This is a genomic window from Rhodococcus sp. USK13 (assembly GCF_018343855.1).
GTDB classification, from domain to species: domain Bacteria; phylum Actinomycetota; class Actinomycetes; order Mycobacteriales; family Mycobacteriaceae; genus Rhodococcus_F; species Rhodococcus_F oxybenzonivorans.
On record NZ_CP069241.1, the window covers coordinates 288,358 to 403,700 of the forward strand.

100 protein-coding genes and 11 pseudogenes (2 of these 111 only partly in view) are annotated in these 115,343 nt (G+C 64.1%); 51 read left to right on the top strand and 60 right to left on the bottom strand.

Features of this window, described 5'->3' with window-relative positions; translation table 11 throughout:
• From JQT59_RS01325 to JQT59_RS01350, 7 genes and pseudogenes are all read right to left on the bottom strand, one after another.
• Positions 1-561 carry the 5' portion of a hypothetical protein gene (locus JQT59_RS01325; protein ID WP_213571301.1) on the bottom strand. It extends 237 nt beyond the left edge of the window, so 561 of the gene's 798 nt are visible here — the first part of the coding sequence; the start codon lies at positions 559-561; the stop codon falls past the left edge of the window.
• On the bottom strand, positions 561-2,135 hold the full coding sequence (locus JQT59_RS01330) for a hypothetical protein (RefSeq protein WP_213571302.1): 1,575 nt from the start codon (positions 2,133-2,135) through the stop codon (positions 561-563). The genes JQT59_RS01325 and JQT59_RS01330 overlap by 1 nt, the downstream gene beginning before the upstream one ends.
• Positions 2,132-2,470, bottom strand: coding sequence for a hypothetical protein (locus JQT59_RS01335; protein ID WP_213571303.1), 339 nt, complete (start codon positions 2,468-2,470; stop codon positions 2,132-2,134). The genes JQT59_RS01330 and JQT59_RS01335 overlap by 4 nt, the downstream gene beginning before the upstream one ends.
• 240 nt (positions 2,471-2,710) lie before the next feature.
• Complete coding sequence (locus JQT59_RS37605) at positions 2,711-2,842, bottom strand: hypothetical protein (protein ID WP_283253997.1); 132 nt, start codon at positions 2,840-2,842, stop codon at positions 2,711-2,713.
• Positions 2,843-2,886: 44 nt separating this feature from the next.
• A pseudogene (locus JQT59_RS36590) lies at positions 2,887-2,985 on the bottom strand (helix-turn-helix domain-containing protein); the annotation flags it as partial.
• Positions 2,982-4,088 (bottom strand): annotated as a pseudogene (locus JQT59_RS01345) (tyrosine-type recombinase/integrase). The pseudogenes JQT59_RS36590 and JQT59_RS01345, both read right to left, overlap by 4 nt.
• Before the next feature lie 114 nt (positions 4,089-4,202).
• Positions 4,203-4,913 carry a flavin reductase family protein gene (locus JQT59_RS01350; RefSeq protein ID WP_213571304.1) on the bottom strand — a complete coding sequence of 237 codons (711 nt, stop codon included), beginning with the start codon at positions 4,911-4,913 and terminating at the stop codon, positions 4,203-4,205.
• 494 nt (positions 4,914-5,407) lie between these two features.
• Here JQT59_RS01350 and JQT59_RS01355 point away from each other — a divergent pair, with 494 nt between their 5' ends.
• The 5 genes from JQT59_RS01355 to JQT59_RS01375 are packed head-to-tail and all read left to right on the top strand — an operon-like array spanning position 5,408 to position 8,580.
• A complete protein-coding gene (locus tag JQT59_RS01355) occupies positions 5,408-6,442 on the top strand; it encodes an ABC transporter substrate-binding protein (protein ID WP_213571305.1) in 1,035 nt (344 codons plus the stop codon).
• A 53-nt stretch (positions 6,443-6,495) separates the two neighbouring features.
• Entirely contained in the window at positions 6,496-6,936 is a 441-nt protein-coding gene (locus tag JQT59_RS01360; protein WP_213571306.1) for a nuclear transport factor 2 family protein, read from the top strand.
• Positions 6,933-7,295, top strand: a complete 363-nt coding sequence (locus tag JQT59_RS01365) for a YidH family protein (protein ID WP_213571307.1) — start codon at positions 6,933-6,935, stop codon at positions 7,293-7,295. The genes JQT59_RS01360 and JQT59_RS01365 overlap by 4 nt, the downstream gene beginning before the upstream one ends.
• Position 7,296: 1 nt before the next feature.
• Entirely contained in the window at positions 7,297-7,605 is a 309-nt protein-coding gene (locus tag JQT59_RS38230) for a DUF202 domain-containing protein (protein WP_213571308.1), read from the top strand.
• A gap of 30 nt (positions 7,606-7,635) precedes the next feature.
• Positions 7,636-8,580 carry a formylglycine-generating enzyme family protein gene (locus JQT59_RS01375; protein ID WP_502939689.1) on the top strand — a complete coding sequence of 315 codons (945 nt, stop codon included), beginning with the start codon at positions 7,636-7,638 and terminating at the stop codon, positions 8,578-8,580.
• Positions 8,581-8,604: 24 nt separating this feature from the next.
• Here JQT59_RS01375 and JQT59_RS01380 read toward each other — a convergent pair whose 3' ends face one another.
• The 16 genes from JQT59_RS01380 to JQT59_RS01455 all read right to left on the bottom strand — a co-directional run bounded on the left by JQT59_RS01380 (position 8,605) and on the right by JQT59_RS01455 (position 25,406).
• Positions 8,605-9,375, bottom strand: a complete 771-nt coding sequence (locus JQT59_RS01380; RefSeq protein ID WP_213571310.1) for an SDR family NAD(P)-dependent oxidoreductase — start codon at positions 9,373-9,375, stop codon at positions 8,605-8,607.
• Positions 9,376-9,415: 40 nt separating this feature from the next.
• On the bottom strand, positions 9,416-11,728 hold the full coding sequence (locus tag JQT59_RS01385; protein WP_213571311.1) for an arylsulfatase: 2,313 nt from the start codon (positions 11,726-11,728) through the stop codon (positions 9,416-9,418).
• Positions 11,729-11,761: 33 nt separating this feature from the next.
• Positions 11,762-12,874: a phosphotransferase gene (locus tag JQT59_RS01390; RefSeq protein WP_213571312.1), complete on the bottom strand. Its 1,113-nt coding sequence runs from the start codon at positions 12,872-12,874 to the stop codon at positions 11,762-11,764.
• The gene (locus JQT59_RS01395; protein WP_213571313.1) at positions 12,871-13,776 is read right to left on the bottom strand and encodes an ABC transporter permease; all 906 of its coding nucleotides are present in this window, start codon (positions 13,774-13,776) and stop codon (positions 12,871-12,873) included. The genes JQT59_RS01390 and JQT59_RS01395 overlap by 4 nt, the downstream gene beginning before the upstream one ends.
• The gene (locus JQT59_RS01400; protein ID WP_213571314.1) at positions 13,763-14,584 is read right to left on the bottom strand and encodes an ABC transporter ATP-binding protein; all 822 of its coding nucleotides are present in this window, start codon (positions 14,582-14,584) and stop codon (positions 13,763-13,765) included. The genes JQT59_RS01395 and JQT59_RS01400 overlap by 14 nt, the downstream gene beginning before the upstream one ends.
• Positions 14,585-14,843: 259 nt before the next feature.
• On the bottom strand, positions 14,844-15,851 hold the full coding sequence (locus JQT59_RS01405) for an alpha-ketoacid dehydrogenase subunit beta (RefSeq protein ID WP_213571315.1): 1,008 nt from the start codon (positions 15,849-15,851) through the stop codon (positions 14,844-14,846).
• Entirely contained in the window at positions 15,839-16,852 is a 1,014-nt protein-coding gene (locus JQT59_RS01410) for a thiamine pyrophosphate-dependent dehydrogenase E1 component subunit alpha (protein WP_213571316.1), read from the bottom strand. Before JQT59_RS01410 ends, JQT59_RS01405 begins: the two co-directional genes overlap by 13 nt.
• Positions 16,853-16,865: 13 nt before the next feature.
• Positions 16,866-18,293: an aldehyde dehydrogenase family protein gene (locus JQT59_RS01415; RefSeq protein WP_249353587.1), complete on the bottom strand. Its 1,428-nt coding sequence runs from the start codon at positions 18,291-18,293 to the stop codon at positions 16,866-16,868.
• Positions 18,294-18,309: 16 nt separating this feature from the next.
• Positions 18,310-18,594: a hypothetical protein gene (locus tag JQT59_RS01420; protein WP_213571317.1), complete on the bottom strand. Its 285-nt coding sequence runs from the start codon at positions 18,592-18,594 to the stop codon at positions 18,310-18,312.
• Positions 18,591-19,994 (bottom strand): aromatic ring-hydroxylating oxygenase subunit alpha, encoded by a 1,404-nt coding sequence (locus JQT59_RS01425; protein ID WP_213571318.1) that lies wholly within the window; start codon positions 19,992-19,994, stop codon positions 18,591-18,593. The genes JQT59_RS01420 and JQT59_RS01425 overlap by 4 nt, the downstream gene beginning before the upstream one ends.
• A gap of 33 nt (positions 19,995-20,027) precedes the next feature.
• The gene (locus tag JQT59_RS01430) at positions 20,028-21,374 is read right to left on the bottom strand and encodes a phosphotransferase family protein (RefSeq protein ID WP_213571319.1); all 1,347 of its coding nucleotides are present in this window, start codon (positions 21,372-21,374) and stop codon (positions 20,028-20,030) included.
• The gene (locus JQT59_RS01435; protein ID WP_213571320.1) at positions 21,371-22,393 is read right to left on the bottom strand and encodes an NAD-dependent epimerase/dehydratase family protein; all 1,023 of its coding nucleotides are present in this window, start codon (positions 22,391-22,393) and stop codon (positions 21,371-21,373) included. The genes JQT59_RS01430 and JQT59_RS01435 overlap by 4 nt, the downstream gene beginning before the upstream one ends.
• Positions 22,394-22,502: 109 nt before the next feature.
• A complete protein-coding gene (locus JQT59_RS01440) occupies positions 22,503-23,099 on the bottom strand; it encodes a histidine phosphatase family protein (RefSeq protein ID WP_213571321.1) in 597 nt (198 codons plus the stop codon).
• Positions 23,096-23,863: an SDR family NAD(P)-dependent oxidoreductase gene (locus JQT59_RS01445; protein WP_213571322.1), complete on the bottom strand. Its 768-nt coding sequence runs from the start codon at positions 23,861-23,863 to the stop codon at positions 23,096-23,098. Before JQT59_RS01445 ends, JQT59_RS01440 begins: the two co-directional genes overlap by 4 nt.
• A gap of 11 nt (positions 23,864-23,874) precedes the next feature.
• Positions 23,875-24,318: a nuclear transport factor 2 family protein gene (locus JQT59_RS01450; protein WP_213571323.1), complete on the bottom strand. Its 444-nt coding sequence runs from the start codon at positions 24,316-24,318 to the stop codon at positions 23,875-23,877.
• Complete coding sequence (locus tag JQT59_RS01455; protein WP_213571324.1) at positions 24,306-25,406, bottom strand: Rv3169 family protein; 1,101 nt, start codon at positions 25,404-25,406, stop codon at positions 24,306-24,308. The genes JQT59_RS01450 and JQT59_RS01455 overlap by 13 nt, the downstream gene beginning before the upstream one ends.
• A gap of 98 nt (positions 25,407-25,504) precedes the next feature.
• Between JQT59_RS01455 and JQT59_RS01460 the strand changes: the two genes are divergently transcribed.
• The gene (locus JQT59_RS01460; RefSeq protein WP_213571325.1) at positions 25,505-25,921 is read left to right on the top strand and encodes a nuclear transport factor 2 family protein; all 417 of its coding nucleotides are present in this window, start codon (positions 25,505-25,507) and stop codon (positions 25,919-25,921) included.
• A 24-nt stretch (positions 25,922-25,945) separates the two neighbouring features.
• Here the strand turns inward: JQT59_RS01460 and JQT59_RS01465 are convergent, their stop codons facing one another.
• The gene (locus tag JQT59_RS01465) at positions 25,946-26,578 is read right to left on the bottom strand and encodes a TetR/AcrR family transcriptional regulator (RefSeq protein WP_213571326.1); all 633 of its coding nucleotides are present in this window, start codon (positions 26,576-26,578) and stop codon (positions 25,946-25,948) included.
• 125 nt (positions 26,579-26,703) lie between these two features.
• Here JQT59_RS01465 and JQT59_RS01470 point away from each other — a divergent pair, with 125 nt between their 5' ends.
• From JQT59_RS01470 to JQT59_RS01545, 17 genes and pseudogenes are all read left to right on the top strand, one after another.
• Positions 26,704-27,336 carry a TetR/AcrR family transcriptional regulator gene (locus tag JQT59_RS01470; protein WP_213571327.1) on the top strand — a complete coding sequence of 211 codons (633 nt, stop codon included), beginning with the start codon at positions 26,704-26,706 and terminating at the stop codon, positions 27,334-27,336.
• Positions 27,337-27,428: 92 nt separating this feature from the next.
• A complete protein-coding gene (locus tag JQT59_RS01475) occupies positions 27,429-28,250 on the top strand; it encodes a glucose 1-dehydrogenase (RefSeq protein WP_213571328.1) in 822 nt (273 codons plus the stop codon).
• Between the two features lie 96 nt (positions 28,251-28,346).
• Positions 28,347-29,885, top strand: coding sequence for an AMP-binding protein (locus JQT59_RS01480; RefSeq protein ID WP_213571329.1), 1,539 nt, complete (start codon positions 28,347-28,349; stop codon positions 29,883-29,885).
• Positions 29,882-30,463, top strand: coding sequence for a TIGR03086 family metal-binding protein (locus JQT59_RS01485; protein WP_213571330.1), 582 nt, complete (start codon positions 29,882-29,884; stop codon positions 30,461-30,463). Before JQT59_RS01480 ends, JQT59_RS01485 begins: the two co-directional genes overlap by 4 nt.
• Positions 30,464-30,470: 7 nt before the next feature.
• Entirely contained in the window at positions 30,471-31,673 is a 1,203-nt protein-coding gene (locus JQT59_RS01490; protein WP_213571331.1) for an acyl-CoA dehydrogenase family protein, read from the top strand.
• A 73-nt stretch (positions 31,674-31,746) separates the two neighbouring features.
• Positions 31,747-32,511: an SDR family NAD(P)-dependent oxidoreductase gene (locus tag JQT59_RS01495; protein ID WP_213571332.1), complete on the top strand. Its 765-nt coding sequence runs from the start codon at positions 31,747-31,749 to the stop codon at positions 32,509-32,511.
• A 689-nt stretch (positions 32,512-33,200) separates the two neighbouring features.
• Positions 33,201-34,229, top strand: a complete 1,029-nt coding sequence (locus JQT59_RS01500; RefSeq protein WP_213571333.1) for an NADP-dependent oxidoreductase — start codon at positions 33,201-33,203, stop codon at positions 34,227-34,229.
• Positions 34,230-34,234: 5 nt separating this feature from the next.
• Positions 34,235-34,366: pseudogene (locus tag JQT59_RS38235) on the top strand (zinc ribbon domain-containing protein); the annotation flags it as partial.
• 15 nt (positions 34,367-34,381) lie between these two features.
• Positions 34,382-34,663: an OB-fold domain-containing protein gene (locus JQT59_RS36600; protein ID WP_249353589.1), complete on the top strand. Its 282-nt coding sequence runs from the start codon at positions 34,382-34,384 to the stop codon at positions 34,661-34,663.
• Positions 34,660-35,814, top strand: coding sequence for a thiolase family protein (locus JQT59_RS01510; RefSeq protein ID WP_213571335.1), 1,155 nt, complete (start codon positions 34,660-34,662; stop codon positions 35,812-35,814). Before JQT59_RS36600 ends, JQT59_RS01510 begins: the two co-directional genes overlap by 4 nt.
• A gap of 169 nt (positions 35,815-35,983) precedes the next feature.
• On the top strand, positions 35,984-36,133 hold the full coding sequence (locus JQT59_RS36605; RefSeq protein ID WP_249353590.1) for a universal stress protein: 150 nt from the start codon (positions 35,984-35,986) through the stop codon (positions 36,131-36,133).
• A gap of 634 nt (positions 36,134-36,767) precedes the next feature.
• Positions 36,768-37,898 (top strand): cytochrome P450, encoded by a 1,131-nt coding sequence (locus JQT59_RS01520; protein WP_213571336.1) that lies wholly within the window; start codon positions 36,768-36,770, stop codon positions 37,896-37,898.
• A 26-nt stretch (positions 37,899-37,924) separates the two neighbouring features.
• Entirely contained in the window at positions 37,925-38,245 is a 321-nt protein-coding gene (locus JQT59_RS01525; RefSeq protein WP_213571337.1) for a 2Fe-2S iron-sulfur cluster-binding protein, read from the top strand.
• Entirely contained in the window at positions 38,245-39,504 is a 1,260-nt protein-coding gene (locus JQT59_RS01530) for an NAD(P)/FAD-dependent oxidoreductase (RefSeq protein ID WP_213571338.1), read from the top strand. The genes JQT59_RS01525 and JQT59_RS01530 overlap by 1 nt, the downstream gene beginning before the upstream one ends.
• On the top strand, positions 39,501-40,145 hold the full coding sequence (locus JQT59_RS01535; protein ID WP_213571339.1) for a TetR/AcrR family transcriptional regulator: 645 nt from the start codon (positions 39,501-39,503) through the stop codon (positions 40,143-40,145). The genes JQT59_RS01530 and JQT59_RS01535 overlap by 4 nt, the downstream gene beginning before the upstream one ends.
• Positions 40,146-40,916: 771 nt before the next feature.
• Complete coding sequence (locus JQT59_RS01540; protein WP_213571340.1) at positions 40,917-44,213, top strand: protein kinase domain-containing protein; 3,297 nt, start codon at positions 40,917-40,919, stop codon at positions 44,211-44,213.
• A 652-nt stretch (positions 44,214-44,865) separates the two neighbouring features.
• Positions 44,866-46,092, top strand: a pseudogene (locus JQT59_RS01545) (IS3 family transposase).
• 252 nt (positions 46,093-46,344) lie between these two features.
• Here the strand turns inward: JQT59_RS01545 and JQT59_RS01550 are convergent.
• The 7 genes from JQT59_RS01550 to JQT59_RS01580 all read right to left on the bottom strand — a co-directional run bounded on the left by JQT59_RS01550 (position 46,345) and on the right by JQT59_RS01580 (position 52,174).
• Complete coding sequence (locus tag JQT59_RS01550) at positions 46,345-46,989, bottom strand: DUF6226 family protein (RefSeq protein ID WP_213571341.1); 645 nt, start codon at positions 46,987-46,989, stop codon at positions 46,345-46,347.
• A 153-nt stretch (positions 46,990-47,142) separates the two neighbouring features.
• Positions 47,143-47,379, bottom strand: a complete 237-nt coding sequence (locus JQT59_RS01555; RefSeq protein ID WP_213571342.1) for a hypothetical protein — start codon at positions 47,377-47,379, stop codon at positions 47,143-47,145.
• 108 nt (positions 47,380-47,487) lie between these two features.
• Entirely contained in the window at positions 47,488-47,847 is a 360-nt protein-coding gene (locus JQT59_RS01560) for a histone-like nucleoid-structuring protein Lsr2 (protein WP_213571343.1), read from the bottom strand.
• Between the two features lie 119 nt (positions 47,848-47,966).
• The gene (locus tag JQT59_RS01565; protein ID WP_213571344.1) at positions 47,967-48,272 is read right to left on the bottom strand and encodes a hypothetical protein; all 306 of its coding nucleotides are present in this window, start codon (positions 48,270-48,272) and stop codon (positions 47,967-47,969) included.
• Between the two features lie 60 nt (positions 48,273-48,332).
• On the bottom strand, positions 48,333-50,015 hold the full coding sequence (locus tag JQT59_RS01570) for a ribbon-helix-helix protein, CopG family (RefSeq protein ID WP_213571345.1): 1,683 nt from the start codon (positions 50,013-50,015) through the stop codon (positions 48,333-48,335).
• A 475-nt stretch (positions 50,016-50,490) separates the two neighbouring features.
• Positions 50,491-50,700 (bottom strand): hypothetical protein, encoded by a 210-nt coding sequence (locus tag JQT59_RS01575; protein ID WP_213571346.1) that lies wholly within the window; start codon positions 50,698-50,700, stop codon positions 50,491-50,493.
• Positions 50,701-50,899: 199 nt separating this feature from the next.
• Positions 50,900-52,174, bottom strand: a complete 1,275-nt coding sequence (locus tag JQT59_RS01580; RefSeq protein ID WP_249353592.1) for a DUF7373 family lipoprotein — start codon at positions 52,172-52,174, stop codon at positions 50,900-50,902.
• A gap of 434 nt (positions 52,175-52,608) precedes the next feature.
• Between JQT59_RS01580 and JQT59_RS36610 the strand changes: the two are divergent.
• Positions 52,609-53,061, top strand: a pseudogene (locus tag JQT59_RS36610) (dynamin family protein); the annotation flags it as partial.
• Here the strand turns inward: JQT59_RS36610 and JQT59_RS36615 are convergent.
• The 3 genes from JQT59_RS36615 to JQT59_RS36625 are packed head-to-tail and all read right to left on the bottom strand — an operon-like array spanning position 52,974 to position 54,056.
• Positions 52,974-53,447: a hypothetical protein gene (locus JQT59_RS36615; protein WP_249353593.1), complete on the bottom strand. Its 474-nt coding sequence runs from the start codon at positions 53,445-53,447 to the stop codon at positions 52,974-52,976. The pseudogene JQT59_RS36610 and the gene JQT59_RS36615 sit on opposite strands and share 88 nt — an antisense overlap.
• 28 nt (positions 53,448-53,475) lie before the next feature.
• Entirely contained in the window at positions 53,476-53,772 is a 297-nt protein-coding gene (locus JQT59_RS36620; protein WP_249353594.1) for a hypothetical protein, read from the bottom strand.
• Between the two features lie 53 nt (positions 53,773-53,825).
• Positions 53,826-54,056 carry a hypothetical protein gene (locus JQT59_RS36625; RefSeq protein WP_249353595.1) on the bottom strand — a complete coding sequence of 77 codons (231 nt, stop codon included), beginning with the start codon at positions 54,054-54,056 and terminating at the stop codon, positions 53,826-53,828.
• A gap of 269 nt (positions 54,057-54,325) precedes the next feature.
• On the opposite strand from JQT59_RS36625, the gene JQT59_RS01590 reads away from it, so the two are divergent.
• The 7 genes from JQT59_RS01590 (at position 54,326) to JQT59_RS01620 (ending at position 62,485) form a co-directional block, all read left to right on the top strand.
• Positions 54,326-55,753: a GTPase gene (locus JQT59_RS01590; protein WP_213571347.1), complete on the top strand. Its 1,428-nt coding sequence runs from the start codon at positions 54,326-54,328 to the stop codon at positions 55,751-55,753.
• Positions 55,754-56,001: 248 nt separating this feature from the next.
• Entirely contained in the window at positions 56,002-57,924 is a 1,923-nt protein-coding gene (locus JQT59_RS01595; protein ID WP_213571348.1) for an Hsp70 family protein, read from the top strand.
• 216 nt (positions 57,925-58,140) lie between these two features.
• Positions 58,141-59,010 carry a hypothetical protein gene (locus tag JQT59_RS01600; RefSeq protein ID WP_213571349.1) on the top strand — a complete coding sequence of 290 codons (870 nt, stop codon included), beginning with the start codon at positions 58,141-58,143 and terminating at the stop codon, positions 59,008-59,010.
• Between the two features lie 135 nt (positions 59,011-59,145).
• Positions 59,146-60,072 carry a C39 family peptidase gene (locus tag JQT59_RS01605; RefSeq protein ID WP_213571350.1) on the top strand — a complete coding sequence of 309 codons (927 nt, stop codon included), beginning with the start codon at positions 59,146-59,148 and terminating at the stop codon, positions 60,070-60,072.
• A 174-nt stretch (positions 60,073-60,246) separates the two neighbouring features.
• Entirely contained in the window at positions 60,247-60,642 is a 396-nt protein-coding gene (locus JQT59_RS01610; protein WP_249353597.1) for a hypothetical protein, read from the top strand.
• Between the two features lie 141 nt (positions 60,643-60,783).
• The gene (locus JQT59_RS01615) at positions 60,784-61,326 is read left to right on the top strand and encodes an RNA polymerase sigma factor (RefSeq protein WP_213571351.1); all 543 of its coding nucleotides are present in this window, start codon (positions 60,784-60,786) and stop codon (positions 61,324-61,326) included.
• Positions 61,327-61,414: 88 nt separating this feature from the next.
• The gene (locus tag JQT59_RS01620) at positions 61,415-62,485 is read left to right on the top strand and encodes a PDDEXK nuclease domain-containing protein (RefSeq protein WP_213571352.1); all 1,071 of its coding nucleotides are present in this window, start codon (positions 61,415-61,417) and stop codon (positions 62,483-62,485) included.
• A gap of 47 nt (positions 62,486-62,532) precedes the next feature.
• Here the strand turns inward: JQT59_RS01620 and JQT59_RS01625 are convergent, their stop codons facing one another.
• The 4 genes from JQT59_RS01625 to JQT59_RS01640 all read right to left on the bottom strand — a co-directional run bounded on the left by JQT59_RS01625 (position 62,533) and on the right by JQT59_RS01640 (position 66,006).
• Entirely contained in the window at positions 62,533-62,835 is a 303-nt protein-coding gene (locus tag JQT59_RS01625) for a hypothetical protein (protein WP_213571353.1), read from the bottom strand.
• Between the two features lie 100 nt (positions 62,836-62,935).
• Positions 62,936-63,637 (bottom strand): DUF5642 family protein, encoded by a 702-nt coding sequence (locus tag JQT59_RS01630; RefSeq protein WP_213571354.1) that lies wholly within the window; start codon positions 63,635-63,637, stop codon positions 62,936-62,938.
• 92 nt (positions 63,638-63,729) lie between these two features.
• Positions 63,730-65,328, bottom strand: coding sequence for a hypothetical protein (locus tag JQT59_RS01635; RefSeq protein ID WP_213571355.1), 1,599 nt, complete (start codon positions 65,326-65,328; stop codon positions 63,730-63,732).
• Positions 65,329-65,358: 30 nt separating this feature from the next.
• Positions 65,359-66,006 (bottom strand): MspA family porin, encoded by a 648-nt coding sequence (locus JQT59_RS01640; protein ID WP_213571356.1) that lies wholly within the window; start codon positions 66,004-66,006, stop codon positions 65,359-65,361.
• Between the two features lie 256 nt (positions 66,007-66,262).
• On the opposite strand from JQT59_RS01640, the gene JQT59_RS01645 reads away from it, so the two are divergent.
• Entirely contained in the window at positions 66,263-67,033 is a 771-nt protein-coding gene (locus JQT59_RS01645; protein WP_213571357.1) for a hypothetical protein, read from the top strand.
• A 327-nt stretch (positions 67,034-67,360) separates the two neighbouring features.
• On the opposite strand, the pseudogene JQT59_RS01650 reads toward JQT59_RS01645, so the two are convergent.
• The 5 genes and pseudogenes from JQT59_RS01650 to JQT59_RS01670 form a co-directional block, all read right to left on the bottom strand.
• Positions 67,361-67,926 (bottom strand): annotated as a pseudogene (locus JQT59_RS01650) (HNH endonuclease family protein); the annotation flags it as partial.
• Between the two features lie 281 nt (positions 67,927-68,207).
• A complete protein-coding gene (locus JQT59_RS01655) occupies positions 68,208-68,480 on the bottom strand; it encodes a hypothetical protein (protein ID WP_213571358.1) in 273 nt (90 codons plus the stop codon).
• A gap of 499 nt (positions 68,481-68,979) precedes the next feature.
• Positions 68,980-69,777 (bottom strand): hypothetical protein, encoded by a 798-nt coding sequence (locus tag JQT59_RS01660; RefSeq protein WP_213571359.1) that lies wholly within the window; start codon positions 69,775-69,777, stop codon positions 68,980-68,982.
• On the bottom strand, positions 69,777-71,735 hold the full coding sequence (locus JQT59_RS01665) for a hypothetical protein (protein ID WP_213571360.1): 1,959 nt from the start codon (positions 71,733-71,735) through the stop codon (positions 69,777-69,779). The genes JQT59_RS01660 and JQT59_RS01665 overlap by 1 nt, the downstream gene beginning before the upstream one ends.
• Complete coding sequence (locus tag JQT59_RS01670; RefSeq protein ID WP_213571361.1) at positions 71,732-72,073, bottom strand: hypothetical protein; 342 nt, start codon at positions 72,071-72,073, stop codon at positions 71,732-71,734. Before JQT59_RS01670 ends, JQT59_RS01665 begins: the two co-directional genes overlap by 4 nt.
• A gap of 185 nt (positions 72,074-72,258) precedes the next feature.
• On the opposite strand from JQT59_RS01670, the gene JQT59_RS01675 reads away from it, so the two are divergent.
• From JQT59_RS01675 to JQT59_RS01695, 5 genes are all read left to right on the top strand, one after another.
• Positions 72,259-73,200 carry a phospholipase D family protein gene (locus JQT59_RS01675; RefSeq protein ID WP_213571362.1) on the top strand — a complete coding sequence of 314 codons (942 nt, stop codon included), beginning with the start codon at positions 72,259-72,261 and terminating at the stop codon, positions 73,198-73,200.
• A gap of 458 nt (positions 73,201-73,658) precedes the next feature.
• On the top strand, positions 73,659-73,982 hold the full coding sequence (locus JQT59_RS01680; RefSeq protein WP_249353599.1) for a hypothetical protein: 324 nt from the start codon (positions 73,659-73,661) through the stop codon (positions 73,980-73,982).
• Between the two features lie 57 nt (positions 73,983-74,039).
• Entirely contained in the window at positions 74,040-74,279 is a 240-nt protein-coding gene (locus JQT59_RS01685; RefSeq protein ID WP_213571363.1) for a hypothetical protein, read from the top strand.
• Positions 74,280-74,641: 362 nt separating this feature from the next.
• Positions 74,642-74,989, top strand: coding sequence for a hypothetical protein (locus JQT59_RS01690; protein WP_213571364.1), 348 nt, complete (start codon positions 74,642-74,644; stop codon positions 74,987-74,989).
• A gap of 2,900 nt (positions 74,990-77,889) precedes the next feature.
• Positions 77,890-78,237, top strand: coding sequence for a hypothetical protein (locus tag JQT59_RS01695; RefSeq protein WP_213571365.1), 348 nt, complete (start codon positions 77,890-77,892; stop codon positions 78,235-78,237).
• A gap of 2,757 nt (positions 78,238-80,994) precedes the next feature.
• On the opposite strand, the pseudogene JQT59_RS01700 reads toward JQT59_RS01695, so the two are convergent.
• Positions 80,995-81,353 (bottom strand): annotated as a pseudogene (locus JQT59_RS01700) (transcription initiation protein).
• Between the two features lie 1,922 nt (positions 81,354-83,275).
• Between JQT59_RS01700 and JQT59_RS01705 the strand changes: the two are divergent.
• From JQT59_RS01705 to JQT59_RS01715, 3 genes are all read left to right on the top strand, one after another.
• Complete coding sequence (locus tag JQT59_RS01705; protein WP_249353601.1) at positions 83,276-84,889, top strand: ParB/RepB/Spo0J family partition protein; 1,614 nt, start codon at positions 83,276-83,278, stop codon at positions 84,887-84,889.
• A 112-nt stretch (positions 84,890-85,001) separates the two neighbouring features.
• On the top strand, positions 85,002-85,859 hold the full coding sequence (locus JQT59_RS01710; RefSeq protein ID WP_213571366.1) for a ParA family protein: 858 nt from the start codon (positions 85,002-85,004) through the stop codon (positions 85,857-85,859).
• Positions 85,860-85,875: 16 nt separating this feature from the next.
• Positions 85,876-86,127 carry a hypothetical protein gene (locus JQT59_RS01715; protein WP_249353603.1) on the top strand — a complete coding sequence of 84 codons (252 nt, stop codon included), beginning with the start codon at positions 85,876-85,878 and terminating at the stop codon, positions 86,125-86,127.
• Between the two features lie 379 nt (positions 86,128-86,506).
• Here JQT59_RS01715 and JQT59_RS01720 read toward each other — a convergent pair whose 3' ends face one another.
• The 3 genes from JQT59_RS01720 to JQT59_RS01730 form a co-directional block, all read right to left on the bottom strand.
• A complete protein-coding gene (locus JQT59_RS01720) occupies positions 86,507-87,226 on the bottom strand; it encodes a hypothetical protein (protein WP_213571367.1) in 720 nt (239 codons plus the stop codon).
• Positions 87,223-88,143, bottom strand: coding sequence for a ParA family protein (locus JQT59_RS01725; RefSeq protein WP_213571368.1), 921 nt, complete (start codon positions 88,141-88,143; stop codon positions 87,223-87,225). Before JQT59_RS01725 ends, JQT59_RS01720 begins: the two co-directional genes overlap by 4 nt.
• 2,614 nt (positions 88,144-90,757) lie before the next feature.
• Positions 90,758-91,237, bottom strand: a complete 480-nt coding sequence (locus tag JQT59_RS01730; RefSeq protein WP_213571369.1) for a helicase associated domain-containing protein — start codon at positions 91,235-91,237, stop codon at positions 90,758-90,760.
• Between the two features lie 495 nt (positions 91,238-91,732).
• Between JQT59_RS01730 and JQT59_RS01735 the strand changes: the two genes are divergently transcribed.
• Positions 91,733-92,074 carry a histone-like nucleoid-structuring protein Lsr2 gene (locus JQT59_RS01735; RefSeq protein WP_213571370.1) on the top strand — a complete coding sequence of 114 codons (342 nt, stop codon included), beginning with the start codon at positions 91,733-91,735 and terminating at the stop codon, positions 92,072-92,074.
• Positions 92,075-92,145: 71 nt separating this feature from the next.
• On the opposite strand, the gene mihF is transcribed toward JQT59_RS01735, so the two are convergent.
• Positions 92,146-92,463: an integration host factor, actinobacterial type gene (mihF, locus tag JQT59_RS01740; RefSeq protein ID WP_109335695.1), complete on the bottom strand. Its 318-nt coding sequence runs from the start codon at positions 92,461-92,463 to the stop codon at positions 92,146-92,148.
• Positions 92,464-93,142: 679 nt separating this feature from the next.
• On the opposite strand from mihF, the gene JQT59_RS38240 reads away from it, so the two are divergent.
• On the top strand, positions 93,143-93,328 hold the full coding sequence (locus tag JQT59_RS38240; protein WP_502939690.1) for a zinc finger domain-containing protein: 186 nt from the start codon (positions 93,143-93,145) through the stop codon (positions 93,326-93,328).
• 223 nt (positions 93,329-93,551) lie between these two features.
• On the opposite strand, the gene JQT59_RS01745 is transcribed toward JQT59_RS38240, so the two are convergent.
• On the bottom strand, positions 93,552-93,881 hold the full coding sequence (locus JQT59_RS01745) for a hypothetical protein (RefSeq protein WP_213571371.1): 330 nt from the start codon (positions 93,879-93,881) through the stop codon (positions 93,552-93,554).
• A 343-nt stretch (positions 93,882-94,224) separates the two neighbouring features.
• Here JQT59_RS01745 and JQT59_RS01750 point away from each other — a divergent pair, with 343 nt between their 5' ends.
• Positions 94,225-94,938 carry an HNH endonuclease family protein gene (locus tag JQT59_RS01750; protein ID WP_213571372.1) on the top strand — a complete coding sequence of 238 codons (714 nt, stop codon included), beginning with the start codon at positions 94,225-94,227 and terminating at the stop codon, positions 94,936-94,938.
• Between the two features lie 886 nt (positions 94,939-95,824).
• A complete protein-coding gene (locus JQT59_RS01755; RefSeq protein WP_213571561.1) occupies positions 95,825-97,672 on the top strand; it encodes an RNB domain-containing ribonuclease in 1,848 nt (615 codons plus the stop codon).
• A 504-nt stretch (positions 97,673-98,176) separates the two neighbouring features.
• On the opposite strand, the pseudogene JQT59_RS01760 reads toward JQT59_RS01755, so the two are convergent.
• The 4 genes and pseudogenes from JQT59_RS01760 to JQT59_RS01775 form a co-directional block, all read right to left on the bottom strand.
• Positions 98,177-98,407, bottom strand: a pseudogene (locus JQT59_RS01760) (transposase); the annotation flags it as partial.
• A 49-nt stretch (positions 98,408-98,456) separates the two neighbouring features.
• A pseudogene (locus JQT59_RS01765) lies at positions 98,457-100,401 on the bottom strand (tyrosine-type recombinase/integrase).
• Positions 100,398-101,459, bottom strand: a complete 1,062-nt coding sequence (locus tag JQT59_RS01770) for a tyrosine-type recombinase/integrase (RefSeq protein ID WP_213571373.1) — start codon at positions 101,457-101,459, stop codon at positions 100,398-100,400. Before JQT59_RS01770 ends, JQT59_RS01765 begins: the two are co-directional and overlap by 4 nt.
• A gap of 114 nt (positions 101,460-101,573) precedes the next feature.
• Positions 101,574-102,590 (bottom strand): annotated as a pseudogene (locus tag JQT59_RS01775) (IS256 family transposase); the annotation flags it as partial.
• A 343-nt stretch (positions 102,591-102,933) separates the two neighbouring features.
• On the opposite strand from JQT59_RS01775, the gene JQT59_RS01780 reads away from it, so the two are divergent.
• Positions 102,934-103,602 (top strand): PAS and ANTAR domain-containing protein, encoded by a 669-nt coding sequence (locus JQT59_RS01780; protein ID WP_213571375.1) that lies wholly within the window; start codon positions 102,934-102,936, stop codon positions 103,600-103,602.
• Positions 103,603-104,241: 639 nt separating this feature from the next.
• Here JQT59_RS01780 and JQT59_RS01785 read toward each other — a convergent pair.
• Both JQT59_RS01785 and JQT59_RS01790 read right to left on the bottom strand, forming a co-directional pair.
• Positions 104,242-104,514, bottom strand: coding sequence for a WGxxGxxG family protein (locus JQT59_RS01785; protein ID WP_213571376.1), 273 nt, complete (start codon positions 104,512-104,514; stop codon positions 104,242-104,244).
• Positions 104,515-105,029: 515 nt separating this feature from the next.
• Complete coding sequence (locus tag JQT59_RS01790; RefSeq protein ID WP_249353656.1) at positions 105,030-105,392, bottom strand: MerR family transcriptional regulator; 363 nt, start codon at positions 105,390-105,392, stop codon at positions 105,030-105,032.
• 558 nt (positions 105,393-105,950) lie between these two features.
• Between JQT59_RS01790 and JQT59_RS01795 the strand changes: the two genes are divergently transcribed.
• From JQT59_RS01795 to JQT59_RS37610, 4 genes and pseudogenes are all read left to right on the top strand, one after another.
• Complete coding sequence (locus JQT59_RS01795) at positions 105,951-106,154, top strand: cold-shock protein (protein WP_009476254.1); 204 nt, start codon at positions 105,951-105,953, stop codon at positions 106,152-106,154.
• A 133-nt stretch (positions 106,155-106,287) separates the two neighbouring features.
• Positions 106,288-106,734 (top strand): hypothetical protein, encoded by a 447-nt coding sequence (locus JQT59_RS01800; RefSeq protein ID WP_213571377.1) that lies wholly within the window; start codon positions 106,288-106,290, stop codon positions 106,732-106,734.
• Positions 106,735-107,078: 344 nt separating this feature from the next.
• Positions 107,079-108,404, top strand: a complete 1,326-nt coding sequence (locus JQT59_RS01805) for an SAM-dependent methyltransferase (protein WP_213571378.1) — start codon at positions 107,079-107,081, stop codon at positions 108,402-108,404.
• A 419-nt stretch (positions 108,405-108,823) separates the two neighbouring features.
• Positions 108,824-109,712 (top strand): annotated as a pseudogene (locus JQT59_RS37610) (IS5 family transposase).
• Here the strand turns inward: JQT59_RS37610 and JQT59_RS01815 are convergent.
• From JQT59_RS01815 to JQT59_RS01830, 4 genes are all read right to left on the bottom strand, one after another.
• Positions 109,709-110,152, bottom strand: a complete 444-nt coding sequence (locus JQT59_RS01815) for a P-loop nucleotide/nucleoside kinase family protein (protein ID WP_213571563.1) — start codon at positions 110,150-110,152, stop codon at positions 109,709-109,711. The pseudogene JQT59_RS37610 and the gene JQT59_RS01815 overlap by 4 nt on opposite strands.
• Positions 110,153-110,511: 359 nt before the next feature.
• On the bottom strand, positions 110,512-111,951 hold the full coding sequence (locus JQT59_RS01820; protein ID WP_249353611.1) for a Rep protein: 1,440 nt from the start codon (positions 111,949-111,951) through the stop codon (positions 110,512-110,514).
• 377 nt (positions 111,952-112,328) lie between these two features.
• On the bottom strand, positions 112,329-112,646 hold the full coding sequence (locus JQT59_RS01825; protein WP_213571379.1) for a hypothetical protein: 318 nt from the start codon (positions 112,644-112,646) through the stop codon (positions 112,329-112,331).
• On the bottom strand, positions 112,643-113,020 hold the full coding sequence (locus tag JQT59_RS01830; RefSeq protein ID WP_249353613.1) for a hypothetical protein: 378 nt from the start codon (positions 113,018-113,020) through the stop codon (positions 112,643-112,645). Before JQT59_RS01830 ends, JQT59_RS01825 begins: the two co-directional genes overlap by 4 nt.
• A gap of 1,165 nt (positions 113,021-114,185) precedes the next feature.
• Here JQT59_RS01830 and JQT59_RS01835 point away from each other — a divergent pair.
• Together JQT59_RS01835 and JQT59_RS01840 are read left to right on the top strand one after the other, a co-directional pair.
• Positions 114,186-114,617: a helix-turn-helix transcriptional regulator gene (locus tag JQT59_RS01835; protein WP_213571564.1), complete on the top strand. Its 432-nt coding sequence runs from the start codon at positions 114,186-114,188 to the stop codon at positions 114,615-114,617.
• 286 nt (positions 114,618-114,903) lie between these two features.
• Positions 114,904-115,257 (top strand): helix-turn-helix domain-containing protein, encoded by a 354-nt coding sequence (locus tag JQT59_RS01840; protein ID WP_213571381.1) that lies wholly within the window; start codon positions 114,904-114,906, stop codon positions 115,255-115,257.
• 2 nt (positions 115,258-115,259) lie between these two features.
• Here JQT59_RS01840 and JQT59_RS01845 read toward each other — a convergent pair whose 3' ends face one another.
• Positions 115,260-115,343 carry the final stretch of a phosphatase PAP2 family protein gene (locus JQT59_RS01845; RefSeq protein WP_213571382.1) on the bottom strand. 519 nt of this gene lie beyond the right edge of the window, so only the last 84 of its 603 coding nucleotides appear in the window; the start codon falls outside the window, past its right edge; the stop codon is at positions 115,260-115,262.

Sequence of the window (115,343 nt, forward strand, 5' to 3'; positions counted from 1 at the left end):
CTCGTCGGCGCCGTTGCGGACCATCACACCGCCCTTGACCCGGATCACCGCGGTCTTCGGGGTTCCGTCCGGGCGCAGCACCCCGGCACGGGCCATGATGTCCTGCGCCTTCACATTCTTGAGTTTTTTGCTGGCGTCGGCCCGTAACTCGTTCGTCTCCCCCGACCGGTACCGGGACACCGCGGAGCGGGACCGCCCGATCTTCTGTGCGACGGCATCGAGACCACCCAATCGTTCGATCGCCGCCCGCCGTTGTGCTCGCTCGAGAACATCCGCATGCGGGATGCGGCCCTGTTGCGCCCACCGGCGCAACGTGCGGTCCGACGGTGGGGTGCGGCCGGCGTCGATCGCCGCCTGCCGCAGACCCTCGTTGCCCAATTCCTGGCGCAACTGTCTGACCGAGACCTTGCTGGTCAGTCCGGCCAGTCCCCCGGTTTTGACTTGCTTCGACTTCTCGACACCGCTGGTCGCGGCGGTGGCGACGGAGACTTTGAGGCCGTCGAGGCCGACCGCCTGCTGCGCCGGCTTCTTCGTGCGCGGCCTCGGCAGATGCAGGGCCATCAAAGCACCCCGTTCTCTTCGTCGGCGTCCTCGTCGTCGGCGTCGTGGTCGTTGTCGGTGAGGGCGGCCTTGATCGCGAGGTTCACCTCGTGCACGTCCGCAGCCGACGCCAGTGCGCCGCGGAGGGTGTCGGTGAGGAGGGTGTCTTTTTCGACCGTCATCTTCCCCAGCGCCTGACTCGGGTCGGCAATGTTCTCACCACCGGGGAGGAGGTAGACCCAGGAGTCGGTGACGGTGCGGACCGGCCACCGATGGTGTTCGCGGGCGATCCGCATCGCGACGCGGCGGCCGCGCCACCGGCAGTGCGCGATGATCGCCGCGCGCCAGAGCGGTTGGTGGTGGTGTTGCATCTGTTTGGCGGTCCACATGTCCGGGTTGACCATCCGCCCGATGTACCCCTTGTAGCAGGACCCGAGAAACCCCTTCATCGCCGCATCCCGGGTGTCCACCGAAACCTTGCGGGCCTCGCGCAGGATCTTCGCCCACTTGTCCAGCACGCGCCCCTGCTGCGGGTACACCCAGGCCTCGGTGATGTCGAGGTCGTCGAGATCGGCACCGATACCACCATCAGCGATCGGCTCCCGAAGGGCATCGAGGCTGACCGAGGTGACCCAGGTCTGCACCGGCTGATCCGCAAGCATATGGGGGTGCGGCAGCGGTAGTTTCTCGGGCAGCGACAAGGTTTGCCCGGCCGGGAGGGTGATCCGCCACAACCCGAACGGGGTGCCCTTGTCCCCCACCGCCGCGGCAGCGGCCTTGTCACCAGTGAAATGTGTGGGTTGGCCGTAGCCGAGTTCGAGCATCCCGGCCGAGGCCAAATAGGCGGCGCGTTGATCGATCGACACCAACCGGTCCGCACCCTCCAAATCCTCGGTGTCGGGGACCCGGGTCCACCCGGCCGCGGGTTCGAGGTCCCCGCGCGGCGGGCCGTCGAGCGGCGGGACCGCGCCCGCGGTGGTGACCACGATCCCTTTACCGCTGCGGGTGCGTTCCCGTTTAATTTTGTCGACGATCGCGGCGCCGGTGCGGGCCGGTGTCGGCCCGGGAAGCACCCCGAGATGCTGCGCGCACCACGCCAGCCGGCGCCCGAGTTCCCGGGCGGCCGGGAGGTCGTCGTCCGGGAGATACGTTCCGGCGGTCGGTGAGCCGAGGACACCCATATCGCCGACCCGGTTGTGCCAGCCGAAGTCCTTGTTCCAATAGGTCCACACATACGGTTCGATCACCACATCGACCATCGAGGTGAACTTCCCGATCGTGCGGGACAGGTGCACCACATGCCCGGGTTCGCCGCGCAGCTCCCACGGCGAGGTCGGGACATCGCCGGCTTCGGCTTCGGCTTCGGCTTCGGCTTCGGCTTCGGCTTCGGCTTCGGCGCCATCACACTGCTCGAACGATGTCCGGTATGCCGTACCGGCTGACTCCGAGCCCACCCGCTCGGCTGCCACGACGACACCGGCATCGACGGAGGCAACGTCGTCGTCGGGGAGTGCGTCATCGGTGGGAGCGGCCGATGTCGTCCGGGTGGTCTCGGGCAGTGCGAACAGGGGTATCTGCTCCCACGGACTGCTCATGACTCCTGCTCGATGATCCGGCCGTCATGATCTGCCGGAGGGACACGGTAGCGGTCGAAGAACTCCTGCAGGGCCACGTCCACGACATTGGTCACCGTGGATTGACGCTCCTTCACCAGCCAGGTCAACCGGGCCTCCGTCGACGCCAGGACCCGGGTATTGAGCGGAACCTTCGCCGGACCTTTCCGCGGCTCCAGCTTCGCCGTCAACTCCGGACTCGGTGTTTCCGCATCGGAGGAGGCTTTCGCACCCTGTCCGCGCATCCCCGACTCCGCGGCGCCACGCCCGGCCCCGGTCCGGCGGCGGGCGCCGCCGGCAGTTCCTACCTTCGCCATCTCCACCCACTCGTCTTCCGCGTACCGCCTGTGAACTTGCCGCGGAGATCACCCTACCCAGTACATGGCGAATTGCCGGTATTTTCGCTGGCATGTTTGCGCGCAAATGTGCGCCAAGACGGTGACCGGGTGCAACCCTCCCGCCGAGGGTATCGACGCAACTGGTCCCGGCCCGGCCCGACATACTGCTCGGACCTGCCTGCACCGGAAGCCGCCGGGACCCGACAACCGTCGGATTCGCTACTCCACCAGCGTGATCGGCACACCGGGCGTGAGAAACACATGGTGCCGGGCGCCGTCATGAGTGAGGGACATCGCCACTCCCAGAGTGTGTCCCTCGGTAAACCGTGCGAGCAGCTCGCGGCGCGGCATCGACTTGTCCGCCTCCCAAGTTTATCGGCTGGTGACCCAGCGGCCCGAGCGCGTAGATGCGGGATTAGGCCGGTGCTGTTGTGCCAGCCGCGACCGGCCATGAGCTCCGCCAGACGCCAGGTGTAGTCCACGTCGCGCTTCATGATGTCTCACTTCCCGAACCGCCGAGAGCGTTGTTGAGTGTCGAATCGAACGCGCGTCGCAGAGTGTGAGTGCGGTAGTCGCTCGACACGCAGGTGTAGAGGGCAGTGGTCGAGGCGTGTTCATGGCCCACCTGTTGCTGCACGAACAGCGCGTCCATGCCGGCTTCGATCAGGTGGGTGACGTAGAAGCGTCGCAGCGAGTGAAAATCAAGACCTGGGGCCAGGTTCAGGTCCTCGCAGTAGCGGCGGAACCGGCGTAACAGGGCGGTTTCGGACGCGAGGGAGCCCCGCTCGCTGGCGAAAAGGTCCATGCCGTCACCTAGATGAGGATGGCCCCGTTCGAGCCCCTCGGCGACGATTTCTACCGACCAGTCGAAGACATTCAACACGCTGCGGCGTTTGGGGGGCGATCCACGCATGGCCTTGCCGAATCGCACATGGAGGACCCCGTACTTGCCGAACTCAGCGGCATGGGGGTTGCGGTCGAAGTCCACCGTCTGCAAGTGGCGGACCTCGTTGCGGCGTAGGCCCTACCCGTAGGCGACCTTGAGCATCACTGAAGTCCCGGAAGGCGGGCAGCCATCCCTTGCGGTCCGATGCCGCGATGCGGGCGACCTCGTCGTCCGCGCGATCGAACAAGTCCTGCAACTCGCGGCGGGTGAAGGCCCGCTTTCCCGGATCGGACTCAAATCCTGGACATGACGGGCGGTGTTCCACTCGAAACACACCTGCGACGGGTGGGTACCGAAAAATTTGTCGCACAACGTATCCCAGCCGTACTCGGGGGTGCTCACATAGGAGCAGAAGGCCCGCAGTGCGTCCTGGTAGTTGCGCATCGTGGACTACTTCGCCCGCCGCTCCGATCGCAGATCCCCGAAGAACTCATCGACATGCGCCGGCGTCCAGCACCACGGGTACTCGTTGGTGTACTCGAAGAAACGTCGGACCAGCCGCTCACGCTGCTCGATCGTCGAGTGCTGGAGATTGCGGCTGAGCTGCTGGTTCCGCCACCCGGTGAGCATCTCCGCCAGCACCTGATCCTCGGGGTGCAGGTACGAGATGGTGAGAAGCCCGAGTACCCGACCCACGTTGTCCACCGCCACGGAGCACCTCCGAATGCCGCGAGCATTTGATGCACGAATCATGCAACAAATGCAAAATCGTGACACCGCAGTGGTCCGGCTGAGTAAGTGCCTGGCCGCCCGCCCACGAACAGGCTAGAGGTCGAGTATCAGTCGATCCGACTTGCAGCCGGACACGCAAACGATCATCGTCTCGCCCTGCGCTTTTTCATCGTCGGTCAGGAAATCATCTCGATGGTCGGGGGTGCCGCCGAGCACTCGCGTCTCGCATGTACCGCAGATGCCTTGTTCGCACGAACTGGGCACTGTCACCCCAGCCGATCGCAACGCGTTTAGGACCGACTGGTTATCGCTGACCCTTGCCGCAACTCCCGAACGGGCGGCCACAACATCGAAGTGGTTCGCGTAATCGTTGTCGTCGGCATTAGCGCGAAACCGATCGATGTGCACACCCGAGAGGCCTGGCAGATAGTCTGCGTAGGCGGATTCGATCTCGTCAAGCATGCGCGCTGGACCGCACGCATAGACACCGCTTTGCGCGGGAGACGTCGCGGCGATCCGCTCGAACGGCATGCGAGCACAGCCCCGAGGGTAGAGATGGACTCGGTCCGGATACCGCCGGCGCAGCTCATCTCCGAAGGTCATGGCCGACGGGTCGCTGTCGCCGTAATGCAGCTGCCAGTCCACTCCGCGATGATCTACTCCGTCGATCATCGGAACAATCGGTGCGATCCCGATGTCGCCGGCGATGAACACGTAGTGCGCGGCAGGCATCAGTTCGAATGAATTGCGCGGCCCACGCATCCGAAGGCGGTCGCCGACGCGAATGTCGTCGTGAATCGACAACGACTCCCCGCGCGAGGATTGCCCCCGTTTCACCGCAATCGTGTAATGCGACAGGTTCGACGGATCACCGCACAGCGAGTACTGCCGACACATACCCTCTCGAATCTCGAGTTCGACGTGGGCTCCCGGTATCCAGGCCGGTAGCGGCCGGTCTTCGCTGTCGGCCACATCGAGTGCAACCGCACCAGGCGTTGGACGCGACTTAGCCCTCACGATCACGTGTCGTTCACACGAATCCACCATTGCGCGCTTTACCTTCACACCCATCCAGCCTCGGACCTGTAACTACACTGAGACTATAGTTCTGTGGATCGACGCAACAGGCTTTCGCTCAATGCCCGTCGCGAGGAGATGATGACGTCGCAGCTGGTGAGCGTTTTTGTCAATCAGCAGCGCGTTTCTGCCGCGACCTAGTGTCCGTAATCACTATTATTGTTGACTCGTCACGGCTACTTACTTAACATCAAGTACACCTCGACACGGAAAGGCCTCCCATGAAGGCACGCAAACTCTCAGCAGCTGTCGCACTCGTAGCCGCCCTGGCATTGGTGACTGCCTGCGGCGGTGAGGGGACTGGGTCCGCCATGAACGAAGAAGGGCTGATCCAGGTGAAGATCGGCCGTGCACCGGCTTTTCCGCAGTTACCGCTGTTCGTCGCCGAACAAAAGGGCTTCTTCACCGCGGGTGGCATCGAGCCGGAATTCCTGAGCCTGGGCTCAGGCCCGGAGCAGACTGCAGCACAGGTCTCGGGTGATCTCAACATCGTTGACAACGTGGCCGGCAACCTACTGCCGATAATCGACAAAGGCGTCGATCTTAAAGCGTTCTCTGTCACCACGAAAGCGTCGCAGTTCGACATCGTCGTCGACGCAGACTATCCGTTGACTGCGAAGCAGGGTGACTGGCAAGCGGTCATGCAGGAGCTTCGAGGCGCAAACGTGGGGGTGATCGCCAAAGGTACGGGCGCGGAGGACGTCGCCCGTACGTTGTTCAAGGAAGCGGGCGTTGACCCAGAACAGCAGACCTACATCGCCACGGGTCTGCCGTCCACCACCATTGCCGCGCTGGAGAACAACCAGATCGACATGGCGATCACAATCGAGCCGGGCATCGCGCAAGCCGTCGAAAGCGGGATCGCAGTCACACCGTTCTCGGTCCGCGCCGGTGAAGCTCCCGACAGCTTGAAGTGGCCAGGGGTCGTTGGAACAGTGACCTCCGAGTTCGCCGACCAAAACCCAGAGGTGCTGCAGCGATACGTCGACGTCATGGAAACAACCCTCGAGTGGATCCGGGACCCCGCGAACCGGGATGAGGTCATTTCACTGATGCAGTCCACGCTGTCCGTTCCTGCAACCACCTCCGAGCTGTTGTACGAGTCCAACCTGGACGACTTCGCCGACCATGTCGCGCTGACCGACGATGACGTGGAGTCGTTGGGTGTCGCGGCGTCTTGGGTGCATGCCAACGGCAAGATCGCGAAGGACTACAGCGGCGAGAACTTCACGGTGCGCGTCGAACAGCCTGAATAGGTCCGCCAAAGCGACGAAAACGTCCCACGACAATCAACACGATAGGCAAAGGTATGAGCACACCCGACCCCGACGAAATCCGAGCCCTTGTGCAGGGTGTATTCGAGGCCTGGAGCAGCAACGACCCAGACACGGTGGCCGCACGCTTCCACGCCGACGCAGTCTTCTTCGATAGCGTCAACGGACGGTTCGACGGCAGGGACGCCATCCGAACGTTCTACGCCGGCAGTCTCAACGCCTGGGACGAGCAACGTAGCCGTGCCACTCGGATCTGGGTGGACGGCGACACCGCAGCGTGCACGTGGACGATGACCGGGCTCATGAGGACCGACAAGTTCGGTGAGGAGCTCGCAGGCCGACGGGCCCGCATCGATGGAATGGCATGGATTCGCTTCCGAGACGGCCTGGTGATCCACGACGAAGAGTACTTCGACCGCCGTGCACCCCTGGCGTCACTCGAGGGCGAGGGCTATCTCACGCACGCACGGGCATGACCGATACCGATCAGCGGTGGCCTCGCTGGATCTACCGTGACAGCGAGGAACCGGACTACCGGTTCACGTTCGCCAACGAACGTACCTTTCTCGCATGGATCCGCACAGCACTGGCGCTTATCGCCTCTGGCGTCGCTGTCGATGCGCTCGATCTCGGCCTCACCACGTACGCACAGCGTGCTTTGTCAGCAACGCTCATGTTCCTCGGCGTGGTCAGCGCGGTCTCGGCGTGGACGCGATGGGCTCGCGCCGAACATGCGCTCCGCCGCCATCGGCCGCTGCCTTCCTCTTGGGCCGCCGCACTGTTGGCCATCACGACCGTCGTCCTCGGGATCGCCATATTGGTAATCGCCCGCTGAGATGACGGACAGTGGACAGGAGTGGGATCCCGGGCTAGCGATACAGCGGACATCGCTCGCATGGCATCGCACCGCACTCGCCATCATGGCCGGTGGCGCAATAATGGCGCGGTTGCGCATGCATGAGCTCGGGGTACTTGCGCTCGCGCCCTTACTGATCGGGCTTACCCTCGGCGGGTGGACGCTCGTCGAGGGCCGTGGGGGCGTGAATAGGCGCATGGGTCGACGCGGACGTACGTCCATTCTACTGACCGCTGCCGTCGTACTTTTGGCTCTCTGTGAGGGGTGGGTGCTGGTCGCCGGCGGTTGAGCGCGCCATATACGCCACCCAGAAACTGCTATGAAAGGCCATTCGGTGACCGCTGACAACTCGGCCAACACGGTGTCCCCGTGTTGTGCACCGCGCGCGGCCGGTCGCATGCCTTCGGCACGCGTCGGGCTCACGGAAACCCATCGTGGCCCGCCAGGACGCCTTCACACGGACCTGATCGACCTACCCGGTGGGACGTTTCTCATGGGCTCGGACGACCCGGAGGCTTATCCGGCCGACCGGGAGGGACCGCCGCGGCTGATTCAGGTTGCCCCGTTCACGCTTGCCAGGACCGCGGTGACAAACCGTGAGTTCGCGGCGTTCGTAGAGGCAACAGGACACCGAACGGACGCTGAGACCGCCGGGTGGTCGTTCGTGTTTCATCTGCTGTTGCATCCGGACGCACGGCACGCAGTCATGGATGCTTGGGTTCCCGGTACGCCGTGGTGGCTCGCGGTGCGCGGGGCGACCTGGTCGGCACCGGACGGTCCAGGATCGTCCATCGAGGATCGACTCGATCATCCCGTCGTACATGTCTCCGTGCGCGATGCCGAGGCATTCTGCCGGTGGGCGGGGGTGCGCTTACCCTCCGAGTCGGAGTGGGAGTACGCCGCCCGCGGTGGATTGGACGGCGCGAAGTACCCATGGGGTAACGAGTTGCATCCTGAAGGGCGACACATGTGCAACATCTGGCACGGCAAGTTCCCGCAGGAACATTCCCCTAGCGATCCGTACACGGGTACGGCGCCCGTTACCGCATTCCCACCCAACGGTTTCGGGTTGCATAATCTCGTGGGGAACGTGTGGGAGATCTGCGCCGATTCTTGGGACGCAGACGTGACCAGCGAGCGCGTCATCCGTGGCGGGTCCTACCTGTGCCACGCGTCTTACTGCACCCGCTATCGCGTTTCCGCACGGACGCGAACGACATTCGATTCAAGCACTGGAAACACTGGGTTCCGCGTGGCTCGCTGAACCCAGCGTTCACCTGGCATAGCGTCAGTAGTGCGCAGTGCCGCCGTCAACGGAGATGTTCTGGCCGGTTATACCGGAGGCCGCCGCGCTCGCTAAGAAAACTGCGACGGCGGATACCTCTTCCGGAGTCACTGGTCGCCCAACAGCCGCTTCCCGGCTGTATTTCGCGATCACTTCGTCGACTCCGGACATGCCCTGTCCCTTGCCCGCCCGGTCGTTCACCTGGTCGGTCACGACCAGGCCAGGGCAGATGGAGTTGACGGTGATGCCGCTGGTGCCCACTTCGTGCGCCACCGAACGCACCAGTGCATTGATCGCCGCCTTGTTGGCCGCGTATCCGCCTATTCCCGGAAGTCCCCGTTTACCCTCTACGGACGACATGCACAAGATTCGACCGGACTCTTGGGGAAGCATATGGCGCAGGGATTGTCGGATTCCTCGGAAGGTGTGAGTGATGTTCATGTCGAGCTCGAACTGCCACTCGTCGTCGTCCATTTTGGAGATGTGACTCGACTTTCCCACTCCCCCGGCATTGAGGACCGTGACGTCCAGATGCCCGTGCCAGCCGTGTGCTTCGTCGATCAACCGGTCGAGGTCCTCGCGTCGAGTGACGTCCGTCGCGACGAAGCGGGCATGGTCGCCGGCTCCGAGTTCCGCCAACACCTTCTCTCCCGACTCCTCACTGCGACTGCCGATGACGACATGCGCTCCTTCGTTCAAATACGCCTGCGCGATTGCTCGACCGATCCCGGCCGAACCACCCGTGATCACCGCAACGCGGTCTTGCAGCAACATGTCTTCTCCTGAGTTGTTGTCGTTCGCGCCAGGACCGCCGTCATTCGAGAGCGAGTCCGATCCTGATCGCTTCTTCGAGCAGATTGGCCGGAGCATCGGGGGCAAGCGGGCCCGGATCGTAGCGAACCCCGCGCAGTAGGCCGGTGAAGGGGAACGATCCGTGTCGCCGGAATACGTCCCAGTCGACGGGAGATCTCGTGTCGCGGCCGACGTCGATCCCGTTGAACGGAAGGAAGCCGCCGAACTGGCGGACTCCATCGAGCCGTGCACGTTCGCTGCCGTCAACGACAAGTGACACGTTCCAGATGCGGCCGCCGGGTGCGGTGATGTCCAGCACTATCTCGGCACCGGCCCGCACTTCTGCGTCGATGCACCGAGTGTCACCACAATTGTTGTGCACGAAAACGACCCGGTTGTTCTCGACGTACAGTATGTAGCCGGACTCTTGGCCGCCGTGCGCGACGAGTACGCCTTCGTCCCCGGGACGCAGATCCAAGTCGGGGATTATCCGGAACGACCTACCCGCGATGAACCGTCCCGAGCGCCAACGTTCGAGGGTTGGCGTACCACGCTGAATCCACAACGGTTCGGAATACACTTCCTCGCCGTCCGGCCGGTACAAATATTTGACGCGGGCGCCCTCGTCGAGCGGAAAAACTTGGTTTTCCCAGGCTTCCTGCTCCCACAGGTCCACCAGCGCGGCAAGTCTCTCGGGTTCGGCTTCGGCGAGGTCGTTGACCTGCGTGGGATCCTCTGCGATGTTGTAAAGCTGCCATTTGTCTTCCGAGAAGGGCGTCAGTGCCGGATGTACGGTCAACGCCTCCCAGCCGTCATCGTAGATGGCGCGGTTGCCCATGCACTCGTAGTGCTGTCGGGTGTGTCCCGAGGTCCGCTCGGGGTCCTCGATGATCTTGCGCAGGCTGCGTCCGTGCATCGGGTCCGCATCCATGCCGTGCCGAGAAGTGCTGGGGTTTAGTCCGATCCAGTCGATCAGGGTCGGCAGGATGTCGGTCACGTGGGAGTACTGCCACCGCACGGGTTCCTCGCGCGGTGTCAGACGCTGCGGCCACGACATCACGAGAGGAACCTGATGACCACCGGCGACGGTCGAGACCTTGTACAGACGGAAAGGGGTGTTGCATGCCATCGCCCATCCGCGCGGATAGTGGGGCCAGGTGGTAGGACCCCCGATTTCGTCGATGCGGTCGAGCGACTCACGAATCACGGCGTCGTCGACTTCACGAGTTTGGCTTCCGCCGTCACGGAAATACGCCGTCGTGCCGCTGGCCTTGCCTTCGCGGGAAGCTCCGTTATCGCTGGTAAAGACGATGACAGTGTTGTCGAGTTCGCCGAGATCCTGCAGAACGGCGCGCAGCCGACCGACGCTCTCGTCGACGGACTGGACCATCGCGGCGTACACCTCCATGTATCGGGGGTACAGCGCCTTTTCGTCATCGGTCAGCGAATCCCATGCTTTGACGTCCTCGCCGATTTCGTGATTGCGCGGCGGCAGCACCGTCTCGGGCGGCACGATCCCGAGTTCCTTCTGGCGAGCGAAGCGGAGGCCCCGTAGTTCGTCCCAGCCGGCGTCGTACTTGCCGCGGTGCGCGGCGATGTCCTCCTTCTTTGCATGCAGAGGAGCGTGCACCGCACCGTGCGAGTAGTACAGGAAGAACGGCTTGTCCGGGTTCGCCATTTTGGTTTCACGGATCATGCGCACAGCTCGGTCCGTCAGGTCATCCGTGAGGTAATACCCCTCCGGGAATTCCTCGGTCTGAACGACGCTGTTGCCCTCGTAGAGACGGTGGGGATGATGGAAGTTGGTGAGCGCTTCGAGAAATCCGTAGTACTGGTCGAAGCCGCGCTGCAGCGGCCAGGAATGCCGGCTACCGGCTTCCGACATGTCCTGCTCTTTCGTAAGATGCCACTTGCCGACCATGAACGTCGAATAGCCATTGTCGCGCAGCACTTCTGCCATCGTCGGCTGGTTGTCGGGCAGCTCGGACGCATAACCCGGGAATCCGGGATCGACATGGGCGACGAAGCCGACCCCGGCGGCATGGGCGTTCCGGCCCGTCATAAGAGCTGCACGGGTCGGAGAGCACATGGGCGTGCTGTGAAAATTGGCGAACCGCACGCCGCGTTGCGCGACCGCGTCGATGTTGGGTGTCGAAATCTCGGACCCGTAACACCCGATGTCGGAGAAGCCGAGATCGTCGACCAGTATCACCACGATGTTCGGCGCCCCTTTCGGCGCGGTCGGCCGCTTCGGCCACCATGGCATGGACGACGCGAACGTGCGCCCGACCGACCCCTGGAATCCCTGGTAGGCGGAAGTGTCGTGATCAGGCATGCGTGTGGTACCTCCAGTTGATCCTGCGCCGTGTCACGGTCTCACTCCGGCAATCGCGTCCTTTGGGTGGCCGAAGAGTTCTACTGCAGCGAGGGCTCGGGTAGCCATTACGTACGCGAGTTCCCTTGTGCGCTCCTCGGACGCGTCGGTCACGACGAACAGGGAAGACGCGACAGCGAAGGTGAGTGGAGTGGCCAGCGCCATGGGCCGGCGCATCTGCTCGACCGACCGGTCTACGCCGCGCTCGCGCAACCGCTGTACGTAAACCTCCAGTAGGTTTTCCCCCTGCAGTCGGAGTTGCTCCGCAGGCAAGTTCTGGGCAAGGAAGTACGCAACGTCGATCGCAGCCGATCCGCGTGAGATGCTTTGCCAGTCGAGGACCGCGACCGGAAGGTCGGGGCCCTCGAACATCAAATTGTCCAAACGCAGGTCTCCGTGCAGCAACGTCTGGGGTTCGTCGGCGAGCGCGCGAAACGCCGCAGGCAGAAGCTCGGCCATGTCCGCGCCCGCCGCGTGGGAGCCCTTGGGCAGCCGGCCGTTAAGTGCGGTGGTCAGCCGCGGCCAGCCGTCCGCCAAAATGCGGGTGAGATTTGCTACTCGGCGCTCGTCCGTATGGCGAGTTGCCCAGGTCATCGCAGGGAGCTCGGCGCGGTCCCACCATTGAGCGTGAAAGTCTGCCAGCTGCAGCAAGATGGTCTTTGCAGTGTGAAAATCGAGTCCGATCACCTGGTCGACTTCAGATGCCAGGCCGAGGTCCTCGAGGACGAGGGCGAATCCTGCACCGTCAGCGCCGCCCGCGGCATAACACCGCGGTACTCGTAGTGGACTGCGATGAGCAATGTCCAAGAAGAAACGAACTTCTCTCTCGTAGAGGCCACCCTGCTCAGCAGTGTGCCGCGCCGGGCCCTCCTCCGCAGGGAGTTTCACCACGAAGGAAGGCGCCGGATGATCGGGGTGGTCGCACAGAAACCGCACGCGGAAGGCGGAACCCATGTGCCCGCGGCCTTCTCCGATTCGCGTCACCTCGGTTCTATGCCGATTCGGCTCCTCCAGTCCGAGGGCGACCGGCAGCCAATCGCCGCCGATATCCTCCGAGCCGTAGGGGTAGGGGCCGGCGAGTAATCGGGGAACACCGACCGAACTCACATCGACACCGTCTTGCCACCGGACTCGATTGTCCGCCAGCGCAGCAACCGGCGTTCGACAGCCGTCACCACAAAGTTGATCAGAACAGCCAGAGTCGCGAGGACTATCAGCAGAGCGAAGGCGGTTCGCATGTCGAACTGGTTGGTCGCCGATATCAATGATTGTCCCAATCCTGCTCTTGCCGCGATGAATTCGCCCATTACGACCGCCAGAAGAGAGTAAACCGCGGCCAGCCGAAAGGCGCCGAACACGGGTGCCATGATCCCGGGTAGTACCACCAACCGGAATTTCTGCATCTCCGTCGCGCCCATGGTGGTAGCAACCGTGTTGAGATCGGGTTGAACCTGGGAAACCGCCGCTTGTGTCGGCACCTGCACGATGAAGAACACGATGACAGCGGCCAGTACGATCTTCGACGACGGCCCGACACCGAACCAGAGGATGAAGAACGGAGCCAGGGCGATCTTGGGTGTGGCGTTCGCGAAGGTCAGGTAGGGGTCGAACACCCCGGACGCACGCTGCCACCTACCCAAAAGGAGCCCGACCAGAAGACCGGCCGTACACCCGATGATCCACCCGAACAACGTCTCCTGCAGGGTGATTCGCATCGAATGCCAGAACTCGCCCTGTCCGAGCATCTCGATGAGTCGATCCCACGTCTCGAGTGGGGTCGCGGTGTAGATGCGCGGCATCCACTGGGCCTCGACCGACCAGTACCAGACCGCGATCAGTAGAACGAAGATCAGCAGCTGTACGCCGAGCACGGGTAGGTCGAGTCGCGACCGCCGCTTCTTCCTACGTGCCGGCCCTACCTGTGCGGCTCCCGGCCCCGGTGGCGCCACTGACGGCTGCGCACACTCGTCCGGTGCGGTCAACGTGGACTCACGCTTAGTTGAACTCATGTCGAAGCTCCTCCCACAGCATGCGTTCGATGTCCTCTAGACGGGAATCGAACAACTGTTCCTGCGGATTTCTCGGTCGCGCTACGTCGACCATCATGTCCAGCTTGATCTTCGCCGGACGCTGGGTCATCACGATCACCCTGTCGGCCATCAAAACGGCCTCCGAAAGGTCGTGGGTCACGAACAACACCGTCTTACCGCTGCCTTCCCACAGCCGCAGAAAGTCCGCCTGGACCCGAACACGCGTCTGCGCGTCGAGAGCACCGAATGGCTCGTCCATGAGCCAGAGATCAGGATCGATCGCTAGCGTGCGAGCGATGGCGACACGCTGCTGCATGCCGTGCGACATCTGCGACGGGAATGCGTCGGCGAAATGGTCGATCTTGAGCAGTTCGAGGAGGTGCATCGAACGCTCCTTGCGCTCGTCCGCTGCGATCCCGCGAATCTCGAGACCCAACTCGACGTTTTTGCGGACTGTTCGCCACGGTGTCAGCGCCGAGCGCGCCAGCATGTATCCGATATCGCGCGACGGCCCGGAAACCGGGACGTTGTAGCGGCTGACCGTCCCTGCGCTGGGAGTCATGAGCCCAGCGAGCATGTTCAGGACCGTGGTCTTACCACACCCGCTCGGTCCGACGAGGGCTACGAACTGGCCGGCCGGCACCATCAGATCGATGTTGTCGACCGCCAGCATGCTCCCCTTCCCCGGAACATCGAACGCGACGCTCACCCCTTCGAGATTCACCGACGGCGCGCCGGCATCACGCTCGGCGAGGAAGGTGCCCTGTTCTCGCATTTTCAGGTTCATGTCGACATCAGCCGCCCCATGTAGTGCTGGTGCCCAGGAAAGGGCTTGGTCAGATTGTGACGCACACGACGTACCGACTCGGCATGTGATGTGCTGCATACCATTTTTCGGACAGATGGCCTCACTGTCAAGAACAATGGGCATACTTTCTTTAGTAGCACTAGAGTCTCTAATCGCTCGCCGCACCGATCTGTCGCATCAGTAACGGAGTCTCATTGTGTAGTACGTATACAGAATGAGGGATGTACGCCGAGGCACGTCAGCCAGCAGCCGCACTCGACGAGCGAGGCTGCTGGTGCAGCAGCTTGTGTACCGTCTCGACGATGCGATCGACGGACGGAATGACCGCGTCCTCGAGCACGCCCGCATGTGGCAGCGGGATGTGTGGTGTCGTGATCCGGGTCGGCGGGCCATCGATGTGATCGAAGATCTCCTCGATAGCGATTGAGACGATCTCCGCTCCCCAGCCACACAACCGCGGGTTCTCTTCCACCGTTACCAGCGCACCGGTCTTGCGAACGCTGTCCAGGATGGTCGTCGTATCGAGAGGAACCAGCGATCGCACATCGATGACCTCGATGTCGAGGCCTCTCGACGACAGAATCTCGGCGGCCTGCAGCGCGCGACCGACCATCATCCCGATCGCGACGACGGTCGCGTCACGGCCCTCGCGTAGCACCTTGGCCACACCCAGCTCGTCGACGATCTCCCCGTCGGGCACGTCGGCCTTGCTCGACAACAGGCCCTTGTGCTCGATGAACATCACCGGATCGGGATCGCGTACGGCCGCGGCGAACAGGCCGATCACATCCCTCGGCGTCGACGGCGCGACTACCTTGAGCCCCGGGATCATCATCATCCAGTTCTCGACACTCTGAGAGTGCTGGGCGCCGAATCGTAAGCCGCCGCCCGAACCGAAACGGATCACTAGCGGCAGAGACATCTGTCCATCGGTCATGTAACGCGCCTTTGCGATCTGGTTCGCCACAATGTCCTGAGTCACCAGCACGAAGTCGGCGAACATGATCTCGGCGATCGGCCGGAGTCCCGCCGATGCGGCGCCCATCGCGGCACCGATGATCGCTTGCTCGGAGATCGGTGTGTCCAGCACACGGCGCGGTCCGAACTCGTCGAGCAGCCCACCGGTCGTCTTGAAGACACCTCCGGCCTTTGCCACATCCTCCCCGATGAGGAAAACGCGATCGTCGTGCAGCATTTCCTGCCTAATCGCTCGCCCCACCGCCGACCGATAAGTCATCTCCGCCATGCCGAGCCTCCGTCTGCCCACACGTTCTTCTCCACGTCCTCGACATTCGGCAGCGGAGAGTTCACCGCGAACTCCGCGGCCTCATCGGCCAATGCTCTTACTTCCTTCTCCATCGTGTCCAGCGTGCGGTCGTCCACACCCGCGTCGCGGAGCCGTCGGCGAAACGTCGGAATCGGATCCCGTCGCTTCCATTCGGTGACTTCATCGTCCGGTCGATACTTGCCGGGATCGGAACTGGCGTGCCCGAAGTGTCGATACGTCAATGCTTCGATCAACGTCGGTCCCCCACCAGCCCGAGCCTTCGCGATTGCATCGCCGGCCACCGCGAACATCGAGTCGGCGTCGTTACCGTCGACGACGATCGACTCGAGACCGTACGCACTGGCACGGTCGGCTGCCGGACGCGGAACAGCGGTAACCTCGGTAATGGCCGTGTATTCCATATAATGGTTGTTCTCGCACACGTAGACGACCGGCAGCGACCATGTCGCAGCAAGATTGAGCGCCTCATGGAAGGCGCCGATATTGGTCGCCCCGTCTCCGAAAAAGCACACGGTCACGGCATCGTTACCGAGATACTTCGCGGCAAGCGCAGTTCCGGCCGCGATTGGTAGGTGCGCGCCGACTATCGCGTAGGACCCCATCATTCCGTGCTCGACGCTGGTGAGATGCATCGAGCCGCCCTTGCCGCCGTTGATGCCGGTCCCGCGACCGAGCAGTTCGGCCATGGCCCCCTTCATGGGCACACCGCGAGCAAGCGTGTGTGCATGCCCACGGTAGGTGGCGTACGTCGAGTCACCGGATCGCATTCGGACGCCGAAAGCCGCGGCGATGGCTTCCATTCCGATCGACGAGTGTCCGGGCCCGGTCTTTCCCGCGTTGTACAGTCTGGTCCACGCCTCTTCGAAATACCGTATTTCCAACATCTTCCGGTGTACTTTCAACCGCCCGTCAAGCGGTGACGCAGTGATGTCGACGGCGTCGACAAATGTGTCGGTCATGAAATCCTCACTTCTAGAACTGAACAGCCTGAGGCGCGAGATACTCGTGCAGTCCGTGGCGGCCCAGTTCACGCCCGTACCCGGACTGTTTGAAGCCACCGAACGGTGCGGCAGCATTGAAGGACGCACCGTTGATCGAGACCTGACCAGTTCTCAGTCGCCGGGCGACCGCAGTTGCGCGATCACGATCCCGGGACCACACTCCTCCCGAGAGCCCGTAGCGCGAATTGTTGGCCACAGCTATTGCCTCGTCCTCGCTCTCGACGGTGTGAATCACCAGAACCGGGCCGAAGATTTCTTCCTGTGCGATGGTGGCCGCAGGATCGACGTCGGTGAACACGGTGGGGCGCACGTAATGGCCTTCGTCGGGAAGGTCGCCGCGATGGAGCCCGCCGACGAGCAGCCGCCCCTCCCCCTCGATTCCCAGCGAGATGAACTTCTCGACGGATCGACGTTGTTGTGCACTCACGAGCGGCCCCACCGTGGAGCCGGGGTCGCGGGGATCGCCGACCACCTGCGCGGCGACCTCAGCCGCCAACCGATCTTCGACCTCGCCGCGCATCGAGCGGGGCACGATCAGACGCGTGAGGGCAGCACATGTCTGCCCGTTGTTCATCAAGAAGTACCGTGCTGCGTTGGGGATCGCGAGGTCAAGGTCGGCATCGTCGAGAACGATGTTGGCCGATTTCCCCCCTAGTTCGAGAGCAACCTTCTTGACGGTGCGTGCTGCGGTCGCCGCGATGGTTGCCCCTGCGCCCGTCGATCCGGTGAAGCTGACCATGTCGATCAGCGGGTGATCACAGAGGTGCTCACCGACGGTGGTGCCTCGGCCTTGCACCACGTTCACGACTCCGGGTGGAAGACCTGCCTTTTCAAGCTCCTCCACGAGGTCGTATGTCGTTAGGGGGGCCAGTTGCGGGGGTTTCAACACGACCGTGCATCCGGCGGCGAGCGCCGGCGCGATCTTGCCCATGGCCTGATAAAGGGGGTAGTTCCACGGGGTGATTGCTGCGACTACGCCGACCGGGAGCCCGCGCACGCGCGATGTGCCGAGCGTTTCCTCGTGATCGACCTCGTCGATGACGTCGAGTGTTGAGCGGAGTACGCGAACCGGCAGTCCCGCCTGAACCCGTTCGGCGAAGGAAATGACGCTGCCGACTTCGGCTGCCGTGGTCGACGCGATCGACGCGCTGCGGCTCTCCAAACCGTTGGCGAGTCGTTCGATGATCGCCCGTCGCTCGTCGAGTGAGGAGGAAGACCAATCATGAAACGCGCGATGCGCGGCGTGCACCGCCGCGTCCGCTTGCTCGATCGATGCGAGACCGACCCGGGCGACATCGCCGCCGTCTGCAGAGTCGGTGACGGTGACGGTGTCCTCGCCTGCATGCCAGGAACCGTCGATGTAGGCAGCGGGTCTGGGGTCCATGTCGTTGTCGTGCATCAGCACATCTCCTGCATCAGCGCTCGCCGCTCGCCTCGACGACGCGGCTCGTTCGGTGGTGGTTTCTCGGCCTCGGCCGTGACATCCATATGCACAGCTCGGGGTCGGCTTCGAAGAGCGGGCCCTCGACGTGCTTGCCGTTCGGCGTGAATCGCCCCCAACGACGTCCCATGGTGACGAGCACCGTTCGACTTTCCGGGTCGAACACGTACGCGGCAGCAGGTTTCCACGGATTGCGGATCGCGCCCTGTACGACCTCTCCTTCGGCGAGCGCGCTGTAGGTCGGCCGGTGTCCGATCATGGGCGGTCACCGCTGTCGCGATCACGGACCCACTCGTCCAAGAGATCGTGTCGCCACGCGATCATCGCTTCCTGGTACTCCGTCAGCGTCGCTCGAGTCCGCCGTGTCGTCGACAACCCGCGTTGAACGGCCTCCATGTTGAAGCAGTCTTGATCCATGACCATCGCCAGCGTGGACAGTTCCGGTGCCTTCTCCGCCGCGGACTGGTCGAATCCGACGTATGTGCACTCGGCCGTCTTCGGTCGCTCTCCGCGATACGGAGTCAGGAACATAACCTCGAAGATGCACTCGTCGTGCTTGTCGCCGTTTGGGCGGAAGCGATAGACGACGCGGTTGTAACCGCCCCACGGGTGGAAGTTCGGGAAGATGGCGTAGTTCCAGTGATCGAGGAGTTCGGCGTCGGAAATCTCGTCGACCTCGTCGCCGAGAGCCGCGCGCCACCGCTCGCGTGCCGCGGCCGACATACTGCCCCGCGCGGTGGAATCCTGCTCGAACGGAATCGGAAGCTTCTCTCCCTCCCGGATGTCGAGCATGCGCTTGACGATGTCGATGTCCTCAACCTCCACGGGCAGATCCTCGACAGGGGTGCCGGACGGGCTGATCTGCCGTGCCCAGTTGCCGTATACATCCACGGCGGCATTAACGTCCCCCACGTACGGCGATGATTGTGGATGGGTCGCACCGAGGTGCAGACCCTCGTCGAACGCCTCCTGCGCCACTTTCCAGTTGCACCGCAACATTTTCGCGACGTGTGCTTCGAGATAACGGTGTTCGAAGTCCCACCGTGCGAAGTGATCCGGTAACCCGCCGAGGAAGGCCTCGAGCGGTTCGGCAGCGGGATCGGGGTTGATGAAAACGAACCCGCCCCAGGTTCCGACCTGGGCTTCCGGAAGTGCCCACTCCGGACTGTCGAGGTCCACACCCGGCAACTCACCACGGGCCGGTACGAACCGAAGTGATCCGTCCAGACGCCAGGTGAAGCCGTGGAAACTGCAACGGAATTCGCTGCATCGTCCGTCGTAGTCCTTAAGCGTCCGCCCGCGGTGAAGGCATGCGTTGACGAAGGCCTTGATTCCGTCTCGGGTCCTGACCACCACGTAACTGTCGCCAGCGATGTCGTAGACGACGTAGCTGCCGACCTCGGGAAGATGCTCCTCGCGGCAGGCGAACTGCCAGACCTTCCGCCAGAGGTGCTCCTTCTCGAGTTCGTGCCACTCCCGCGACGTGTACCGCTCGATCGGGACCTCGGTGCTCTTCGGTGTGTAGTGATGCGCCTCGCGTAGGTACTCCGGCAGCGCCACGGCATCTTGATGCACCAACTCGTACCAGGGCAGCGATTTGTTGGCCTCCCCGGACTGCGCGGCTTCGCGCAGGGGCGCGGCCCAATCGGCGGTGGTCATGGCAATTCCTCCAAGAGTCGATCGACGGCAGTGTCAGCGAAGCTGAGCGACGATTTCGGTCAGGCGATTCAAGAAGCGCAGATGAACGGCTGTCCCGATAGCCAGAAGGTTGGGCGTGGTACTCACTCCGTCGTTGAAAATTCGGAGCGCTGTGAGATTCACACATGCGCCCTTGAACTGGTTGAAGCCTTCCCACGCCAGCCAGTCCTCGTTCGAATACGAGACACCCGCATGGTCGGCGAAGATGGATCTCCACGTGGCTGCATCGTGCATGCGTCGCGCGCGGATGGCGCCGAAGTAAGTCCAATCCTCGGCGGCGTCTCCGTAGTGCGTCAGTTCCCAGTCGGTGAGAGCAGTGATCTCACCGTCGACGTGAAGGAAATTTCCCGGGCCGGGGTCGCCGTGCACGAGCACCACTGGTCCGGTGGGTCGCAGGTTGGTGCGCAACCACTCGGCCGCATCCTCCAGTAGCGGGATGCGCACCCGTACCGACGCGCGGTAGATGCCGAGCCAGTGGTCGATCATCGCGGAGATTGCCGCCTCACCGGTCTCGGGAACCGGACCCAGACCGCCGACAGCCACCGATGGATCTATGGCATGCAGTTCGGCGAGCCTGGCAACGTAGGCGTCGATGACGGCTGGGTCCTCGACGACAGGTGAGCCGGCGACCCGATCCATAACGAAGAACGGCTGACCCAGTACGGCTTCATCTGTCACGATCCACCGCACGCGCGGTGCCGGATAACCTGCCTCCGCAACGGCCTTCATGATCTCGGCTTCGGATGTGCCCTCGGTTCCGAACATGCCGCCCTGCTCGATGCGAACAATCAGTTCGTGCACCTCCCCTCCGGTGGTCACCTTGGCATTGAGCATGCGCCGCGAGTGACCTCCGACCATTACCGAGAGGGAAAGATCGACGGAGCTGCCGAGTACGCTCTCGAACCATTCGGTGAGTGCCTTGGCTTCCGGCACCTCGACTGCGTCCTCCGAAGCAGCGACGGGCGTATGGCCGGAAAAGGTTTCCAACAACGGCGCCGCCTCCACGATGTCGCGTGCCAATGCGTCCCTCAGGTGTCGGCGGACCTCATCGGCCCGGTCGGGCGAAACACCGTCGACATCACGACCCAACAGCAGATCGGCGGCTCGGCCCATTACTTCGGCATCGTCGGCATCGCGGGCGTCGAGGAGATCGGGCAGCACGGAGTCGAGGGCGACGGGTTCGGCGCTTTCTCGTGCCAGCGCGTATCGCGCGAGGCCTACGAGTTGACGCGCGCTGTCACGTTCGAAACCCGGGGGCAACTTCGGCAGCACCAGATCCTCGAGCGTGGACCGCACTGAACGCCAGAGGGCAAGATTGTCGGAACTAGCCTGCGCCGTCATGCCGCGACCCGCAGCCGACCGATGATCTCCTCTTCGTAGGAGAGATCGAACCCTTTGCCCCACAGTGGATCTGCTGCATTGGCCGACGACGAATCCAGTGTCGAAGCCAGTGGCGATTTCAGGAACCACTCGTAGGTCTGCTCATGGCCGAGGCGGAAGTCACGCTCGGGTGGGATGCCCAGAACATCGTGTAGCTTCACCGTCGACAGCACGCCGTGGTGCCGTGCCCGAAACAGTCGGCAGAAGGCAGGCTTGTCGATCTGCGGCAACATCGAATCCGGTACGTGGAGGATCTCCGGCTCCACGCCCACGATGTCGGCGAGCGTCTTGACGTACGTGTCGGCCGTGACACCGGACCCCGTAACGTTGAATGTCTCTCCAATCGCGGCTTCGGCCGTGGCCATCGTGGTCAGGGCGCCGACGAAGTCGTCGACGTGCCCGAACGATCCGGTGACCAGACCACCGTGCGGCAACAGCACCGGACGGCCCGCGCGCAATCGAAGAAACATCGCCGATTCCATGTCGAAGATGTTGTTCTCCGGCCCATAGATGGCGGCGGGGCGGGCGATGGTGATCGGTAGGCCTGTGCTGCGGTGCCGCTCGGACAGAAGATTCTCGGCGAAGACCTTGAATCCGCCGTACGTCGTCGGAGGCTCGTCGCGCTGCGCGAAGTCCTCCGTCCACGGAAATAGACCCGACTGCGCGTAGGCCATCACCGAAGAGACGTAGACGTAACGCCCGACCAAACCGTCGAGGAGGTCGATCAGTCCGGTGAAATTTTCTGCGTCGGTCGCCATGATGTAACCCGACACGTCGTACACGGCATCCCATTTTGTGCCGGCGAGCGCCTGTCTCATCGATGTGATGTCGCGCCGATCGGCGATCAGCGTGTTGACGCCCTCCATGGGTACACCTGATCGACCACGGTTTAGCGTGGTGACGTCGTCCCCATTCGCGAGCAGCCGACGAACGAGCCGGCCCCCCACGAAACTCGAGCCCCCAAGAACAAGTGCGCGCATTCCGTGCCCTTTCGTTTTCCGCGTTAACGGGTGCGGCCCGCCACATTCTGTAGTGGAACTACTGTAACTCTGCGCGGGCGCCTTGCCTAGGGGTTTCGCGACACTTATTTTATTTCGACTCCACTAAGAGATGATGGGTCTCGTTCAGCGACCGAATCACAACCCGGCCTCCCGGCTTGCGCTCCACCCTCGACACACTGGCGTAGTCCGGATGAAACCAGAAAACGTCGGGGATCGAGACCAACTGACCCAGGTATGCGTTGATGGTTCCGCCGTGACACACCACAGCGATTCGGCCGTCGGCGTGCTCGGTAAGAATCGATTCGAACGATTCCCGGACCGCTGCACGAAACGTCGGCACGTCCACCCGCTCGGGCACGAAGTCCATGAACCGACCCTCCGCTATGGCCCTGGACTGTGGCGCGTCGACGCCCAGGAGCTCGAGTGCGACGTACTTCATCGATTCGGCGGGCAGGCCCCACTCGCGCAAGCCGTCTGTCGGAACCGGCTCGAGACCGTGGCCTTGGAAGGCGATCGACGCCGTTTCGCGGGCCCGACGCAGACTGCTGCACACGACAGCCGTGATCTGCTCGTCGGCGAGATGACGGCCGAGTGCCTCCGCCTGCGCACGACCCACCGAGTCGAGCGGTGGATCGAACATTCCCGATTCCGGACGTCCGTGCCGGACAAGAAGGAGTTCGGTCATGCGCCGGCACCCGCCGCAAAACGGGCTGCGAGAGTGTTCATGACGTCCCGAGGACGCACGAGCAGGTCGAGCATGTGACCATCCACCTGCTGACGGACGAGTTCGGCGAATCTGTCCGGCCACACCACCTCGTCGCCGTCGAGATGACCGTCGATCGAACGCTCGGCGACCGTACGCGGTGTCGCCTTCTCGCCGGGCAGTGCCGCGGCCATGTCGGTGTCGATCCAACCGGGCAGGGACACCGTCACGCCCACGTCGTCGGCGCGCATTTCCTCGCGTACCGAGGAACCCAACATCAGGGTCGCGGCCTTGCTCGCACTGTAGGCGGGCGCACTGCGCGAAAGCGAAACCGCCGCAACCGACAGGATCAATACGATCCCGCCGTGGCGCGCCCGAATCTGATCGGAGAACGCTCGCAGGAGATTCATGGTGCCGAAGTAGTTGACTTCCATCGTGCGACGGAAGTTCTCGATATCGGCTGCAGCGAGAATTGCTTCCTGGCAGGTGATTCCGGCATTGCTGATCAGGAGATCGACATCTCCAACGGCGGCGGCCGCCGCTGTTTGCGCTGGGTCGGTCACGTCGAGGCGCACCGGAACGACCCGGTCACCGAGTGACTCGACGACGGCCGACAGCGAGTGAATATCCCTGGCGCCCGCGTACACCCTTTTCGCCCCACGATCGAGCGCCACTTCCACCAGGCTTGCGCCGAGACCACGGTTGGCGCCGGTGATCAACACGGTACGATTGTTCAAATCAGTCATAGATTGGTTCCTTACTCGGACGGCGCCGCGATGACGTCGCGATTTCCCTCGCGCCACTGATAAGTCTGGGTCCGGCTCGCTATACGCCAGCCGTCATCGGTCTGCACCCAGCGGTCCGCGTAACTGCCACCGATGGTGTAGAGATCACCGCCCACCGTGCCGACCCGCACGTGTAGTGCCTGGAAGTGAGCGACGGACGCCGCGCCCTCTTCGTCGAGGCGGGTGACAATGCTGCCCACCAGGTGCTGCGATGCATCGAGGCGATCCAGCGCTCGCACGATGCGATCGACGATCGCATCGACGCCGACCAGCGTTCCACCGGGATGTGTGTAGGTTGCGTTCGGCAGGAAAAATCCGGCCACGACCTTCCAATCGTGTGCGTCTTGTGCCTGCGCGAGCGCAGCCAGTCCGTCCGCAATTTCAATTCTGCTGCGGAGTTCGCTCAGGAGTTCCACTGTTCCGCCTCTCGAATCACGACGCACTCGTAGTGCGCTGCACCGACTCCGCCCGGTCCACTCAACCGGACGAAGCTTTCCGCCCAGTCGTGGTCGAATTCAAATGCCCTGCCCTCTTCGTCGACCACGGTGGTCGGATGCGAAACGTCCCAAACTTCCCCTTCTGCATAATTGTCACCGCGGAACACGCCTTGCCCAAGACCGTCGTTCCAGCCGCCGAAGTATCCGCCACCTTGGCAGTAGACCCATCCGAGATCCTCGACGCGGTATTCGTGCGACCTTTCGTCGGCGTCGGCGAAGACCACCTTTCCACCGGACATTCGGCGCCCGCCCTCGTGGAAATCCAGCTCGGAACGGATGTCATGCAGGTCGACGAGGCGATCCGGATACATCAGCACACCGCGGCCGGCGGCGCGGCGTCCGCTGGGGTCGACGAAGAAGTGTCCGCCGTACTCCGGCATGCGAAACAGCACCCATTGACGCAGCCCGGGTGTGCGTCGGCTGCTTTTTCCGGGCGCGACGTAGTGCCGCGGGCCGCCCCGCCCTGGGTGCATACCCCACGAGTGATTACGGAAGAACGACGCGCTCTCGTCGTCGAGCCGGTACTCCTCGTCGCCGACGCGCACGATTCCACGCACGGAGCCGACGAGCTCGTAGGTGGTGCGTTCGCTGACGAGTCGGCCGTCGATCCTGGTGGTTTCCACAGGACTGCGCGCGGCAACAGTGGTGCTGGTGCACTCGAGATCCATGGAGATTCCGCGGTCGTTGGGTTCGAGGAACAAACGCATCGAGCGGAGGGGATCGAGGATCTCGATCCCCAAGGGCCCCACTTGCAACCGCTCCATGTCGGGTCGCAATCTGCGGGACACGCGGACGTTGTACTGACGTCCACGGTGCCGCAGGCATACGAAGCCGTCCATCACGTCGTTGTTCGGGTATAGGCGCACACTTGCCGTCAGGCACACACGCCCGTCGTGGTCAGCGACGCCGAAGTAATGACCGTCGTTCCAGGATGGGTCTCCGGTCGCCGCCCCTGCGAAGGACTCGACAATCTGATGAAACGGATATTCGTCCACTCCGATGAGCACGACACGTCCTTTCTTGCCGCCAGCGTCGTTCTGACCGAACCATACTGTAGATTCACTCCATAATCTATGACAGTTCGTCAGCAAAGCGAGGTACATCGATGACCGATCCCCTGCATGCCGCCCGTGAGGCCCGCGTCACAGCCCTGTTTGCCGCATGGTCGAGCGGCGACTTAGACGCCCCAGCCGAATATCTCGTCGACGAACCGGTCCTCGAGGACTCCGTCGGTGGACGGTACAAAGGGTGGGAGGCGATCCGCGCCTACTTCGGTCACGGCCTGGCCCGCTACCCCGATCTGGTACTCGAGCCCACGGGCGAGTTCTGGCATCGGCCGGACGGCCTCGCGCTGACGTGGACGATGTCGGCGACGCAGACCGACTCATCACTGGGCGACGAATACGTTGGCCGGCGGTGGAGCGTACCCGGTATGAGTTTCATCGTTTTCGAGGGCGACAGCATCAGCTACGAAATGGACTTTCACGATGGCGGAGCACGCCTGCGTTCGATGCAGGACTGAGCGCGACGCTGCTCGGGACGTCGCTCAGGACGTCATGAGCCGGACACACGCCTCGGCGAGCTCCTCGGACAATTCGGCCGAGGAGTAACCGGCGAGCATGCCCCCGGGCAGGGACGCCGCTTCCGTCGCAAGAATGATGTCGAGCATCGCACGTATCCGAAGCGTGTTGATCGCGTGCTGCTCACGCGCGACCCGGCCGGTCCGAGAGCCGCCCACACCGTCGAGGTAATCGTAGGCACGAGCTTGGTGCCGCTCTTCCCAGGCCGTTCTGAGAACGAGCGCCTTTCCAGTGGTCGACTGCGAGTAGCGAGCAATCAACAAGGATTCGTCCGGATGACTTTCCCACCAACGCCACCCCGTTCCGACGACCTGGCGCAGAACGTCGGGACCTGCAGGTTCACCGTGCGTACGCACTGCAGTCACCGCTTCACTGAACTCGTCCATCGCGTAGGTGAGAGCCTCGTGGAACAGCTCTTCCTTGGTCCCGAAGTGGTAATAGATAGCGGTCGGGACGACTCCTGCCGCCTCCGCGATCTGCTCGACACTCGACTCTGCATACCCCTGCCGCGCGAACACCACGACGGCCGCCCTGATCAGCTCCTGCCGCCTCGACGGGCGATGCGCAGGCTTTCGGTCATCCTCGCGCGACGCGGTCATCACGCCTCCCTGATCAGTGCCGTAGTCATAGATACCGGGCACATACCCCGGCGCATTCGGCCCCAGACTGTCCGGACGGTGCCGACGTCACCGATTCGGCAAGAACCATCGGTTAATGTAGCACCATGCCAGAATCAAAGGTGTCGAAGGTATCGCGGCCGGCTCACCGCCCGTCCCGGCGGCATCAACTGATCGAGGGTGCAGTAGAACTCTTCGCCGTCAAACCGCCCGAGTTGGTGACCATCGCAGAGATAGTCAGGCACGTCGAAATGACACCGGCGGCGTTCTATTACCACTTCTCTTCGCGCGACGAACTCTTCCACGAGGTGGTCAGTGTGTTCGGTGAGGACTGGGCGTCCGACGCCGAGCGATCGTGGGGGGACGCGACCGACATCGACGGTGTTCTTGCCGCTGCACTTGCACTGTTCAACAAAGCCATCGACCGCCGCGCGCACGCGACGGTGTTCTTCGTGACCTCGAAAGGCATGAGCATTGCTATAGAGGAGGCTCGGCAGAGCTTCGCTGCCCGCGCTTCCAGAGCAGCCGCGGCCGCTGTTGCACGTTCTGATCCCGGCCGTAGCGCCGCGCGCGCAGCAGTAGACGGCGTCGGGCTGATGACCGTGCTCGAATCGTCGTTGCGCGCCGAACTGTCCCTGGATTCGGCATACCGAACGCTCGGCCCCAGACAATTCCGCGACGAGGTGGAGGGACTGTGCCGCAGGGTGGCGACGGTAGGCCCGGGGAGTACGAAGCAGTAGCAGACCGACGCGGGCAACCCCTGGTCGACGGGCGCGGCCGTAGGCGATACTTTCAGGTGTCGATATAACTAAACCTGGAAGGCAACACCATTATGCCCGGACGCCTGAGGAACAAGATCATCATCGTCACCGGCGCGGCCAGCGGTTTGGGCGAGGCCAGCGCCCGCCGAATGGTCGAGGAAGGAGCCACGGTTCTCCTGGCCGACATCGCCGAAGACCGCGGCAACCAGCTGGCAGACGAACTGGGTCCAACTGCATCGTTCGTTCGGTGCGACGTCTCTGCCGAAGCCGATATTGAATCCGCCGTAGACACAGCCGTAGAGCGGCACGGACGACTTGACTGCATGTTCAACAACGCCGGAGTCGTGGGGGCTTCGGGCCCGATCGACGAGCTCGCTGTCAGCGAATTCGATCGGGCGACGGCCATTCTGCTTCGATCGGTATTTCTGGGCATGAAGCATGCCGCGCGGGTGATGAAGCCCGCCGGAGCGGGAACTATTCTGTCCACCACCAGCATTGCCGGAGTCGAAGGAGGCTGGGGACCACACATCTATGCCGCTTCGAAGGCCGGAGTTGTCGGCCTTACACGCAACGTGGCGGTCGAACTCGCGCCGTACGGCATTCGCGTCGTCGCCATCGGCCCCGGCAAGATCGTGAGCCCGATGACCGCCGCGCGGGTCGTGGAAGACCCCGAGGACGCGCACGCGGTGGCTGCGGCCTTCCGTAGCCGCACCCCGCTACGCGACCGTCCCGGGCTGCCCGTCGACGTCGCGAACGCGGCCGTGTGGCTCGCCAGCGACGAGGCAGGCTTCGTGAGCGGCACGACCCTCATGGTCGACGGAGGTTTGACAACAGGCTCCAAGGAAGGGTTGACCCCGGAGCAACTCGGCAGCTGGTCGCGTCACGACGCATAGTTTATTGAGTCCGAGTCTTTATTGACATATAGTGGTGTTACTGCTCATGATGGATGCCTAGTCGAGCGCCGATGGCATATCGGCCGAGGAGGCATCGTGAGACTGGAAATGATCGACTGCCGCGCCGAGAAAGACCCCGGCGCCGTAGCGTTGACGGACGATGTCCGGTCCCTGACGTGGCGGGAACTGGCAGGCGAGATACAACGCGCCGCAGCACTTTTCGACGAACTCACTGCGGCTGGCCACAAGCGGATCGGTGTACTCGGCGAAAATCGCGTGGAAACCATGATCGCCCATGTGGCCGGCATTCTCTCCGGGATCGGAACCGTGGCACTCTCGCGGCAACTGACCGGTCCCGAGTTGATCGACCAGCTCACCGACGCGTGTGCAGTCGCCGTCGTGGCGGGTCCGAACAGTGTTGATGCCGCCAAGGCTGCATCGGTCGCGATCGGCACAAATGTCATCACGCACGGAACCGACACGACGGGTGCTCGTCTGCGCGAGTGGACGACCGCATTGCTGGATACCCGGTTATCCGAGAACGTGGCGGACAACAGGGAACCTCGGCCGCCCATCGTCTACACGTCCGGCACCACGGGCCGAGCGCGAGGAACCGAAGTGCGGTGGTTGCCCAGGCGATTCGACACCGCGGGCGCCTACGCCTCGGCGCTCGCCGCCAGGCGAAGCTTTCCCGCGGGTCCCCACCTAGTCGTCGGGCCGTTGCAGCACAACGGCCCGCTGACGTCGCTGCGCCACCTGGTATCTGGTGAGCCCGTCGTCGTGTTGGGCAAGTTCGACGCGGAATCGGTGTTGCGGTTGATCGAGCGGCACCGGGTCACCTCCGCGGTCATGGTGCCGACGCACTTTCGGCGGCTGCTCGATCTTTCACCGGACATGCGTGAGCGTTACGACGTGTCATCGCTGGTGAGCGTCGCGCACACCGGCTCTGCATGTCCACCGGACGTCAAACGATCGATGATCGACTGGTGGGGGCCTGTTCTGTCAGAGAGCTACGGTGGTAGCGAGATCGGTACCGTCTGCCGGATCGATTCCCACGACTGGCTGGCGCACCCCGGATCAGTCGGCAGATGTGTGGCCCCGTTCGAGGCCGTCGTGGTCGCAGAGGACGGGTCCGAACTGCCCGTCGGTGAAGTCGGCGTCCTCGGCTTCCGCACACCACCCGGATACGAGGTGCGGTTCCATGCCGACCCGGAGAAAACCGCGAAAGCCCACATCGCTCCGGGGGTGTCCACCCTCGGCGACGTCGGATACATCGACTCGGACGGATTCGTCTACGTCACGGACCGAATATCGGACATGGTCATATCGGGAGGCGTGAACATCTATCCTGCCGAAATCGAACGAGTGTTGCAGGAACACCCGTCGGTACGCGAGACGGCTGTCATCGGAGTTCCTGATCAGGATCTCGGCGAATCACTGCTCGCGCTCATCGTTCCGAATGCAGACACACAACCCGAAGACGACGATCTCGTCGCGTTCATGCGGGCCTCGCTGGCGGGGTACAAGGTTCCTCGTTCGTTCCGCTACCTGCCCGAACTGGACCGCAACGCCATGGGCAAAGTCGACAAGCGAGCCCTACGTTCGCGTTACACCGAGGAGATGACAGCACGATGAGCCGCACCAGATGCGAGATTGACTCACTCAGACCGACTTCGCTGCGCACGCTTCTGCTGCAGGGAATGGATCTGTTCGACGAGCAACTCCTGGCAGTGACAGACGCCGACCTCGGCCGGGCCACACCATGCTCGGAGTGGGATGTCGAGGCCCTGGTTCGACACACGGCCGACACTGCCGATCGCGCCACCGCCATCCTGCGCGGTGAGACGTGGGTGGCGTCGACGTCGCGGGCACCGGTGAAGGATCGCTGGAACGATGCCGCGGTAACGCTGTGTGAACTGCTTGCCGACATCGACCTCGACGACAGGTGGCCTCTCCCGGACGACTCACCGAACGCGAAGCTCCAGTTCCACGGCTGTGATTTCACCGTGCACCGCTGGGATCTCGCACGCGCGCTCGGCGAGGAGCCGGTGCTGCCGAGCGGCTGGGTGGACTACATGGACGGATTCTTCGAATCGGTCCCCGCCGAGGCCCTTCGCCGCCCACGGGCGTTCGAGCCACCTGTCGAGCCTGCATCGACCGATGGGCCGACCGAACGCCTCATGGCGTTCCTCGGCCGCAGTACACGGAGCTGAGCGCGAAATGCCGATCGGATTCGACCTGCCCGAACATGTCGCGCGCACCCAGTCCGCCATCCGCCACTTCATTGCATCCGAGATCATTCCGCTCGAGCAACGCGCCGTCGGAGTTCAGGTGGACGACCAACTCGTCGCCGAACTTCGTCGCCGAGGCCAGGACTCCGGCCTGTGGGCGCCGCAACTGAGTGCCGAGCTCGGCGGAGGCGGCTTCGATCTACTCGAGTCGGCACCGCTGCTCGAGGAGGCTGGGTACTCGTTGCTCGGCCCATTGGCGCTGCACTGCGCTGCGCCGGACGAGGGGAATCTGCATCTACTCGATGTCGTCGCAAGTCCCTATCAGCGCGAACGTTTTCTGACCCCGTTAGCACACGGCGGAACTCGGTCGGCGTTCGCAATGACCGAACCACCCCCGGGAGCCGGATCAGACCCCGCCTCACTGCGCACCACGGCTGTCCAGGACGGTGCCTCCTGGGTGATCAACGGTCGGAAGTGGCTCATCACCGGCGCGGACGGTGCGGCGTTCTTCATTGTCATGGCCCGGACCGGTGACCAGAGCGCCACAATGTTCCTGATCGACGCCGACACGCCGGGGCTTCGAGTCGGCGCCCATGCCCACACCATCGACGCGTCGATGCCGGGGGGTCACTGTGAGGTCACGTTCGAGGACTGCCGCGTCAGCTCCGACGCAATTCTCGGAGCCGCGCACGAAGGCTTCCGATACGCGCAAGTTCGATTGGCTCCGGCGAGGCTGACTCACTGCATGCGATGGCTTGGTGCAGCACGCCGAGCCCACGATATCGCCGTCGCCCACGCGATCGACCGGACCATGTTCGGATCGAAGCTGAGTGAGCTGGGAATGGCGCAGCAGATGATCGCGGACAATGAGATCGATCTGCACACGAGTCGGCTCGTGCTCTGGCACGCCTGTTGGTCGATCGTGCAGGGCGCACGCGGCGGCGAGGAATCCTCCCGCGCGAAAGTACAGGTCAGCGAAGCCGTCCACCGTGTTATTGACCGCTCGGTACAACTCGCTGGCGGAATGGGTACCAGCGAGAACATGATTCTCGGCAGGCTATACGCCGACGTTCGCGCCTTTCGCATCTACGACGGGGCATCCGAAGTACACCGGATGTCGCTCGCCAAACGTGCTGTTCGGCGTGCGACTACGCCTGCGGCCGACAACGTGTATGCCACTACTCCCGCCTGAGCAGTTCCGACCGTACCCGGCACCACCCTCATACACACGGACGGGCGTTCCCGTCTCCTGGAAAGGACTAATCATGGATCTCGGTCTGCACGGACGCAAAGCCATCGTCACCGGCGCGAGCCGTGGCCTAGGTAAGGCCATCGCCATACAGCTCGCCGACGAGGGTGTCGACCTCGTGCTGTGTGCTCGCGGGGAGGACGCGCTTCAGAACACCGCAGAAGAATTGCGCGCGACCGGTGTCACTGTGCACACGGCCGCCTTGGACGTTGCCGACGAAAACGCGATCGAGCCATTCGTCGCATCCGCTGTCGAGCGCCTCGGCGGCCTCGACATCGTCGTCTCCAACGCCTCGGTCGGCACCCAAAAGGGACCTGAACAGTGGGAGAAGAGCTTCCGCGCCGACCTCCTCGCCTTCGTCCGCCTGTGCGAGGCAGCGATTCCTCGGCTGAGTGACAGCAACGCAGCAGCCATCGTCTCGATCGGCACGACAATGGCGTTCGACACGCTCCCGCCGGCGGGACCGAACTCCTACGCCGCAGCCAAGGCTGCTGTCACCCATCACGCCGCGGCCCTCGCGCGATCGCTCGCACCCCAGGGCATCCGCGTCAACACCGTCTCCCCTGGCCCAGTGGAGTTCGCCGGAGGCACCTGGGAGCGCATCAAGGAACAGCGCACCGAACTCTACGAGGCAGTCCGCTCGCGGATTCCGATGGGTCACTTGGGTAATCCTGCCGACGTTGCCCGCGCCGTCACCTTCCTCGCGAGTCCCGCCGCCTCGTATATCACCGGCACGAACCTCGTCGTCGACGGCGGATTCGTCAGCCGCGTGCAGTTCTAGTGCACTGAGCAACAGTCACCTAGACAGTCTAGCTAAAGAACGACTTCGTCCGAATCCACACTTCGCCGCGTCGAGGACCATCAGAATTCCGAAACCCTCCTCCCGGCACCGAATAGATTGCTTAATCCCTTGAAATCCTCGGAATATCGCAGATTGCGCCAGCGACGACGCGCCGCATGGGTTGAGGGCAATCGCAAACGTAAGCATCCTGACTACGAGGCGGAGTTCCTGATCGAGTTCGCGAGTATGTGGGCACCATACGGGGGCGCTAGCGAGGAAGAAATCCTCGTTCAATTCGGGATGTCAAGGCGTAAGTTCATCGACCTTTTATGGCAGTTGATTCCAGAGTCCAACTGCGGCCAAGACGAGATACTCCAGTTGGCAACCGTTTACTCACCCCGACCGCCGAGGAATAGCTCCTGAACTCGTTTTAATGAGTTTGTTCGGGGACGTGGTTACCGCGGCGGGTGGCGGGCCGACAGATGAGCTCTCATGCACGTGTGAGGCCGTCACATTCCTTGGAGCAGCTCCATGAGCTGTCCGCGTTTGCAGCACCTTCTCGCGATCCGCGTGAACATCCCACAACCAACGGCCGCGCCACACCCTGCATGCACGGGGTGATCGCTAACGGTTCATCTTTGGGCACAGAACCGTCAAGCTACCTGCCATACAAGCCACTAGGAAGCATCATGACTACTACAGTGACCGTGACCCGCATGGTGACACTGGCGTCTCGACCTGCAAAGGAACCGGGTCCCGAGAATTTCGCGCTCACCACAACCGAGCTACCCGAGCTCGGCGACGGGCAGCTGCTCGTGCAAAACATCTTTATGAGTGTCGACCCTGCGATGCGAGGCCGGATGGAGACGACGGAGAAGCAGTACACCACGAACTTCGTTGTCGGTGCTCCGCTCGACGGTTCCGCAATTGGTGTCGTGCTCCAGAGCAAGGACCCGGCCATCGAGGTCGGCGCTCATGTCCGTCACCGATTCGGTTGGCGCGAGCATGCCGTCGTCGACTCTGTCGGCGCCGCGGTGGTCGATCCGTCGAGGGCGCCGCTACAGGACTGGCTCGGCATTCTCGGCCAGACGGGTTTCACCGCCTACGCAGGATTGATTCGTGCCGGGGAATTAACTGCTGGTGACACCGTTTTCGTGTCCGCCGCAGCAGGCGCGGTGGGAAGCGCTGTGGGACAGTTCGCGCGAAAGCTGGGTGCGGACCGGGTGATCGGCAGCGCCGGTGGGAAGGAGAAAGCCTCATTGCTCGTCGACGATCTCGGCTTCGACGCCGGCATCGACTACCGAAATGACTTACCGAAGGGTCTCGCCGAGGCCGCGCCGGACGGAATTGATCTGTATTTCGACAACGTAGGTGGCGGCCACCTCGTGGCAGCGCTGGGTGCGCTACGCGAACGTGGTCGGGTTGCTCTGTGCGGCATGATTTCCGATCTCTGTGATCGCGACGCCTCACCACCCATCGGGCACCTCATCCAAGCAACTCTCAAGCGGTTGACCATCCGTGGCTTCATCGTTCGCGATCACGAGGATCTGCGCACCGAATTCGAGGATCGTGTCTCCGGATGGTTGCGGGACGGGTCGATCACATCTCGTACGACCGTGACGTCGGGGCTCGACAACGCACCCGACGCGTTCTTGTCGATGCTGAGCGGTGGCAACGTCGGCAAGGCGTTGGTACAGATCTCGGACGAGAACGGGTGATCGACGTGCGCACCGTCCCGGACGTTCCCAGTGAGACAGACCGACTCTTCGCACAACGAGATCCGCTGGTCTTGGCGGGGTCGCGGTGTACCGCGTGCGGTACCGTCACGTTCCCGATACAACCCGACTGCCCACGGTGCACCGAACGCACCATGGCCCCGATCGACCTGCCCCCTGTGGGCACGCTGTGGACATGGACCGTGCAGACCTTTGCCCCGCGCCCCCCGTTCGTCACACCCGCGAACGGGTTCGAACCGTTCTGCCTCGGCTACGTCGACCTCGGTGACGTGGTGATCGAGACTCGGATAGATGCGCAGCTTGGTGAGTTCTCCACCGGCGATGCAATGCACCTGGTGCCGTGGACTTGGGATGGACCGGACGGTACGGAGCTCGCCGGGTACGCATTCGCGCCCTCGAAGAAGGTCCACGCATGAGTTCACGCAAGGTTTCTGTGGTCGGCATCGGCCGAACTCAATTCGGGCGTCTCGCCCCAGATCTTACCGGTCGGCAGATGGGCGTCGACGCAGCGCGGGCGGCCCTCGCCGACGCACAAATATCGTGGCACGACGTTGATTTTGCTGTCGGTGGCAGCAACGAGTCGGGCAAGCCCGACACCCTGGTCGGGTCACTGGGCCTCACCGGAATCCCGTTCGTCAACGTACGCAATGGATGTGCCACCGCAACCGTCGCCCTAGAGACGGGCGCACGCGCGATTCGGGCCGGTGACGCAGAAACCGTACTGGTGTTGGGCTTCGACAAGCACGGTCGCGGAGCTTTTGGGTCACGGCCTGCCGACTACGGTCACGGCGACTGGTATGGCCGTGCGGGATTGATGGTCACAACCCAATTCTTCGCGATGAAGGCGCGGCGGTATCTCGATACCCACGGACTTCCGGACGACCTGCTCGGCGAGGTGGCCGCGAAAGCCTTCGCTGCAGGCGCAGTGAATCCGGGAGCTTGGCGGCGCTCACCGCTGTCCGTCGAGGAGATCATGTCCGCACGAGTGATCAATCCACCGCTGACCCAGTACATGCTCTGCTCACCGGGCGAGGGCGCGGTCGCGGTGGTTCTCACGACAGCCGAGCGCGCTGCCGATCACCCGCACCGACCGGTCGAACTCGCCGCGTCGACCATGCGCACCCGGCCGTTCGGGTCCTTCGAAGTGTTCTCGAGCTGGCTTCCACCCAACGCCGACGCGAGCCCGTCCGTCGCGGCCGCGGCCGATGCATTCGCTGCGGCCGGCATCACACCGGGCGATGTCGACGTCGCGCAACTGCAGGACACCGATGCAGGCGCGGAGCTCATCCACCTCGCCGAAACGGGACTGTGCGAGCACGGGGAACAGACTGACCTCGTCAAGGCGGGCGCGACCGCCCTGGGCGGCCGCATCCCGGTCAACACCGACGGTGGCTGTCTGGCCAACGGTGAGCCTGTCGGCGCCTCCGGGCTCCGTCAGGTACATGAAGTCGTCCTGCAGTTACGGGGTGCAGCGGGCGACCGGCAGGTCCGCAATGACCCGCGGGTCGGATTCACCCATGTCTACGGAGCTCCGGGCATCAGCGCATGCACGGTGCTGACTTCCTGATCCACTACCGAGAGGTGGCGCATGGCAACGATGATGGCGTCTTCACCACGCGAGACGGCCCCGAGACACCCGAGCTGCTGCGAGGCACCAGACACGAGGCGTAGGTTTCCTGATATCTCCTAGCAAAACTTGCGCGGGCGCTGTACTTCGGCACAGCGATAGGAACAGCATGCCCGATCTCGTTGTCGTCGGTGTCGACGGCAGCGAAACAGCCCTCACCGAAGCCCAGACCGCCGCACGCCTCGCCACCGCGACCGGCGCCGGCCTCCACGTGCTAGCCGCTTTCGACAAACAGGTGCGACCCCGCTGGCGGCGGTAGCGATCGCCGCGCGCTGACCTCAGCTGGAGAAGCGCACACCCAGGCCGAACAGACGGCGGTGGATTTGCGTTTCGTGGCCCCGGACGTCACCGCCAATTCTGCTTGGGCAAGCGGCAGGATCGCCGATGGGGCGGAACGGCGGGCGCGAACCCTCATCGTGGTCGGCAACCGTCGTATATAGGGAATGGGCCGTGTGCCGGTAGCGTCGCGAATTGGGTGGCGCACCATGCGCCCTGCGATGTGTACATCGTCAAGACACCTAAAAACGCCTGCTCATTGCAGTGCCCGGATGTGCGGTTACCCGGGCGCAGCCGCCTTCGGATCCTTCCCATTTGCCGATCACCGGTGAAAGCTTCCAGCCACCACAGCTACCGATCCATCTTGTCGTCCTGCTCTGCACTTTGAGTACTCACACATAACTAGCCGCGTCATGGCCTCCAGCTATTGACAGCAGGCTCGAGCGATTATATAAAAATGTGAACACTTTCATTTAATACGATCAGAGGAATCCGGCGTGATGACCAGCACACCCGCGGCAGACTTCACGGGCGACCTCACCACTCTGCTCCGAGGTGACGGCGGCGCCCTGCAATCCCAGTTCGACCTCTACGAGCAGCTCCGAGCTGACGCTCCGGTGATCGATCTCGGCGACGACATCATCGTGTCCCGACACGCCGATGTTCGTGCCGTGCTCGGCGATACCGAGACGTTTTCATCTGCCCGTGACCGAACAATTTACGGCGGCGGGCCGGTGTCGACATTGTCCGACGAACAGCGTGCGAAGTTGTACGAGCTGGCCGATTTTGAGAGCGGCTGGATGAATGACACGGACGATCCCGTCCACGCCGGGTTACGCGACGTCGTTCAGTTCGCCTTTACTCCACGGCGCATCGCTGCCATGCGCGACCTGATCCAATCGTTCGTCGACGAGCTCCTGATGCCGGCGGACGAACGTGGCGCGATCGAGCTCATCGAAGAGCTTGCTTTCCCACTGCCACTGAACGCGGTCTGTGCCATTCTTGGGATCGGCCGCGAACGCAACGCCGATATCCGCGCCTGGTCGGATGAACTGGCTACAGCATTCGACACCGGTCACACCAATCTCGACGCCGCGTACGCGGCCTACACGAACTTTCGCGGGCTGGTCTCGGAGATCGTCGCAGAGAAGCGCAGCAGCGGGGATTCGACCGACCTCTTCGGTGCCCTTCTCAACAGCAACCCAAACGGGACTCGGCTTACGGAGAAACAGCTCACAGGCATGTTGGTTCTGATGCTCTTTGCGGGACACGAGACGACGACCAATCTGATCGGCAACAGTGTCATTGCGTTGCTGCGCAACCCCACGGAGCTCGAGCGCCTTCGGTCCAACCCATCTCTCGCCGCAGGGGCCGTCCATGAGTTCCTTCGCCACAACGGCTCTGTGCAGTCTGTTCGTCGTGTAGCGCGACGCAACGGTGTGGTGGCGGGCCACCCGGTCGCGCAAGGTCGGTCGGTGCGCCTGTTACTCGCGGCGGCCAATCGCGACGAGGCGGTGTTCACCGACCCGGATCGGCTCGACATCCAGCGCGCCAATGCCGCACAACACGTAGGCCTCGGATACGGGATTCATCGATGCCTCGGAGCGTGGCTCGCACGCATGGAAACCGAGATTGCTGTAACTACCCTCGTCACACGGTACCCGGGCATGAAGCTCTTAGCGCCCGTGGAATTCAAACCGACCTTCACAATGCACGGGCCAAAGCGCCTACACCTCAGCTTGCGGTGACTGCCGATTCCCTAAGGAGACATAACATGCCAGAAGTGATATTCGAGCACGCCGACGGATCATCTCACGTCCAAGAGGTGGAATCCGGCAGTTCCATCATGGAAACCGCAGTGCGAAACGGTATTCCCGGTATCGTCGGCGAATGCGGCGGAGCGTTGAGCTGCTCGACGTGCCATGTCTACTTGGACGAGGACAGCACGGATGCCTTCGAACCAGTAGAAGATCTCGAGGACGAAATGCTCGATGGCGTTGCCACCGAACGTATGCCGCACTCCAGACTCTCGTGTCAGCTTCGGCCGGCAGGTGCTCGTACGCTGCGCGTGCGCACGCCGGAGAGCCAGTACTGATGTCGAGCGGCGCGGTGATCGTCGGAGCAAACCAAGCCGGCGTGCAGCTTGCAATTTCCCTACGCGAGGGGGGATACACCGAATCCATCACCCTGATCAGCGACGAGGGGCATCTCCCCTACCAGCGCCCTCCTCTGTCGAAGGGGCTTCTCCGTGGGACGGCCGACGCCGAATCGTTGATCCTCCGAAATGAGGCGTTTTACTCGGACAACAACATCACGTTGGTCCGTTCTCAGAAAGTGATCGACGTCGATCGCGACGGCCAAGGCGGGCGCGCGCGAACCGACACGGGACAGGTGCACCCGTTCCGACACCTGGCGCTGACTGTAGGAGCCAGGGTCAGGCACATACCCGTTCCGGGGTCGGATCTGGCAGGTGTTCTCTATCTGCGAGATATGGACGACGCGCTGTCCCTGGCAAAGGAACTTGACGACGCCCACGACGTCGTGGTCATTGGAGGCGGATTCATCGGGCTGGAAGCGGCGTCGGCAGCGAACGAAGGTGACCGCCACGTTACGGTAGTCGAGGCAGCCGATCGGCTGATGGCCCGCGCGGTGGACGACAGGATCTCCTCCTACTTCCTTCGAGCGCATCGCGAACGAGGCATCGACGTAGTACTCGGATCGGGCGTTCGGGAACTTATCGGCCTCGACGGCAGAATCCAATCCGTGAGACTTACTGACGGACGAACGTTGTCCGCCAATATCGTCATAGTCGGAATTGGGGTCGACCCGCGAACCGAACTCGCACAGTCAATGGGGCTTGCGTGCGACAACGGCATACTGGTCGACGAAATTTCCGTCGCCTCGGACGGCGCCACGGTCGCAGCCGGGGACTGCGCATCGATGCCGAATCCGACGAACAACCAGTGGGGGCGATGCCGGATCGAGAGTGTCAACAACGCCGTCGAGCAGGCCAAGAACGCAGCGCGGACGTTGCTCGGAGCACCGATGCCGTACCAACTGACCCCGTGGTTTTGGTCGAACCAGGGCAACCTTAAGTTGCAAATCGTCGGCGACGTGTCGCATCCCGAAACGGTCGGGGTGCTTCGAGGCGATTCGAGTTCTGACGCATTTTCGGTCTTGTTCTACCATGACGAACGTCTTGTCGGCGCACAGTGCGTGAACCGTCCGGTCGACTTTGTGAACGTTCGGACAATCTTGGGGAGAACTATGACCGTTCCTCGCACACAGGCATCGGACCTGACAATTTCCCTCAAGAACCTCGCCGTCGACATCTCCACGGGAGCCGTGGCGTGACCCACGAAACCGTCACCCCGGAGGACATCCCGGTGAAAAAGCGACGCGGCCGCCCCGTGAAGAGCAATAGCGCCGAGACCAGGATCAGACTCATCGACTCGGCACGCCACGTGTTCGCGGAACGCGGTTTCGATCGAGCGACAGTCGGCGAAATATGCAAAGGAGCCGACATTGTGGGTAGTGCCTTCTATCGTTATTACCCCGATAAGGAGTCGCTGTACGAGGCCGTATTCAACGCCTCCATCATCCGCCTGTGGGACCTACTCCACATGAGCACAGTCAACCAACGCACCGCCCGCGACGCGTTGACGGCACTCGTCGCAACCGCCGAACGAGCGGGCGACAGTTTGCCATGGTACTCAGAGTTCCTCACCGCGCTCCCAATCGAGACATACCGAAATGCGCGGTTCGCGCCCCTGCTCGAACAACGGACTAATATGCAACGCCGAACCTTCGAGCACATCGCTCGACTCGGTCGAGAGAGCGGCGAATTTTCGGAATTTCGGCCGCAAGGCGAATTCGCAGAACATCTACGCTTGACAGTTATGGGATGGCTCGTCGAACGCAACCTCAACATCGCCCCTGTTCGGGTGGGCTCCGAAGGGCTCCTGCACCTCATCGGTCTAGGTTCTGTTTCCTAGACCGCCAGCTCCTACACCTGCCCGTAGACCTCTGCCGCGCCAAAACGGCAAGGCGTCGTTCCGCCGGACTGTCGGCGACGGCGGACTCGGTGGACGTCGACCTCGCCACCTATTACGGAAACGACGCTCCATTTTGTAATGTGCGGTCGGTCAGTCTTACATCACGTTCTGCTCGCGGGTGAGGCCTTCCTTGTGGCGTCAACGACCTGCGAAACGACGGACCGGGTCTCCGTTGGCGGATTTGAGCTCGGGGTGGGTCTGGTCGCTGGAGACGGTGAAGGTAATCGCTCTTGGTGGATGGGATTCTTCTCCCGGGTGTAGCTGCTCGCACGTCATTGGTCACACGGAAATCCGACGCACGACATCGGGGAATGCCCGCGGCGTACGGACATTCTGTCTAGCAGGGCCGCGGTAGCGGCGGGCCCAGCCGGGGGCATGAGGGCGCAAGAAAATCCGACGTACACCAAGTGCGCGCGAGAGCGCGGCCATCCTCACCGGCGAGGACCCGACCCGATCGGACCGACGGATCATTATGGGCGGACACCGGCTACTTACTTATGATCAGCACGGCGACGGCCGGCATTGCCGTCGCTATGACAGGTGGGTGGTCCGTCGGCGATGACCGCGGCGACCGAGTTACCACCAACAGATGGCAGCGATATCCTTGAGAGCACGCCATCGAGAGGAAGTTCACGGTTGTATCCTGGGCTGATCGTTCCGTCGGGACCAGCCTGCAGGAACTCGAGTCCGACGGAGTGAGTAGACCGTCCGATGGGTGAGGGTGATCCGCTCGACACGCAGCGGTATTGGCTCTCCCCGGCCACGGAGCTGGGAGGCGCCGGCTTCGACGCTGTCCACGAGATCGGCCGAGGCGGCTTCGGCGTGATCTACCGCTGCACACAGACTGCCCTGGACCGCACGGTGGCGGTGAAGGTACTGACCGTCGAACTCGACGACGAGAATCGGGCCCGATTTTTTCGGGAACAGCGGGCGATGGGCCGGCTGACCGGGCATCCGAACATCGTCAACATTTTGCAGGTGGGCGCCACCGACAGCGGGCTTCCCTACATCGTGATGCCGTATCACCCGCAGGATTCGCTGGAGGCCCTGCTCCGGAAAGAGGGTCCGTTGTCGTTAGAGCAGGTTCTTCGGCTCGGGGTGAAGATGGCCGGTGCCGTGGAGTCCGCGCACCGACTCGGAATCCTCCATCGCGACGTCAAACCCGCGAACATTTTGCTGACCGAGTACGGCGAGCCGCAGTTGGCTGACTTCGGGATCGCGCACATCAGCGGCGGCTTCGAGACCGCCACCGGCACCGTCACCGGGTCGCCAGCCTACACAGCTCCGGAGGTCCTCGGGGGTGATTCGCCGGGCCCGGCTGCCGACGTCTACAGTCTCGGGGCCACCCTGTTCAGTGCCCTCACCGGCCATGCCGCGTTCGAACGCCGCAGCGGTGAGCAAGTCGTCGCCCAGTTCCTGCGGATCACGACGCAACTGGCTCCCGACGCGCGTGAGCACGGAGTTCCTGACGACGTGTCCGACGTGATCGCCCGCGCGATGTCCCGGACCCCGGGTCAGCGCCCCGCCAGCGCCGCCGATTTCGGAAGGGAACTGCGAGCCCTTCAGCGAAACCACACATTCCCGGTCGACGAGATGCCCCTCCGCGCGGAACCCAATGCAGAGTTCGACCCAGAGATCGGTGCAAAAGGACGGGCGTCCGGCGGCGACCGACGGTCCATGGCTCCCTCCACGCTGGGCCACACGGGGAGTCTTCCCTTGGAACTGACCAGTTTCATCGGTCGGCGACACGAGCTCACCGAGACGAAGAACCTGCTCACCGGGTCCAGGCTCGTGACACTGACGGGAATCGGCGGTGTTGGCAAGACCCGCCTCGCCATGCGCGTCGCAGCGGTCGTGCAACGCGAGTACACCGACGGCGTGCGACTGATCGAGCTGGGTGAACTGCACAACGGGGCGTCATTGATCGACGCAATGGCCGCTGCCGTCGGGATGCGGGATCACTCGGAGAGGCCGTTGCGCGACGTCCTGCTCGAGTTCATCGCACCGCGAGAACTGCTGCTGGTGTTCGACAACTGCGAACACATAGTGGACGCGGTCGCCGAACTCGCGGGCCTCCTGCTGCACACCTGTCCGCGGTTGCGAATTTTGGCCACCAGCCGCGAACCCCTCGGCATCGGCGGAGAGGTCGTGCTGAGGGTACCCCCACTGGCCGTCCCCGATCCCAACCAGAAGCCCTCTCTTCGCGCGTTACCCAGATATGACGCGGTGACCTTGTTCGCCGAACGCGGCGGCGCCGCCGTTCCCGGATTCGCGCTCACCGAGGACAACGCGGCGGCGGTAGCAGGGATCTGCCACCGGCTCGACGGATTGCCGTTGCCGATCGAACTTGCCGCGGCGCGGTTGCGAGCGATGTCGCCCGAGCAGATCCTCGAGCGGCTGACCGACCGCTACACTTTGCTGACCCGCGGCCGCCGAGGTACACCGACTCGGCAACAGACGCTCCGGTTGTGCATCGACTGGAGCTTCGAACTATGCACCACCCGTGAACAACTGGTGTGGGGGCGGCTGGCGGTCTTCGCGGGCAGCTTCGAACTCGATGCCGCAGAGCAGGTCTGCGGCAAGGGCATGGATCCCGATGAGCTGCTCGACACGCTGACATCCCTTGTGGAGAAGTCGATCCTGATCCGGGAGGAGCACAGGTCGGTGGTGCGTTTCCGGATGCTCGAGACCCTCCGCGAATACGGCCACGAGAAACTCGAGCAGAGTGGCGAGGACAGCGCCCTGCGCCGCCGGCACCGGGACTGGTACGAGGCGTTGGCGCTCGATGCTGAAGCCGAGTGGATCAGCGCCCGCCAGCTCGATTGGATCACCCGACTCAAGCGAGAACAGCCGAACCTGCGGGAGGCCCTCGAGTTTTGCGTTGACAACGATCCCGCCGCGGGCCTGCGCACCGCCGCCGCACTTTTCTGGTTCTGGACCTCGCAGGGCGGATACGGCGAGGAAGGGCGGCGTTGGCTCGACCGCCTGCTGGCCCATGACCCCAGAGAACCAACCGTCGACCGGATCAAGGCATTATTCTCCGACAGTGTGCTGGCAGACGTGCAGGGTGATCTTCAGTCGGGGGCCGCACTCGTAGCGCAGGCACGCGCGCTCACCGCGCAGACCAGCGACCCCGTGATGCTCGGTCTTGTCGCATACGCCGACGGCATGCTGGCACTCTACAGCGGTGACCACGCGCGTGCATGCTCCCAGCTCGAAACCGCCCGCGCGAAATTCCGCGAGCGCGGGGCACGCACGCACGAACCAGGCATCCTCGAAACCACCATCCTGCATCCGTTGGGACTGGCATATGGACTGCATGGATCGACAAAGAAGGCGATCGAATGCCACGAGCGTGTGCTCGCGATTCTGGAAGAGTCCGGTGAGACGTCATATCGATCGCATTCGCTGTGGGCCTTGGGCATTGCCGTGTGGCGAAAAGGCGATACCGATCGCGCGGTCCGGCTTCTCGAACAATCATTAAAGCTAACCAGGCAAGTGCACAGTCGGCGCCTCGCCGCATCATGCCTCGAGGGTTTGGCGTGGATAGCCTTCGAACTGGGTGACGCGCCACGGGCCGCGGTTCTACTGGGGGCCGCCGAAGGATTAGCGCGTACGTTGGACAGCACTGCGGTGATACAGTCCGATCTATTTTCCTACCATCAGAAATACAACCAGCAAGCTCGGCAAAAGCTTGGCGACGAAAAGTTCGCAGCGGCCCACCGCAGGGGCCAACGTCTAGATGTCGACACGGCAATCGCCTACGCCCTCCACGAGGACCCGCCCCGCACCCCTGCACCGGCCACAAACACATCGGTGCGACTGACCAAGAGGGAACGCCAAGTCGCCGACCTGATCGCCGAAGGCCTGACGAATCAGGCCATCGCCGACCGCCTGGTGATCTCACCTCGTACCGCACAAGGCCATGTGGAGCACATCTTGGCCAAACTAGGCTTCACCTCCCGGGCACAGGTCGCGGCCTGGGTCGTGGAACAGACACACAACTAGAACTGACGCAGGCTACCAGGAGTGTCCAAAGAACCGCACGACCACGCCGATACGAACCCGACCGGGGTGGCCCATCAGTCCAGGTGGCGTCGTCAATCGTTAATCCGACCCAGTGAGTAGGCGGACCAGTCGTGCAGTCGAGTTCTGAACGCGTGCAGCCCACTTCTGAAACTGACACTGTGTGTCAGTTTCAGGAATCGCCCGCACGACTTCCTGAGGGTTCCCCGCTGAGTGCAGAGGTGTTCTGATATCGGATGGTCAGGAGTGCTCTGCACGGCAGAGCAGGTATGTACCAACGACGGTTTCGTCCCGTCCACATAGCACCGGCCCTGGCAGGCAACTATTGTCGGCGAGGGTGTCCCGATCGATGTTTCCGCGGGCCAACCCCCCTGGCCGGTGCCCGACATGAAAGCCCTCGACGTCGCCGTCCTGGTGGCGGTGGGGTGGATCGCCACGCCGTGCCGTTTTCGTGGTGGGTGCGGGCCACGCGGTCAGCCTTGCGACGAACATTGCCCGGGCAATCCCGAGGCGGCACCGTCCCGATGTACTTGTCCGTCGCAAACCAACTCGACTCCGGGTTCATCCCTGAGGCTGCACCCTTTGAGTGGACACCCCGGACAATGGTTCTAGGAGAGCCAGGAGGGATGTCGAGGTGGGACGCCAGTCTCTGTACACGGAGGAATTCCGGAAAGACGCGGTCGCGCTGTACCGGGCGGCCGACGGCAAACGCACGTACGCGGCGGTGGCCGCGGATGTGGGCGTCAGTGGCGAAACGCTACGGACGTGGGTCCGCAAGGACACCGCCCGTAACGCGCGCTCGCAGGACCGCAGTACCGGCGCCGACGGGACCGAGGCGGACGAGCTCGCGCGGCTGCGCGCGGAGAATGCGCGGCTGCGCGGTGCGGAAAAGGAATGGCAGCTCGAACGCGAGATTCTGCGCCGGGCAGCCGCGTATTTCGCATCAAGGAGGTGAAGTGAAGACCCGCCGCTGGGACTTCACTTCACCTCCGACCATCGCGCCGAGTTCGGCGTGCAGCGGCTGTGCCGGGTGCTCGGGACCTCCCGCTCCGGCTACTACAAGCACCTGGCCACCGAGCCGGCCCGAGTCGAGCGCCAGGCCGAGGAAGCCGCGACGGTCGCCGAGATCCGCGTCATCCATGCCAAGCACCGCAGCGCCTACGGCGCCCCACGGGTGCACGCCGAACTCCGCTCCCGCGGGCGCAAAATCAACCGCAAGCGGGTGGCCCGGCTGATGCGAATCAACCACGTCGTGGGCCGGCACCTGCGCCGCACCAAGCGCACGACCATCGCGGACAAGTCGGCAACACCGGTCCCGGATCTGGTGATGCGGGACTTCACCGCGACGGCTGTCGATACCAAGTGGTGTGGGGACGTCACCTACATTCCGGTGGGCTCGTCGTGGTTGTATCTGGCGACGGTGATCGACATCTGTTCACGTCGGGTGGTGGGCTGGTCCATCGCCGACCATATGCGTACCGAGCTCGTCACGGACGCGATCGAGATGGCGGTACGCACCCGTGGTGGTGACGTCCGTGGGGTCGTATTCCACAGCGATCGCGGATCCCAGTACACCGCAAAATCTTTCGGTGATGTATGCCGCCGTCATGGGATCCGCCCGAGTCGAGGACGGGTCGGCTCGACTTACGATAACGCTCTCGCCGAGTCGTTCTTCCAAGGACTCAAGAGGGAGTGGCTGCACGGACGGAGTTGGATGTCGAAGTCGCAGGCACGGATGGAGTTGTTCGAGTGGCTCTCGTACTACAACCGGCGTCGCCGTCACTCCGCCCTCGGATACCTCGCCCCAGTCGAGTTCGAACAACAACTGATCGCGTCGTCTACGCTGTCAGTTGCCGCATGAAATCCGGTGTCCACTCTCAAGGGGCAACCTCAACCGGAAGTTCCTGACCTGCTGCTGTCCCGTAGAGGTGGTCCAGTGAAGAATCCCGTATCGGGGCGGCAAACGGTGCGGAACACGCGGGGCGACGACGAATACCAGATCCGCCAGCAAGTCCCGGATTGCACGCTTAACTCATGGAATCCACTCGTTAGAAGTTGAAATCATCCACGAGCCCAAAAGCCCTGCGCGCAACCATGACGAGCCGGGATCGGTCTACACCATGAATAACGACCGGATCGAACCTGCGTGCACTCTCCGGGTATTCGGCTTGCCCATTCTCCCGGCGCCTATCCTGCCGGAGGACGCGTTGATGTCAGGATCGTGGTGACCAGGGCTTCCACTCCCGTCCGCAGGCGGTTGCACCAGCTGGCGTCGTAGCTTCTTCGCCTCGCCTGCCGATACCGTCCTCGTGCCGCTGCGCGCCCAGTCCTCGCCGTTCCAGCCGTGCTCGACTACCGGGCGGAACTGGCCGGTGAGACGTTCGGAAAGCTGTCCTGCGGTCAGTGCCTCGGTGTAATCGGCCAGTTCCTCGACGGCTTGCTCGGCGGTCTCGTCGCAGCCGTCGCATCCGCACGCCGGTAAGGAGAAGTTCTGCCATGCGCCTGCGTGAAGGTATAGGCCGGGGAACGAGGTGAACGTGATCGACAGCGGTGCCTGATCGGGTTTAGCGGGGGTGATCTCCACAAGCTCGAGGGTGGTGACCCTGGTGGAGCGTGTCGGCGGCGCCGGCCCCCGGGTGACGGTTACGGCGAAACGGCGCTGCAGATCGGCGATCAGCGTTTCGGCGGCAGGAATCAACGGCGCAAACCGCCCGGGGTTCGTCACCCGCCCGTACGCCTCTTCTGGTGGATTCTCCACAGCTCGCCTTTCGATGCAGTCCGACATGGCGACGCACTGACACGGACATCGTCGTGGATCGGCCGCATCCTCGGCAACCGACTTTGGTGGGACCCCGCTGCGGCGCCAACGGGACGGGGACGTGATGTCTTTGCCGGTCAGGCCCAGTTGGGGCTACCAGTCGGCCGCGGCCGCCGTGATCTCGCGGGCTCGTTGTGGCCATGCCGGGTCAGTGACCAGTGGGTGGATGACCTCTGCCATGTGAGGGTGGTTGCCGGCGATGTCCAGGCGCGCCAGCAGCCGAGTGATGCGTCGCGGACGGGTGGGCCATCGCCCGCCCGTGGTTTCCACCAGGGCGGCCAGCACGGTCGCGGCTTCGGTATCGTCGAGTTCGACTGGTTCACCGGTCATTCCGCGCAGGCCCCGGCTACCGGTGGTCAGCCAACGGGCGCTCGCCGCTCTTCTGATCGATGCCCGGTACCAGGGATTATGCAGCGACCGCCTCATTCTTCGGGCCTTTCAGTGGGCGTCGCGGAACGCCTGCTCGACCTCGGCGGGGATGCGGCCGCGGGAGGCGAGGTCGTAGCCCTGCTCGGCCGCCCACGCCCGGATTTCCTTGACTTCCCCGCGCCGCCCCACCGGAACGTCGGCAACGGCTGGAACGACGGGTCGGTCGGAGCGGCGTTTGCGGCCACCGGTGCGCGTGGCGTAGTCGATGAAGTAGCCGATTTGCTTGTGGAACTTGGTGGCGTGCTTGCTTTTCAGGTCGATTTCGTAGTCCACCCCGTTGACGGAAAAGGTGATGTTCTCCCCTTCTCCGTCACCGAAGACGGTTCCGTCGATGTCGTCGACGAGTTCGACTATTACCTTCCGCGCCACAGTTCCCCGATTCCTCACGTTTGTCGTTACAGCAGGACAGAACCCTACTGGTGGTTGCGCCTTAACCGGGGGCCAAGCCCTTGGGACGTGTCATTTCCGCAGGTCAATCGCACCGGCGCCTATCGGGCGTGCACGGTAGGGCCGAACCCGAAGTGGAGCGGCGGGCACAGCGCGACGGAGTGCAGGAGTGTGGGGACCTCCGGTCCCCACACAAGAAAGTGCATATACGGGAAGGCACCGAGTAGCTGGCAATGTAGCTCCACCTGATGAGTGTTCACCGTCCCGGGATCACACGTCGACATGGCACCGATTACGGAGTACTGCAGTGCTAACCCACTCGGAACAGGCGGTGGTGCTGCGTGGGCCGGCGTCGCGGTCAGGGACAGGGCGGCGGCCGCCGTGGACACGATGAGGGCGAGGCTCATTCAATCGAAACATGGGATCCTCCGGTAGTGCGGGGCCCGACCCACGTACCATCTCACAGGTCAAGCACCGTCCTCGCGGTGACTCCGGCGCCTTCGCTCGCGGCGGGCATGTCTGGTGATCAGTTTCTGCCGGTTGCCTGGGGCTCGATACATCTCGTCGAGCATCCGGGTTTCGATGTGGGTGTGGTGGCGCAGGATGCGTGTGGCGGCCAGGTACACCAGTTCCTGCCGGGTGGAGCCGAGCCGGTCGGCGAGGGCGTCGAGGTGCACGAGGAGTTCGTCGTCGAGGGCGACGGCGATTCTGGCAGTCAGCGGCTCCGGCCGCAGACCACGCACGGGGGCAACGGCCGTGAGGTCGGCCGTCAGATCGCCCGGGTTGTCGATAAGTCGGCGGACCGCGACACGCACCAGCGCCGAGGTCAACCGTTTCCCGTACTGGTTGGCGAGCTGCTCGACCTCGCGGCGGATCGAGGGGCGGATCGACGCGCTGAACTTCGCCTCGAGCTGGACCGCGGTGCTCTCGGCCAGCAGCACATTCCGGAAGTCACCGGGTGCGGTGAGGAATCGGTGCAGCGCGACGGCGACGAGATCACCCGGTGTCGCCGCATAGGCGGCGGCGAGGGCGTCGAGGCGGTCGGCGGTCGGCGGCTCGAGCCGCACGGTGATTCGCTCGTGCGGCACCTCCCGGGCCTGCGCGGACACGCGGCGGGCCTGCGCGAGAGCAGCTCCGGCGTCCGGGTAGGCGATCAGTCGGCGGATCCCCACCCGCACCAGGGCCGAGACCCGGCGGGGCCCGTACTCGTCGGCGAGCTCGTGCAGTCGGCGTTTGGTGTCCTCGTCCACGAGGAAGGAGTGCGGCTTCCCGAACGGGCGCCCGGCCGGTGACGGCGCCTTCACCGCCGCGGCGGGCACAGTAGCGGCCGCGGTGGTGGTTTTGCGGCGTTCGTTGCGGGCGAGGAGCTGGCCGCGGTTCGCGTCCCCCCGGTAGATCTCGTCGGTCACCGCCTGCTCGAGGCCATGCGGGTGGGCCAGGAGTTGGTGGGCGGCCAGGCGCATCAGTTCGCCGCGATCGGACCCGAGCCGGCGCGCGAGGGCGTCGAGTTGGTCGCGGAGATCGTCATCGAAGTGCACATTCGTGCGTGGGCCGAAGACTTCGGGTGCCAGGTCGCGGACGGCCCCGATCGTGGTGAGGTCTGCGGTGAGGTCGCCGGGGTCGTCGAGGAGCCGGCGTAGTGCGACCCGGAGTGCGGCGGGGGTGAGGACGTCACCGTTGCGGCCGGTGAGCCGGTCCAGCCGCACCAGTGTGGAGGGGTTGACGTGCAGGCGGGTTCGGCGGGTGAGGTCGCCGCGGGCGTCCTCACGGAGCACGTGGGGTCGGAAGCGGCCCGCCGCGGTGAGGAAGCGGTGTGCGGCGACGCGGACGATCGCGCTGCGTTTGGTGTGGTGGTCGCGGGCGAGATCCTCGAGGCGCCGGTCGGTGGCCGGGTCCAGGTCGAAGAATATTTCCACCCGTGGGAGGCTCCGGGCGGCGGCGCAGGCGCGGCGGTACTCGTCGAGTGCGGCGGGTACGCGGTCGGGGTCGGCGAGCAGGCGGTGGGCGGCCACCCGGATCAGGGCGCCGAAGCGGCGGGGGCCGATCCCGGCGGCTATCTCCTCGAGTTGATTTTTGGTCTGCGGATCGAAGCGGAGCGGGATCGGATCGCCGACAGGGACGCGGCCCATGCTGCTGGCGGTCTCGGTCATCGCTGCCGTTCTCCGTTTGGATGGATGTTCGAAAGCTGGTTCGGGATGGGAACCCCAAGCGCCGAGAGGGTGCTGGTCATCCGAACGCAATGCGCCCCAGCACCGGGGGGGTGGCACTGGGGCGCGGGTGTCCAGATCCGGGGGACGCTGGACACGGGGGCGTTCAACAGTGCAAAATTGGGGGGATGCTCTGCGAACGTCGTTGAGTGTACTTCCCACGAAACGGTCGCGCGCACACGCCTCGGCAACGGCCGGTCATCCACACACGATGAGTACCGGGCCTGCGCCGTCTGAAGGGAGGGTCACACCGGGGTCCGGTGTGCGGGTTATGAGTCCGGGGGCAATGCCGAGCCTCGGCCTGGGCAGCACCGTCTGGAGATCCGATCCATAGTGGCGCCGAGAGCGAGAGACCCGAGGACGGCGGCCGCGGAGCCCGCGGCCGCCGTCCTCGGGCGAATCATCTACTCGCGCAACCTTAGTTGTGCTTGTATCCCATCTCTAAACCGTCGAGGTCGAGGTGCTCGAAGACGCCGTGCTCCTGCGACCAGCAGGTGCTGCCGTCGTGGAAGCCGCTGCACTGGTTGTACAGACCCTCGGTGTCGATGGCCGAGGCGGTCGGCGCCAGCGCGAGGCCGGCCGAGGTGATGCCCGCCAGCAGTGCGGCACTGGCGATGAGCTTCTTCATGGGGTTCTCCCTGTCTCGGTGGATTTCTGCTGATGGTGCGGATTTGTGGCCGGTCAGCTGCCCTTGGCAGCTCGGTGGCCGCGATGGTTCAGAGCGGGTTCGGGTCGGTCGACGACCGCGCCGGTGTCGGCGGCGACCTGTGCGGCTCGAAGACGTGGCCCGTCGGGGCGGTGCCGGCGAACAGTGCTTGTCCGGGGGGTTATTCGGCGTCCTGGTCGGCGTGCTCGAGGATCAGATATTGGGCGGAGATCTGCTGATCGACGTCCTTTTTGTTGTCGGTGCCGCTGGCTTCACCGACGTAGCGGCCGTTGGCGACCATGCAGTAGTCCTGTGTGCCGTTGACGGTGTCCTTGGTGACGCACTTGGCGTCGCTCAGCCCGGGCGGGGTGGGGGCGGCGGTGAAGCCCTCGGCGAGGAGATCGTTGTGGAATTCGGTGAGAATGTTGTGGGCGCCGGCGTCGTCCTTGGCCCGGTAGACGGTCGTTTTGTAGACGGCGTTGTGCTCGGATCCGGCGGCGGTGAGGACCTTGTACGTCAGGGGCGGGTTGGTGGAGCGGTGCGCCATGCCGCGGGGGCCGTAGGCGGCCATGTCGTCGCCGAGTTGGGCTTGGGCGTCGTCTTCGGGGATGGCGTAGATGAGGATCTTGTCCTGGTCGATCATGGGCAGTTCCGGGGACTGTCCCCCGTTCTGGGCGCGGGTCGGGGTGGCCGGGAACTGGTCGATCAGCGGTTCCTGCAGGGAGAGGGCCTTCGCGACGGCCTTCGCGGTCCAGTCCTTCTCTGCGGCGGGGGCTTTCGCCCAGGTGTAGAGCAGGTAGTTCCCGTGGGGGGTGAACGCGTTGACCGAGACCTCGGGGCCGGCCGAGAAGTTCGTCTGGCCGGTCGAGACGAGGGTGTTGGGCAGGATGCCGATGTTCTCGGCGGTCTCGAGGCCGGTGCCGTCGTCGACGGTGAGCAGGTTCTGGTGGATCTCGCGTGCGGTGGCGGCGGCGTCGTCGGGGTTGTTGAACCGCATCACCGCCTGCACAACGGACCGGGACGGGTCGGTGGTTTTCGTGGTGGGGGTGGTGGCGGTCGAGACGTAGCCGTAGAGCATCTGGTGGTTGTGGGCGATGTCACCGGCGGCGTCGCTGAGGACGACACCGAGGTTCTTGCCGCTGCGCATCACCATCGTGGGCATCTTCACCGAGGTCAGTTCGGGGTCGATCTCGAAGGGGACGACGGTGAACTCGGCGAGCCGCTGACCATCGACGTCGAGGATCGTCTCCTGGGTGGCCCGCCCGAACTCCGGGGCCGGGGTGGTGGGGTAGCTGCCGGTGTCGAGGGCGGCCGGATCGACCTGCGCGCTCTGGGCGGCGTCGCCGCCGGATTTGCCGGTGGGTTCGGCGGCGTGGTCGTCCGTGCTGGCGCAGCCGGCCAACAACACGGCGGCGGCGAGCACAGCCGCGGCCGGCCTCCACATGGTGGTCCTCATCGTCTTTTCGGTCCCTTCCCTGTTTTTCGTCCCCGCTGGTTGTGTGCGTGTCCAGTTTTGGTGTCGCCGGGCGGGGGCGTGTGGTTCTGGTAGTTGGAGGCCGCGGCCGCCTGGAAGGTTCCCACACCGCGTCAGTGTCCTGCGTCACACAGATCGGGTGTGGGAGGTGGGCTGGGTTGGCGGTGCAGGTCCGGGCCCGCTCACGCTAGGGTTCGAGCGCGCCCGCATACCGGTGCGCGCAGGTCGACGACGGGAAGGGGGTGGGCGTGGAGAGTGCCGCACGCGCCAGGCAGCCGGCCGATGACCTCTCCCCCGCAGCCCCGGCGCCGCCCCGGGAGCGCGCCGAGGTGTTGCTGACGTCGATCACCGGGAAGGTTCTGCGGCCGTTCGGGTATGACGCGATCAGTGATCTCGCCGAGCAGCGGGCCGCCAGTATGGGGCAGACCCGGTCGGTGGTGGTGGTCGGTGAGGTCAAGCGGGGCAAGAGTTCGTTGGTCAATGCGCTGGTCGGGTGGCGGGATGCGTCCCCGGTGGGGGTGGACGTGACGACGTCGACGACGATCAGCTTCGGTGAGGCCACGCCCGAGCAGCCGGGTGGAACGGCGCAGATCCTGTTCCCGGACCGGACCGAGCAAATCCCGCACGCCGATCTGGCGGACTGGGTCTCCTGCGAGGGCGCCCACGTCACCGACGCCCGGGCCCAGGAGTTACCCACCCGGGCGATCGTCCCGGTGCCCGGCAGTCGGCTCGGTGACGTCACCGTGATCGACACTCCGGGGGTGGGCGGGTTGGATCCGTCCTACGCGGTGCTGGCGGAAGCGTCAGCATCGCAGGCGTGTGTGTTGGTGATCGTGTGCGATGCGAGTACCCCGCTGACGGCACCGGAGATGGCGTTCATCGAGCGGACCGGGTCCGCGGTGGAGTCGCTGATCGTGGTGGTCACCAAGACGGACAAGAACATTCGCCGTTGGCGGCTGATCGTCGAGGAGGATCGTGAGCTGCTGGCCCGGCATCTAGGCCGGCAGGTTCCGGTGGTGGGGGTGTCGAGTCTGCGTGCGGTGATCGCCGCGGAGATGCCGCCCGGCCCGGATCGGGACGCAGCGGAGGTGCGGTCGGGGATCACCGAGCTGCGGGAGCTGATCGGGGCGAAACTCGGCATTGCCGAACATCTTCCGGCGATCACCGGGTTGCGGACGGCGGCCGAGGGGTTGGCGACGTTGGCGGCGGATATGCGCACCCAGATCGGGGCGATCACCCGCAGCGGTGAGGTCATCCCGGATCTGACCGCGCAGTTGGCGCAGTTACAGAGCCTGAAAGACCATTCGGCGCAGTGGGAGCAGTATTTGCAGCGGGATCTGACGTTGATTCGTCAGCACGCCACCGATGATCTCGACCGCAGCCTCGACGGTATCCGGGAGAAGTGGACGACCCGGATCAACAAGAACGGGATGGCGGTGTTGCGGCGGAACCCGCAGCATTTCACCGCGGAGATGGAACGCGATTTTCAGGCGGCGATGGCCGGGGCGGTGAATCTGTTCCTCGAGCAGCTCTACACCCAGATCGTGCAACCGAGGTTCGCCTCGGAGGTCATCTGGCACGAAATCTCCGAGAAGGTCCTCGCGACGTTGTCGAACCGCACCCTGGACACGCATCAGGTGGCCGGGAAACGGCAGGGGCTGCTCGATCCGTCGATGATCACCATGGGGGTGATGGGCTCGTCGATGCTCGGCGGTCTGATCGGGGTCTCGGCGATGATGGGGGTCGGTGCGGTCGTCGGCGTGGCGTGGGTGGGGTTCAATCTCGGGTTCAAGGCGATGCGGGCCGGTAAGACGAATCTGCTGGCCTGGTTGCGGGAGACGATCGCGACCACGAAAACGACCACCGCGCGGATGCTCGAATCCACCCTCGCGCTGGCCCGCCCGGAGATCGTGATCCGCTACCGCGAACACGTGAAGACCTCGATCGAAACCCTGCAGAAGCAGATCAAGGACGCCGAGGACACCGCCCGGACGGATAAGGCCACCCGGGAGAAGAAGCTGACCCGTCTGGAGAACAATCTGCGGGTGGTCGAGAACAACATCACCCGCGCCGAAGCGTTGATCACCGAACTGTCCACCCCCGCTCCCCCATCCGCCATGGGGGTGGTGTGCGGTGACGGCCACCCCCACCGCCCCGGCCGGGGATCCGGTGCGCGCGGGTTTGGACCGGGCGTTGCATGCGCTCGCCGCGCTGGCCCCCGATCTGGCCGTGCACGCCAACCGGATCGGCCAGATCCTCTGGTCGCCGCCGCGGATCGTGATCGTCGGCCGCCTCAAGGCCGGCAAATCCACCCTGGTGAACGCCCTGATCGGGGCGCCGGTCGCCGAAACCGCCGCCCTCGAGGCCACCAGCATCGTCGCCGTCTACCAGGATGGTGCCCCCTCCCGCGCGGAGGTGGTGCTACTCGACGGCGGGCGGGCGCCGGTGCACCTGGTCCGCGGGCACACCGCCGAGCTGGGGGTGCCGCCGGAGCAGGTGGCGTACCTGCACCGGTGGTTACCCTCGGCGGCGATCCGCGATTTCACCCTGGTCGACACCCCCGGTCTGGCCACGCTGACCGCCGAGAACGAGGCCCGCACCCGCCGGGTCCTCATCGACGGATACGAGCAGACCCGCACCGCCTCCGTCGACGCCGACGCCGCGGTGTTCCTGTTCGACTCCGCACCCCGCGCCGACGAGATCTCCTTCCTCAAACAGCTCGGGTTCACCCCGCTCAACACCCTCGGGGTGCTCTCGAGGGCGGATGGGTTCGGGGAAGGAGCGTTGGGGCAACGCAACCCGCTCGAGCACGCCCTCGCCCACGCCCGGGTCCTGGCCGGCCGGCTCGCCGACACCGTGATGACGGTGCTGCCGATCGCCGGGTTGCTCGCCGAAACCTCCCACACCGGGGCGCTCACCGAGGCCGACGCCCGCGTCCTGGCGTCGCTGACCGGGCACGGGCCCCTGGACGTCCTCGACCTCCTCGACACCGATACCCCCACCGCCCTGCCTCCCGCGGTACGTGATCGGCTCCTCGATCTGCTCGGCGAGTACGGCATCGTTCATGGCCGCGACGTCGCCGCCCGCGGAGCCGCCGCCCTGAACGAGTGGTTGACCGCGCATTCGGGGATCCCGCAACTGCGGGGAGTGCTCTCGCAGCATCTGGGCCGATTCGCCGCCGTGCACCGGGCCAGCCGGATCATCCGCGAACTCGACCAGCTCGCGTTCAGCCACCCCGCCCGCGACCAGATCCGGGCCGTCGTGGATACCCTGCGCCGCGACCCCGCCCTGCACACCGTCGTGCTGTTCGAACACCTGCGGTCCATGCTCGAGGCCGACCCCCGCTCCCCCGTCACCACCGAACTGCGCCGGCTCCTCGAACACCGCACCCCGGCACGGCAACTCGGGCTGCCCGACAGTGCGGGCCCGGACCAGATCCGGGCAGCGGCGCAGCAGAAGCTGAGTTGGGCGCACACCCAGGCCCTGTCGACCATGACCGCGGCCGAGGACGCCGCCCTGATCGTGCTGGCGCACACCTACAGCACGATCGCCGCCACCTGACCCCACCATGGCGGACCCGATTTTTGGTGTGGCCGGGGTGGGAACCTTTTACCCGCGGCGCGCATCGAACTGTTACCCGCTTGATCGAATCGAAAGACCCCCTTTGTGTGGAAGGACCCCTGTGATGTTCTACCGACCGTCCGAGCCGCTGCCGGTGTGCTGGCGTGACATGATGCCCGGGCGCGGCCGCGCCGTCGTGGTCGTGGTCGCCGGATGTTCTTCGTGGGGTTCGATGTCGGGGGGTAGCAATGTCTAGGCAAGACTGGTTGCTGGGAATCGACTTCGGCACCTCCAACACCGCCGCCGCGCATACCGGTGCGGTCAGCGGTGCGGTGGAAGCGCTGCAGCTCAGCCACAACCGCACCACGATGTCCTCGGCGGTGTTCGTCGAATCACCGGACCAGATCGCGGTCGGGGACGTGGCCACCAACCGCGCCGAAACCAACCCGGCCGCCTACATGCCCTCACCGAAACGGGTGATCGGGCAGGGAGTGGTCAACATCAACGGCTACGAGATCCCGTCGTCGGTGCCGGTTGCCGCGGTCCTCGATTCGGTGATGGCCCGGGCGCGGGCCGCGCACGCCGGGCAAGCGCCCGCCCAGCTGGTGCTCACCCACCCGGAGGCGTGGTCCCCACGCGAGATCCAGGTACTCCTCGACGCGGCCGCCCGGCTCGGTCTCGATGCCTCGCAGGTGACGACGGTGTCCGAGCCGCGGGCGGCGGCGCACTACTATTCGCGCTCGAAGACCCTGCCTCCGGGCGCGAAGATCGCGGTGTTCGACTTCGGTGGCGGCACCCTCGATATCGCTGTGTTGGCCGCGAACGACCGCGGCACCTTCGACGTGGTGGCCGCGCGCGGTGACAACGGGCTCGGCGGGAAGAACTTCGACGCCTACATCCGCCGGTGGGTCGACGAGCAACTCGATGCCCGCAACCCCGAACTCGGTGACTATCTGCGGTCGGCGCCGATCGATGTCCGGCACGCCCTCGATGATTCGATCCGCCGCGCCAAAGAACTGCTGTCGGAGGCGCCGTCGGCGACCATCACCGTCGCCGGCGGCGGGCACACCGAGAAGTTCCAGATCACCCGGGAGGAATTCGAGGAACTCGTCACCCCGGCGTTGGAGAAGGCGGTCACCCTGACCCGGGCCACGCTCGCCGACGCCCACGTCACCGACCCCACCGGGCTGCACGCCCTGTATTTGACCGGCGGGTCCTCCCGGATCCCGATCGTGCAGGAACACCTCAAAGCCCTCGGGCCGATCGCCACCCTCGATGACCCGAAGACCGTGGTCGCTCAGGGGGCGATCGCCGCCGCGGCCCCGATCGTCCGCGGCCTCGGCAACACCACCCTTCCGGGCGGAGCCCCGCCGCGGTACACCCATCCCGACCCACCCCGCAGCACGGGCGGTCCGGCGCCGACGGCACCCATCCCGTCACCAGGTCCCGGCCGGGCGACGACGACCTGGCACCCCACCCCCTCACCGGCACCCACCGGCGCCGGTGCCGGTGCCGGTGCCGGTGCCGGTGCCGGTGCCGGGAGGAAGAAGTCGTTGGTGATCGGCGCCGCAGCCGCAGCGGTCGTGGTGATCGCCGGGGTGATCGGGGCGATCACCCTCACCGGCGGCGACGAGAATGCCGCCGATCCGCCGGTCGCCGCCGACACCGCCGCGCCGGCCGGTGACCCCGCGGCCGCGGAGCCGGCGGGCACCTCCGGGAACGGGAGCACCGAGGTTCCGACCACGAAAGATGCTGTGCTGGCGGCGCTTCCGGCGTCGCTGCGGTCCGAACTGACGGACTGCAAGACCACCGGGGAAACCGAGAACGGTGGCGTGGAGATGCAGTGCACCGTGAAAGAGGGCAGCGCGTTGACCGCCGGGATCTCCGATCAGGACTACCAGTCGATCATCGTCAGCGTCGACGCCGCGGAAGCGAAGAAGCGGGTCCTCGGGATCCGGCAAGGTTTCCAGAACGACACCACCTCGACCGACAACGAGATCGTGGAGAACATTCCGCGGACTGCGGCCGCTCACATCGACGGTCCGGGCTACGCGGGCACCTACTCGATCTGGTACGCCAACGGCTCGACCGGGGTGATGGCCAGCTTCGGCGACGCCCAGGGCCTGGCCGGGGCGAAAACGTTCCTCTCCCGCGCCGGCCTGATCAACTAACCCCCGGAAGAACACGCCAGAAGTTCCCGCGCCCGCCCCGGCTTGTCCGGGGCGGGCGCACCTGTCTTACCGGGCCTTTCACACCGGCTGCGGCCGGTGTGAAAACTTTTTCGGATCTGCCGGGAACCTTTCGGGTCGCTCACCGCATCCAACTCTCGACAACACAAGGGAACTCCGCTTCCCGCCCAGCGACCTTCGACGACAAGGACTGTGACCATGAGCAACCCCCGCAGCGCACAGGACGACCAGAACTCCACCGGCGCCACCTCGCCCAGCCCGAACCTGACCGGGGATCCGCAGGACGCCACCTACACCACCTCCCCCGCCGCGGGTGCGCAGCCGCCCGCGGGTGATCCGATCCCCACCACCGCGGCGGCCCCCACCGGCCGGGAAGCCGGAGCCGATACCGATCTGGGAGCAGGCGCCGGCGGCGAGGCCGTCCCGGGCGTCGGCGGGGAGTATTACTCGCCGCGCGACGTCGACGGCGACGGGGACGTCGACCTGATCCACAGCCGCGTCGAGGGAGTCGAGACCATCACCCATATCGACGAGGACGGTGCCATCACCCTCGTCGAGCAGGACACCGACGGTAACGGCACCTACGAGACCGGGATCGCCCCGACCGCGGGCGGGGTGCGGCTCGCCGAGGACCTCGACGACGACGGAACCGTCGACCTCGCCACCCACCTCGACTCCGCCACCGGTGCACCGGTCCGCCAGGACGTCATCGAGGGCGGGCTGATCACCGACACCCAGTTCGACACCAACTCCGACGGCAACCCGGATCTGCAGGTGATCGACAGCAACGGTGACGGCCGCTTCGACACCGCGGTCCTCGACACCGACGCCGACGGGATCACCAACGACACCCTGGTCGACACCAACGCCGACGGCACCTTCGACCTGCGCACCACCGACACCGACAACGACGGCTCGCAGGAGTCGTTCGACACCGCCACCGACGGGCACCTCGGGTCGATCGAGCAGTTCGAAGCCCTCATCCCCGCCGAGGACCACTACCACGAGCAGGCCGGCACCTACCCCGGCGAGACCCCGGCCGACGTTACGGCCACCGACCTGACCTGACCCCATACCCAACCCGACCCACCCACCACAGCGCCGTCGCACCCCGCCGTCGGTGTGGCCGGCCGGTGGGTGCAACCCCACCCCTGCCACCTGCCGACGTCGGGTGCGGGTCGAACCTCACTCCGGGAGAGCACAATGGATGACATGCACGCGGACCTCACGGCCGCAGCCTGGTCCGCCGGCCCACTCGACGACGACACGTACCTCGGCGAACCGGCCGCGATCGAGGAGGACCTCGACGCGATCCCCGGACCGGTCGAGGACGACCCGTTCGCGGTGCTCGCCGACCCGGCGGCAGCGGTGGATCTGTCCGGCATCGACCTGAGCGCACTCGACCTCGATCTCGACGAGCCGCCGATGCTCCCGCCGCCAGGGGACGAGGCAGAGGTGGACGCAGCCGACCCGGTGCCGGGCACTGAGCCGCAGTCTGCGGTCGAGGGTGCGGGCGGGGACGGAGTGTACGGGGACCCGGTGGAATGGTCGGTGAACTGGTTCTACCAGCAGGTCGACGGCTACTGCGGGCCGTCGAGCGCCGCGCAGGTGATCGCCGAGTACACCGGGGTGGTCATCGACGACCCCCAGCAATTAGTCGACCGGGCCCTCGAACTCGGACTCATGCAAGACGGTGACCCCGCCCGCGGCATGACGTTGCCGAACCTCGAGATCCTCCTCGAAGACCAAGGGGTGCCCTGCACCGTGCAGGACAGCTCGATCGAGGACCTGAAATCCAAGCTCGAGGGCGGCTACGGGGTGATCGCGATGGTCGACTCCGGTGAGATCTGGAACCCGGACACCGAAGCCGGGGAAGACGCGACGGCCGACCACTTCCTCGTCGTCGCCGGCATCGACGAAACCCGCGGGGTGGTGATCCTCTCCGACCCCGGCGCCCCGAACGGCAACCAACTCGAGGTTCCCATCGACCAGTTCGAGGACGCCTGGGCGGATTCGGGCTGCCGGATGCTGGTCGCCGACACCCCCGACCGCGACCTGGCCGACCATCCGGACCCGGCGGCGATGGCGGTGGCCTCCCCCGATCGCCGGTGGGCGATGATCGACCTGTAGTCGCCGGTCGCTACCAGCCGACCACGCATGGGGCGTGCACACTGGAGAGGCCACACCGGATGTCGACGGTGATCGGAAGAAGGCCGGTGATCGGCGGGAACCTTTCGACGATCCGATGCATCCAACTGGTAAGGGTGCGCCGTGGTGGCGCACCGAGACACTGAGGGAAACGAGGTGAGAGCAGCAGTGGACGACGACTCCGTCCTTGCAGCACTGGGGGTATCGGGCAGTGCGCTGCCGCCCGTGCCCGACGATGTGTGGGCGCGCGCGCTCGAGATCGCCCTCGACCCCACCACCGCCCTTGCTGACTCCGATCTCGTCCCCGACATGGACGACGTTCCCGTCGTACCCGAGGACGACGACCTCATCCTGCTTGACGACGAACTCGACACCGACGGTGACGGCGGGGTCACCGCCCTCGATACCGATACCGGCGAACCGGATTTCGACCTCCCGGCGGGCGAGGATCTTCTCGATGACGACAGCGTCGACCCGTCCACGCTCGGCGTCGACGACCCGGCCGATCCCGGCATCGACCTCGGCGGGCACCACGACATCGACCCACTCTGACCACCAACCGATCCTCACCAGCCCCGGGCGTGGTCCGCAGCGGAGTTCCTGGTCGACCTGGCTGTATGTGACGGCGGGTACGATTCCCTCGGCGCCCGGGGGGCGGCGAATACAGTGATCACAGCACGGGGGGAACCAGACATGGACGACGCGGACCTGATCGCGGCATGCCGCGGCGGTGATCATCACGCCTTCGCCGAGCTCGTCGGCCGCTACCGCACCAACGCCTGGCACGTATGCCTGCAGATCACCGGCAACACCCACGACGCCGAAGACGCCCTGCAGGACACCCTCACCGCCGCCTGGCAGAACCTGCCGAAATTCCGCGGCGACGCACGCTTCAACACCTGGCTGCACCGCATCGCCGCCAACGCCGCCCTCGCCGTCGTCCGGCGCCGCAAGAACACCGACAGCCTCGATGACACCGAGGGCGAGTACGGGATCGTCCTCGAAGACCCCGCACCCCGATTCGACGAGCAGGTCGCCACCATCGACGCGGTCCGCCGCGCCCTGGCCCAGCTCCCGGAAGACTTCCGCGTCGCCATCGTGCTCGCCGAATTCGCCTCCCTGCCCTACGCCGACATCGCCGAACACCAAGGCGTCACCGTCGCCACCGTGAAAACCCGAATCCACCGCGCCCGCAAGCAACTGGCCACACTCCTCACACCCGCGACCGATCCGTAGATCGCACGCGCGAGATCCGTTCGCGACGCGTGGTACGTATCGACGGTGACCTACGTTCGTGTTTCCGGCCGTGCGGGAGGATGGGCGGGTGAGTGATTCCGGACTGCTGCCCGACGACTACCGCGACTTCCTCGACCACCTCAAGACACAGGTCCGGCAGGCGCGGGTCCGGGCTACACGAGTGGTCAACACCGAGTTACTCCTGCTGTACTGGGACATCGGCCGCGCAATCCTGGACCGCCAGGAGGCCGAGGGGTGGGGGAGCAAGGTCATCGACAGACTTGCCGTCGACCTGCGTTCGGAGTTTCCCGAAATGCGCGGGTTCTCCCGGAGCAATCTGCACTACATGCGGAAGATCGCCTCGGCGTGGCCGCGGAGTGCATTTGTCCAGCAACCTGTTGGACAAATCCCGTGGGGACACGTGACGGTGCTGATCGACCGTCTCGACGACCAGGGTTCCCGCGACTGGTACGCAGCCGCGGCGTTCGAGCGGGGCTGGTCCCGCAACGTCCTGTCCCATCAGATTCGTAATCGACTCGACCAGCGGATCGGCGCGGCGCCGTCGAACTTCACCGAACACCTGCCCACCGGTGACTCCGACCTGGCGCAGCAACTGGTCCGCGACCCGTATGTCTTCGACTTTCTCGATCTGACCGATCGGGTTGCGGAGCGGGAGCTCGAGGCGGCGCTGATGGCCCGGTTGGAACGGTTTCTGCTCGAGCTCGGGCACGGTTTCGCGTTCATCGGCCGGCAGTACCATTTCGCCGTCGACGGTGACGACTTCTACATCGACCTGCTGTTCTTCAACTGGATCCAGGCCCGTTTCGTTGTGGTCGAGCTGAAGGTCGGCCGGTTCGAGCCCGAGTACGTCGGCAAGCTCGGCTTCTACGTGTCCTGGATCGACGACAACTTGCGCGATCACAACCAGCACGCGCCAACGATCGGGATCCTGCTGTGCGCCGGACGAAATGACAACGTCGTCCGCTATTCCCTGGCGGGAACCACAGCGCCGTTGGCGGTAGCCGACTACACCTATGACACCCTGCCCGCGCCGGTCCGGGAGCTTGTCCCCACCGATGATGAACTGGCTTCCGCAGTGGGCGAGACCCTCACCAATCTGGCGGAGAGCTCGTCATCACGCGCTGACACCGATCAATAGACCAACGGTTGTTGCCACTACTCATGATCACGCCTAGAGGAACGGCATTACGCACTACGGAGCGCCTCGGCTGCCCACGGCACGAATGAAGGAACGGATACGGCTGCGGATCGCCCCAGCCACACTTCGATCTCCTCGACGGCATCGAGCGGGCGGGACATCGGGCGCGGAGTGGGCGGAGATCGGCGAACAGAAACACCCGCGGATACCTGACCCGCCGTGACGACGTGACAGCACCGGGGATTCGTGTGGCTGCCTCCTCGCTGAGGTCCCGGCGCCCACCCCACCGGGGCGGCCCGGACCACATCCACCGGGGCCTGATTCGGTTCCACCTCCGGTTCGATTGCCACAAGCGGACCCTACTGGCGGTCACCGACACGATTGTGCGGCGGGAAACGCATCGCCACCTGCACTTTCAGAGGCTCCTACAGGTCCCTGTCGACTACTCAACTAGTGCACGAGTTCGGCGGCACGTTTGTACAGGTCGATTCCCGGGTCGCTGTCCACGACAAGGCGTGGGGCGTCCGATGACAAGTCCGGGATGACCGAGAGGGTGAGAACCTCGCGGTCGGACAGGTTCGCGGTGTAGCTGACCGTGACTGACTGCTGAGATCCGTCCGGAGTCAACGTGATGATCTGTTTACCCTTCGCCGGGACCCCATTGAGGTCGACTGGGTCGGGAACACGGAAGAACCCTTCACCTCCGGGCGCCCGGAAGGAGCCTGTGTCACACACACTGTCAGCGTCATTGGCGGCGTGAGGTTCCTTCTGCGACTGCAATCCGATGACGATTACTTGCCCTTGACCGGTGAACGTCACCGTTTCTACCGTCGACCCTTCCTGATAGGCCGCCGAGGACTGGAAGGACTGGGCGCATTGTGCAGGCCAGATTTCCATGTCCGCGGTAGAGGGTGTGGCCTTCGCGAGGATTTCCGCGGTCACGGTGGTCACACCAGACGTCTTCGCGGTGTAACCCTCTGGTGCCTGATCCTGCAAGGTGCTCAGAGCTGTCGACGAGGACTCCGACGGATCGTCGGCCGATGCCGAACCACACGCGGCGAGCACGCTGCCCCCGGAGACCACCATCAGCACCGTCACCGCAACCGACGCTGCCCGGTGGCCTTTGCTCGCATGCTCATCCTTTGCGGACATCCGCGTTCTCCTTGTTCCGTCGGGATTGGTGTGTTTCTCACTGAGCTGGCGTGGGCTCACAGCGCGGCGTACTCCGGTGCCGAATTTTCTCATCAGCTTGCCGCCATCGCGGCACCGCCGACAGCGAGCGGAATCCCGAACTGTGGCTGAACAACGACGAGGACACCGACACCCACCACAGCCGCTCCGATACCGACCTTCTCCCATGTCGAGAGCTCGTCATCGTCCTCGGGTTCGGCGGGCTTTGCCGGCGGCTTCGACACGGACGGCGGGGAAGACGCTCTCGGGGCCGGCGGCGGCGCCGAAGGCGACGGCAAGGAGGTTTGCGCCGGTACCGAGGTCGTGATTTCGGTGGGCGGTGCAGTCGGCGCCGCAGAGGAGAGCGGCATCGCGCTCGTCGTCGGCGTCGGTGCGGCCGTTGTCACCGGGATCTCCTGCACGGTCGTCACCGGAATCTCGACCACCGAGGTATCGGGGAACTCCGGTTCCACCTGGGTGGTGACCTCCGGGACCACCTGCTCGGTGAAGATTTCCGGCTGTGTGGTGTACGGGATCTCCGGGTACGCCGTCGGTTGCACAGACGGTTCGGCTGACGGATCCGCTGACGGTGCGACCTCGCGCGTCTCCGGAGAAGGGGGCGCGGGCGAACTTGGCTGACCTGCTCCCGGGATCGCGGTCTGTAGTGCTTGGTTGAGGTAGTACTCGGCAAGGGCTTGGAGGATCGCGAGCTGGGCTTCACGCTCGTAGAGGCACAGCAACTTCCGATCCTCGTCGCTGAACACCGGATTGGGGGTCGTTTTCGGGCCTTCCCAATCACCGATCGACTTCTGCTGCTTCGAGCCGTTCCACTGGGAGTACAGCGGACGCAAATTCTCTCGGGAATCGGCGATCTCGATCTGCTTCTCGAGGGGCAGCTGCATGAACCCCGGTATCTGGATCAGCCGGTTCAGCGAGACGACATGATCTGCCTGCCAGTTCTTTTTCGGCGTATTGACATACTGGTCGCCGTATTTGCCCGCCGCCACATCGTCGGTCACGCGCTGTCGGTTTGCCGGTTTCGGTGCGGCCTTCCTCAGTATGTCGTAGGCCTGGACCTGCGCCGGCGTGAGCGCGGTGCGGTCAGCACCACCGGGTATCAGATCGGGTGTGCAGTCGGCCAGAACCTCCTCGAGCGACCGGCGGGCAGCCTCTTCCTCGAGGGTCTCCGCTTCCTGCCCGTCCGGTACCGACTCACTCTCTGCGGGCACTACCTGTTCGGCATCCGGAACCGACAGGACACCGGACTCGGCCGGGCCCGCCGGTGCAGGTTGCCGCTGCCTTGGAACCACGATCGGGCCGTTGAGGTTCGGTTGAACGGTTAATGGCGAGTTCGCATCGGGATTGGTTTCGGTGACCAACCCCTCGCCTGAGTCGGCCCCGGGATCGACCGGATCAGTCGGATCGAATGGCTCGTTTTCCGGCTCCGGACCAGGGTCGTAGCAGGTGTATGGGGCGGGGGGCGGCGGAACTGGTCCCGGATCACCGGGATGCGCGGACAGCCACGACGACTCCCACGCGTCGTTGTACATCTGTGTTTCTCGTTCGCATCGCTGCGCCGGTGTCTCCGGGGCCCCATACGCCGGTTGCGTGAGCGCCACCACCGGAGCTGCCACCAGTACCGCACACACCAACGCCCGTAGTGCACGTCTCACGATCTCGCCTCTCCCCCGCGCCACGGCTCTCTACAACCACATGACGGGGCCGTAGGCGGCGACGGTGTCATCGAAAGAGTCACTGGTGGTGGAGAAGGTGACGTAGGAGCGGATCGAGACCGGGCCCATGCACCCATCGATCTTGAGGTGCACATTCTTCACTGACACGCCGGCCTTTCCGTTTGCCAGTTCCTTCGTCTTGAACGGCACATCCGTGATCGTGCCGGGCTTGAGTGTCGTCGAGACGTTCGGCTGAACCTGGGCACCGAGGTCGGCTTTCGGCCCGGTGGCCGAGATCCCGATCGAGGGCCCCACCGAGAGGCCAAGGCCCACAGCAAGTCCCGATGAGACATCGATGCCGCAGCCCACCTGATACCCCGTCTCGAGTGATGCCCCGTTCACCGGGGCGTCACCGTTACCGGTGATATCGGCCTCCGCTCGGTACGAGACGAAGCCTTCCCTGCTGAACTGGGAGGCAGCCAGGTTCGGAACCTGATTGACGATCTCTCCGGTCTTGCGGATGTTCAGTACCCAGCCGTCGCCGGTAGTGGTGGTTTCGAACGCGTCGGGAACCGGATTCGGCTCCGCCGAGCCTGTGCCCGCGGCAAGTACCACAGCCCCTACGGCCACAATCGACCCGATACTCAACCCGCGCAGCACTCTGACAGCAACCGACATGACTATCCCCCTCGTGAAACGTGAATCAGGGGGCAGGCACGCCGAATTGTTGCCCCGCGACCCCCCGCACGGCTCCGCGAACGGTAACAGACAAACAACCCCAGCTACCTTCCCGCTGTGACAGGTCACCGCGAATACAACCCCGGCGTTGGGGCAAGGAACAGTTGCTAAAGTCATGGGGGGAGAGGCTCGGTCACGCGCATAATTCCCGGGGGCGAGCCCGTCGCAGAACGAAGGATCAGGAAGGGTGTGGCTTGTGACCACTAACCAAGAATTTGTACAACTTCTGGCGACGCGGCATCCGTTCCACGATCTCGAAGCAATTGACGCCGGCCAGTTGAGCGACGACGAGGTTGGCACCATCCCCCGATGGTGGATCGACGCGCAAACCTCGAGCAATCCCGTCGACGTCGCGCTCCGGGCGTGGGAGAACGCGCTCCCCGGGCAACTCCCGCGCATCACCCGGATCATCCGGGACGCCGCACCCGCCATCAGACTGTGCCGCGCGACCCTCTCCGAGGGTGGCCGGACCGCGATGGTGCTGGCCTACATCTTCGGGAAAGCCAATCCATCATACTTTCAAGTCGCATACGGGCTAGCGCCGCTGCCGCAGAACGAAATTCCGTTGTTCACTGCCGGGATCGATCACGGGCTCAGAACGTTCTATACGACCGTGCAGAACGGATTCTTCAACGAGGACCCCATCGGCCTGATGCCAGCTCAAGACATGCCGCGGATTTCGAACTTTGGGGAGGCAGCCGATTTCGAGTACGTCGGGCAATCACGGGACCCGGTGAACAACGAACTCCGTTTCGTGGAGATCGTGAAATCAGAGCTACCCGACATCGACCAACTCGTCGGCGTCTGCCGCGACGCCTCCGACAACGCAGTCGCTCTGGATACACGCGACGACACCGGTCGAGTCTGGGAAATGTGGCACGGAGGCCTCGAACGCGTCGACAAAACCCTTTGGGAGGCGATCGACGAATGGGTAACACGCCTGTTCGGCATCGATGACAACCAGTGACAACTGGTTTCACCTCCACCCGACCCGCACAGAGACAGCGCATGATGCCACCACTGCTCGTCCGCGCGATAGGGCGTCGTGTCCTCGCGTGCGACTCGTAACCTGGGAGCAACGCGCGTTCCCATGAAGTCTCGCTTTCCTCGCGGGACCAGAAGACACAGCGGACGGTGATCGGGTTATCCCCTACTTTCGTAGGGCGGAGTTAATCCGGTGCTCATCCACCCCGCCTCAACTTCATGGTCCCCAACCGTGGCTACCGGCTCTTCGGTGACGCACCTGCCACCGCGACCTTCCTGCACGGGGCAGACCTAGGCCGGGTTCGCTTCAGCAGGTATGCAGAACTTGCGTCATTGCGTCCTTCTCGGCCTGGGTCACCCACAACCGGTAGAGGGCCTTCACATCGATCTGCCGGGAGACGTAGGTGCACCGGTAGCTCTTGTTCGGCGGCAACCAGGATGCAGCGTCGGAATCAGACTTCTTCGAATTGGTGGGCCCATCCACCGCCCGCAGGTTCCGTGGGTCGTTGGCCAGGTCGCGGCGCTGCTCGGGGCTCAGTTGCTGGGCGCCCTTCTGCCACGCATCGGACAGAGCGACGACGTGATCGATCTGCACCGCGGTGGAGGTGTCCTGGCCGCGGACGAACGCGATGGTGGTGCCAGTGTAGGGGTCGTGCAGGGTGCCGGTCGCTACCACGCAGTCCCGGGTACTGAACTTGTACGTCAGGTCCACCAGGTCGCGGCGCAGGATGTCGTTGCGGGTGTCGCACCCGTTGTGGCCGCCTCGACACCGTTGTCGTCGGACCACGACGGGCCGAACTGCTCACGGGTGTAGCCGGTTTTCGGGGCGCGACCCTTGACCGCCAGGGTGTCGAGCTTCGCCAACGCCGGCGCCGCATCAAAGCCCACCGACGGGGGGTCGGTGCGTCCCCGAGCGATTGGATTTCCGGGTTCGCATCAGCGATAGCCGAGCACCCAGTCAGGCCGAGCACGGTGACCGCACCGAGAGCAAGCAGAGCGGACCGGGGTCGATGGCGCATGCGTCTGTTCTCCTGTTACCTGTGTGACTGTTGTGCACACGAGTATCGCCGGTACCTCCGACAATCGCGGTAGCAGCCCCGGCTGAAATGCAGTGACAGGTGCCGAACGTGAGAATCCGGCGTCTCTGACAGCTCGGGTCAGGCTGTGTGACGGATCAGCCGCCAGCCGCGGCGTGCGGCGACGAGACCGGAGACCGCCCCGAGGACCGCGCTGAAAATCAGGCCCGCCGCGAGGAACGGCATGGGATTCACGGAGTCAATATCTCCTACGACTCCCTCGGAGGAGAACGGATCGCCCACATAGCCCACGGAGAAGCGCACCGGGTACGACAGCCACCAGGCGAGCAGGACCGTACACATCAGGCCCGCACCGAGCCCGAGGGCCGTTCCGATCAGTATCAGTGTCCGCACACGATCAACTTCGTAAACGTCGGCTGTGCTGTTACCGACGTCGTCCGAATGCCGCACGGCGCCGTCATCGTCCGGCAGTTCGGTCCTCGCCTGCCCAAATCCGTTGGCAGAGGCCCTCCGACTTGGCCCCTGCAGAGGAAAAGTTTGCTCACCTGGTCTTTTGGGCAAGATGTTGCGGAAATGCTTTTTGCGCAGCGTCGATACCCGGCCGTTCGTGCGCGTTATACCTGTCCCGGCTCAGTACATCCGATGCCGGTATGCCTGGATCTCCGGCGCCTACCCCGTCAACGCACGGGGCTCCACCTTGCGGAGCGGGCGAACAACACGACAGCGGTTCCACGCGCATCAAATCGATTGAGCCGGAGACGGACGCGGCGACTCGATGAACACGATGCACAGCCGGGTGAAAGCTTCCTTGTGGCATCAGTGTCACTGAGCGAGAACAGCATCCGTTTCGATTCCGTTCTCTGACATACCGAGACGACATGTCCTCTCGGAATCAGATCCAGTCGATGTGGACCGAGTCGATGTGGTCGAAGTGGAATCCGAACTGGTCGCTGTACCTGTCGAAGCCTTTGTTCTCGGGGTAGTCGAGGGTGGCGTGCCGCTCCAATAGGGCGACGACCCGGGCGTGATCATCATTGGCGAGGGCGGCGGCGAGTTCGCGTGACTCCTCACTGGTGAAGGGGGTGTCGGAGTTCGCGAAGTCCAGGGTGCGGACCCGGTAGTCGTAGCCCTCGTCGGCGCCGTTGCGGACCATCACACCGCCCTTGACCCGGATCACCGCGGTCTTCGGGGTTCCGTCCGGGCGCAGCACCCCGGCACGGGCCATGATGTCCTGCGCCTTCACATTCTTGAGTTTTTTGCTGGCGTCGGCCCGTAACTCGTTCGTCTCCCCCGACCGGTACCGGGACACCGCGGAGCGGGACCGCCCGATCTTCTGTGCGACGGCATCGAGACCACCCAATCGTTCGATCGCCGCCCGCCGTTGCGCCCGCTCGAGAACATCCGCATGCGGGATACGGCCCTGGTGCGCCCACCGGCGCAACGTGCGATCCGACGGTGGGGTGCGGCCGGCATCGATCGCCGCCTGCCGCAGACCCTCGTTGCCCAATTCCTGGCGCAACTGTCTGACCGAGACCTTGCTGGTCAGTCCGGCCAGTCCCCCGGTTTTGACTTGCTTCGACTTCTCGACCCCGCTCGTCGCGGCGGTGGCCACCGACACCTTGAGGCCGTCGAGGCCGACCGCCTGCTGCGCCGGCTTCTTCGTCCGCGGCCTCGGCAGATGCAGGGCCATCAAAGCACCCCGTTCTCTTCGTCGGCGTCCTCGTCGTCGGCGTCGTGGTCGTTGTCGGTGAGGGCGGCCTTGATCGCGAGGTTCACCTCGTGCACGTCCGCAGCCGACGCCAGTGCGCCGCGGAGGGTGTCGGTGAGGAGGGTGTCTTTTTCGACCGTCATCTTCCCCAGCGCCTGACTCGGGTCGGCAATGTTCTCACCACCGGGGAGGAGGTAGACCCAGGAGTCGGTGACGGTGCGGACCGGCCACCGATGGTGTTCGCGGGCGATCCGCATCGCGACGCGGCGGCCGCGCCACCGGCAGTGCGCGATGATCGCCGCGCGCCAGAGCGGTTGGTGGTGGTGTTGCATCTGTTTGGCGGTCCACATGTCCGGGTTGACCATCCGCCCGATGTACCCCTTGTAGCAGGACCCGAGAAACCCCTTCATCGCCGCATCCCGGGTGTCCACCGAAACCTTGCGGGCCTCGCGCAGGATCTTCGCCCACTTGTCCAGCACGCGCCCCTGCTGCGGGTACACCCAGGCCTCGGTGATGTCGAGGTCGTCGAGATCGGCACCGATACCACCATCAGCGATCGGCTCCCGAAGGGCATCGAGGCTGACCGAGGTGACCCAGGTCTGCACCGGCTGATCCGCAAGCATATGGGGGTGCGGCAGCGGTAGTTTCTCGGGCAGCGACAAGGTTTGCCCGGCCGGGAGGGTGATCCGCCACAACCCGAACGGGGTGCCCTTGTCCCCCACCGCCGCGGCAGCGGCCTTGTCACCAGTGAAATGTGTGGGTTGGCCGTAGCCGAGTTCGAGCATCCCGGCCGAGGCCAAATAGGCGGCGCGTTGATCGATCGACACCAACCGGTCCGCACCCTCCAAATCCTCGGTGTCGGGGACCCGGGTCCACCCGGCCGCGGGTTCGAGGTCCCCGCGCGGCGGGCCGTCGAGCGGCGGGACCGCGCCCGCGGTGGTGACCACGATCCCTTTACCGCTGCGGGTGCGTTCCCGTTTAATTTTGTCGACGATCGCGGCGCCGGTGCGGGCCGGTGTCGGCCCGGGAAGCACCCCGAGATGCTGCGCGCACCACGCCAGCCGGCGCCCGAGTTCCCGGGCGGCCGGGAGGTCGTCGTCCGGGAGATACGTTCCGGCGGTCGGTGAGCCGAGGACACCCATATCGCCGACCCGGTTGTGCCAGCCGAAGTCCTTGTTCCAATAGGTCCACACATACGGTTCGATCACCACATCGACCATCGAGGTGAACTTCCCGATCGTGCGGGACAGGTGCACCACATGCCCGGGTTCGCCGCGCAGCTCCCACCCCGCACTGAGCAGCGGGGGGAGGGTGGCATGCAGGGTGGCGGTCAACTCGGTTGCGGCGCGTAACCGCAACGCTTCCATGTCGTCGACGTCGTCCTCACTGCCCGGATCGATGACCCACCCGAGTAGCTCACACGCAGCCAACCCGACGACCCAGATCTGCGCGGGTGCCCCCAACGGGGTCAGCGAGGCCCAGCGAATCAGCTTGTCCAGCTTCTCGAGTGAATCGACCGGACCGGTCAACTCCCGCCCAGACGGGGTATACGTTCCCGCGGCGGTCACGATCAGGGCATGCCCATCCGCGGCCTCACCCGCCGGCAGTGCCTCCCACACCGGTGGGTCGGCCGCGTCGCCGTCGGCTGCGTTGTGATCCACGTCGGCGGGGTCCACGTCGGGTGACTGCGGGGTCGTGGGAGTTTCGGTGCTGTCCCCCTGCTCGTGCGATCCAGCGGCCCCCTGCTCGTGTGATCCAGCGTCCCCTAGCTCGTGTGACTCGGGGTGTGTGGCGACGGCTGGTTCCGAGCCCGACTCATCGGTTACACCCGCCTGGCAGGTTGCGGTGGGGAGACCGTCTTTTTCAGCGGATTCGGGGGTGGTCGTCGGGGTGGTGTCGGGCAGTGTGAACAGGGGAATTTGCTCCCACGGGGAGCTCATGACTCCTGCTCGGCGATCCGGCCGTCATGATCTGCCGGTGGGACACGGTAGCGGTCGAAGAACTCCTGCAGGGCAACGTCCACGACATTGGTCACCGTGGATTGACGATCCTTCACCAGCCAGTTCAACCGCGCCTCCGTCGAGGCCAAGACCCGGGTGTTCAGCGGAACCTTCGTCGGCCCCTTCCGCGGCTCCAACTTCGCCGTCAGCTCCGGACTCGGCGTTCCCGACCCAGAGACGCCCCCCGCATCGGGACCGCGCTTCCCCGACCGAGCGGCCCCGCGCCCGCCCCCGGTCGCGCGGCGGGCACCGCCCCCGGTGTTTCCCACCTTCGCCATACCCACCCACTCGTCTTCGCCCGTGTTACTTCGGTTAAGTCATCCTACCCACTACTTGCCTTCTCGCGTGTATCTACGCGCGCAGAGTTGCATGCATATGTTCGTGCAGAGTTGGTGTGGGACAGTTGGGACGGGATTGACACGTATTGCCCGCCCGGGCCGGTGGAGGGTTACCGTCTGTCGGTATGGGGACCACCTTCCACGGGCCGAGCCCGTGGCCGCACATCACCCGCGCCATCCGCACCCGCGGCGCACGGTACGCCGCGATCGGCTACCTCGGCCAGGACGCACCCAAGCTACTCCCGCTGCGCGCCGGGGACCTGTTGGTCGTCAACGCCTCCAAGGCCGCTATCCGGGCACACGCCACCTCCCCCGCCGCCCTCGCGTACTACCTGAACAAGGGGGTGCGGGTGCTGTCGTCACCGACCCTGCACGCCAAAGTGATCGCCACCACCACCCGGGCGGTGATCGGATCGGCAAACGCATCCGAAAATTCCACACTCGCCGACGACGCCGTGGTCATCACCGACCACCCCGACATCATCGCCGGTGTCCGCAAGTTCATCGACAACCTCGACGAGATCACCGAGGTCGATCAGGTGTTCCTCGACAACGCCATCCTCGAATGGGAGATCGGCCGCGCCGTCCCACTGCCCGGGGTCACCGGCCGCGTCCGCACCGACACAGACTTCCTCCCCACCCCGGTGACCCGGATGTTCGTCACACACGCCGCCGATTACGAACCCACCGACACCGAACAACAGATCCTCGACCAGCAGCGCGACCGGCACAACGCCGCCGGCGGGCCGGCAGCGAAGTACCAACTCGAATCACTCCGCCTCGACACACCCGGCACCATCCGGCGCGGCGACGTCATCGTCTTCGTCTCCACCGACGAGTGGATCCACCCGCCAGCCGTGGTGACCTCCGATCCGATGCGCATCCCACGGTCAGGTGGAGCGGTGTTGTTCTTCCTCCGCACCCGCACCGACCTGCCACCTGCGCCCCTCACCGACGCCGAGAAGACGCTGACCGACCTCGGGCACCCCGGCTCACGGCTGCGGACCAACCACTACGTCCGCTCCCCGAGCCTGCGGACCGCGCTGCTTGCACTATGGGACCTCTGAGCCCTCAGCGAGCCTGTACCTGCGTGTGAATCTGCTCCGCGGAACCGAAGAACCTCACAGTTGAAACGCTAGACGGCGCTAGAAACCGCGACACGTTGCCCGCGGCTCTGAGCGAACACCTATGCGGTGCTGCAGGCCTTCGGATTTCACCCCGGTAGCACTCCCCTGCCCGGGAAAAATGAAAGTAGCGCGCCTCTCTTCAACCTGGCCGCCGCGACGACGTCCCCGGTTCACGACAGGCCGCAGAAATCGTTAGCACTCTACCGACGCGAGTGCTAAATTCGGCGTAACCGATGACACGGACCCCCGAGAACCTCTGGGCCCAAACACAGTCCCTAGGTGCAGCCCAATCGCAGCTGTTCCGGCCGGGGCAGTGACTGGACGGCTGCCCTGGATCGATGGGCACCTCCGTCTCGTCGCGTGACGGCCGGGCCACCCGAGGCAATGGAGGAGGGATCATGACCGCTACCCCGCGCCACTCAGGTGCCAACAGCAACGGAGGCCCCTCCACGCCTGCAGGGCCGCGAGTACCGCACGGGCGATCACGGTTACCCTCCGTGTCGTTCGCCCTGGGCGCGTTGTCCATCGCGTCGTTCTGGGTGTCCGGACTCGGGTTCGCCCTGGGTGTGAGCGCGGTGGTGTGCGGCGTACTCGCCGCCTCCCAGCCCGGTGTAGCGGACGACGAGCCCGCATCGCTGCGGGCGCTGCTCGGAGTCGTCGCCGGAGTCGCGGGAATCACGATGTCCTCTATCGCTCTTTTTCCGGTGCTGGCGGACCTGTGATCGGCACACCAGCCCATCACCTCCTGTTCTCCACCTTCGAAAGGATCCGCACCGCCCGTGACCGTCGCCGCCGGCCCGCATCTCCCCACCACACAGACTTCTCCCGACGCCGACTTGGACGACGGCACGCGACACTGCGCGGCGCTTCTCGAGTCATGGGAAGCGGGCTTCGCCGTGACCATCGGCCTGGCGCTGCTCACGACCCTCGTGTGTGCCGTTCTAGGATCGTTCCCGCTGGCCCTTCTCGTACTCGTCGCGATCGTCGGCGTTGCCGGCCTGATTGCCGCTGTCCTCTGACGCCGCTACCTGGCCGCATCTTGCCCGGCGTCAGGGCGATACGCACCGGACACCGCTCCCGCCGCGCCGTCGAAGCCGCACACCCCGAACCCAGCAACTCCCAGAACTACCATCGAAGGCAGACGGATACAGGACATCCCGGTTGTGCGCTTCGAACGCGTGGTGCGTGGGGTGCAATACCGAGGCGACTTCGGCCGGCAGGTTGCCCCGTGGCTTTCGGTGCACACCAACGGCGCGAAGCGTGCCCGCGTCGGCGAAGTCGGCATGTAGCTGGCACGGGGCCGGGGAAGTCCCGACACGGGCAACGTTCCCCGCGGCGGCTATCTTGACACCGCACACGCCTGCAAATGGTTGGAGAACATGTGAGGAATCTGATCGGTCGGTGGCGGATCGTGGAGATGGAGGCGTGGGACCGTGATGCCATCGACCTCGTCGAACCTGGCTTCATCGAGTTCGCTGGCGACGGGACCGGCCAGTTCGGCTTCGTCGCCGTCCGCGGTTGGATGGACTGCCGGAACGCCGAACGCGAGTCCCGCACCGCGGTGGAGTTCAGTTGGGAGGGGGACGACGACGGCGACCAGGTCAGTGGGCGTGGTTGGGCTGCTCTGGTGGGTGACGCAATGCTCGAGGGGCACCTGTTCATCCATCGAGGCGAAGATTCGGGCTTCCGGGCGGAGCCGTTTGTCCGTTCTGGTCGGCGGGATGGGTGATGATGAGTGCCAGTATTACGAATTCCTCGCCGGGACCGTGATTGGACGATCGCTACCGCGCTGAGGGCTGGCCCCTGCTTACCCGCACGGATCTGGGCACCAGCTCGTCAACTAGTTGCGCTGGGACAACTTTCGGGTTGATGGAGCGCTACTACGACGCACAGCTCTATCAGGGCAAACCGGGGAACACAGCGAATCATGCTTTGCCCACCGTACGGCCTGATCGACATCGACGACCGCGTGACTATAGCGTCGGCGACAAACATAAGGGCCCGGGCCGCAGCCAAATACTCCTCACCTGACCGACCAAGCGAGGACGAGGCCAGTGACTTCGATTCTGACGCCGTCGCACCGACGTCGGCTTCTGTCAGAGTCCGCGCCGAACCACCCGGCGATTGCGGGGGTGGTCTCGATGTCGCAGGGGTCCGCAGTTCTCACGTTCGAAGCCCAAGAACTTCAGAGTTGGCCGCCCGGCTCGCGTCCCATGTTCTTAAACCCGTTGATCCGCGACTGGGCCGGATCCCAACAATCACAAACACGTCGAGCATGACCGACCGGGTACTGCGGCACCGCCACGGCCATCGACGTCGTCGGCAACCTCTGGCACTACCACTTTCTGGAGCCGATCCGCGGGACGCCCATCGTTACCTTCGAGCGGTAGGTGCGATAGTCGTCGCCGAACGTACCGACCAAATCGTGATTCTTAAAGCGACCCGCCAGGATGCGTCCAGTGACGCTAACCGCGAACGACATTCGATCCCACTCATCGCCGGCACCACTGAAGCGCGACCACCAACTTGATGTGTAGCGGGAGCGGATCAGCAGCTTCAGTATCGGTCCGGACATATCTGATGCGAGCCGCCTTTCGCTCTCAATCCGCTCGCTGGGTGCAGCCCGAACAGATCGAAGTGGTCGACAGTGGCACCCAACCGAGATCAACCATTACCGGAAACGGTGCGTGGCGTACGACACATTCTCGGGATGGACGCTGTGTGCGTCATACGATCTGTCTCGCACCGGCTGATCCGATGCGTAGGACGGCGGTGCCGCAACCCGTGAGCTGAATTTCGTTCAGCCGTCACGCTTCGCGCTGCATGACCGATCCTCGACTGCCGGTGTCGCGGCCCCGCCGTCCGCCAGCTCCGGCGGGGTCCCGCGTGCCCGACTTCGGCGACAATGCACCCTTCGGTCGTCTTCGCGATACGGTGCAGACCCCCGTTCCCAGTTCGAGTATGAAAACCCATTCCAACCCTCAAGAAACCACCAAGCCTGATCCTGATAGTGATCGGCGAGTGTTCCGAAGGTCTCACAGGCATCGAATTGCATTGCAGTGGAACTACTTGCACTTCTATAGAATCGTCGACTCGGGTGTCATCAACTTTACCCTTCCGTAGGAATAGGACCCCTTCCGGGGGCATGTACCACTCGCCCGACCTCGATGTCGCGGCACAACCTTCGCGAGCAGAAGCGGGCGAAGGCCTCATCAAGCCGCTCCTTTGAAACGAAGCTCTAGCGATTGCCGCTATCCGCCTGGGCGCCATACCGACTCTCATTATGGTCGAACCCGTTCCGAGTTCTTGTCCCTCGGCTCGTGCAGATGCTCCACCATCCCCGCCGTACGGCATGATGCACGGTGCATCACCGGCCTACCGCGTGATGCACGGTGCATCACCGCGTGACCGCTACTCAGACAAGAGCGAAAACGTGGCACAGAGCGAGGGGCAGTTCATTTCGCGCTTTGTCTTACCCAACACGCATGCCGCCCAGTCGACTCTTCCCGCTGGCCTTCCGTGTCGCAGCGCCTGGCGCCCCGCTACCGCTCGCCCAGCCAGCGAGCATGGTCATAGCGCATCCCGCTTGGTCAACCTGCGTATGCTCTCCCTCATCTCCAGCAATCCGACGCCGCTATTGAGGACCGGTGATGACCCAGGCCCCGAGCGGCGGACTTCCCGCCCCCATTCGCATGATCATCGGTGGCGCGGCCATAAAGTCGGGCCGATCGTGGACAACCGCACACCAAATCGTCTCGCCCTTGCCGCGATCTACTTCGCATTGCCTCGACGTACCATCTGCGGTTGGGCTGCTTGAAGGAGCACCGCACAGGTCGCCCGCCTGTGCGGCCATCTGTCGCTGATCTTAGTAGTACTGCCACTCGCCAGATTTGAATCCGTTACGCGCACCCCATTTGTCGCGGCCATTATCTGGAAACGGTAACAGCTAATCCGTTCTGCTATCCGGGAAGTCGATAGCTTGACGACCTTCCGGATCGGTCACCTCGCGGGTGATGCACGGTGCATCACCCAGCATCCAGCTGATGCAGCGTGCATCACGGTGACTTACCGACCCTGCATGGGATCGGTCCCGTTCCATCAATATCGCGATCGAGGGAGATGAAGCGACTTCCTGGGAGTCGAACCGCCATGATGGGCACCATCAACCGCCCATCTCATCGCGGAGCTTGCGTTTGGCGCGGCTTTGGGAGTCGCGCCAACGCAGTCTATTTCTGGACTCCCAATCGGACTCGAATGTCGCGAGAGGGTTTCGCGGGCGCGTCCATATGCCCAACCAAATCAACTGCAACCCTTCCGTTAGCTAAGGAATGAGCAACGCCCCTCCGGTGAAAGCTCGTCGACAATGACGCACCGCTGTTCGCCGTGGGATTGAAGCGTTTGCATCCCACACTGGTTGCCAACAAGTATGGTTTGGCCGTCGTGAATTCCCGTCGGTTCGTGCATCGTCCTGCAGGACGCAGCATCGGACTCATGCGACCCGCACGAAAGCTCGCCAGTCGCCACCTTTGCCCTTGCTCGCAACCCCCGACCTGGTTGACCGAAAATTGCAGAGTTGTCTTCTTGCTCGCGGGGACCGCTTCGATCTCGGCGGGTCGCCAACAAGAACAGATGAGGAACGACGCACGTGAAGTCCACCGCGAAATCACCGGCAATCCCCAGTCGAGCAACCATCAACACGCGCAAAATCTGCAGCTCAGCCACGTTGATGGATTCGACCGGCTCATCCTGCGTATCGGTGGGAGCGCACTATTCGTTGTAAATCAGGCCGGCGACGGACCGATGGAACATTCGGGTAAGAACCACCGGACGGAGTCAGCTAGAAGACCTCACTTCGGCGATGCCCACGATATGGTCGATCACGCAACACAGCCATTTAGTGGGGTGCCGACACCCTATTGGCTGGCTGCGGCCAAACGCTACGACCTATTCATACTCGAGAACAACTGCAATGGGTGAGCAACGACCGCTTCAACTTGGTGGAGACACTCTTCCATTTTGGAATTATGTGGATATGGGGGTTTTGACGGCTTACGCTTCGTCGTCGAGCCCGGGCTGACGCTCGACCTTCGTGCTCCGGTAGAGCGTCGCGTTCGCGTAGCACCGAAACCCCTGCCGCCTCGACCTATTCGCAGAAGATACCGCGATGCCCGGCGGCCGATGGCCTTGACTCGCCATCCCGAAGTCGTGCGTAACTCGATGTATCACCTACTTTCTTTCATCACGTGACGTTTCAGGGGTGGTGTCATTACCTACCCGGACGCCAAGCTGTTTGATCAAATATTTTTGTCTTGGGCAGGGTCCCGATCGCATACGATTCGGAGCCAGATTCACGTCGGGAGGGCTTCCGCGCGTCATTTTCGGGTTTTATTTAACTCGGCGTGTCGCTGCGCGGTTTAGTTAAACCGAAAGAGCAGGATTTAAGGTATGACAACTCGGAAAAGTCGGGGCGGGCGCCCAGCCCGCGACGTCGCCGTTCGCCATATCGGGGTTGAGTTTCCCGCGGAGATCGCCGACCGGATTCTCGCACCGGTTGACGATGGTCGGGTTAAGACAATCACCGACAGAATGATCGCGCTCGTTCAGCTGGCACTCGAGAACGAGCCAGCGATTCCGGCGCAGGCCAGACAGGAAGAGTTGCCAATGACGGGCTGAACAGAGCCCAGAAAAGGCGAAACCCCCCTTCGCTCGCCAGCTCCGGGGGTTCCGCTCGTCGTACAAACCGCCACGCAATGGAGGAGGTCTGCCTTCTATGAGTATAGAACGCGCGATTCGTCGTGCGCACGCGACACGACGTGATATTGGTGTCCGTGACGTCTCATCTCAGCGTCGACGTGGGAATTCCGTGGACGCAGACACTTTGCCGCCGGCTCTTCCGGCGATCAAGCACGCCGTGAGGGGGTGCCTCTTCCACTAGGGAAAACGTCGGTGGGTCCCACCCTTTCCGGATGAGACCCACCGCTCATATTTGGCCGTTCCAACACGACCGCTCCTGTGATTGGCAGTCCCGCGAGCAGTTGTGTCGATACCGTGCGCTCTTGCCAGGGTAAGCCATGTCCCGCTGCTGATGCCAGCGACTCACGGCAACAACCTGGTTAAGGGTGCGTGAAAGGCGCGTCATGCACCCCAATTCTGCGACCTCTGCGGTCGCAATTTCCGTCAACTCTGTCCAGATTGCCCCTGTCAGTGAGTCACCCTCGCCCATTGACATCGAATGGAACGCACTCGTCTCCGCCGCTGTCGAACGGGTTAATCAAGTCGAGCGGCTCAACATGGAAAGCCAGCAGCGGGGCCGCTCCTGGTCGCTGCCCGTTGACCCTGGCCGACAGGCATCGACTCCGGCGTGGACCGGGCGGGCGGCCTGGCAGCACCAGGTCCGCGAGATGCTGAACTCCTCGACCGGACGTGAGGTTTGCCGCCGATTCAGGGTCAGCACAGAGTTCGTGTTTGCCGTAGCTGTGACGATGGCCTCGTTCGCAGAGCGGTCGACGGGCCGTCGGGTATGCGCCTCGAGGGACACCATCGCTCACCGCAGCGGAGTCAGCGTGTCGGTAGTGAAACGTGCCAGAAGGGCCCTCCAAACATTCTCCGTCGCCCGCGAGATGGTGCGAGGACGGTACTTGAGAGCTGACGAATCGCACGCTGCTGAATCACACCATGGGCGAATTCAACGTCGCGCGGCCTCCGTTTGGGCACTAACGTCGCCGAAGTCGCTGGTGATCGCTGCTAGGCGGGCAGTGAAGTCGCTGTCCAAGAGGGTCCGGCGGTCGAAGGATGCGGCTCGCTCGAGTTATCCACAGCTGGGTGCTCGTGGCCCCCTATCCCCTTCCAGGGGATTTAAGTTCTTATCTCTTGTTAGAGAGTTATCACCAAAACGCGCGCAGACGCGCGCGGGCAAGCATTCAAGAAACCCGAAGACCGTGGTGCAGCAGCCGCGACCGATCGACTTGCAGCGCACAGCCGCTGAGCTGGTCTCTTATGCACCAGCGTTCGAATCGGCTGGGCACATCGGCGCAGTCTGTGACGTTCTTGCGAGTGTCGGCGTCGATGTGAGTCGATGGCGTGGGCGGGACATCGCCGCGGAACTCACACGTGACACCCAACAGAGAGGCTGGATTTGGCCGGAGCGCATCGAGCGGCCGATTGGGTATCTCCGTTGGCGATTGACTCAGATCGATTGGGACGGCCCCTCTCCGTCCGAGATGGCCCAAAAAGCCGCCCAGGAGGCCCGTCAGCGCATTGCTGATCGCGATGCGCGTCTGAGTCGCAGTGACCGCTTGGTTGCAGCTCCAGAGCATCGTCAGCGGTGTCGGGAGGCGTTCGCGGCGAGGTTTCTCGAGCGACATAAGGCCGATACGCGAATCTGAATACTGCCCCGTGCCTGGTGAAGGTTTGTCGGCACCGGCCACTCGCATGGAGCGGGGGCGTGAGGAAGGGGCGAGAGTCTTCAGCTATTTGCGGGCTGGGGCGTCCTGTCCGAGCTCGAGCCGCAGTTCAGATGTGGCTCGCCGTCGATTCTGGGCGCGGACAGCCCAGATGGGGAGCAGGTTGGACCCGCCCTGACGGCTCTTCGGCAGCCGTGTGTTGGGCCCGGGAAGTCGTCTTGAACGCCCCATTGCCCCGAGCGGTGATCCAGTCGAGGCGCCCGTGGCAAGTATCCCGGTCTTTCGTTTGTGGGTGGAGTTGGGCTAGAAGGGGCCTGGCCGAAGCCGAACACTATTTCCAGGAGGTCGGATCCCGTGAGCTGGCGGGATCGAACTGGAAGGCGCGCACGTCCTGCGGGAACCGGCAGGTGGCCGTGATAATTGCCGTCCGTTCGAGTGCCGCCTCGCGGGACGGCGACTCGAGTACCGTGTAGCCGCCTTCGAGGTGCTTCGTCTGCGAGTACGTCGCCACTACCATCGTGCTGTCCTCATCGGCCAGGACAGGCGGAACCCTCTCGTCGATTCCACCGCCGGACGCCGGGTGGGCTTTCGCCTCCCGTCCGTCGCGTGCGATGCATCCGAGACTGCCGAACGATCCTCGTCGGGAACGACCATGGCACTACTCGGGAACGAGGTCAGGCACTTCGTCATCGCATTAACTCCCTTCGCGCTCGAGGGTTCGGACCCATCCTCCGCGGCGACGCTCGCCCGACGAGAAGGAACTGGCCGTCTTCACCCAACCGCGACCTCCGCGACCTCCGCGGGCGCGGAGGTCGCGGTGATGGACGTGGCCTTGCTGTGTGTTGTTGCGTCTGCAGTGCTTGTACGTTTGCCGCTCTAGGTGGTGCCCACTCCCCCAGCTGGAACATTGAATTGTTGGCTGTGGTGACGGGCGTCTTCGGGTCCGTTCCGTGCATATGGAGGTGTGACTTTCGCGGTGGTTGAGAAAGAGTGAGACGGCGGAGTGCTACATGGCTATTGACCGCTCTCTGGGGTTGACCGGAACGCGCAACCTCTGAGCTCCGAGTAGTGATCGAAACTCTCGTATCTCACCGGGTAGTCCGAGACGGCTCGCGCGCCGGTCCGCCCGGAATGCCGCGTGATTGCAGCTGGTGTGTGCGGCAACTATCGATGCACCCCAGAGCAGGGTTCGTCTTCCCTGGCGGAGGGGCATCATCCGTGCACCGACCTGTCATCGCCTGGGTGGCTGTGCACTGTGGGTATTCAGAGCTTCGATTTGATCGTGGTGACCTAAGCCGCCATAAGGAGGCGGGGACTGGTAACCCCTGCCAAGTACTCGAACATATCCACGCGGACGGTCGTCATGATCTAGAGCGCTCGCCGCCTCCTGGACGCAGCGCCTTCTCATGAGTGGGCGGCACCATCGAGTTGGAACCGGACACTGTCGAGTGAGCCTTTTCGGCCGGCGGGTGATGGTTGGGCTTATCGGCACCAACCAATGACTCTGAATGGAAGCGCAAACGGTCACGCTCGACTCCGCCGGAACCCTGTCTACGGTCGCCGGTTCGTGGACTGTGCTGTGTTGGTAGCGCGTCGAGACCAGACTCTTGCAAGTTTGAGTTTCGTCTCAATTGGCGGAGTAGACGCCCTCGGTGATGCACGGTGCATCACCGACGATTTGATCGGGGCGGCGGGAGGATGAGTGAAACAACCAACGCCGAATCGAGAACCATCCCTGCCGGCCCGGATTGAGCCACGGCCGAACGGCGCCCGAGTTGCGAGACCTACGGCCGCCGCGATCGGGGTTGCCGTACCCGTGCCGGACCCAGTCCGTCGAAGTGTGCCGCATTCCGCGAGGAACTCCCCTGCCGGATAGCAGGGAACTGATCTAGCCGATCCATCGACCTTTCGCTACCCGTCTGCCACGCTCCACGCCGGCTAGCAAGTGGTGCCATGGCGCGTTTCTGGGTTCCGGGTAAACGGACCGAACGCGTATGCGTGCCGAACGTTCGAGCGAGACGAACGGGTGATGCACGGTGCATCACCCGTTCTTCTCGCCGAGGGGGTGGGCGTTCGGCATGGGTATATGTGGGTGGAATTGCCTCCGGTGATGCACGGTGCATCACCGGAGACGCATATCGAGAGGGAGCCTCCTCTAGTCGTCGGCGTTGATGGGCGTATGCCAGCCGACGTAGTGATTCGGCCATCCATTTTGCTCCTTATCGCGACCGAGCGAATCGGCTCACGACCCGTCCGACGGTCGCAGGCCTAGGCGAGGGGCGGACGGTGGCCGATACGTGCGGGCACTCGTCGAACTGATGGCGGAGACTGGCTCGCTTAAAGTGTGGAGGTGCCGGTCCGCGGACACGAGTGAATAGGGCCTGCCTGCGTTACGTCCGCGATGATGCACCGTGCATCACTGGATGTGCTCTCAATCAAGCGACCCTCACCTATTGGCGCGCGTTAGCTCGACTCGATCGGGTTCCTCCAGTGCGGTGATGCACGGTGCATCACCGCTGTGCGACACGCCGCTGGAGATCTCGGGTGGCAGCCCCCTGTCCCAGTACGCTCCTTCTGAATACATGCAAAGCATGCGCACAGAATGGAGAGTGATGAACGCCGGAGTGACATCCGAAATGGTGGCTACCACTCAATCGACGGGTCCGGCCGCGACCAAGAGGAAGCCGGCCGCTCGTAAACCGGCAGGCAGGAAGACTGCGAGTCGATTCCGGAAGTTCGCTGGCGGAGAAGATAGCGAGGAACTCGCGGCCGCAGCGTCGTCCGATGTAACTACGCCAGTAAATGGTGACACAAACTCTGGCGGCATTACCGCCGCGCTCGCCGGATTGGCTGCGGCTGATGGTCAAACCGTGGTGCAAGTTCCGGTACTTCAGACCGTCCCTCATCCGTTCAACGACCCGGACAGGTCCGAGCCTCAGGCTGGCGACCCGAAGTGGGACGAGCTGGTCAATGGGGCTAAGGCCAACGGCATCAAGGTCCCTGGGCTATTGGTGACACGCAAGGGATTCCTTGCGAAACGGCCTGACCTCGCCAACGCTATCGGTGACGATGCCGAGTACGTGGTCATCTATGGGCACCGCCGCCGTGCGGCCGCTATCGCGGCCGGCCTGGCGACGATTCCCGCGGTGATCGATGACGCCGTGATGGATGATCATGGCGACCTCGATGCCATGACGCTCGAGAATCTTGGGCGCCAAGATCTTTCTGAAATCGCGGAAGCCCAGATGTTCGCTCGGTATTCCGAGTTGGGATTGTCGCAGCGTGCCATCGCCGAGAAGCTCGGTGTCGACCAAGCAACGGTATCGCGGCGGCTCTCGCTGTTGCTGCTCGTGCCCGAGATCCAGGCAGCGATCGCGGAGGACGCCATCCGTAGCGCCGAAGGTGCCGCGCTGGCGGGGGCGCTCCCCTACGGTCCTGCCCGTAGTTGGCAGAAGAAGGCCGACCCGGCTCAGGGCACGGATGCTCGTCGGTCCGAGCAACTTGCGGCGTTCGCGCTGATTGCTGATCGGGGAATGAGTCCGACTCGCGCCGCTGAACGCGTGTTGACCGAGCGAAAGTCTCGGGAGCAGGCATTGGCCGCGGGACTCGAGATCGTGGATCCGCGCGAGCGGTTCGGCGATAATTTCCATGAGCATCGACTGTTTGAGGTCTCCGATGTTGATCTCGGAAGCGCAAACGTTGTCGGCGCGATCGATTCCAGCCAGGGGACGCTGGTCTTCTATGCGGTCGACAAGCCCGTTGACGGTGCTGAGGATGCCAGCGAATCGGCTGCGAGGTTAGCTGCGGAAGCTCGGGCGGCAGCACAGAAGGCGCGTCGAGAAGCGGGCAAGAAGCTTGTGGCTTCCGTTCCTTCGCGGGAGAAGTTGGTGACCTACTTCATCGACCAGTACGCCTACGGTGTTTCCGCTCTGGCTACGAGCGCGGAGGGGTGGCGTCTGGCGCAGGCGTATTTGGGACTGGAAGGTCTCGAGTCGACCGAGTTCAGAATGAACGCTCAGAACGGTGACGAGAAGCGTCGCGGTGAGATCGCTTGGGCCTGCGCTGTCGCGGGATACGAACTTGCGGCGTCCAATGACTCGGAGGAGTGGGGGCCATCGGACCTGACGTACTTGGATCTGCTGTCCGAGCGCGCCGGGTACAGGCCGACCGCGTGGGAGGAAGCCCGCCTCGATGCCGCACGCCGGGCATTGCGTGTCGCCGATTGATCGGGGTGATGCACGGTGCATCACCGATTCATATTGCCTCCGCGGGTGATGCACGGTGCATCACCCAAAGCGGACACATCCAATTTCAGATACTTAACCGCAAGGAGTTCCTGTGGCTACCTATGCAGTAGCAACCCTGTCAGGCAGTGCTGGAAAAACGACCACGGTCACCTCGACCGCCACTTTGCTTGCTCAGGACGGATACCGCGTCCGAGTCATCGACATGGACAGTCAGGCAAACGCGAGTACGTGGCTCGGCTATCCAGAGGCCTCCGGTAAGACCGCCGCCGACGTCCTGCGGCGTCAAGCTTCCATCAAGGAGGTTGAGCGCCCAGCACGGGTGTTGCGGGGGTACGACGAAAGCGACCAGCCTGTGTATGAGGAGATCCCGAACCTCACGATTGTGCCCGCCGCACGCGACACACTCGACAAGCTGATCGTGGAGTTACCTGCCGTGACGGGTGGTGTGCTTCATCTGCGTGACGCCCTGGAGGAGGCGGATCCAGTCGACGTCACCTTGATCGACTCCCCCGGCTCCCTGAACGTTCTGGTGATTGCTGGGATTCTCGCGACGATGGTCGACGAGGAAGGTCCGTACGGTTCGTGGGGTCTGATCACGTGCACGAAGCCGTCCGGTAAGGAGAACGAGGGCATCCCGGCGTTGGAGCAGGAACTGCGGAAGATCAAGCGGACGTACCGAGTCGACGTGCCGCTGCTGTCTATCGTTCCCTGCGCAGTCCCGCCGATCGGCGATGTCTACCGTGAGCAGATGGAGGATCTGCTGAGCGAATATGGGGACAGGGTGACGCCCCCGATCCGTCGTGCGAGCATCGTGGACGAGGCCTACACGAATTACGTTCCTGTGCCGATCTACGGTTACCGGGCGAAGACGGTTACCGCCGACTATCGAGCCGCGCTGACTCATATGCAGAAGCTGGGGCTGTTCGGACAACGGGCGGCAGTCGCGTAGGGGCTGGAGACCACCCGTGGTGAACGATGTTGGGCGGCACATGCGGCCTTCGCGCGGGACCAGCACAGTCAATGTGCCCCATGATCTGCACGCGCTCGTTCGGGCTGCCGTGCGGCTCGTGCGGCGTAAGACTGGGCGGTCGTACTCGCTGATGCAGTTCACGCAGGAGGCGTTCGCGGCGCAACTGAGAGTGATTGCGGAGACCTACAACGATGGTCGCGCGATCGAGCCTGACGCCGAGCCTCTGGAGCCCGGCAAGGCGGTGTGAGGCAGCGTGGGCTGTTACGCGGTCCGAGAGTAGGTGACGAAGTGTGGAACGCTGTGTGTCGCCCTACCGACGTAGGTCCTTCCCTGGCTGGGGTGCCTCAAGAGGGATCTTCGCCGCGCTGAAGCAAGTGTCGGTGTCTCTCACCGACATGCCGGTCTCTGGGGGCCAATGGGAGCGCTACGCGACACACGGTGGGGTTGGTCGTTGAAGTCGCCGAGTCTGTGCCGAGAACCGTGACCTGGCAGCACAGAGCGGGCTGGTCCCCCATCGAGGCACAGGTACTAGTCCGTCCCGGTGTCGGCATGGGATCGCCGTCGGTATCGACGATGGCGGGGACAGCAGCGACCGTTCTGGCCATTCGAGGGCCCAGTTGGTGTTCTCAGTCCGCTCGGACGTCGAGATACAGCCGCAACGCTTGCTCGACCAATGCGCTGCGGCTACCCGCAGACCATTCCTCAGCGAGCGCATCGAGCGTGGCGGTATCTGATGCGATGATTCCGGCGAGCGGTACGCGTGCCTGTATCTCGCTGTGCCGGCGCCGCCGAGGCTGGGTGCCGACGTCGCGTCTCTTGAAGAGGCCCCCGCTGGTCTGTACAGGCTCGGCTGTCCAATGACGTTGAAGTTCGTGGGCGTGCTTTTCGACCGCGTCCAGAACGACCTGGCCGTAGGCGCGCGCGGTCGCCCGGTCACGTTGACGCTCTTCCAGGGTCAGTTCGCGCAGTGCCGTGTACACGGCTGGGGGTAGATACACCTCGGGTGGAGCGACCCGTGTCGGTGCGGTGTCGCTGCGGGGTTTGGCTTTTCGGCGGGGAGGAGCGACCAGTGTTGTCGCCTCCGGTTGAGGCAGGGCGGGTTCTGATTCGAGTTCTTCTGCCTCACTCGACTCTTCGTTGGGGCCTGGTGCCGGTTGCGGCGGCTCAGCGGTGGGTTCCGCATCGACCTGGAGCGGACTGTCTTCTCTGCTGTTCTCCGGGGCCGCTGATTGCGTCTCTGACGAGTCCGCTGTTGTTTCGGTGACGATGCTCAGCGAGGGAAGTAAGTCATCGAGATCGCCGAGAGCACCGGGATCGAATGCGGCCTTTCTGCGTCGTGCACTCATGCCACTCCCCCGGAGACTTCGTCCTTCTCCGCAGCAGAGAGCCGACTGAGGACCTCTCGGGTGAGAGATTGGTAGTCCTTGGCGAGTCCGGAAGGGTCGCGGGACCACAAACGTTCCGCGATGTTCTTCTTTTCGCGTAGCCGTTGTATCCGGTTCTTCAATGGATCCTCTGCGACTGCAACCAGCTCCGAGGGCGTGATGTGTCGGATCCGGAGATCGACCGCGGCTGCGCGATCAGACCGAATGAATGTTTCGAACGGGGCCGCGCCGCTCCCTTCGAGTAGCTCCTCTACCTGTTCAAATACCTCGCGGTTGCGGGCGGTCGCGCGGGGATTCGCGTCAAAAAGCACAACACCGAGAAGTTGGATGAGGGAACCGCTCTTGCGGGCTCGAAGGTAGCGCGCTGCGAGGAGTTCCACACCGGACAAGCTGGCGTCATCATCTTTAGTCGGCACGAGCAGGTATCGCGCGGTCCCCAGCAGGGCATCGAGGAGTGGCGCGTCTCCTGGTCCGGAGTCGATGAGGATCAGGTCGTACTGCTCGGCTGACTGCAAGTCAATGAGGGTGGAGACGAGGTTGCCCCTTAGGTCCATCCCTGATTGAGCGGCTGTGGCGGCGATGGCACCGATGACTGCGAGCGCCGGTCCACCGGGAATGAGGTCGAGGTTCGGGCGAACGTCTCGCGTCGGTTCGAGCGGATGCGCGTATTGAAGGGCCATGCTGAGCCCCTTCCCTCGATCCCCCTCGACACCGAGATCCGAGGACGTGACGTTCGCTTGCTGGTCGGCGTCGACGACGAGCACCCGCCGGCCGGCAGCAGACACCATGCCTGCGACGGCTGAGACGATGGAACTCTTACCGACACCGCCTTTTTGATTGGCGACAAGCACACTGCGCGGGGGCTGCGTTGGCGACATGCCTAGCAGGCTACGGCGATGCGGCCGGGTGGACGGCCATCGACACACCCCATTGGTAAGGCGTTCCCACGACCCATGAGAAAGACCAGAGTCATGGCCATGCAAACCGCCTTGATAGATGGTCTTTTAGAGGGTGCGACATCTGATCTGTATTCAGGTCGGATACGTGGCCTGTGAAGAAGGCGTGTACAAGGTCGTGCGGGAACCATTCGTAATGGCCATGTACAAGGCGGTATGAAAGGTGGTGTCAAAGGCCGAGTACTAGGTCATGAATGCCCCTCTGCAAGAGGTGATGAATGAGGTGAGAGGCACGATCTCTCACACGGCTGGAGTTATGGGCATCGCACGGGTGGTGCATATGGCCGTATTTAAGGCCGTACGTAAGGCCGCAAATATAACCGCATGTCAGTGTTTTTTTTGAAGTGTTGGAACAAGAGACGGGTGCGGGTTTCAGGGATGGCTATGACGTTGAATTCGTTACGCACGCTAGATGGATGCACGAGCTGCGCAGTCGAAAACGGGGCGGATCGTCATACGAGTCGGCACTACCGGAACCCGAACTAGAGGTCTAACGCTCCCAGTGCCCCTGCGCGCTTAGTGGAGGAGGAGAGGTTGAGGAGTACCGAATCCCTCACGCACAGGAGGAAACCCATGAAATCCCGCGTTCTCGGAATGGGGGAGGGGTCGCATACCCGCGTATGGGCAGATGGTGCGAGCGCTTTCGACAAGAGCGGATCGGCGTGCAAGCGCGCCTTGTGCGCTATCGGGATTCGGCGATCAGGGTCAGATGACTGGCTGTGTGTAAGGCCATATATAAGGCCATACACACGACCATGCGCCACTGAAGTGAAGTGGCGCCTTTTTGCGCCGGCGTACCATCAGAGCGCGCCTGCTCCGGACCGTCCTGCCTCGCTGGGCATTAACTTCGCCCGCTGATCCTTGGTGGAGGCCAATTAAAGTACCCGCAGACTCTTTCGTCACTTGACGAAAGGTCGAAGAGGGCATTCTGCTCGCCAGTGGTCCCAGCGTGGGTGTCAGTCCGGCAGGCTTGGGTGCATCACCGATCGATCTCGCGATGCGTAGCGTCGCTTTGTTAACGCGGTGATGCTGTGATGCACGGTGCATCACCCCGACGCGCAGCTTGGACGTTTGCGTTCGGTGCGAATACCTTGCGGGAGGACGTCTCGCGGTGATGCACGTTGCATCACCGCGGCCAAGCCGCTATGGCGGTACCGCCGTAGAGCGCCGCCGCTTCGGCGGGCACCCTTCAGGTTCGAGGTGCACCCGCTGATGATGTCCGTTTGAGCGATCGGCATGTGCCGGCGCCTCGGGACGAATGTCCTGTGGCGCCAGCGCCTCCCAATTCCTCGAGTGGGTGCCGTCGCCGTGCCGTCCGAAATTGATATACGAACCACCGCGAACTCGCGCGACTGATGTTCTGCGAGTGCCAGCCGGATCGACCGCAGGAATGGATGAGAGGTGCAATGGTTGCGCGCCACGACGCTCAGAGCGGAATGTCTATCCACATACCGTCGCGGATTCTGAGCGCGAGGTTGCGGAAGGAGGGTCGAAGCAGGAGGTCGGAGATTGTCTCCCCGCCTCTGGGTCGATGGGGAGTCTCGATCGATTATGGACACTGTGCATTCGGATGCCCGTGTCCGGCCAGCAATGCGGCAGGTGCTGGTGAACGCGCCTCAGGCTAGCAGGGGGGTCCGGGACCGCCCAGCCGACCGGACGCATCCGATTCGTGTTGGCGACCCGGGGTGAGTCATCGGGACGCGACTACGTGCGTCAAGCCCGCGGGGAGCGTCGTGCTATCGCGCTGTTCAGGCTGTTCTGTGGCACCATCTCGGCGATCGGAGTTGGTTTCGTTTCCAGTTACCCACGTGGCTCAGTGCCGAGACGGCCATCTGCGTGTTCGTGGCGGCGCGGTGTGAGTTCAGATCGGTGAGGCCATGGTCAAGCACGTTCACCTATCGGGCGACCACTCGATCTGCGCCCGTCTGCGGACACTGGCGTTGACTCGAAGTCGTCTACCGTTGGCGGTTCGGTAGTCCAGGTGTGTGGGCGCGGCAGCCGCCGCCAGTTCATTGCGGGGGAATTCATGTGCCAGGTCTTCTCTTTCATCGGCCGTGTTCGTGCGAAACCGGTTCACTCCCGACGTACCGCGTCACTCGCAGGGACGGCAACGTCGAACCTCCGGTTCTGCGCTAAATGCCGCAGTATGGTGGCGTGCCCTCGCTAGCGTGGGCCGTGAAGTGTCTTCTCATTTGATACGACTGGTGCGTGTGTGAGGTCGTTGAATGACTTCGATGGAGTTCGAGTTCCAGATACGGTCGACATTCCCAGAGCGTTCCATGAGGGTGCCGCCGCTGCGCAATACAGTCGTATGTTTCGAATGCTCGTGAGCGTCGCCTCTCCGGTGCTGGTGGCGCTATTTCGTCTGCACCTGGGACCGCCGGACCGCGTGAGTGGTCTTCGAGCGATGGATGCCCGGCCGCGGTGAGAAGGTTCTGTTCGGAAGGTGAGTCAACGTTGAAGCGGCTGGGCTTCTCGTCGTTGATGTGTCCACATTCTCTGTGGATTATCGGTCTCTTTGGTGAATGGGGTGGTGTTACGCCGCGGTCCTTGGTCCACGGGGGCGCGGGCCGGGGGAGACTCCAAGTGCTGCGAGTGGGCCGCGCTCCTCGTCGGGCAGTTGGTCCGCTCGCCACTTCTTCACCGCCCGGTAGAGCCACTGACCTACCTGTTCCCCGTCGTCGTTCACATAGTTCGCGGGAACGAGTGCATCGCCGTGTTGCTCACGGTAGGCAGCAATCTCCGCGAGCATGCGACGCCGCTTGCTGTCGGTACGAGTCACGGCGGGTAGAGGGGCGTCGTCCTCGCTCCACACGAATTCGATTGCATCGAGCTCGCGGATCCGCTGGGCAGGCAGTGTTCCGAGCATCCGAGCGACGCGCTGACGGTACTGCCAACGACCGAGCCTGAATCCACACTCCGTGACGTAGTCTTCGGGTATCGCGGTTCCGGGGTGTTGTTGCCGGAAGGCCGAGTACAGCTCCACTGCTGAGGCTGCGGACCGCTGAGTTCGCATCGAGATCAGCCCTTCTGTGAAAACCCGACATGTCAAGTAGTTAGTCTCTGCTTCGATTATGTCAATCGCTTTGAGCGCGTGTCACGCATGACCCGGCAATCTGGTCGAGGGATTCGTCGCAGCGATCGGCATTCGGCTCGTCGGCAGTTGCAAGATCGCCACAAATCGTATGAGAAAGATGCCTGTAGACATGGACGGCTTCGACGCTGAGCGGACGCGTAGTTGCGATGGGGGGATAGCTGGTTTCGGCCTGGCTACCGGCAGTGTTGATGGGTACCTGAGATGAGCGTCGGAATGGGTTCTTTTGTTGGGGCTGCTCGGTGGATTTTGAGCCCGAAGGGGCGCTGCCGTGACCGCGTGTCTCGGGTGGATGCCCGCAAATACCGCAGCGAAACGTACTCGCTGCAATGGCGATCCGATAGATTTGTCGGATTCGCAGATACGCCTTACTTCGCAGTAGTGTTCGCCGGGAATCGACGATGAAGGAGTGGAACTGTGGCGCGCAAAATTGTTGTCGAACGTCTCGACGACATCGACGGGACGCCGATCAAGAATGGCAAGGGTGAAACCATTGCGTTCTCCGTTAACGGTGTCGACTACGAAACTGATCTGAAGGCCAAGAACGCCAAGGAGTTCCACAGCACTCTCAACTACTACATCGAGCATGCAACTCGCGTTGGTGGGCGGAAGCGTCGGTCGACTCCGGTAGTGGCTCCATCGAATGGGCGAAAGCGGGCAAAGGACATTCGGGAGTGGGCAACGGCCCAGGGGTATGAAGTGTCCTCGCGGGGACGAATCCCTGCCCAGCTCGAGGATGCGTACAACGCAGCGCACTGATACTTGTGCGGTACTCGGCCACAGCCTCCAGCCGAGGTATTCGGATTTGGCTGGAGGCTGCGGTTGTGCGATCAGGAAGCTGTGGAAGCTTCGATTAGTGCTTGGCGCTGGTTCGCTCCGAGTCCGCCGATCCGGCGGGTCTCGGCGATCGACAGTTCCTCGAGAAGTTTCGCGGCCTTCACTGATCCGACACCGGGAAGTGCCTTCAGCAATGCCGACACCTTCGTCTTCTTCACGATTTCGTCCGTTTCAGCCTTGGCGAGTACCGCGGCCACGGTGAGCTCTCCAGCCTTCACGGCTGAGAGGAGTTCGCTACGCGCTTTGCGGGCTTCGGTTGCCTTAGCCAGCGCGTCGGCGCGTTGTTCTGCAGTTAATACAGGTAATGCCATGTGGTGCTCCTTGCTGCATCGCTCAGCCAGTTCGTCTGGCTGCTGTTCGCCATAGTGCCAGGTGGGCCGGACATGCGTGGGTAGTGATCGGCTTGAGTCGTACAGTTCGGTGGTCGATTCGGGTGTCGGAGGGCGTTGCTGGGTCGGGAGAGTGAATGGCCATGAAGGAATTTCGCTCCCGAGTGGGAGTGAGATGCGCAGAAAGTCATCACGCACTGTGGGCGGGATTAAGTTGGTTGAAAGGCGTTGCGCCGTTGACTGTGTACTTGTTCGCGCGTACGTGAGCCGGGCGGGCGCCGCGTAGCTTGGTGTTGACTGACTTGGGCTTTGCGGCCGAGACGCTGTAAAACGGCGGGCACCTACTATTCGGGTGCTATCGAGACGCTGACGCAGGGTGTCTCTGCTCGTTGGTCAGCGGCGAGTCGATGCTGCACTCACTCACCTCCGGCCGGAAGATCTCGGAGGGATAGTTCGTGGGTACGTTGGCGCGGCCGTGTGGTTTTCGTGGAGGGCGATTCGTGGTGGCCGCGGTCGAGCGGCTTCGTGTGCGATGTGGCGGTCGGATGCGCCCGGCATGGATACCCGACGGTGCGGGGTGGTGTGTACATGGTGGGTACGGCATGATTCGCGATATCAGGTGTCGGTGCGGGTGATCAGGTGGCGTCGGTGGAGGTGAGTGATGGACCCATTCGAGTTCGTTGGTCACATTCCGTGCCCGCATTGTCGTGTGGGCGTGGGGGAGCGCTGTGTCACGAAAGACGGCTATGAACGGAAGATTCCGTGTCTGTATCGTGTGAAGCTCGCGAAATGGCCTGACGCAGAGCAACGACCGGATGTTCCGCCTGATTCTTCGTCAGACCACTGAGAATTAGTGTCGGCGACCGTGTGCTCGTGATTGGGCGGATAGTCCGGCCGCCGTCGGCGGCGAAGCGCTCGGTGGACTATCCGGCTGGGTTGAGCAATTCTCAAGCGGGCGGTGGGTGGATGCGTCTCCTCGCTGCACCGCGTTCCCGGCGCCGACCAACCCATCCGGTCACATCGCTGCTGGCGGGCGGAGCGACTGTGCGATCTGATGCGGAGTGCTGGGTTCATCTGCCCCGGTCCGGGTCGCGGGGTGTGATTGCCGTTGCGGGGCACCATTGCGTGACCGTCAAAGAGCCGAGTTTGTTGCCGGTAGGAATGGTGAATGTACAGGCACCTAGCCAGGCCCCGCGGGATGTGCGCGCCCACGCGTGCAGCACGCCGGGAACCTGGACGTCGAGATTGAGTCCGTCGGCGCGGACTCGCAACGGGAGGTCGTGAGCGAGGCGTCCGCCGCCGTGCGAGATCGCGGTAGCCAGGTCGACAGTAACCGGCCGGGGTGGGTCTACGGTGCGCCATGGCTTGGGGTCGTGTACTGCCTGCCAGCGCTCGAACATGTGTTCGATTATCCGCCGCGGTGACGCTTTTTCCGCCATCCGGGAGCCGATTTCTGTGTCCGAGGTCAGATGCGTGTTGAAGAAACGGCGGAGCAGCGATGCAGGTGTGAGTCCATTGGGGAACCTGGGGTGTTGTCGTGCAAAGTGCGTTGTTCGGATAACGGAAGGTTGGGCGGACATCTGCTCCACGATATTGGTCAGCGGCCGGCTGACTGAGTGGGCTCAACGTGAGGGTCGAGGTGATCAGGCCGCGCATTCCCGCGCACTGGTGGCCAGGGTTGTCGGAGGAGCACGTCATACTTGTGTGCCACTTCAGTCCCAGAGGTAACAGGAGAACTGCCACATGCGTCGTCGTCCCCGGTCCGCTCTTCTCGCTCTCGGCGCAGTCACCGTGCTCGGCTTGACCGGTTGCTCTGCCGTCGCTGATGCGAACCCTGGAACCGGATCGCTTGGGGACGCACCGACCGCCCCGTCGGTAGGGTTTGACGCGGCGCCGGCGTTGGCGAAGCTCGATACCCTGGCGGTCAAGGGCCGCGCCCCGAAGACCGGCTACACCCGTGAGCAGTTCGGCCCGTCGTGGTCCGACGACAACGGTGTCGAGGGCGGCCACAACGGCTGCGACACCCGCAACGACATCCTGCGCCGCGACCTCGTCGAGATCACCTACAAGCCCAGCACCCGCGACTGCGTCGTCGCGACCGGCACACTGCACGACCCCTACACCGCCACCACGATCGCCTTTGTCCGCGGGCAGGACACCTCCACCGCGGTGCAGATCGATCACGTCGTCGCCCTGTCCGATGCGTGGCAGAAGGGCGCCCAGCAACTGAGCCCGGAGCAGCGCCGCGACCTGGCCAACGACCCACGGAACCTGCAAGCTGTGGACGGCCCCACGAACTCGAAGAAATCCGATTCCGACGCCGCATCCTGGTTGCCGCCGAACAAGAGCTACCGATGCACCTACGTCTCCCGGCAGATCGACGTCAAAGCCCTCTACCGGCTGTGGGTGACCCAGGCGGAGAAGGACGCAATGAGTCAGGTTCTGCACTCCTGCTGAGACGTAGACGTCATCGCACCAAAGGGTGGATGCAGTTACCGCAGCTCGGCAGCTCCTCATTGGTCACCCGAGTACGGTCTACCCCGCACGGACTTTTTCCACGGCGGGGGACGAAGTCACCACTCAGGGGTCAAATCGGTTTACTTGACGGTGCTCCACCAGCGAATTTGCGTGCAGGGCAATTTTCTGCGGGTGTTCCCGCACCGAGTTGACGGCCTGATCGACGATCCGCGGTGCGCCGGCAGATCGAAGAGGTAGAGGGGGACTGGAACGGTGTGCCTCGCTTAGTCCCTCGCATCGTGTGAGATCTGCCCACGAACTGTCATCGCTGACTCCTCCTCACGGACGAAGTTTCCCACCCTTGCGGCTATGGACTCGCTCAGTGAAGGAAGTTCGATGTCGGAGTGCGCTGTGGCATTCCGGGCCGTGCAGGCCGATTGAACCGATGGTGGCCACGTGAACGCTCACCGAATGCACGGCGCGCCTTCCCTCACGGTATCGAGCCGGGTGTTAGATCGAATCTACTGTTGTGAGCGAGGTGGTTGACTTGTTCATGTTGGCGGGCACGTCGATACACGCGGGAGGACGCTCCGGTACGAAAGGTTTTCTGGCCGGTGCGCGTCATGCCGGTCGACACCGGGTATTTCCTGGGCCAGGAGACCAGGCACGGCACTGGAGACGTGCCGTCAACCAGGACTGCCGGGACGGAAGAGTCTCGACGAGATTTGACCGGCACAGCCGCACGCCAGCCGGATCGGTGGGCGTGTCGAAGGAAAGTGGTGATCGACACTGATGTCCATCGCTGGTACTGATGGTTCCTGGTGCAGTGTCGCTGCCGATTTCTTCTCGAGGAGGCGCAGTGTCCGATAGTGGTGTGCCGTTGTTGATGGTGGATCGGTCCGAGGCTCTCGACCGCGATGATGCGTTCGCGGTAACCGAACTTGCCGACGGTTCGGGGTGGAAGCTGGAGGTACACATCGCTGGCGTCGCGGACGTGGTCGCCCTAGGATCCGCCACCGATGCGACGGCTTTCCTGCGCCGAGAATCGAAGTATCTGCCCCGCCGGACGGTACCGATGCTCGGCCGTGACACCGAGCAAGCGGCAACGTTGACCGAGGCAGCGGCCAGATCCACACTGTGCGTCCAGGCTGATCTGTCCGCGGACGGGATTGTCTCCGGGGTGAGTGTCGATCGCGGGCGGGTGCCGGCCGGCCGGTGCGTCGGGATCGATCACGCACAGATCTCTGAAATACTCGGATCAATCGACGACCCGCTACACAGATGCGTGAAAGCCGCGAATGACGCCGCGCAGGTACTACTCCAGGGGCGTCGCAGGTCCGGTGCCTTCGCGCTCTACGACCTCACGCATGGCTGGGGCTCCACCGAGGAAGGGGGAATCGCACCGATTCCATCCGACGTGCGGACGGTTGGGTATGTGATCGTGCAGGAGATGATGATCGCAGCCAACGAGGCGATCGCCATGTGGTGTGTGCAGGAGGATCTCCCGGTCCTGTTTCGCAATCACCGCAGCGCGGTGACGGCGGGCAGCACCGAGGACCTTGCAGCGGAGGTGGCGGTGGCGATGACCGATCCGGTGCTGTTCGAGAAGCTGCGTTCGCGTCTGCAGTCGTCGTTTCGGGCGGCCACCTACGCCCCGACGGTGCACGGCCATCACGGGCTTCGGTTGGCGGCCTACACGCACGCGACGTCGCCGCTACGCAGGGTGTCGGACCTGATCACCCAGCGGGTGATCTTTGCCCACCTCGACTCCGCGCCTGCCCCGTACACGACCGAACAACTCGGCAACCTCGCCGCCGATATCAACCGGCGTATCGCCTTGGACCGGGAAGAGAAGGCAGCACACTTCAAGGCACTCGATCGGAAGGTGACCGCGCAGGTCGTCGCCGCCGGCGAACTCGAGAGTCTCGACTCGAAGCGGTGGGCGAAGGTGCTGGCGGCTGCGGCCGCACGTGACCCGATCGATGAGGTGGTCACCGAGCTGCGCCGCCGAATGAAGGCTGACGAGGTAACGGTCACCACGATCGTGACGTTGCTCGATGCGGGGGAGGGTTGGGCTGCCATCCGTTCCGAGGTCTTCGATTGGGCAGCGCAGTCGCATCCGGAATTCGGGCCGAGTGTGGTGTCGATGTGGCTACAAGCCCATCCCAATCTTCCTAGACCCGAGGTCGACGGTGATCACCGTGGGCCCTCGCACACACCGGTATTCGCGGCCCGCCTCCGGGTGGGCGACGTCTGCGGACCATGGGCAACCGCGGGAAGTAAGAAGCGAGCCGAGCAGGACGCAGCGTGGGGCCTCGCCCAGGCCGTCGCGGCAGGGGAGAGCCATCCGGAGACGCACTCCCCGCTGCGGGACGATCCGCACGCAGTTCCCCCGAGCACCACGCACGCAGGGATACGGGCGCGGCCAGCACCAGCGAGCGACAGAGACCCGGACTCGGATTCCCGGCAGGCGTCAAAAAAGCGGGAACGAGCGCACAAGAACCCGATCGCGTGGGTACTGAGCCATGCCGAACACCACGGGCATCCCTCCGCGCAGTGGTCAGTGTCGGTGGACGGCGCCGCCCACGCACCGGTGTTCACATGCGAAGTCCGATACCAGGACCACACGGCAACGGGCCGCGGAACAACAAAGTCCCTCGCGAAAACTGCTGCGGCAGCTGATCTTATCGATTCGATTCTCGACGAGGCGTCGCCGCTCGTTAAACACCCGTAGATCGTCCTGACTCACCCGTCTGCGGTTCCGTTCGAACGTACGATGCGCCGCCCGTAGCCAGGAAGCCACGGGGCCCATGTCCACAGGTTCGATCGTCACCGGAGCAGTATCCGGGTGCTCCGACATCCTGCGCAGCTAAACACGCTCACGTCGACATTTCCGGGATTGGCTGCGATAACTGAATTCTCGTCGCCGAAGTGCGCACAAACCATGAGTGACACGGTACAAAAGGCGGAAGGGTCCTCTTCGCCGGAATCGTTGTAGGTTCCGCAAAGCGGTGCCACTTTCCAAATTTCATGTCACTCGCGTGTCACTTTCCAGGTTTCGTGTCACTCGGGTGATGGAAGTTCGCGGTCGTGGACAAACCCGGGGGCGACGGCGCATGGGTTTGTTCTCCTGTTGTCTGTGTGACTGGTGTGCATGTACGTATTGTGTGCACCGCCGACACGGGTCAAGTCCCGTGAGGTGGTGTACGACATCGTCGCGTGAGTCTTCGTCGGGTGGTTATGCGGTCAGTGCCCCTTGAGTCACCTCCTGAGTGGATTCGGTGGCGGTGCCGTCGGGGTGGACACCGCGGGAGCGGGCCAGCACGTCGAGCCCGAGATAGCGGCGGCCTTCGATCCACTCGTCATGCTGCTCGGCGAGTACCGCGCCGACGAGCCGGATCAGGGCGGTGCGATCGGGGAAGATCCCGACCACGTCGGTTCTGCGCCGGATCTCCTTGTTGAGCCGTTCCTTTAACCGGCCCTCGCGTGTGGGTCAACCCAGGTTTGCCTGTTTGGGTTCAGCAGTCGAGGCGGTGCAGGTGGTCGGTGAGTGCGTCTGCGACGCGGTGGTGGCGGGCGGCTTCGTCCGGCCAGCCGCGGTCGCGGGCGTCGGTTTCGAGGGCCTGGATGTCGGTGCGTTGTGCCTCGAGCGCGCCGCGGAATTCCGGTCCGGTGACGAAGTTGTCGCAGGTTTCGCAGATGTTGGCGTAGGGGCAGGCGCCGGCCGCTTCGTGGCGGGAGCAGTAGCCGTGGGCGAGGCGGGTTTTGAGCATCTCGCTGCCGAGCCAGCTGACGGTGTCGGGGACGATCGGCTTGCCGACCGGGGTGAGGGTGAACCGGCGGCGCATCTTGCCCATGGCCTGGTCGTAGGCGTCGCGCAGCGTCGGCGATGCGAGGGTGGCGTAGCGCAGGGTCATCTGTGGAGTGACGTGCCCGAGCAGCGCCATCAACGCTTGCAGACTCATACCGGCGTTGGCGAGTTCAGTTGCCCAAGTGTGGCGTAGCTGATGCGGGGTCACCACCAACGGTGCGCCGCCGGTCCCGCGCAGCCCGCAGGACTCGACGGCGGCGAGTAGCCCGTTACGCAGCCGGGTCTGGCCGAGGCGGCGGCCGTGCGCGACGAACAGAAAATCGGTCAACGCTCCGGTGCGCGGATGCGGCAGTGGTCGGCAGACGCCGCGTTGGGTGCTCCACTCGTCCAATGCCGCGATCGTGGTGGCCGAGAGCGGGACCATGCGTTCGGTGGCGAGTTTGCCCAGCGGCACCTTCAGCCAGGTGCCGGCCGGGCAGTAGTCGATGACGCTGCCGAGTTCGAGATCGAGCAGTTCCCCGACCCGCAACCCCGCCCCGCGGAGCACTGTCAACCCGATGCGGGCGAACGGATCCTCCAATCCGGCAACGGCGTTCATCACCGCGCCGTCGACGTCGGGAGGCAGTGCGCGGGGCAACGGTTGATCAAGTTCGGGGACGTCGGCGGCGAAGACCAGCCGGCGCGATGGCGCCTGCTCCCAGCCCCATTCGGTGAGATCGTCGAGTAGGTTGAGCAGGCTCAGCACCGTCGATTGGATCACGGCCATCGAGATGGTGCGTCCGGCGCCGGCGGCGGCGCGTTGGCCACGCCAGCTGCGGGTGCGGTTCCAGGCGAGGAAGCCCTCGATGTGACTGCGGTCCAGCCCGTCGAGGGACGTGACCTCGGGGTGCTGTGTGGTGAGGTAGTCGGCGAACGGCAGCAGATCGTTGATCAGTGATTCGACGGATTTCGGGCGAAGCACGGCGGCTCGGACGGTGACATACCGCAACAACGTCTCGCGGATCGCGTCGGCCATCGGAACGTCGGCGAACCGTTGGGCGTAGCTGCGGGCCCAGACGCGGCGCCGTGGTGGAATATCGACGATGCGGGCCTGAAAACAGCACCTGCCGCAGACCCGCGATCCGATTGCGGTAGGCCCGGCGCGACGACGGCGGAATAGCCTGTGTTGCAGCCAATGCGGCGTCGAAATCGTCGACGGTGTCATTGGTGATGCCGCTGACGAGTCCGCCATGCCAGGCGAGCAGCACCGCCAGGCACTCGCCGAGGACGGTCTCGACCCACGACGGTGCCCAGCCCAAGGCCAGTCCGGCGGTCCGGGCCGCGGCGAACCCGTCCGGGTCGCGGGCCTCGATGGCACTCCCGAGTCCGGTGAGGTTCTTGACCGCGGCGAACTCGAGGTCCAGTCGCAGCTCGTCTCGACCGATGAGGTGACACAACAGCGGCCACGCCCCGGTGCAGCGGAGTTCGGTGAGCCGGTCCGAGGCCGGCTGGTCCACCCATTCCCGCAGATCCGGATGCGCGACCAGAAAGGCGGTCGCGATGCGGGTGCGGCCGCGGACGGCTCGTCCGCCCAGGCCGAGGGTGGCGACGTGGTCGAGGTAGTCGGCCAGCACCGTATCCGGGTCGACCACGGTCGGGCATGCGGTGGTCATCGCCGTGCCCCGGCGAGACTGGCCCGGGCGGCGCCGTATTCGGCGGCGAGCTGCTCGATGGACAGGTACACGTATCCGGCGGTGGTCTCCGGCCACACGTGCCCCATCAACTCCCGTAGCACCATCAAATCGATTCCTGCGGAAGCGAGTTCGGTGCCGTAGGTGTGCCGAAGCCGGTGCGGACGCACCCGACCGGCGCCGGACAGGTCCCGGTGCCGCCGGAACAACGACCGCAACCCGGCCTCGGTCACCGGCGCCCCCACGGTGGGCCCGCGCAGCACCACGAAACACTCCGGTGTGACCAACCCCGGTGGCCGCTCGAGGCGCAGATAGGCCGACAGCTCGGTGAAGAACACCGCATCGACCGGCACCACACGCTCCTTCGAACCCTTGCCGAGCACCCGCAGCCGCCGTCGACCGAAATCCACCTCCGCCAACCGAAGCGATCGCACCTCGGCGCTGCGCAGACCGCCGAGCAGCATCGCCCACACCATCGCCCGATCCCGATGGGTGCGCAGCGACGACACGAACACGTCCACCGCGTCGGCGTCGAGCGATTCGGGCAGCAACCGCGGCTGCCGTACGAGTCGGCCTCCGGCTCGGGGCCGGCCGGGCCCGAGATGCCCGAGTAAACCCCGCCCCGGCGGCCGGAGTCCTTGCCCGCGCCGGGGTGAGGGCACCGGATTGTCGGCGCGCACCCCGGTCATCACCAGGTACTCGAACAACGCCCGCACCGCCGCGACCCGCCGGTTGATCGTCGACGCCGCCGCCGCACGCTGCCGGCCGCGCCTCGGCGTTGCGCTGGGTCGGGGATCACGGCGCACACCCTGCCAGTCGATCCACTCGAACACGGTCACCGGCGTCACCGCCGCCAATCCGAGATCGCGGTCGAGCAGGAACCGCGCCAGGTTCAGCACATCGAACGCATACGCCCGCACCGTCGCCGTGCTGAACGCCCGTCCGGCCAGATGTTTGAGGAACGCGTTCGCCGCCGCGCATCCCTCCCACTCGCCGTCGATGACACAGCCGCCGTCGCTAGTGCGCACCCGAACGGTCATCGCCTCTGCCCCTCTCCGATCGAGTCGACACCGTCAGCATGCGCCCCATCCGGCGGTCGGCCCCGGATCTCACGCCGCGGACGGAATCGTGTCTCCCGAGAGCCGGTTAACCGATCGGGGATTGTTCGACCAGATCTGACGCCAGATCTGCTTCGGGAAGCCGGTGAACGCGAGCAGATCCGGGCGAGCCGCGTCGAGATGGTCGGCGACCTTCGGAAGCTTCTCCGACAAGGCGTCGATCACTCGATCATATTGAGCATGAACGGAATCGGCGTCCGGCTGGTCGTAAACGGAGTGCAGGAGCGCACGCACCCAGGGCCACGAATTCTTCGGTGTCTGGGACATGAGATTGGTCGAATAGTGCGTTCGGCAGCGTTGCCAAGCGGCCCCGGGCAGGGTCGCGCCGATCGCCGACACGAGGCCGGCGTGCGCGTCGGACGTCACCAACCGCACTCCGGACAGCCCGCGGGCGACCAGCGACCGGAAGAACGCCAACCAACCGGCACCGTCCTCGGCGGAGGTCACCTCGATTCCCAAGATCTCGCGGTAGCCCTCGGCGTTTACCCCGACCGCCACCAGGGCGTGCACGTTCACCACCCGACCGTTCTCGCGGACCTTCAGGACCAGGGCGTCGGCGGCGACGAACGTGTACGGTCCGGCATCCAAAGGTCGGCTGCGGAACGCCTCGACCTGGGCGTCGAGGTCCTTAGCCATCACGGACACCTGCGACTTGGACAGGCTGGTGATGCCGAGGGAATCGACGAGCTTCTCCATCCGGCGAGTGGAGACGCCGAGCAGGTAACAGGTGGCCACCACCGAGGTCAGTGCCTTCTCGGCGCGTTTGCGGCGCTGCAGCAACCAGTCCGGGAAATACGAACCGGAGCGCAGCTTGGGGATCGCGACGTCGAGTGTGCCGGCACGGGTGTCGAAGTCGCGGTGCCGATAGCCATTCCGGCTGTTGATGCGGTCGTCGGAGCGTTCACCGAAACCGGCACCGCACAGGCTGTCGGCCTCGGCGCCCATGAGCGCGTCGATGAACGTGGACAGCAGGCTGCGCAGCAGGTCGGGGCTGGCGTCGGTGAGGCGGTCGGTCAGGAACTGGTGCAGATCGATATCGTGGGCAGTGGTCATCGCGTGGTCCTTCATCGAGTGACTTTGGTCGGTCTCTCGAAGAGTCACGCGATGGCCGCCTTCATTGGGCTACGACACGCCGGTCAGATCCGAATCCGGTCGGTACACCATCTTTATGGACGCAACCCCGACACGGGCGGTGGCGCGCCAAGTCGCACTCCGCACTCATGTGTTCCGCGAGGCGCTAGTTGCGCGCGGGGTGCCCGATCCGCCAGCGACGCAGAAACCCTGCACTTCATGCACGGTTGTAGGGCATTTCCGGGGCACGTCTTGTGTTCGGCATACTGTGGCGGTGGCGACCCGAGGCGAGGATGGTTTGAGCGCGGAGGGCAGTGGGTCAGGTGTGAACAGTGATGAGCTTCTTGTCTCGACTGCGCCCCCGCAGGGCGGGAGTTTTCGGTTCTACCTCGACGGCGAGCGATGGGTATGGTCCGACCCTGTCGCCCGGATGCACGGCTACCAACCGGGTGAGATAACTCCCACCACCGAACTTTTGCTTTCCCACAAGCATCCAGACGACAAAGCGCAGGTCGCGGCGCTCTTCGACAAGATGATCCACGCCGGTGAGCCGTTCAGCAGCAAGCACCGCATCATCGACACCGACAGCCGCATCCACCACGTCATCGTGGTCGGCGATCGCCTGCTCGACGAGAACGACCAGGTCATCGGCACGTACGGGTATTACATCGACGTCACCGAATCATTGGAGGCCGACCCCCGCGCATTCAACGAGGCGCTCACCGAGGCCGTCGCCGAATTCGGCAAATCGCGGGCAGTGATCGAGCAGGCCAAGGGTGCCCTCATGCTCGTGTACGGCATCTCTTCCGAACGCGCGTTCGGCATTCTCACCTGGCGCTCACAGCAGACCAATACCAAACTCCGCACCCTTGCCGAACGCTTCGTCGCCGCCCTCACCGAGACGACCTTCCCCGAGTCGTTTCGCGCCCGGTTCGACCACCTACTCCTGACCGCACACGAGCACCCCGACACCCCGCCGAGGGAACGGGCCTGACCGCGCCCCCACGTGAACGAGATGAGGGCGTCGGCGAAGGTCTCCCGCCCGCATGGTGAGGTCGCCTTGTTAGGTGTGGTGAGCGGCCGCCCCCTCTGCGACATCTCTCGGCGAGAGACGCCGGCACCGTCCGCCGCGCCGAGTGCCCCGAAGCTGACAGGGCGGTACGTCGCGTCTACGTACCGCCCGACGTGGCGCGGGAGGTCGAGGATGAACTCTCCACTGAACCCGCGGCACAGGCTTAACCCGCGACCGCGCCGAGGACGTCGACAACCCCCGGTCGAGCGCCTCACCCTAATCTCGGCCACACACGGAGAGGATGCGGTCCGGCGCACACCGGGGGTAGTTCGCACGAGTGCCGGGCGGCATAGCGGTCACCGGCAACTTCCCGCAACAGCCAGACCCTCCGGCCGGCCGGCCCCTTCAGCCGGAGGGTCACCACACCTCGACCTGATTCTCCCGCGGATGAAATGCGGTGCAGTCGTGTCCTTCTCGACAAGCAAGTCGAGTCGGAAGATGCCGGTAGCGTTCGAGATTCGGCTACTGACGCGAGCGTTCGCAACCCTGGACGCGAGGGTATTCGGTTGGCTCAGGCGATGCCCCGGCCGTGAGGCCGGGGCATCGCGTGACAGTCACATTTCAGGGGCGGCGTGTCGGGTCGGTGCCGACGTTGGTGCGCACGGTCGGGTCGTTTCGACGCTTGAGTCCGGCGAGACCCAGCAGGCCCGCGAGGCCCAGGAGCCCCCATAGCCCGGTCTTGTCGCTGCCTTCGCTGTCACTGTGCTCGTTCTGCGCTTGCTGCGCCACGTCAGAGGCGCTGGGTGCGGCTTCGGGAGCGGTGGCATGGGCTACGCCGACACCACCGAAGGTGATCGCGGTAGCAGCAATGGTGGCGACAATGGTCTTGCGCATCGCGTCTCCTGTTGGTTCGGATGTAGCGAAAGCCTCGGTCCGGCTTCGCGGACCATCGCTGGAGTTCCCTGTACCCGAAGCATGTTCCGCGAAACACCAGCGTGTGTGCACATCGATGCGTACTGCCACCCCCGACGCTGCCGATCGGTAGGCCCGTGTTGGTCGACGAGGCACGGTGACGGTGTGCCGCCCGTCTGTTGCACTCACATCAGGGCTTTCCTGACGCCCCACGAAGCGACCGACCCGGGCCCCACCAGGTGCCGGCGGCTTCTCACGTCGTGACCTCGATGTATCGGTCCGCTGTCCGGGATCGAGCCCATTCATTTCACCGACCCCGAACATGGACCGGTCCTTCACCGGCAGTGTCGGACGCGGCCCGCTGGGGTACCACGTTCTTTAGACGTGCCCGGTATTCCGGAGTACCGGTCGTGTCCAGGCCGCGTCGGTTCAGCCAAGAGCCGGCCTGGCCGCCCTGCCGCATGGTGGCAGGTGTTCGGCAAGGGTCGGTGGGTGGTTCAGCCGGGTGTGGGGCCGGACCCGTCCATCGACGGGCGGTGGGTGTGCTGGAGTTCGGTGTTGATGCGGCGGGCCTCGGCGAGTTGGTCTTCGAGGATGATGATGCGGCACGCGGACTCGAGGGCGGTGCCCTGGTCGATCAGTTCGCGGGCGCGGGCGGCGAGTCGGAGCTGGTATCGGGAGTAGCGGCGATGGCCGCCCTCCGAGCGTCCGGGGGTGAGCAGCTTCGCGTTGTCGAGGCTGCGGAGGAAGGCTTGTGTTACGCCGAGGATCTCGGCGGCGCGGCCCATGCTGTAGGCGGGGTAGTCCTCGTCATCGAGCTTGTCCCCGGCAGGGCTGCGGCCGGGGGAATCTTCCGGAATGGGATAACACCTTTCACACGGACAGGGCCCCCGGCGCCGTGAGGCACCGGGGACCGGAGCGGTTTTCACTTTCCAATTTCCTGCACTTTTCCGGCGGCCGGGCTCATCGTGCTGCTCGACTGCCGGCCGGAGGTGCCGGGGCCTCACACACTCACATCAACGCTTTCCCCGTCACGCCCGTCTTGCGGTACTGCTCTGCGGGTAGTTCATTCTCTCCCGCACCTCGTGAACCTCTTCCTTGCAACGACAGGAACTCTACAACAGCGAATCCTCAATGTCTACAGTCGCCACTATAGAAATTTTGGAGTCGGTCGACCACCTTTCAGCTCGAAGACGCGCGGGGGCTCCGTCGACACCACCGGCAGTCCCTCGGTGGATCGGTTCTCGTTGACGGTGAAGGTGGCAGAGTCGAGAGTCGCAGTAGGTGTTGAGCAGTCTGTCCGCTTTCCTCGGTTCGGGTGCGGTCGTCCGGAACCGTTCTTTGGGTGGCAGGATCAGCGGTATCGAGATCGGGGACTCGATGTGGGTTCCCGGATCGAGGTTGTAGGGAGTATCGGCATGGCGCAGGGCATTGTGAAGTGGTTCAACGGTGAGAAGGGCTTCGGTTTCATCGCACCCGACGACGGTACTCCGGACGTCTTCGTGCATTACTCGGAAATCTCGGGCAGCGGGTTTAAGTCGCTCGACGAAAATCAGCGGGTGGAGTTCGAGGTCGGACAGGGGCAGAAGGGCCCACAGGCCACGAATGTGCGGCCTGTCTAACACAGGCTGAGGGACCGCACCCGGTGGGTGCGGTCGCTCATTCGAGGCCGCGCGAGACTTCCAGAAGTACTAACAGCACCTCATTGATTACTGCTAGCTCGAGCACCTCGTCAGCCGACAGAGGAGAACGCCCATGCGCGCCTTCGTCCATCTGGTCCTGTTCGCGTGCGCCATCGCGGTTGCGGTCGGCGCGTTCCTACCGATACTCGGGGAGACACAGCCGAGTGATGTCGCGTTGGTCGATCTGCGCGATGGTTTCCCCACCGGAATCACTTTCGAGCAGGTCGAGAATCAGGCCGTGGTGTTGCACAAGTCGATGACTGCGCTGCTGCTGCTGGCCGCGGTTCTGCTGCTGGCCGCCGCACTGGTCGGTTCGCGCGCGGCCGGGTGGCTCGGTGTGATCGTGGGGATTGGCACCACCGCGGTGTTCCTGTGGCGGCTCGATGATCGCGTCGGCGACGTTGTCCGTGACAACTACGACGACTTGATCAGCGACCGCTGGGGGTTGTACCTCGCCGGTGGCGGCCTGATAGTCGCGTTGCTCGTACTGCTGGTGCCGAAGGAACGAGCGACGGCGTGAGGCCGGGGCGTTCGACGGTGTGGACCGGCCGCCGGCGGTGACCGACCATAGGGTCGAGCGATAGTTCCAGCGATCATGATCGACGTGTTCGGGTCGTTCGAGTAGACACTGAGGATCCGGTTTGGGCGGCCCATTCGATGAGGGTGAGTCGGCGTTCGCGAGACTGGGTTACCCCGAGCGTAATTCGGTGTGATGATCTGCGGTGATGGGGGTTCCACCGATATCGTCGACGAGGTGCGTTTACGGGAAGTTGGTGTGGTTGACGGGGCTTGCGCGTCACGGCGAGCGACGTGAACTGAGCAGCCGCGGTGGTGGTCGGGCCCAAACTTTCGTTGGAGGTGTGTATGACGGTCGCTGACACGGTGGCGCCGCTGGTTCGCGCGGTGCTGGGGGCGCAGGTCCCGGTAGGGATCAGGTGTTGGGACGGTAGTCGCAGTGGGCCTTCGGACGCGCCGTGGCAGGTGCACATCGTCAATCGGCGTGGTTTGCGGCGGTTGCTGTGGGCGCCGAACGACCTCGGTTTCGCTCGGGCCTACGTGTCCGGCGACATCGACGTCGAGGGAGACCTTCTCGCCGGATTGGAGGTGTTGGAGCAGGTGTCGGATCCGAGTCGGGGACCGGGTGTGCGGATCGACAGGCAAACGAAGAAGGCACTGGTGACAGCGGCGCTGCGCCTGGGGATCATCGGGCTGCCACCGAAGCCGCCGGCGGAGGAGATGAAACTGGCGCGCGGCGGGCGCCGGCACGACAGGGGTCGTGACGCTGCCGCGATCAGTCATCACTACGACGTCGGCAACGACTTCTATCGACTTGTGCTCGGTGAGTCGATGACCTACTCGTGTGCGTACTGGGCGCAGCAGAGTGAGGATTTGGGTGCGGCCCAGTACGCCAAATGTGATCTGGTGGCGCGCAAGCTCGGCCTGACCGCGGGGATGCGGGTACTCGACGTCGGCTGTGGGTGGGGGACCTTTGCACTGCACGCGGCACGTCACTACGGCGTGCACGTCGTCGGTGTCACTCTGTCCCAGGAGCAGGCGGACTATGCCCGCAAACGGATGGTCGACGAGGGCGTGGGAGAGTTGGTGGAGATTCGAGTTCAGGACTACCGCGACGTCACAGACGGTCCCTACGATGCGATCTCGAGCATCGGCATGGCTGAGCATGTCGGTGCCGCGATGCTCGCGACCTACGCCGCGGACCTGTTCGCGCTGCTACGCCCTCGGGGGCGGTTGCTCAACCATGCGATCTCGCGGCGACCACGCAAACCTGCTGCCAAATTTTCGAAGACGTCGTTCATCGATCGCTATGTGTTCCCCGACGGAGAAATCGAACCGATCGCGGCGATGATCGAGGCGCTCGAGGGGGCCGGTTTCGAGGTGCGTGACGTCGAGGCGTTGCGCGAGCACTACGCGCTGACCCTGCGGGCCTGGGTGGGGAACCTGGAGGCGAACTGGGACGAGGCGGTGGCCTGTAGCAGCGCCGGGCGGGCACGAGTGTGGCGGCTGTACATGGCCGGCGCGGCGTTGGCTTTTGCGGCGAACCGGCTCGGGGTCAACCAGGTTTTGGCAGTCAAATGCGCCGAACGGGGGCAGAGCGGCATGCCCGGTACTCGTGCCGAACTTGTGCAGCCATCCGCACCGATACCGTCTCCGCCGGGTCTCGAACTGTGAAGACCGTTGGGGAGTACCTCTTCGACCGATGATGGTCGGCGCTCGTATTGTTCGGTATCAGACGGGGCTTGCCGGTTCCTTCGGCCGAGCAGCCGAAACGAACGTCGGTGGGCTGAACACCGGCGTTAGCTCTGCTGGAGGGGTTCTCGGGTGTTTCGCAATGAGCGATGGTCGGCTGCCGTCGGCGCGGAGCACGACCCATGGATGCGCTGAACCGGTACCTGACCGAGAAGGTCACCGCGATCGGGGTTGCGCATTCGCGATCACGTTCGAAGGCCGCATCACCGGCGATGATAGTCAAAACCGGTGCGCGACAACGAATATCTGATTATTTAGTCACTGGCCATGAAAAGTTAACGCCGGCGGCTAGGGCATGTTGATCAAGAGGTCTGGGCTCGTGGTCGGCGAGTCTCGATGGTGTGACCCGTCAGGAGATCTCGAATGAGGTTTGGGCGTTCTTGAGCCGTTGATGCCGGTGCCGGTGGGGCGTTCGCGACCGTGGACGGATCATCGTCTCGCAGTCGAGGGCATGGCCTGGAAGTACCGCACGGGTGCGACCTGGCGGGATGTGCCAGAGCGGTTCGGGAAGTGGAACTCGATCTACAAGCGCTTCGCGCACTGGGCAGAGGACGGCACCGGGGAGAAGTTTCTCGCCGAGGTGCAGAAGCAGGCCGACGCGGCCGGGAAGCTCGACTGGGTGGTGTCGATCGACTCGACCATCGCGCGCGTGCATCAGCACGGTGCGACCCTCGGCCGCGACACAGGGGGCTCCGCCGAATCACAAGAATTTGTGGGAGGAGCCGCCTGATCACGGGATCGGCCGCTCCCGGGGCGGGTTGACGAGCAAGGTTCATCTCGTCTGCGACGGCCGCGGGCGTCCGTTGAGCTGGGTGATCACCGGCGGGAACATCAACGACACGACGATGATGGCTGCCACGCTCGATCAGATCCGGGTGCCGCGTCCGGTTGGCCGGCCGCGACAGCGTCCCGATCGTGATCGCGGACAAGGGCTACCCGTCGAAAAAGAACCGTGCTTGGCTGCGGGATAGGAAAATCGCCGCGGCGATCCCCGAACGCGATGACCAGATCGGGCACCGCCGGAAGAAGCCGGGCAGACCGATCGAGTTCGGCGACGAGCAGAAGGAGCGGTACAAGGGCCGAAACGTCGTCGAGCGGTGCTTCAACAAGATCGAGCAATGGCGAGGCATTGCGATGCGCTCAGCCAAGACCGCCCGCGCCTACCGTGCCGCGATCACCCTCGCCGCCACGCTGATCTGGATCAAGACCGACTTGACTCACGCGGCCTAGCGGACCACCTCGAGCGGTCCCTCCTCGGGCGTCGGCGGCTCGAACCTCTCGAAGTATTCAGTCGCCGTCTGCTCGGTGAGCGGCCAATCGTCCGCCCACCTGCCGTATCGGTCACCGACTCGGTTCAGGATGGTCTCGAGACTCGTCGCGATGTAAACAGTCTCCGGCACGATGCCCTGGGGTGCGAGCAGTGCGCGGAACTCATCGCGTTGTCGCCGGAACCAGAATCCGAAGTCGAGCACGACATCGTTCCCCGCCGCGACATGGCGCAGCAAGCGCGCCTTCAGGTCCGCTGCCACCTCGGCGACCACTTCGGCGGAGGGCATCGTCGTGATTCCGCGATCCCAGAACTCCACCTCGAATGACAAACGCGTCCAGCCCTCGCGCTCGAGCCGCTTGGCGTAGGTGGTCTTTCCGGCACCACCTGGCCCGCACATCATCACGACGCGGGATCCTAGGATCTTGTTCACTGACACCGGGCCGAGGTTACGCTCCGCCACTGATGTTGAGACTCACAACGCTTCGCTCATCGCTGGTCCGGATCGGATCGGATTTGATCAATCCGCCCGAGGTCGCTGTCCCCGCTGGTGGCCAAATGAAAGTGCCCATCCCGTGCTCGTCGTGTCGATCAGGAACTTATGGGGTGAGCGGTGACGGCGAAGGTGCCAGCGGCACACCCAGTCCACCCGGGGAGTCACCTTGAAGTCCGCGAAGGACCGTATGAACAAGATCTCCTTCTATCGAGGAGTCGGGTCGTACACGGGGCCAGCTGCGCTCTGCGGAACCACCCACAACACCGTCAAACGAATCGTCGGGCGATTTGAAACCGGCCAGGTCGGTGACTCACCGGATGCGGATCATTCTTGTATGGTCGTGCGTTCGCGGTGGCGATCCGCTCGACTGTGAGATGAGTGTCCTCGTACCCGGATCGAACATTGACTGACCCATTTTGGGCTTGGCGCAGGACGCGGCGGATCTGTGCGAGTGCAGCATGCCGCTGCTCGGCGGTTGCCTGCACGGCATTGCGGTGCGTGATAGCGGTCCGGCGGGCATGTTGTTCGCGGCGCAGTGTGGCGTTGACGGTGGCGCGGAGTTGGCTGGGGGAGGGTCCCGTCCAGTTGATGTGGGTCAGTCGCCAGAGGAGGAGGGCGACCGGCGAGTTGATGTGGTCTCTGGTGGGCCAGGTCCACCCGCGTTCTCGGGTGTCGCGGTCGAGGGTGTGTGCGATGTCGTGGCCGGTCCAGTGTGTGGTGTCGATGCCAGCGGTTTGGATGGCGTCGCAGATGTGTCCGATGTGCCGGTGATGGGTGAGTGCGGGTGAGGAGGCGATGAGTGTGGCGGATGCTCGTTGGAGGTGGAGTGGTCGGGGTTGTGGGGTGGGTGCGTTGTGCCGCGCGTGTGCGCGTTGGTGAGTACTTCGTGACGAAAGATCATGGGAAGGAACGTAAGCACTGGGGGATAGGGTGTCAGCGTCGGTGGCCTGGGGATGAGTTGTGGTGGCCGTGGGGGTGGGTCGTTGGGTTCGAGTGCGGTGGCGTGTCAGGCGTCGTTTGGGGCGGGCGCGGTGTTGGCGCGATAGTGGTTGTGGGCGTGGGGGAGTGGATTCGACGACGTTTCTGGGGGAGCTGAGTGCCCAGACGGAGGCTGCTTGGTGTTGTTGGCCGCCGTGGTGGAGTTCGGCTGCCATGTATTCGTGGGTGCGGAGTGTTCGGCCGCGTTCGAGTTCGACGCCCATGTGAAGTTGCTTGAGGACGCGGCGGGCGCGGTTGACGACGGAGAGCGAGACTCCGGCGTGGTGTGCGATGAGTCGCCGGGATGCGGTGACCCCGCGTCCGGTGGCCGAATCCGCGAATCGGGCGTGGGCTGTGGCGACGGCGATCAGGCGTTCGACGCTGATGCTGTGTGTGGTGAGTGCGGTCCGGCCGGTGGTGGTGTGGGTGATGTGGTGGCGGAGCTGGCGGAGCCATTCGGTGCGGCTGGTCCAGACGGGGATGGTGGCTTCGCGTCCTGGCGTGGTGGGGAGGGTGAAGGATTGGCCGCGTTGCCCGGTGTCGTGGTTGTACTGGTGGAGCAGGTTGATGGCTTGGGTGGCGGCGTGGACCGAGGCTTCCCAGGTGTCGACTTCTACCGACTGCGGAACGCTCGTATCGACGTGTGTCGATGACGTGGCGGGGGTAGGCGGAACGAGCTGTGTTGATGCTGATTCAGCACATGCGTTAGCATCAGACGTACCTGTCACAGGTAAGTCCCTTCGGGGAATGCAGAACGAGCGCCGAAAGGTCTGTACTTTCGTCACTCACCTCAGAGAATGTGACGGCCCGGCAAGGCCTTCACCCTCTCGGTTGTGGAGGATCGGCAAGTCCTCCACAACGAAATGCCGCGGAGCGGTTCCTGAATGCGAAACCACCCCCACCAAGGGGGTTTTCGTGTTTCTGAGGTCTGCGCATTGTTATTTGCGTTTCGGGGTCGCGCGGTTGCTACTCGGCCAAGGGCATCGCCTTACTGTGGGCACGTGTGGGTGCCGATCCACTACGGCTGCCACCGCGAACAGTGGAGGTTCGCGTGGGTCCGCTGTAAGGGATCAGAGAAACGTGGTTGGGGCTGCAGCCAAACTTGTTACGCCGACCGCGGCACCGACGTCACACCAAGCAACAGGCGCGCCGCGGCGGCGACCTCACGGATCTGCTCGACGGTCGCGGTTTCAGGATCGGATGCGACAAGGTCGACAACGTCGACCAGCGCATCGCATGATCCCGGACCGAGACGAGACCCGGCAGGCGTGAGCCGGACTGGACCATGCGTGTCGACGAGATTCGCGACGGACATCACGGTCGACGTGCCCGTGTCGGCGACGAGTAGTCCACAGATGACGCCGTCCATCACGATGAGCTCCCACGTCCGCCCGTGGCGGTCGGTGGCGGTGACACCCGTCATGCGACCGCCCCCCTCGTCGCGGGGTAAGGCAGGCGTGTGTTCCACGCCTCGATAGCCGCGGCGATGCACATCTCGGCGACAGCGCCCGGTTTCGCGGCGAGGTGCGCCCAGAAGGCGGCAGCGACAGCCTCCGCACCACTGAACTGATGACCGCCCAGGTAGTCGTAGGCGTCGACGGCGGAATCGGCGACCGCAGACCAAGCGTAGATGGCCGCTGACTGAGCGCGGCCGGCGCCGATCACAGCGAGCCGCTCCATCGCATCCCAACGGGCAGCGACGGAGTCGACCGTTCCGGTCGGAGTGTCGCGGCACAACTTGGCGACGGTGTATCCCACGGGCGTGGAGAAGCCTGGAACGGTGGCGATACCCCACACCGGGTGAGCGTAAAGATCGGCTAGCCATCCCCAACGCAGGGAAGCGGGCCCTTCGGTCCCAGGGCACTCGATCTCACCGGTCGCCATGAGAAGGACGCGGTCGGAAAGCCGGATCATGCCGCCGACCCCCGTTCGACTACTCGTTGCCGCTCGCCACGGTTGTAGTACATCCGAAACTCACGATCGGTGGCGATCAACGTACCGACGTGACGATCTCCAACACCCGCCTGCATGACGGAACGCGGACGATCCCCACCGGCCGCCATCGTCACCGTATCCGCGCAGCAAGTCTCGAATCGCGGGCGCTGCACGCACACATACTGCGCATCGAACATGACCCCATAAGGCCTCTCTCCTACCTCCCACGGCGCAATCACGACGCCCACCGCGCTGGCGCCGACACCCTCTGCGCTGCAAAGAGAGTAGGGACCGGCAAGGGCCGCTTCTGGTCGCGAAGACGGATGCCGTCCCGCGTTCGCACCCACGCCGACAGCGCTGAAATTTTGATCGGCTCGCCGTCGCGGTCATAAGCCACCGCGGCCCACACCATCGATCGCGCCGGGCCGACCTGCGCCTGCTCCTCGCAACTCGCAAAGAACGGGCAACTCTTGCAGGCGTCAATCGCGGCCAAGAGCTGACCCGTGCTCGCGACGTCAGTGTCCCACCCGCGGGGATTTTGCGCGCACGGAAGTCGGCCATCGGTGACCTGTGGCCCGTCGACGCGATCAGCAAGGCTTGTGCTGATCCGACGGAAGAAAGCCTCTTCGTGCGCTGCGCGGTACACCGCGCACCGCTCTGTACCTGTAACGCATCCGCACGCCGAGTCGTGGGCACGAATGAATCGTCGAAGTTGAGCATTTGTCCAACTCAACACCTCAGTCTCGTCGACACTTCCGTCGACGTCGCCTATCGTTTGCATTGGCAGATCTCCATTCTGCTAGCTGAAGAAATACGCTGACCAGGGCGGCAACCCTGTTCGGTTCAGGCCCCCGTCCGGCGGTAACCGGGCGGGGGTTCTTCTGTTAGATCACCGACCCTTCTTGGTTGGCGGAGTCATATTTGATCTATTTCCGTGAAACAAAACTGTGTACTGAAGTGATCGTAAGGGGGATAGTGCAAGGTGTCCAGGAGTGATGGACGGAGTGTTTCGGTGAGCCGACGGGTGATGCGCGGATTCGATCCTTCTCGGCTCAAGGCACTTCGTGAGCGCTTCGGCCTGAGTCGGCCCGAGCTCGCTCGCGTAGCGGGTATCGGGCACGCGACCCTCTATCAGTGGGAGACGGGAGCAACGTCGCCACAGGTAGACCTCCTCAAGCGGGTCGCCGACGCCCTTGGCGCGGCGATCAGCGATATCGTCATAGTTCCGGAGGCTGAGCGGCTCCCAGGCGACTGGCGAGTTCTCGCGGGTTTGCTGCAGCCGCAACTCGGAAAACTGGCTGAGGTCAGCACCACGACGGTGGCTCAGGTCGAGCGTGGGCAGGCGGCGTTGACGGACGACAATGCTCGGAAACTCTCGGCGGCTCTGGGTGTGTCTGAAAGTGTCTACCGCGCCGCATACGAGCGCGCGCGGAATCGGCCTGCTGGCACCCCGGCGTGACACTACGCAACCGATCGCTGCGGCGGTTCGGCGTGTTCGCTCTGTATGAATGATGTGTAGGTCGGCGTAAATTCGCCCTCTACCACTGCTTATTCCAGAATCTGGCCACATCACATTCTTTCCGATGGTGACGTCCGTCTTAGAACGGAGATCAGGTTACGTTTCGCAACTTACAATTGCAAGTTGCGAAAGTCATATGGAGTTGCGAGAATGCGGGTAGTCAAGAGTGTTGCCTGTACCTACGGGTCAATCCGGGCTAAAAGGTTGAAGGGTTGGGCAGGAAACGATGAGCAGCTTCGCTGAAAGGCTTCGCTATCTCTTTGACACCGTCCACCCGAAGGACCGGGGCCCATACACACAGACCGAGGTCGTCGATATGCTCCGGTTCAGCGGCAGCAAGATGACTACTGGGTACATGTCGCAGTTGCTCAGTGGGAAGCGATCGTCGCCCGGATTGGAGACGGTCCGAGACATCTGTCGGGTATTCCGTGTGCCGATGGACTACTTCGGGGACGAAGAGACCTATCAAGAAATCAAGCAGCAGATTGAATGGATTCAGAACCTACGAGATTCACAGGATCAGCGCGTCGCGGCCAGGACCTACGACCCATTTCGGAAGCTGACCAGCGACGAGGACTAGTCCTAAGCAATCAATGCGTAGGTTAGACCAGCAGCGACGGCACCCGCGATCGAACCGACAATGACCTGGCCTTTCGTGTGGTCCCC

Excerpts from the sequence above, each read along its gene's own strand:
- JQT59_RS01400 (WP_213571314.1), bottom strand. The coding sequence starts at position 14,584 with ATGAACCTGAAAATGCGAGAACAGGGCACCTTCCTCGCCGAGCGTGAT.
- JQT59_RS01770 (WP_213571373.1), bottom strand. The coding sequence starts at position 101,459 with ATGACCGTTCGGGTGCGCACTAGCGACGGCGGCTGTGTCATCGACGGC.
- JQT59_RS01640 (WP_213571356.1), bottom strand. The coding sequence starts at position 66,006 with ATGTCGGTTGCTGTCAGAGTGCTGCGCGGGTTGAGTATCGGGTCGATT.
- JQT59_RS01840 (WP_213571381.1), top strand. The coding sequence starts at position 114,904 with ATGAGCAGCTTCGCTGAAAGGCTTCGCTATCTCTTTGACACCGTCCAC.
- JQT59_RS01730 (WP_213571369.1), bottom strand. The coding sequence starts at position 91,237 with ATGCGAACTCAGCGGTCCGCAGCCTCAGCAGTGGAGCTGTACTCGGCC.
- JQT59_RS01430 (WP_213571319.1), bottom strand. The coding sequence starts at position 21,374 with ATGACGGCGCAGGCTAGTTCCGACAATCTTGCCCTCTGGCGTTCAGTG.
- JQT59_RS01750 (WP_213571372.1), top strand. The coding sequence starts at position 94,225 with ATGCGTCGTCGTCCCCGGTCCGCTCTTCTCGCTCTCGGCGCAGTCACC.
- JQT59_RS01580 (WP_249353592.1), bottom strand. The coding sequence starts at position 52,174 with ATGAGGACCACCATGTGGAGGCCGGCCGCGGCTGTGCTCGCCGCCGCC.
- JQT59_RS01375 (WP_502939689.1), top strand. The coding sequence starts at position 7,636 with ATGAAAGGCCATTCGGTGACCGCTGACAACTCGGCCAACACGGTGTCC.
- JQT59_RS01755 (WP_213571561.1), top strand. The coding sequence starts at position 95,825 with ATGGTGGATCGGTCCGAGGCTCTCGACCGCGATGATGCGTTCGCGGTA.
- JQT59_RS01465 (WP_213571326.1), bottom strand. The coding sequence starts at position 26,578 with ATGACCGCGTCGCGCGAGGATGACCGAAAGCCTGCGCATCGCCCGTCG.
- JQT59_RS01630 (WP_213571354.1), bottom strand. The coding sequence starts at position 63,637 with ATGTCCGCAAAGGATGAGCATGCGAGCAAAGGCCACCGGGCAGCGTCG.
- JQT59_RS01490 (WP_213571331.1), top strand. The coding sequence starts at position 30,471 with ATGCCGATCGGATTCGACCTGCCCGAACATGTCGCGCGCACCCAGTCC.
- JQT59_RS01525 (WP_213571337.1), top strand. The coding sequence starts at position 37,925 with ATGCCAGAAGTGATATTCGAGCACGCCGACGGATCATCTCACGTCCAA.
- JQT59_RS01500 (WP_213571333.1), top strand. The coding sequence starts at position 33,201 with ATGACTACTACAGTGACCGTGACCCGCATGGTGACACTGGCGTCTCGA.
- JQT59_RS01360 (WP_213571306.1), top strand. The coding sequence starts at position 6,496 with ATGAGCACACCCGACCCCGACGAAATCCGAGCCCTTGTGCAGGGTGTA.
- JQT59_RS01720 (WP_213571367.1), bottom strand. The coding sequence starts at position 87,226 with ATGAGTGCACGACGCAGAAAGGCCGCATTCGATCCCGGTGCTCTCGGC.
- JQT59_RS01440 (WP_213571321.1), bottom strand. The coding sequence starts at position 23,099 with ATGACCGAACTCCTTCTTGTCCGGCACGGACGTCCGGAATCGGGAATG.
- JQT59_RS01335 (WP_213571303.1), bottom strand. The coding sequence starts at position 2,470 with ATGGCGAAGGTAGGAACTGCCGGCGGCGCCCGCCGCCGGACCGGGGCC.
- JQT59_RS01680 (WP_249353599.1), top strand. The coding sequence starts at position 73,659 with ATGACCGCTACCCCGCGCCACTCAGGTGCCAACAGCAACGGAGGCCCC.
- JQT59_RS36600 (WP_249353589.1), top strand. The coding sequence starts at position 34,382 with ATGGCCCCGATCGACCTGCCCCCTGTGGGCACGCTGTGGACATGGACC.
- JQT59_RS01395 (WP_213571313.1), bottom strand. The coding sequence starts at position 13,776 with ATGAGTTCAACTAAGCGTGAGTCCACGTTGACCGCACCGGACGAGTGT.
- JQT59_RS01415 (WP_249353587.1), bottom strand. The coding sequence starts at position 18,293 with ATGCACGACAACGACATGGACCCCAGACCCGCTGCCTACATCGACGGT.
- JQT59_RS01815 (WP_213571563.1), bottom strand. The coding sequence starts at position 110,152 with ATGATGTGCGGGCCAGGTGGTGCCGGAAAGACCACCTACGCCAAGCGG.
- JQT59_RS01355 (WP_213571305.1), top strand. The coding sequence starts at position 5,408 with ATGAAGGCACGCAAACTCTCAGCAGCTGTCGCACTCGTAGCCGCCCTG.
- JQT59_RS01530 (WP_213571338.1), top strand. The coding sequence starts at position 38,245 with ATGTCGAGCGGCGCGGTGATCGTCGGAGCAAACCAAGCCGGCGTGCAG.
- JQT59_RS01555 (WP_213571342.1), bottom strand. The coding sequence starts at position 47,379 with ATGACCGGTGAACCAGTCGAACTCGACGATACCGAAGCCGCGACCGTG.
- JQT59_RS01485 (WP_213571330.1), top strand. The coding sequence starts at position 29,882 with ATGAGCCGCACCAGATGCGAGATTGACTCACTCAGACCGACTTCGCTG.
- mihF (WP_109335695.1), bottom strand. The coding sequence starts at position 92,463 with ATGGCATTACCTGTATTAACTGCAGAACAACGCGCCGACGCGCTGGCT.
- JQT59_RS38230 (WP_213571308.1), top strand. The coding sequence starts at position 7,297 with ATGACGGACAGTGGACAGGAGTGGGATCCCGGGCTAGCGATACAGCGG.
- JQT59_RS01540 (WP_213571340.1), top strand. The coding sequence starts at position 40,917 with ATGGGTGAGGGTGATCCGCTCGACACGCAGCGGTATTGGCTCTCCCCG.
- JQT59_RS01380 (WP_213571310.1), bottom strand. The coding sequence starts at position 9,375 with ATGTTGCTGCAAGACCGCGTTGCGGTGATCACGGGTGGTTCGGCCGGG.
- JQT59_RS01510 (WP_213571335.1), top strand. The coding sequence starts at position 34,660 with ATGAGTTCACGCAAGGTTTCTGTGGTCGGCATCGGCCGAACTCAATTC.
- JQT59_RS01665 (WP_213571360.1), bottom strand. The coding sequence starts at position 71,735 with ATGAGCTCCCCGTGGGAGCAAATTCCCCTGTTCACACTGCCCGACACC.
- JQT59_RS01460 (WP_213571325.1), top strand. The coding sequence starts at position 25,505 with ATGACCGATCCCCTGCATGCCGCCCGTGAGGCCCGCGTCACAGCCCTG.
- JQT59_RS01475 (WP_213571328.1), top strand. The coding sequence starts at position 27,429 with ATGCCCGGACGCCTGAGGAACAAGATCATCATCGTCACCGGCGCGGCC.
- JQT59_RS36615 (WP_249353593.1), bottom strand. The coding sequence starts at position 53,447 with ATGACCTCACCGCTGCGGGTGATCGCCCCGATCTGGGTGCGCATATCC.
- JQT59_RS01365 (WP_213571307.1), top strand. The coding sequence starts at position 6,933 with ATGACCGATACCGATCAGCGGTGGCCTCGCTGGATCTACCGTGACAGC.
- JQT59_RS01575 (WP_213571346.1), bottom strand. The coding sequence starts at position 50,700 with ATGAAGAAGCTCATCGCCAGTGCCGCACTGCTGGCGGGCATCACCTCG.
- JQT59_RS01670 (WP_213571361.1), bottom strand. The coding sequence starts at position 72,073 with ATGGCGAAGGTGGGAAACACCGGGGGCGGTGCCCGCCGCGCGACCGGG.
- JQT59_RS01705 (WP_249353601.1), top strand. The coding sequence starts at position 83,276 with ATGAACGCCGGAGTGACATCCGAAATGGTGGCTACCACTCAATCGACG.
- JQT59_RS01405 (WP_213571315.1), bottom strand. The coding sequence starts at position 15,851 with ATGGCGGAGATGACTTATCGGTCGGCGGTGGGGCGAGCGATTAGGCAG.
- JQT59_RS01420 (WP_213571317.1), bottom strand. The coding sequence starts at position 18,594 with ATGATCGGACACCGGCCGACCTACAGCGCGCTCGCCGAAGGAGAGGTC.
- JQT59_RS01675 (WP_213571362.1), top strand. The coding sequence starts at position 72,259 with ATGGGGACCACCTTCCACGGGCCGAGCCCGTGGCCGCACATCACCCGC.
- JQT59_RS01835 (WP_213571564.1), top strand. The coding sequence starts at position 114,186 with ATGCGCGGATTCGATCCTTCTCGGCTCAAGGCACTTCGTGAGCGCTTC.
- JQT59_RS01800 (WP_213571377.1), top strand. The coding sequence starts at position 106,288 with ATGCGCGCCTTCGTCCATCTGGTCCTGTTCGCGTGCGCCATCGCGGTT.
- JQT59_RS01615 (WP_213571351.1), top strand. The coding sequence starts at position 60,784 with ATGGACGACGCGGACCTGATCGCGGCATGCCGCGGCGGTGATCATCAC.
- JQT59_RS01805 (WP_213571378.1), top strand. The coding sequence starts at position 107,079 with ATGACGGTCGCTGACACGGTGGCGCCGCTGGTTCGCGCGGTGCTGGGG.
- JQT59_RS01795 (WP_009476254.1), top strand. The coding sequence starts at position 105,951 with ATGGCGCAGGGCATTGTGAAGTGGTTCAACGGTGAGAAGGGCTTCGGT.
- JQT59_RS01600 (WP_213571349.1), top strand. The coding sequence starts at position 58,141 with ATGAGCAACCCCCGCAGCGCACAGGACGACCAGAACTCCACCGGCGCC.
- JQT59_RS01470 (WP_213571327.1), top strand. The coding sequence starts at position 26,704 with ATGCCAGAATCAAAGGTGTCGAAGGTATCGCGGCCGGCTCACCGCCCG.
- JQT59_RS01410 (WP_213571316.1), bottom strand. The coding sequence starts at position 16,852 with ATGACCGACACATTTGTCGACGCCGTCGACATCACTGCGTCACCGCTT.
- JQT59_RS38240 (WP_502939690.1), top strand. The coding sequence starts at position 93,143 with ATGGACCCATTCGAGTTCGTTGGTCACATTCCGTGCCCGCATTGTCGT.
- JQT59_RS01825 (WP_213571379.1), bottom strand. The coding sequence starts at position 112,646 with ATGACGGGTGTCACCGCCACCGACCGCCACGGGCGGACGTGGGAGCTC.
- JQT59_RS01725 (WP_213571368.1), bottom strand. The coding sequence starts at position 88,143 with ATGTCGCCAACGCAGCCCCCGCGCAGTGTGCTTGTCGCCAATCAAAAA.
- JQT59_RS37605 (WP_283253997.1), bottom strand. The coding sequence starts at position 2,842 with ATGCCGCGCCGCGAGCTGCTCGCACGGTTTACCGAGGGACACACTCTG.
- JQT59_RS01565 (WP_213571344.1), bottom strand. The coding sequence starts at position 48,272 with ATGAGCCTCGCCCTCATCGTGTCCACGGCGGCCGCCGCCCTGTCCCTG.
- JQT59_RS01695 (WP_213571365.1), top strand. The coding sequence starts at position 77,890 with ATGAGGAACGACGCACGTGAAGTCCACCGCGAAATCACCGGCAATCCC.
- JQT59_RS01445 (WP_213571322.1), bottom strand. The coding sequence starts at position 23,863 with ATGACTGATTTGAACAATCGTACCGTGTTGATCACCGGCGCCAACCGT.
- JQT59_RS01330 (WP_213571302.1), bottom strand. The coding sequence starts at position 2,135 with ATGAGCAGTCCGTGGGAGCAGATACCCCTGTTCGCACTGCCCGAGACC.
- JQT59_RS01570 (WP_213571345.1), bottom strand. The coding sequence starts at position 50,015 with ATGACCGAGACCGCCAGCAGCATGGGCCGCGTCCCTGTCGGCGATCCG.
- JQT59_RS01595 (WP_213571348.1), top strand. The coding sequence starts at position 56,002 with ATGTCTAGGCAAGACTGGTTGCTGGGAATCGACTTCGGCACCTCCAAC.
- JQT59_RS01785 (WP_213571376.1), bottom strand. The coding sequence starts at position 104,514 with ATGCGCAAGACCATTGTCGCCACCATTGCTGCTACCGCGATCACCTTC.
- JQT59_RS01435 (WP_213571320.1), bottom strand. The coding sequence starts at position 22,393 with ATGCGCGCACTTGTTCTTGGGGGCTCGAGTTTCGTGGGGGGCCGGCTC.
- JQT59_RS01495 (WP_213571332.1), top strand. The coding sequence starts at position 31,747 with ATGGATCTCGGTCTGCACGGACGCAAAGCCATCGTCACCGGCGCGAGC.
- JQT59_RS36605 (WP_249353590.1), top strand. The coding sequence starts at position 35,984 with ATGCCCGATCTCGTTGTCGTCGGTGTCGACGGCAGCGAAACAGCCCTC.
- JQT59_RS01660 (WP_213571359.1), bottom strand. The coding sequence starts at position 69,777 with ATGGCCCTGCATCTGCCGAGGCCGCGGACGAAGAAGCCGGCGCAGCAG.
- JQT59_RS01385 (WP_213571311.1), bottom strand. The coding sequence starts at position 11,728 with ATGCCTGATCACGACACTTCCGCCTACCAGGGATTCCAGGGGTCGGTC.
- JQT59_RS01425 (WP_213571318.1), bottom strand. The coding sequence starts at position 19,994 with ATGACCACCGCCGATTGGGCCGCGCCCCTGCGCGAAGCCGCGCAGTCC.
- JQT59_RS01745 (WP_213571371.1), bottom strand. The coding sequence starts at position 93,881 with ATGTTCGAGCGCTGGCAGGCAGTACACGACCCCAAGCCATGGCGCACC.
- JQT59_RS01605 (WP_213571350.1), top strand. The coding sequence starts at position 59,146 with ATGGATGACATGCACGCGGACCTCACGGCCGCAGCCTGGTCCGCCGGC.